Source organism: Streptomyces marokkonensis, from assembly GCF_008312835.1.
Taxonomy (GTDB): domain Bacteria; phylum Actinomycetota; class Actinomycetes; order Streptomycetales; family Streptomycetaceae; genus Streptomyces; species Streptomyces marokkonensis_A.
Genome location: NZ_VSKS01000021.1, coordinates 57,672 through 141,564 on the forward strand (window position 1 = coordinate 57,672; position 83,893 = coordinate 141,564).

The 83,893-nt window shown below is 73.8% G+C and carries 58 protein-coding genes and 5 pseudogenes (1 of these 63 running past the window's edge); 28 read left to right on the forward strand and 35 right to left on the reverse strand.

Going from position 1 to position 83,893, the window contains the following annotated elements:
• Positions 1 to 1,938, reverse strand: the 5' portion of a protein-coding gene (gene yicI / locus F1615_RS28945) for an alpha-xylosidase (RefSeq protein WP_149552007.1). It extends 333 nt beyond the left edge of the window; only the first 1,938 of its 2,271 coding nucleotides appear in the window; the start codon lies at positions 1,936 to 1,938; its stop codon lies off the left edge, out of view.
• A gap of 291 nt (positions 1,939 to 2,229) precedes the next feature.
• On the opposite strand from yicI, the gene F1615_RS28950 reads away from it, so the two are divergent.
• The 4 genes from F1615_RS28950 to F1615_RS28965 are packed head-to-tail and all read left to right on the forward strand — an operon-like array spanning position 2,230 to position 6,689.
• Complete coding sequence (locus F1615_RS28950; protein ID WP_149552008.1) at positions 2,230 to 3,501, forward strand: ABC transporter substrate-binding protein; 1,272 nt, start codon at positions 2,230 to 2,232, stop codon at positions 3,499 to 3,501.
• Positions 3,498 to 4,445 (forward strand): carbohydrate ABC transporter permease, encoded by a 948-nt coding sequence (locus F1615_RS28955; protein WP_149552009.1) that lies wholly within the window; start codon positions 3,498 to 3,500, stop codon positions 4,443 to 4,445. Before F1615_RS28950 ends, F1615_RS28955 begins: the two co-directional genes overlap by 4 nt.
• Positions 4,446 to 4,450: 5 nt before the next feature.
• Positions 4,451 to 5,278: a carbohydrate ABC transporter permease gene (locus F1615_RS28960; RefSeq protein ID WP_149552010.1), complete on the forward strand. Its 828-nt coding sequence runs from the start codon at positions 4,451 to 4,453 to the stop codon at positions 5,276 to 5,278.
• A 31-nt stretch (positions 5,279 to 5,309) separates the two neighbouring features.
• Positions 5,310 to 6,689, forward strand: a complete 1,380-nt coding sequence (locus tag F1615_RS28965) for a GH1 family beta-glucosidase (protein ID WP_149552011.1) — start codon at positions 5,310 to 5,312, stop codon at positions 6,687 to 6,689.
• A gap of 65 nt (positions 6,690 to 6,754) precedes the next feature.
• On the opposite strand, the gene F1615_RS28970 is transcribed toward F1615_RS28965, so the two are convergent.
• Positions 6,755 to 8,173 (reverse strand): cellulose binding domain-containing protein, encoded by a 1,419-nt coding sequence (locus F1615_RS28970; protein WP_149552012.1) that lies wholly within the window; start codon positions 8,171 to 8,173, stop codon positions 6,755 to 6,757.
• A 305-nt stretch (positions 8,174 to 8,478) separates the two neighbouring features.
• Here F1615_RS28970 and F1615_RS28975 point away from each other — a divergent pair, with 305 nt between their 5' ends.
• The 6 genes from F1615_RS28975 (at position 8,479) to F1615_RS29000 (ending at position 14,430) form a co-directional block, all read left to right on the forward strand.
• Positions 8,479 to 9,327 (forward strand): GntR family transcriptional regulator, encoded by an 849-nt coding sequence (locus F1615_RS28975; protein ID WP_149552013.1) that lies wholly within the window; start codon positions 8,479 to 8,481, stop codon positions 9,325 to 9,327.
• A 126-nt stretch (positions 9,328 to 9,453) separates the two neighbouring features.
• Positions 9,454 to 10,659 (forward strand): glycoside hydrolase family 64 protein, encoded by a 1,206-nt coding sequence (locus F1615_RS28980; RefSeq protein ID WP_149552014.1) that lies wholly within the window; start codon positions 9,454 to 9,456, stop codon positions 10,657 to 10,659.
• A 256-nt stretch (positions 10,660 to 10,915) separates the two neighbouring features.
• Entirely contained in the window at positions 10,916 to 12,013 is a 1,098-nt protein-coding gene (locus F1615_RS28985) for an AI-2E family transporter (RefSeq protein ID WP_149552015.1), read from the forward strand.
• A 51-nt stretch (positions 12,014 to 12,064) separates the two neighbouring features.
• Positions 12,065 to 13,288, forward strand: a complete 1,224-nt coding sequence (locus tag F1615_RS28990) for a cysteine desulfurase-like protein (protein WP_149552016.1) — start codon at positions 12,065 to 12,067, stop codon at positions 13,286 to 13,288.
• Positions 13,281 to 13,808: a DUF1990 family protein gene (locus F1615_RS28995; protein ID WP_149552017.1), complete on the forward strand. Its 528-nt coding sequence runs from the start codon at positions 13,281 to 13,283 to the stop codon at positions 13,806 to 13,808. The genes F1615_RS28990 and F1615_RS28995 overlap by 8 nt, the downstream gene beginning before the upstream one ends.
• A 49-nt stretch (positions 13,809 to 13,857) precedes the next feature.
• Positions 13,858 to 14,430, forward strand: coding sequence for a GNAT family N-acetyltransferase (locus F1615_RS29000; protein ID WP_149552018.1), 573 nt, complete (start codon positions 13,858 to 13,860; stop codon positions 14,428 to 14,430).
• A gap of 24 nt (positions 14,431 to 14,454) precedes the next feature.
• Here F1615_RS29000 and F1615_RS29005 read toward each other — a convergent pair whose 3' ends face one another.
• The 11 genes from F1615_RS29005 to F1615_RS29060 form a co-directional block, all read right to left on the reverse strand.
• Positions 14,455 to 16,371: an AMP-dependent synthetase/ligase gene (locus tag F1615_RS29005; RefSeq protein WP_149552019.1), complete on the reverse strand. Its 1,917-nt coding sequence runs from the start codon at positions 16,369 to 16,371 to the stop codon at positions 14,455 to 14,457.
• A 103-nt stretch (positions 16,372 to 16,474) separates the two neighbouring features.
• Positions 16,475 to 18,037, reverse strand: a complete 1,563-nt coding sequence (locus F1615_RS29010; protein WP_149552020.1) for a vWA domain-containing protein — start codon at positions 18,035 to 18,037, stop codon at positions 16,475 to 16,477.
• A gap of 298 nt (positions 18,038 to 18,335) precedes the next feature.
• Complete coding sequence (locus tag F1615_RS29015; RefSeq protein ID WP_149552021.1) at positions 18,336 to 19,406, reverse strand: lytic polysaccharide monooxygenase auxiliary activity family 9 protein; 1,071 nt, start codon at positions 19,404 to 19,406, stop codon at positions 18,336 to 18,338.
• Positions 19,407 to 19,589: 183 nt separating this feature from the next.
• The gene (locus F1615_RS29020) at positions 19,590 to 20,714 is read right to left on the reverse strand and encodes a GH12 family glycosyl hydrolase domain-containing protein (protein WP_149552022.1); all 1,125 of its coding nucleotides are present in this window, start codon (positions 20,712 to 20,714) and stop codon (positions 19,590 to 19,592) included.
• Between the two features lie 267 nt (positions 20,715 to 20,981).
• Positions 20,982 to 22,004, reverse strand: coding sequence for a LacI family DNA-binding transcriptional regulator (locus F1615_RS29025; RefSeq protein WP_149552023.1), 1,023 nt, complete (start codon positions 22,002 to 22,004; stop codon positions 20,982 to 20,984).
• Positions 22,005 to 22,236: 232 nt separating this feature from the next.
• Positions 22,237 to 22,959, reverse strand: coding sequence for a S1 family peptidase (locus F1615_RS29030; protein WP_149552024.1), 723 nt, complete (start codon positions 22,957 to 22,959; stop codon positions 22,237 to 22,239).
• 237 nt (positions 22,960 to 23,196) lie between these two features.
• Positions 23,197 to 25,479 (reverse strand): lantibiotic dehydratase, encoded by a 2,283-nt coding sequence (locus F1615_RS29035; RefSeq protein WP_149552025.1) that lies wholly within the window; start codon positions 25,477 to 25,479, stop codon positions 23,197 to 23,199.
• Positions 25,480 to 25,715: 236 nt separating this feature from the next.
• Entirely contained in the window at positions 25,716 to 25,970 is a 255-nt protein-coding gene (locus F1615_RS29045) for an acyl carrier protein (protein ID WP_149552026.1), read from the reverse strand.
• Positions 25,967 to 26,983, reverse strand: coding sequence for a threonine ammonia-lyase (locus tag F1615_RS29050; protein ID WP_149552027.1), 1,017 nt, complete (start codon positions 26,981 to 26,983; stop codon positions 25,967 to 25,969). The genes F1615_RS29045 and F1615_RS29050 overlap by 4 nt, the downstream gene beginning before the upstream one ends.
• Entirely contained in the window at positions 26,980 to 28,479 is a 1,500-nt protein-coding gene (locus F1615_RS29055) for an amino acid adenylation domain-containing protein (RefSeq protein ID WP_149552028.1), read from the reverse strand. The genes F1615_RS29050 and F1615_RS29055 overlap by 4 nt, the downstream gene beginning before the upstream one ends.
• The gene (locus F1615_RS29060) at positions 28,479 to 30,803 is read right to left on the reverse strand and encodes a lantibiotic dehydratase (RefSeq protein WP_149552029.1); all 2,325 of its coding nucleotides are present in this window, start codon (positions 30,801 to 30,803) and stop codon (positions 28,479 to 28,481) included. The genes F1615_RS29055 and F1615_RS29060 overlap by 1 nt, the downstream gene beginning before the upstream one ends.
• A gap of 261 nt (positions 30,804 to 31,064) precedes the next feature.
• Between F1615_RS29060 and F1615_RS29065 the strand changes: the two genes are divergently transcribed.
• The 3 genes from F1615_RS29065 to F1615_RS29075 all read left to right on the forward strand — a co-directional run bounded on the left by F1615_RS29065 (position 31,065) and on the right by F1615_RS29075 (position 32,990).
• Positions 31,065 to 31,316: an MbtH family protein gene (locus tag F1615_RS29065; protein ID WP_149552030.1), complete on the forward strand. Its 252-nt coding sequence runs from the start codon at positions 31,065 to 31,067 to the stop codon at positions 31,314 to 31,316.
• Complete coding sequence (locus F1615_RS29070; protein ID WP_149552031.1) at positions 31,309 to 32,088, forward strand: 4'-phosphopantetheinyl transferase family protein; 780 nt, start codon at positions 31,309 to 31,311, stop codon at positions 32,086 to 32,088. The genes F1615_RS29065 and F1615_RS29070 overlap by 8 nt, the downstream gene beginning before the upstream one ends.
• 161 nt (positions 32,089 to 32,249) lie before the next feature.
• Positions 32,250 to 32,990: a peptidase E gene (locus F1615_RS29075; protein WP_149552032.1), complete on the forward strand. Its 741-nt coding sequence runs from the start codon at positions 32,250 to 32,252 to the stop codon at positions 32,988 to 32,990.
• A 71-nt stretch (positions 32,991 to 33,061) separates the two neighbouring features.
• Here the strand turns inward: F1615_RS29075 and F1615_RS36535 are convergent, their stop codons facing one another.
• A complete protein-coding gene (locus F1615_RS36535; protein ID WP_244328889.1) occupies positions 33,062 to 33,694 on the reverse strand; it encodes a helix-turn-helix transcriptional regulator in 633 nt (210 codons plus the stop codon).
• Entirely contained in the window at positions 33,691 to 34,302 is a 612-nt protein-coding gene (locus F1615_RS29085) for a response regulator transcription factor (protein WP_149552033.1), read from the reverse strand. Before F1615_RS29085 ends, F1615_RS36535 begins: the two co-directional genes overlap by 4 nt.
• A gap of 532 nt (positions 34,303 to 34,834) precedes the next feature.
• Here F1615_RS29085 and F1615_RS29090 point away from each other — a divergent pair.
• From F1615_RS29090 to F1615_RS29100, 3 genes are all read left to right on the forward strand, one after another.
• Positions 34,835 to 37,954: a type 2 lanthipeptide synthetase LanM family protein gene (locus F1615_RS29090; RefSeq protein ID WP_280118911.1), complete on the forward strand. Its 3,120-nt coding sequence runs from the start codon at positions 34,835 to 34,837 to the stop codon at positions 37,952 to 37,954.
• Positions 37,955 to 38,032: 78 nt separating this feature from the next.
• Complete coding sequence (locus F1615_RS29095) at positions 38,033 to 38,230, forward strand: hypothetical protein (protein WP_149552035.1); 198 nt, start codon at positions 38,033 to 38,035, stop codon at positions 38,228 to 38,230.
• Positions 38,231 to 38,424: 194 nt separating this feature from the next.
• The gene (locus tag F1615_RS29100; RefSeq protein WP_149552036.1) at positions 38,425 to 41,337 is read left to right on the forward strand and encodes a helix-turn-helix transcriptional regulator; all 2,913 of its coding nucleotides are present in this window, start codon (positions 38,425 to 38,427) and stop codon (positions 41,335 to 41,337) included.
• A 21-nt stretch (positions 41,338 to 41,358) separates the two neighbouring features.
• Here the strand turns inward: F1615_RS29100 and F1615_RS29105 are convergent, their stop codons facing one another.
• The 4 genes from F1615_RS29105 to F1615_RS29120 form a co-directional block, all read right to left on the reverse strand.
• A complete protein-coding gene (locus F1615_RS29105) occupies positions 41,359 to 42,609 on the reverse strand; it encodes an MFS transporter (protein ID WP_149552037.1) in 1,251 nt (416 codons plus the stop codon).
• 30 nt (positions 42,610 to 42,639) lie between these two features.
• Entirely contained in the window at positions 42,640 to 43,869 is a 1,230-nt protein-coding gene (locus F1615_RS29110; protein ID WP_149552038.1) for a cytochrome P450, read from the reverse strand.
• A complete protein-coding gene (locus F1615_RS29115; protein WP_149552039.1) occupies positions 43,866 to 51,176 on the reverse strand; it encodes an amino acid adenylation domain-containing protein in 7,311 nt (2,436 codons plus the stop codon). The genes F1615_RS29110 and F1615_RS29115 overlap by 4 nt, the downstream gene beginning before the upstream one ends.
• Before the next feature lie 133 nt (positions 51,177 to 51,309).
• Positions 51,310 to 57,603, reverse strand: coding sequence for a non-ribosomal peptide synthetase (locus F1615_RS29120; protein WP_149552040.1), 6,294 nt, complete (start codon positions 57,601 to 57,603; stop codon positions 51,310 to 51,312).
• 151 nt (positions 57,604 to 57,754) lie between these two features.
• On the opposite strand from F1615_RS29120, the pseudogene F1615_RS37185 reads away from it, so the two are divergent.
• A pseudogene (locus tag F1615_RS37185) lies at positions 57,755 to 57,992 on the forward strand (alpha/beta hydrolase); the annotation flags it as partial.
• A gap of 67 nt (positions 57,993 to 58,059) precedes the next feature.
• On the opposite strand, the gene F1615_RS29130 reads toward F1615_RS37185, so the two are convergent.
• From F1615_RS29130 to F1615_RS29140, 3 genes are all read right to left on the reverse strand, one after another.
• Positions 58,060 to 59,328 (reverse strand): PP2C family protein-serine/threonine phosphatase, encoded by a 1,269-nt coding sequence (locus F1615_RS29130; RefSeq protein WP_149552041.1) that lies wholly within the window; start codon positions 59,326 to 59,328, stop codon positions 58,060 to 58,062.
• A 104-nt stretch (positions 59,329 to 59,432) separates the two neighbouring features.
• Positions 59,433 to 59,639, reverse strand: coding sequence for a hypothetical protein (locus F1615_RS29135; protein ID WP_149552042.1), 207 nt, complete (start codon positions 59,637 to 59,639; stop codon positions 59,433 to 59,435).
• Between the two features lie 309 nt (positions 59,640 to 59,948).
• The gene (locus tag F1615_RS29140; protein WP_149552043.1) at positions 59,949 to 61,184 is read right to left on the reverse strand and encodes a glycosyltransferase; all 1,236 of its coding nucleotides are present in this window, start codon (positions 61,182 to 61,184) and stop codon (positions 59,949 to 59,951) included.
• A 230-nt stretch (positions 61,185 to 61,414) separates the two neighbouring features.
• Here F1615_RS29140 and F1615_RS29145 point away from each other — a divergent pair, with 230 nt between their 5' ends.
• Positions 61,415 to 62,284 carry a GNAT family N-acetyltransferase gene (locus F1615_RS29145; protein WP_149552044.1) on the forward strand — a complete coding sequence of 290 codons (870 nt, stop codon included), beginning with the start codon at positions 61,415 to 61,417 and terminating at the stop codon, positions 62,282 to 62,284.
• A gap of 198 nt (positions 62,285 to 62,482) precedes the next feature.
• Here the strand turns inward: F1615_RS29145 and F1615_RS29150 are convergent, their stop codons facing one another.
• The gene (locus F1615_RS29150; protein ID WP_149552045.1) at positions 62,483 to 63,496 is read right to left on the reverse strand and encodes a LacI family DNA-binding transcriptional regulator; all 1,014 of its coding nucleotides are present in this window, start codon (positions 63,494 to 63,496) and stop codon (positions 62,483 to 62,485) included.
• A gap of 302 nt (positions 63,497 to 63,798) precedes the next feature.
• Between F1615_RS29150 and F1615_RS29155 the strand changes: the two genes are divergently transcribed.
• The 4 genes from F1615_RS29155 (at position 63,799) to F1615_RS29170 (ending at position 68,633) form a co-directional block, all read left to right on the forward strand.
• On the forward strand, positions 63,799 to 65,106 hold the full coding sequence (locus tag F1615_RS29155; RefSeq protein ID WP_149552046.1) for an ABC transporter substrate-binding protein: 1,308 nt from the start codon (positions 63,799 to 63,801) through the stop codon (positions 65,104 to 65,106).
• A gap of 91 nt (positions 65,107 to 65,197) precedes the next feature.
• Positions 65,198 to 66,193 (forward strand): carbohydrate ABC transporter permease, encoded by a 996-nt coding sequence (locus F1615_RS29160; RefSeq protein WP_149552047.1) that lies wholly within the window; start codon positions 65,198 to 65,200, stop codon positions 66,191 to 66,193.
• A gap of 12 nt (positions 66,194 to 66,205) precedes the next feature.
• Positions 66,206 to 67,120, forward strand: coding sequence for a carbohydrate ABC transporter permease (locus F1615_RS29165; protein WP_149552048.1), 915 nt, complete (start codon positions 66,206 to 66,208; stop codon positions 67,118 to 67,120).
• A 76-nt stretch (positions 67,121 to 67,196) separates the two neighbouring features.
• Positions 67,197 to 68,633 carry a GH1 family beta-glucosidase gene (locus F1615_RS29170; protein WP_149552049.1) on the forward strand — a complete coding sequence of 479 codons (1,437 nt, stop codon included), beginning with the start codon at positions 67,197 to 67,199 and terminating at the stop codon, positions 68,631 to 68,633.
• A gap of 187 nt (positions 68,634 to 68,820) precedes the next feature.
• Here the strand turns inward: F1615_RS29170 and F1615_RS29175 are convergent, their stop codons facing one another.
• Positions 68,821 to 69,231 (reverse strand): RidA family protein, encoded by a 411-nt coding sequence (locus tag F1615_RS29175; RefSeq protein ID WP_149552050.1) that lies wholly within the window; start codon positions 69,229 to 69,231, stop codon positions 68,821 to 68,823.
• 79 nt (positions 69,232 to 69,310) lie between these two features.
• Here F1615_RS29175 and F1615_RS29180 point away from each other — a divergent pair, with 79 nt between their 5' ends.
• Complete coding sequence (locus tag F1615_RS29180) at positions 69,311 to 69,682, forward strand: winged helix-turn-helix transcriptional regulator (protein ID WP_149552051.1); 372 nt, start codon at positions 69,311 to 69,313, stop codon at positions 69,680 to 69,682.
• Between the two features lie 62 nt (positions 69,683 to 69,744).
• On the opposite strand, the pseudogene F1615_RS29185 reads toward F1615_RS29180, so the two are convergent.
• From F1615_RS29185 to F1615_RS29210, 6 genes and pseudogenes are all read right to left on the reverse strand, one after another.
• Positions 69,745 to 70,188: pseudogene (locus tag F1615_RS29185) on the reverse strand (alkene reductase); the annotation flags it as partial.
• A gap of 15 nt (positions 70,189 to 70,203) precedes the next feature.
• Complete coding sequence (locus tag F1615_RS29190) at positions 70,204 to 71,625, reverse strand: NAD(P)/FAD-dependent oxidoreductase (RefSeq protein ID WP_149552052.1); 1,422 nt, start codon at positions 71,623 to 71,625, stop codon at positions 70,204 to 70,206.
• Positions 71,618 to 72,808: an MAB_1171c family putative transporter gene (locus F1615_RS29195; RefSeq protein WP_149552053.1), complete on the reverse strand. Its 1,191-nt coding sequence runs from the start codon at positions 72,806 to 72,808 to the stop codon at positions 71,618 to 71,620. The genes F1615_RS29190 and F1615_RS29195 overlap by 8 nt, the downstream gene beginning before the upstream one ends.
• Positions 72,809 to 72,812: 4 nt before the next feature.
• Positions 72,813 to 73,412 carry a toxin-antitoxin system, toxin component gene (locus F1615_RS29200; protein WP_149552054.1) on the reverse strand — a complete coding sequence of 200 codons (600 nt, stop codon included), beginning with the start codon at positions 73,410 to 73,412 and terminating at the stop codon, positions 72,813 to 72,815.
• A gap of 356 nt (positions 73,413 to 73,768) precedes the next feature.
• The gene (locus tag F1615_RS29205) at positions 73,769 to 74,668 is read right to left on the reverse strand and encodes an NAD-dependent protein deacetylase (protein WP_149552055.1); all 900 of its coding nucleotides are present in this window, start codon (positions 74,666 to 74,668) and stop codon (positions 73,769 to 73,771) included.
• A 138-nt stretch (positions 74,669 to 74,806) separates the two neighbouring features.
• A pseudogene (locus F1615_RS29210) lies at positions 74,807 to 75,183 on the reverse strand (chitin-binding protein); the annotation flags it as partial.
• A 41-nt stretch (positions 75,184 to 75,224) separates the two neighbouring features.
• Here F1615_RS29210 and F1615_RS29215 point away from each other — a divergent pair.
• A complete protein-coding gene (locus tag F1615_RS29215) occupies positions 75,225 to 76,061 on the forward strand; it encodes an endonuclease/exonuclease/phosphatase family protein (RefSeq protein ID WP_149552056.1) in 837 nt (278 codons plus the stop codon).
• A gap of 291 nt (positions 76,062 to 76,352) precedes the next feature.
• Here the strand turns inward: F1615_RS29215 and F1615_RS29220 are convergent, their stop codons facing one another.
• The 4 genes and pseudogenes from F1615_RS29220 to F1615_RS36550 all read right to left on the reverse strand — a co-directional run.
• Positions 76,353 to 76,853: an N-acetyltransferase gene (locus F1615_RS29220; RefSeq protein WP_149552057.1), complete on the reverse strand. Its 501-nt coding sequence runs from the start codon at positions 76,851 to 76,853 to the stop codon at positions 76,353 to 76,355.
• 108 nt (positions 76,854 to 76,961) lie between these two features.
• On the reverse strand, positions 76,962 to 78,170 hold the full coding sequence (locus F1615_RS29225) for a DUF2235 domain-containing protein (protein ID WP_149552058.1): 1,209 nt from the start codon (positions 78,168 to 78,170) through the stop codon (positions 76,962 to 76,964).
• A gap of 160 nt (positions 78,171 to 78,330) precedes the next feature.
• Positions 78,331 to 78,671 (reverse strand): annotated as a pseudogene (locus F1615_RS36545) (response regulator); the annotation flags it as partial.
• Positions 78,671 to 78,856, reverse strand: a pseudogene (locus tag F1615_RS36550) (ATP-binding protein); the annotation flags it as partial. The pseudogenes F1615_RS36545 and F1615_RS36550, both read right to left, overlap by 1 nt.
• 66 nt (positions 78,857 to 78,922) lie before the next feature.
• Between F1615_RS36550 and F1615_RS29240 the strand changes: the two are divergent.
• The 4 genes from F1615_RS29240 (at position 78,923) to F1615_RS29255 (ending at position 83,772) form a co-directional block, all read left to right on the forward strand.
• The gene (locus tag F1615_RS29240; protein ID WP_149552059.1) at positions 78,923 to 79,156 is read left to right on the forward strand and encodes a hypothetical protein; all 234 of its coding nucleotides are present in this window, start codon (positions 78,923 to 78,925) and stop codon (positions 79,154 to 79,156) included.
• Between the two features lie 186 nt (positions 79,157 to 79,342).
• Positions 79,343 to 80,536, forward strand: coding sequence for a serine hydrolase domain-containing protein (locus F1615_RS29245; protein ID WP_149552060.1), 1,194 nt, complete (start codon positions 79,343 to 79,345; stop codon positions 80,534 to 80,536).
• Between the two features lie 258 nt (positions 80,537 to 80,794).
• Entirely contained in the window at positions 80,795 to 81,631 is an 837-nt protein-coding gene (locus tag F1615_RS29250) for a hypothetical protein (protein WP_149552061.1), read from the forward strand.
• 5 nt (positions 81,632 to 81,636) lie between these two features.
• Positions 81,637 to 83,772 (forward strand): bifunctional serine/threonine-protein kinase/ABC transporter substrate-binding protein, encoded by a 2,136-nt coding sequence (locus F1615_RS29255; protein ID WP_149552067.1) that lies wholly within the window; start codon positions 81,637 to 81,639, stop codon positions 83,770 to 83,772.
• Positions 83,773 to 83,775: 3 nt separating this feature from the next.
• On the opposite strand, the gene F1615_RS29260 is transcribed toward F1615_RS29255, so the two are convergent.
• Positions 83,776 to 83,893: integrase core domain-containing protein (locus F1615_RS29260; RefSeq protein ID WP_149551262.1), on the reverse strand; the 118-nt coding region annotated here is incomplete at its 5' end.

An 83,893-nucleotide genomic window follows, 5' to 3' on the forward strand; every position in this document is an offset into this window, starting at 1 on the left:
ACCGGTGACCCGCTCGCCGCTCAGCAGATGGGTCCAGACGCCCTCGGGGAGGTACACCTCCACCTCGCCGTCCTCGCTGAACACCGGCGCGACGAGCAGGTCGGGGCCCAGCATGTACTGGCGGTCGAGCGGGCGGCACGCCGGGTCGTGCGGGAACTCCAGCACCATCGGCCGCATCACCGGGACGCCCGTGCGGTGGGCCTCGGCGGCGGCGCCGTACAGGTACGGCATGAGGCGGTGCTTGAGCAGGGTGAACCGCCGGGCGACGTCGACCGCCTCGTCACCGAACTCCCACGGCACCCGGTACGACGCGGAGCCGTGCAGCCGGCTGTGGGAGGACAGCAGGCCGAAGGCGAGCCAGCGCTTGAACACGTCGGGGTCGGGGGTGCCCTCGAAGCCGCCGATGTCGTGGCTCCAGAAGCCGAACCCGCTCAGCGACAGGGACAGACCGCCCCTGAGCGACTCGGCCATCGCCTCGAAGGACGACCAGCAGTCGCCGCCCCAGTGCACGGGGTACTGCTGTCCGCCGGCGGTCGCGGACCGGGCGAAGAGCACGGCCTCGCCCTGCCCGCGCTCCTTCTCCAGGAGCTCGAACACGGTCCGGTTGTACAGGTGGGTGTAGTAGTTGTGCATCCGCTCGGGGTCGGAGCCGTCGTGCCAGACGACATCGGTGGGGACGCGCTCGCCGAAGTCCGTCTTGAAGCAGTCCACGCCCTGGTCGAGCAGCGGCTTGAGCTTCGACTGGAACCAGGCGCGCGCGTCGGGGCTGGTGAAGTCGACCAGGCCCATGCCGGCCTGCCACAGGTCCCACTGCCACACGTCGCCGTCCGGGCGGCGCACCAGATGTCCGAGAGCGGCGGCCTCGTCGAAGAGGGGGGACTTCTGGGCGATGTACGGATTGATCCAGAGGCTGATGCGCAGTCCCTTCTCCTTGAGCCGGGCCAGCATGCCCTCCGGGTCGGGGAAGACGTCCGGGTCCCACCGGAAGTCGCACCACTGGTACTCGCGCATCCAGAAACAGTCGAAGTGGAAGACGGACAGCGGGATACCGCGTTCGGCCATGCCGTCGACGAACGACGTCACCGTCCCCTCGTCGTACGACGTGGTGAAGGAGGTGCTGAGCCACAGACCGAAGGACCAGGCCGGTGGCAGGGCCGGGCGTCCGGTCAGGGCCGTGTAGCGGCCGAGGACCTCCTTGGGGGTCGGTCCGGCGACGACGTAGTACTCCAGTGACTGGTCCTCGACGCTGAACTGCACCTGGCCGACGGACTCGGACCCGATCTCGAAGGAGACGGCCCCGGGGTGGTTGACGAAGACGCCGTAGCCGCGCGAGGAGAGGTAGAACGGAACGTTCTTGTAGGCCTGTTCGCTGCTCGTACCGCCGTCGGCCTGCCAGACGTCCACGGTCTGGCCGTTCTTGACGAACGGCGTGAAACGCTCGCCCAGTCCGTAGATCTGTTCACCGACGCCGAGCGACAGCCGGCTCAGCACATGGTGTGCTCCCTCGCGGGTGGTGGCGAAGGCCGTGCTCTTGGCGCCCGCGCGGGTCAGTTGACGCCCCTGCGCGTCGTGGAACGTGAGACCGAACGGACCGGTGCCGTCCATGCGCAGGGTCAGGGGACCGCTGGTCAGCTCGGTGACCGTGCCGTCGCGGCGCACCGTCCCCGCGCCGTCCGCCTCGCCGGTGAGCGCGAAGTCGGGGCCCGGGCGGTGCTTGCCCGAGTGGTGGGTGACCCGCACGCCGATGACGCCCTCGGCGGGGGAGAAGCACTCGACCGTGATCAGCGGTGCGTTGAGGGTGTCGCCCCTGCGTGTCACCCTCTTCACGGAGGCGTAGCCGGTGAAGCGCTTCGATTCAGGACGTACGTCACGCACTTCGGTGGCGTAGGAGATCTGCACACCCTCGCGGATGCGCCAGAAGCCGTCGGTGAATTTCATGGTCTTCCTCGGAGGGGGAGGGCGGAAGAGGCGCGAGAAGAAGCCTCTGACCAGGAACTATGACAGGATCTGCGGAACCTGTCACGCCCTGGCGCGAGCAGACCCTGCCGCTGGGGGGCTAGCGCGACCGGCTCCCGCTGACGTATTAGTAATCAGGCAAAACAAATTACACCCGGTGCAGCGCCAGGCGATACCTCGGCGTGATTCGCTCGAAGTCGAAGCGCTTCACCAGTCCCCGAAGAGTCACCGGCCCGGCGCACGCCGAGCCGGTCCCACACAAGGGCACCCACCGTGACAGCACATCCTCCGGTTGCCGCACACCGCACGCGCGCACACTCACGCAGAGCCGTCACGTCGCTCGCCGCCGTCCTGGCCCTCGTCTCCGGAGCGGCGCTCACCGGCTGCGCACAGCAGCGCGACGACGACGTGTACACCGTGATGAACTCCTCGACCGACGAGACCTACCACCGCTGGGACGCCGAGGCGATGGCGCGCTGCGGAGAGCGGCTGGGCATCACCGTCGAGCAGCAGAGCGTCCCCGCGTCGCAGGTGATGACGAAGGCACTGCGCATGGCCTCCTCCAAGTCGCTTCCGGACATCGTGCAGTTCGACGCCTCCGAGATGCCGACCTTCGCCGAGGCCGGCGGGCTCGTCGACCTGCGCACCCTGGGGCTTCGCACCGAGGACGTCCCCGAGGGCATCGCCGACTTCGGCTCCTACGAGGGCACCTACTACGGCGCGGCCCGCTCCGTGAACACCCTCGCGCTGTTCTACGACAAGGACGCCCTCGACGAGGCGGGCGTCGAGGTGCCCACCACCTGGCGGGAGCTGCGGGAGACGGCGAGGAAACTGACCCGCGGCAAGCGGTACGGCCTGGCGCTCAGCGCGGGCGGCGCCGAGGACGGCGTCTTCCAGTTCACGCCGTTCATGTGGTCCAACGGCGGCGACGAGACCGATCTGGACAGCCCGCGGGTCGTCGAGGCGCTCGACTACTGGAAGGCACTGCTCCAGGACGGTTCGCTGTCGAAGTCCACGGTCAACTGGACGCAGGCCGATGTGAACGACCAGTTCATGGCGGGCAACGCCGCCATGATGATCAACGGCCCCTGGCAGGTCGAGACCCTCAACACCAAGAAGTCGCTGCACTGGGGGATCGCGCAGATACCCGTCCCCGAGGCGGGCGCCGAGTCGGTGGGACCGCTCGGCGGCGCGGTGCTCACCGTGCCCCGCACCGGTGACTCCGAGCGCGAGAGGACGGCCGGCCGGATCGTCGCCTGCCTGGCGAGCGAGAAGGAGCAGCTCACCTACGCCCTGAACAGCTGGATGGTCCCGGCCAACGAGAAGGCCGCCCGCGAGTGGCGCGAGCGGGTGCCCGAACTCGAGGCGCTGGCCGGCCAGGTCGCGGCCGCCCGGTCGCGCACCGCCAAGCTCGGTGCCGGCTGGTCGGGCGTGTCGCTCGCCCTGCAGAGCGCCTTCCAGTCCGCCCTGACCGGCCAGTCCAGCGAGGCCGCACTGCAGCGCGCCCAGCAGCGCGCGAGCGGGAACCGAGGTACGCGCCCATGACCACGTCCACCGCCCCGGTCTCCGCCGAGACCCCCAGGAAGGCCGCCGCGCCCCGCCCGCACCGGGCCCGCCTGCGCCGCGGGCTCGCCCAGTGGGGCTTCGTCGCCCCCGCCGTCGTCTTCATGCTGCTGTTCTTCGGCTACCCGCTCGTCCGCAACGTGGTGATGAGCTTCCAGCACTACACACCGAAGACCTTCTTCACCGGCGAGGCCCCCTTCAACGGCACCGACAACTGGTCGTCCGTCTTCCAGGACGTCCTCTTCGGCAAGGCGCTGTGGCACACCCTCGTCTTCACCGCCGGCTCCCTGCTCGGCCAGTTCTGCATCGGCCTCGCCCTCGCCGTCTTCTTCAACCGCCGATTCCCCCTGGGAGGTGTCCTGCGGTCGCTGATCCTGCTGCCCTGGCTGGTGCCCATGGTGGTGTCCGGCGTCGTCTGGCGCCGCATTCTCGACCAGGACACCGGCGTACTGAACACCTTCCTCGACGCCCTCGGTGCCGGCGGCCACACCCCGTGGCTGACCAGCCCCGACATGGCGCTGCTCTCGGTGATCCTGGTCAACATCTGGATCGGCGTCCCGTTCAACATGGTCATCCTCTACGGCGGCCTCCAGGAGATCCCCAGGGAGCTGTACGAGGCGGCCTCCCTGGACGGTGCCTCGGCCTGGCGGACCTTCCGCTCCGTCACCCTGCCGATGCTCAAGCCGGTCATCACGGTCGTCCTGGTGCTCGGCTTCATGTCGACGGTGAAGATCCTCGACCTGATCCTCGCCCTGACCGACGGCGGACCCGCCGACGCCACCCAGACCCTGGGCACGCTCACCTACCAGAACTCCTTCGTGGAACTGGACTTCGGCGCCGGCGCGGTCGTCGGCAACGTACTCATCCTCATCTCCGCGGTGTTCGCGGTGTTCTACCTGCGGGCCAACCGCACCGAGGGGAAGTGACCGACATGGCCGCTCACACTCCCGCCGCGTCCCGGCGCCGCTGGGGCTCCACCGTTGCCGGTGTGATCGTCCTGTGCGTGATGCTCTTCCCGCTGTACTGGATGCTCAACACGGCGCTCCAGCCCGATTCGGGCCTGCTCCAGGTCGACCCGGTGCCGGGGAGCCCGGACCTCTCCGGATTCTCCAAGGCCCTCAGCGACCAGGGCGGACATCTGCTGACCTCGCTGCTGGTCTCGTTCGGCGCCGTCGCCGTCTGCCTGGCCATCTCCGCCCCGGCGGCCTACGGGCTGGCCCGGTTCGGACTGCGCGGCTCGCGCACCATCGTCTTCGGCACGCTGATCACCCAGATGGTGCCGGGCATCGTCATCGCCAACGCCCTCTACACCTCGTACGTCGATCTGGGCCTGGTGAACTCCTACTTCGGCCTGATGCTCGCGGACGCCTCGCTCGGCATCCCGTTCTCCATCGTGCTCATGCGCTCCTTCATGGTGTCCATTCCGGGCGAGGTCATCGAGGCAGCCGAGATCGACGGGGCCGGGCCGGTACGGGTCTTCCTGCGGGTGGTGCTCCCGATGAGCCGCAACTCGCTGATCACCTCCGGCCTGTTCGCGTTCCTGTTCGCGTGGAGCGACTTCATGTTCGCGCTCACCCTCAACACCACCGACGACGTCAAGCCGGTCACGCTGGGCATCTACCAGTACATCGGCGCCCACGTCGGCGACTGGGGCTCGGTGATGGCCGCGTCCGTGCTCTCCGCCGTCCCGGCCGCGATCCTGCTCGTCCTCGCCCAGAAGTACATCGCCGCCGGAATCACCGGGGGCTCCGTCAAGTGATCACCGCACACCTCCGGATGGACCGACACGCATGAGTGACTTCCCCCGTTTCCCGCCCGGCTTCGTCTTCGGCGCCGCGACCGCCTCGTACCAGATCGAGGGCGCCGCGTACGAGGACGGCCGCGGCCCGTCGATCTGGGACACCTACAGCCACACCCCCGGCCTGGTGGCGAACGGCGACACCGGTGACGTCGCCTGCGACCACTACCACCGCTACCCCGAGGACGTGGCCCTGCTGCGCGGCCTCGGCGTCGCCTCGTACCGCTTCTCCGTCGCCTGGCCGCGCATCGTGCCCGACGGCACCGGCCCGGTGAACCCCAAGGGCCTCGACTTCTACTCCCGGCTGGTCGACGAACTCCTCGCCGCCGGTATCGAGCCCGCCGCCACCCTGTACCACTGGGACCTCCCGCAGGGTCTGGAGGACCGGGGCGGCTGGCGGGTGCGCGAGACCGCGGAGCGGTTCGGCGAGTACACGGCCGTCGTCGCCGAGCACCTGGGCGACCGGGTGCCACGCTGGATCACGCTCAACGAGCCGTGGTGCAGCGCCTTCCTCGGCTACTCCGTCGGCCGCCACGCACCGGGCGCCCGCGAGGGCCGGGGCGCGCTGGCCGCCGCCCACCATCTGCTGGTCGGTCACGGACTGGCCGTCAGGGCACTGCGGGCCGCGGGTGTCCGCGAAGCCGGCATCACCCTCAATCTCGACCACCACCTGCCCGCCACCGACTCCGCCGCGGACCGGGCGGCCGTCGTACGCGCCGACACACTCCACAACCTGGTGTGGACGGAGCCCATCCTCGCCGGGCGTCACCCCGGCACGGAGGAGGAGACCTGGGGCGAGCTGATCGCCCGGCAGGACTTCCGCCGCGAGGGCGACCTGGAACTGATCTCCCAGCCGCTGGACTTCCTCGGCATCAACTACTACCGGCCGATCGTCGTCGCCGACGCCCCGTACCGCGAGAGCGACCCCGCCCGGCGCGTGGCGACCGACAACCGCTGCGCCGAGGTGCCGATGCCCGGCGTCCGCCGCACCGCGATGGGCTGGCCGGTGGCCCCGCACACCCTCACCGACCTCCTGGTGGACCTGAGGGAGCGGTACGGGGACGCCCTGCCGCCCCTCCACATCACGGAGAACGGCTCGGCCGAGAACGACGAGGTGGGCCCCGACGGCGCCGTCCACGACACCGAGCGCGTGAGCTATCTGCGCGACCACCTCACCGCGGTGCGGGCGGCGATCGACGCGGGGGTCGACGTACGCGGGTACTACGTGTGGTCGCTGCTCGACAACTTCGAGTGGGCCTTCGGCTACGACAAGCGCTTCGGCATCGTCCGGGTCGACTACGACACCCTGGAGCGCACCCCGAAGGACAGCTACCACTGGTACCGGCGCCTGATCGCCGCCCAGCGGACCTGACGGCACCACGGGACGAGCCCCCGCCCCGGACGGGACGGGGGCCTCCCCTCGGCCGCGGACCGCTGTCAGGGAGCGGGGACCTCGTCCACGAAGGACGTGCCCGCCCCGCGCAGCCCGTCGATCTTCGCGGCGACCTGCGCGGGGGTGAGGACCTGGTCCTTGACGTGCAGGACGTAGTCCACCTGCTGGTCGTACGCGCGGGGCGTCGTGGACGTCTGGCCGCCCAGGTCGATCAGCCACTGGTTGAAGTTGATCGACATCGGACGCTCGGGCAGATACGCGGCGTCGTGGGTGCCGAAGTGCTGCCCGTCGACGTAGTAGGTGATGGCGCTGTTGTCGATGGTGACGACCAGGTCGTGCCAGCCGGCGAAGCTCCGCCGGCTCTCGCTGTGCTGGTTGACGGCCTGCCAGGGGTCGGGGTCGTAGGTCTCCCAGGAGGTCGTGTACAGGATGTTGGACGGCTCGCCCCAGCCTCCGTTGGGCAGGTACTCGAAGTCGTACTCGGCGTAGTCGTCGGCCATCGGCGCCTTGAGGTCGTTGATGGTGAAGAACGTCTGGACGACGCGGTCGCCGTCGGGGCCGTACACGGGGGTGTCGGAGAACCTGACGCGGGCGGCGTAGGTGCCGTTCTTGAACTTCATGCTCCTGGTGAGGACTTCGGTGTGCCGGGTGGAGGCGCCGGTGCCGGCGGTGGAGGTCTCCAGGTTCATCACCGAGTTGCCGCCGGAGGAGCTGAAGGTGACCTTGGACGGGTCCCACGTCGCGCCGGGCACGCCAGGGCCGCCGGAGTTGGAGCGCACGCTCCAGCCGTGCGCGGAGATCGCGGGGTCCGTGTGCGAGGTGTAGTCGAAGTCGTCGAACAGGGTCTGGCCGCCGTCGCCGGGCGGGTCGGTCGGATCGGTCGGGTCGTTGCCCTCGGGGGCGGTGCCCCACACCGTGGCACCGGCGAGCTGTGCGGTGACCTTGTCCCAGTCGGCGTACGAGGTGCGGGTGGCGCCGAAGGAGTAGTCGTCGCTCTGCCTCAGCGTCTGCCAGTCGGACCGGTGGAAGCGCAGTTGCATGTCCCCGGTGTCGGCGCCCGGGGCCAGTGAACCGGCGGACGGGGTGAACCCGATCTCCAGGTAGCGGTCGGCCGTCGCGGTCGGGTGCGCGAGCGTCCCGAACGTGCCGGTGATGACGGAGCAGCCCTTGGCCGCCCAGGAACAGGCGAAGCGGTACGTGGCGTTCGGCGCGTCGGCCTTGAAGTAGTAGCGGATCTTCACCTGGCTCAGCTGGACGGGCGCGGAGCCGGTGTTGCGGACCTTGAGCCACGGCTCGCTCTGGTCGGCGGTGGCCCCGCCGGAGCCGGTGCGGTACTGCACGGTGACGGCGCCGTCCGCGGCGGCCGCGGTGGTGGCGGGGAGGCCGGCCAGGGCGGCGCTGCCCAGCAGGGCGGTCAGGGCGAGTGCCGCGCGGGCGCGGCGGCCGGTGGGACGAGTACTCATCCGTGGTCCTTTCGCGGTGGGGGTGGCGCACGGTGGGTCGACCGTGCGGCGTGGGTGGGGGGCCGCCGCACGGCAGGGAGCTCACGGTGGCGGCCCGGCCCTCCGGATTGACCAGTTGGCCGCCGAGGCTTTACCAGTTGATGTCGAGAGAAGGTGGCATAGACCAATGTGCGCGTCAACCCTCCATGCGGCGAAGGAGTTTGACGTCCCGGGGTCGGTTCCTGTGTCGACCGGACCAGTTAGGGTCGAAGCCGTACCAGTGGCCCGCTGGCCCGCCCACGACCGACGACGAACGAGAGCCCCGTATGGAGATCGATCCCGCGGCCTCAGGCGCCGTGCTCAAGCGGGAGCGCGTCCGCGACGCGATCCTCGAGCTCATCGAGGCGCGGCGCCCCGGCGACGCCATTCCCTCGGAGCGCAGCCTGTGTGCCCGACTCGGCGTGTCGCGCCCCACGTTGCGCGCCGCGGTGGACGAACTCGTCGTCGCCGGACTGCTGGTGCGCGAGCACGGCCGTGGCATGTTCGTGGCCGCGGAGAAGATCACCCAGGAGCTGGCCCCGGAGCGGAACTCCTTCTCCCTGCCCCGGGCCGGCGGTGTGTGGACCAGCAGGGTCCTGGAGTCCCGCACCCTGCCGGCCGGTGCCCGGGTGGGCCGCAGGCTGCGCGTGTCACCCGCGGCGCGGATCCGTTACGTGGCGCGCCTCCGGCTGGTCGACGGCTCGCCCATGGCCATCGAGTATCTGCACGTGCCGGAAAACCTGGTGCCTGACCTGACCGGTGAGGAACTGGAGCAGGGCGACCTGTACGAGCACTTCCGCGACCGGCACGGGGTGCAGGTCGGTGAGGCGGTGCAGTCCATCGAGCCCACCGTGGTGACCCGTGCGGAGGCGGACCTGCTCGACGTCCCCGAGCTGTCGCCGGCCCTGCTCTTCGAGCGTCTCACCACCGACACCGGTGGCCGCCCGGTCGAATACGTGCACTCCCTCTACCGGGGCGACCGCTACCGCATCGTCTCGCGGCTGACGCTCGGCCCGAAGGCCGCGCGCCCGGGCCCGCCGGAGGGGCACCATCCGGGCATCCCGCCGGGGGATTTCACCTCCGGTGCTCCCGTCGCCCTCTCGACCAGGGGAGTGGTGCAGCGCGGCGAGGGCTGACCGCCGTCGGGATGGGTGAATCCGGAACCACAAGCTCCCAACTCGTTGACAGGTCCATGCTGGAGCGGGACGCTGCTGAGAGCGCTCTCAGAACGGTTCCCGGCCACAGTCGAACGGAGAAGGAGCATGCTGCGCACACTCAAACGCCGGGTCATGGCAGCGGGATTGAGCATCGCCACGGTCCTCGGCGGCTCGCTGCTCGCCACCGGAGTCCCGTCCCCCGCCCACGCCGCCGTCCCCGACACCATCCCCCTGACGATCACCAACAACTCGGGCCGTGGCGAGCAGGTGTACGTCTACAACCTCGGCACCCAGCTGTCGACCGGCCGGCAGGGCTGGGCCGACGCGAGCGGCACGTTCCACCCCTGGCCCGCGGGCGGCAACCCGCCCACGCCCGCACCCGACGCCTCCATACCGGGCCCGGCCGCGGGGCAGTCCACGACCATCCGCGTCCCCAAGTTCTCCGGCCGCATCTACTTCTCCTACGGCCAGAAGATGGTGTTCAGGCTGACCACGGGCGGACTGGTGCAGCCCGCCGTGCAGAACCCGACGGACCCCAACAGGAACATCCTCTTCAACTGGTCGGAGTACACGCTGAACAACGACGGCCTGTGGCTCAACAGCACCCAGGTCGACATGTTCTCCGCGCCCTACTCGGTCGGGGTGCGGCGCGCCGACGGCAGCACGGTGAGCACCGGCCGGCTCAAGCCCGGCGGCTACAACGGAGTGTTCAACGCCCTCAGGGGACAGTCCGGAGGCTGGGCCGACCTCATCCAGACCCGGCCCGACGGCACCGTGCTGCGCGCCCTGTCCCCTCTGTACGGAGTGGAGACGGGCGCCCTGCCGGCGTCGATCCTGGACGACTACGTCAACCGGGTCTGGCAGAAGTACTCCGGCACGACCCTGACGGTCACGCCCTTCGGTGACCGGCCCGACGTCAAGTACTACGGCCGCGTCTCCGGTGACGTCATGAACTTCACCAACAGCTCGGGCGCCGTCGTCACCAGCTTCCAGAAGCCGGACGCCTCGTCCGTCTTCGGCTGCCACCGCAGGCTGGACGCGCCCAACGACCAGGTACGCGGCCCGATCTCGCGCACCCTGTGCGCGGGCTTCCACCGCACCACCCTGCTCGCCAATCCCGACCAGCCCGATTCCGGCGCGGCCGGCTTCTACCAGGAGCCCGTCACCAACCACTACTCCCGGATCGTCCACGCGCACATGGCCGACGGCAAGGCCTACGGCTTCGCCTTCGACGACGTCGGCAACCACGAGTCGCTCGTCCACGACGGCAACCCGCGCCAGGCGTCCCTGACGCTCGACCCCTTCGACTGAGCACACCCCGCGGCGGACCCCGTCCCCGGTGGAGGCGCGCGCGGCACGCGCGCCGCCGCCGGGTACGGCCCGCCGGGCCCTCGGTGCCGGAGGGAACCGGCGCGCCGGCGTCCCGCGGGCACCGAGATCGCTCATGACCTCGGTCCGCCCCACCCGGCCCGGTCGTCCGCGGGCGGCACGGGCGGCCGGGCCGTCGCGGGCCCGGGCAGGGATCCCGGGTGATCACCGGTGCGCGCGGGCCCCGTAAGGTGCCTCCATGTCTGCCACGTTGAACGCGGGGAGAACCCGCGCCGCGCTGCGTACCTCGGCTCGCGTCTCCGGCGAACTGCTGCTGGTCCTGCTGGCGGCCGCGGTGGTGCTCTGGCTGCTGGGCCGGATGTGGTCGGTGGTCTGGCCCCTCGTGGTCGGTCTGCTCCTCACCACGCTCACCTGGCCCCCGGCCCGCTTCCTGCGCCGCCGCGGGCTGGCACCGGCGGTCGCCGCGTCCCTGGTGACCGTGCTGTTCCTGCTGGTGGCCGCCGGGACCGTGGCGCTGATCGCGGTACCCGTCACGTCGGAGTCCGGCAAGCTGGGCGACGGGGTCGTCGAAGGCGTCCAGAAGCTGCGCGAATGGGCCGCAGGGCCGCCGCTCAACATCGACGACGCCCAGATCGCGGACGCCTTCGACTCCGCGACCGCCCGCGTGCAGGACAGCGCCGGCTCCATCGCCACCACCGCCGTCACGGGCGTGAGCACCGTCTTCAGCGGGGTGGTCACCGCCGTACTGGCCCTCTTCCTGATGTTCTTCTTCCTCAAGGACGGCCCGCGCTTCCTGCCCTGGCTCCGCCGCCAGCTCCCCGGCCGGCTCGCCACCGACATCCCGGTGGTCGCCGAGCGGTGCTGGCTCACGCTGGGCTCGTTCGTGCGGTCCCAGGCGCTCGTCGGCCTGATCGACGCCGTGCTGATCGGCCTGGGCCTGTGGATCCTCGACGTACCGCTGGTGCTCCCGTTGGTGGTGCTGACCTTCGTGTCCGCGTTCGTGCCCATCATCGGCGCCCTGTTCGCCGGACTGGTCGCGGTGCTCATCGCGCTGGTGTTCAACGGACTGATGGACGCGCTGCTCGTGCTGGCCGTCATCGTCGTGGTGCAGCAGCTCGAGGGCAACGTGTTCCAGCCCATGATCCAGAGCCGCGGTCTCGGACTGCACGCGGCCGTCGTGCTGCTGGCGGTGACCCTGGGCGGCAGCCTGGCCGGCATCGTCGGCAGCCTGCTCGCCGTACCCGTCGCCGCCCTGATGGCGGTCGTCTGGAACTATCTGCGCGAGCAGCTCACCGACCCGCCGGGGGAACCGGCGGCCGACGGCTCACCCACCTGACCGACACCCCGGCACCCGCCCCCCCCGGGCCCGCACCGAGAGGAAGACCCCGTGACGTACGACCTCACCGCACTGCGCGCCCAGGTGCCCGCACTGGCCGCCGGTACCGCGCACTTCGACGGCCCCGGCGGCACCCAGACGCCGCTGCCCGTCATCGAGGCGATCGGCGCCGCGCTGTCCCGGCCCCTCTCCAACCGGGGGGAGCGCCTGCCCGGCGAGCGCAACGCCGACACCGTCGTCGTCGAGTCCCGCCGCGCCATGGCCGACCTCCTGGGGGCCGACCCGGCGGGCATCGTCTTCGGCCGCAGCGCCACCCAGCTCACCTACGACTTCGCCCGCACCCTTGCCGACGGGTGGTCCCCGGGCGACGAGGTGGTCGTCACGCGGCTGGACCACGACGCCAACATCCGCCCCTGGGTGCAGGCGGCCGAACGGGCCGGCGCCACGGTACGCCGCGCGGACTTCGACCCGGACACCGGCGAACTCACCGCCGACGACATCCGCGCGCAGCTCTCCGAGCGGACCCGGCTGGTCGCGGTCACCGCGGCCTCGAACCTGATCGGCACGATCCCCCCGGTCGCCGAGATCGCGCGGATCGTCCACGAGACCGGAGCCCTCCTGTACGTCGACGGCGTGCACTACACCGCGCACGCCGCGGTCGACGTCGAGGCGCTCGGCGCGGACTTCTTCGTCTGTTCCCCGTACAAGTTCCTCGGCCCGCACCACGGCGTCCTCGCCGCCCGCCCGGAGCTCCTTCAGACGCTGCGCCCGGACAAGCTCCTGCCCTCCTCGGACGCGGTTCCCGAGCGTTTCGAGCTCGGCACGCTGCCCTACGAGTTCCTCGCGGGCACCCGCGCGGCCGTCGACTTCCTGGCCGGCCTGGCCGGGCAGCGGGGCGGCAGCCGCCGGGAACGGCTCGGCAGGGCGTTCGAGCTGATCGAGGAGCACGAGGCCCGGCTGCGGGGCCGGCTCGAGAAGGGCCTGGCGGCCCTCGACGGGGTCACCGTCCGGTCCCGCGCCGCCCGGCGCACCCCGACGCTGCTGATCACCCTCGACGGCCACCGCACCGAGGACGCCCACCGCTTCCTCGCCGAGCGCGGCGTCCACGCGCCCTCCGGCAGCTTCTACGCCCTGGAGGCGTCCCGCCACCTCGGCCTCGGGGACACCGGCGGCCTGCGCGTCGGGCCGGCCCCGTACACGGACGACGACGACGTCGACCGCCTCCTGGCAGGTCTGGCGGACTTCCTGGACCCGACGGCGCGCACGCATGGGTGACCACCCCGGCCTGAGCTACCCCGACCGCGGTGCGACCTTCCCGGACGCCCCGCTCTGGCCCGCCTCCCCGCCCGGGTTCCGCCGGTTCGGGACAACCGTGACGATCGGGCGGGGAGAGGGCACCTGGACGGCCGTCAGGGACGCCGTGCAGCGGTGGGAGGTCAAACGGCGCAGCGGTTTCACCGTCGTCCCGGCCGACGGCGGCGGCCTCGAGGTGCGTGAGGGCGGCCGGTACACCATCACGGCGGGCCGCGGGCGGTTCGCCGTCCGGGAACCGGTCGAGGTCGTCGCCGTGGTGGACACCGAGGACCGGTGCGGGTTCGCCTACGGCACCCGCTGGGGGCATCCGGTCAGCGGGGAGGAGGCCTTCATCGTGCACCGGGACGACGACGGGCGGGTCCTGCTCACCCTCCGCTCACTGACCCGGGCCGCGCCGGCCGGCCCCTGGCGGTTCCTCTTCCCGTTCCTGCTGCTCGCCCAACTCGGCGCCCGCGCCCGGTACCTGCGCGCGCTGCCCTGAGCGCCGGAACGGCCCGGCGGGATCCCGGGGGGCGTGGCATCGTGGGTACATGACCATCGACGTCCGCCCCGCCTCCGTCTTCGAGGACGTCCGCGCCGTGCTCGGCCCGAGGACGCCCGGGGCGAACGTCTGCTGGTGCCTCAGCCACCGGATCCCGTCCAGGCTCAACCAGGAGCTTCGCGGCCCGGCCAGGGGCGAGTACGTCGCCGGACTGTGCCGTGCCGGTACGCCCATCGGCGTGCTCGCCCACGACGGTGACGAGCCGGTCGGCTGGGCCGCCGTCGCACCGCGCGCGGACACCTCCTTCGCGCGCAGCCGCAGGATCCCGCACGTCGACGAGCTGCCGGTGTGGTCGCTGTGGTGCATCCGCGTGCGCCCCGGTCACCGCAAGCAGGGCATATCGCACGCCCTCATCGCGGGTGCGGTGGACTTCGCCCGCGCCCACGGTGCCCCGGCGATCGAGGCGTACCCCCTCGACAACGGCGGCGCACGGGTCGACCTGACGATGGCGTACGCCGGGATCCGCGAGAACTTCGAGCGGGCCGGGTTCACCCACGCCGCCGACACGACCTCGGTACTGGCCGGCCATCCCCGCGTCCTGATGCGGCTCGACCTGCGCTGACCGAGCGGTCGGCGGCCGGGCGGGTCAGGCGTACAGGGCCGCGATCCGATCCGCGTACGCCTCCTGCGCCGCCCGCCGTTTGACCTTGAGCGAAGGGGTCAGCAGCCCGTTCTCCTCGGTGAACTCGCCCTCGATCAGCGTGAAGGCGCGGATGGACTCCGCGCGGGAGACGGCCTCGTTGGCGTAGTCCACGGCCTTCTGCACGTCGGCGCGCATCCGCGGGTCCCGGACGACCTCGGACATCGGGGTGTCGGCCGGGAGCCCGCGCACCGACAGCCAGTGGGCGACCGTCTCGGGGTCCAGGGTGATCAGCGCGGCCACGAAGGGCCGGTTGTCGCCGACGACGAGACACTGGCCGACGGGCGGCCGGCTGCGCAGACGGTCCTCCAGGACGGCGGGGGAGACGTTCTTGCCGCCGGAGGTGACGAGGATGTCCTTCGTGCGGCCGGTGATGGTCAGATAGCCGTCCTCGTCGAGGGAACCGAGGTCGCCGGTGGTGAACCAGCCGTCGTCCAGCACCTCCTCCGTGGCGGCCGGGTTGTTCCAGTACGACCCGAAGACGATGCCGCCCTTGATCCGCACCTCGCCGTCGTCGGCGATCCGGACCGCGGTACCGGGCACCGGGAGGCCCACGGTGCCGGGACGGGGGCTCAGCGGCGGGACGATGGTCGCTGCGGCGGTGGTCTCGGTCAGGCCGTAGCCCTCGTAGACCATGATTCCGGCCGCGTAGAAGAAGAGGTTGAGGTCCCGCTCCAGCGGGGAGCCGCCGCTGATGGCGTACCGCACGCGTCCGCCGAGTTCCTTGCGGACCCGGCGGTAGACCAGCAGGTCGTACAGCGCCCAGGCGGCGTACAGTCCGGGGCCGGGGCCCTTTCCGCGGCCCAGGAACCGGTCGAGGTGGGCCTCGCCGAAGCGGACCGCGACGCGGTGGGCGCGTTCGAAGGAGGCACCGCGGCCCATCTTCTCGGCGGTGGCCCGGCCGGTGTCGTGGATCTTCTCGAACAGGTAGGGGACACCCACCAGGAACGTCGGACGGAACGCCCGCAGCTTGGGCCGCAGTTCGTCCGGTTTGATGCTCGGGCAGTGGCCGATCTCGATGCGCGCCATCAGACAGGAGATCTGCAGGGTGCGGCCGAGGATGTGGGCGAGCGGGAGGAACAGCAGGGTGGAGGCGACCTGGTCCGTGACCTCCTTGAAGATCGGGTGCAGCAGCTCCACGGTGTTCGCGGCCTCGGCGTACAGGTTGGCGTGGGTGAGGACGCAGCCCTTGGGCCGTCCGGTGGTGCCGGAGGTGTAGCAGACGGTCGCCACGGTGCCGGGGGTCAGGGCCGTACGGCGCTTGGTGACCTCCTCGTCGGGGACGTCCGCGCCGAGTGCGGTGAGGTCGTCGAGGGCGCCGGCGTCCAGTTCCCACAGGCGCGGGGCGCGCGGGTGGGCGGCGGTGCCGGCGGTGACGGTGGCGGTGTTCCCGGCCGTCTCCGTGACGACGTACCGGGCGCCGGAGTCACGGACGATCCACTCCACCTGGTCCGCGGAGGAGGTGGCGTAGACCGGCACGGTCTGGCCGCCGGCGGACCAGATCGCGAAGTCCAGGACCGTCCACTCGTAGCGGGTGCGGGACATCACCGCGACCCGGTCGCCCGGCTCCAGGCCGGCGGCGATCAGGCCCTTGGCCACGGCGGTGACCTCATGGGCGAAGGCCGCCGCCGTGACCGGGTGCCAGGTGCCGTGCCGCTCGCGGCGCAGGATCACCGCGTCGGGCGCCTCGGCCGCGTTGGTGAACGGGATGTCGGCGGTGCTGCCGGTGGTCTGCCGCGCGGCGAGGGCCGCGGTACGGGCCTCGCGGACGACGCCCCGCTCGTCCCTGACGGTCTCGACTCTCGTCCGTCCGGCCAGATCGGTGCGTCGTTTCGCCCGTTTCAGATCCTTGCGTACACCCATGACGGCTCCCGGTCGCGGCTGGTGCTCTCGTGCTGGTTGCTGCCGTGCTTACTTACTCGAGAGTCAACTTACCCGTGCGTAAGGATGAGTCAATGGGCCGGGGTCAGTCCAGACGGTCCGCCGCGCGGATCGCCTCCGCCAGCTCGCGCACGTCCTCGTCCTCGGTCCGGTCCGCCAGGGAACGGGCGCGCTCGGAGAGCTCGCCGAGACCGGGGGCACCGGGCAGGGCGCTGTAGCGGTGATCGGGGGAGCGCAGCGCGTCGGCGAAGTACGCGGCCGTCGCGGTGACCGTGAGACCGCGTCGCGCGCGCCAGACGGAGTCGACGAGACCGTCGGTCTCGAGGTCGCCCGTCTCCTCGTGCGGGGTGCGGCTGCCGGGGTCGAGCCAGCGCACGGTCGCCGTGGCGAGGTGGCCCCCGGCACCCGGACGGGTCCGCACGGCGTACAGGGCGGTCACGGTGTGGCCGGGGCCGACCTCGCCGCCGTCGACACGGTCGTCACGGAAGTCCTCGTCGGCGACCCGCCGGTTGTCGTAGCCGACGAGCCGGAACTCGGCGACCGTCCCCGGATCGAAGGCGACCTGCGCCTTCGCGTCACGGGCCGTCAATTCGATGTTGCGCGGGAGCTGTTCGCAGAACACCTCACGGGCGCCCTTCTCGTCCGACACGTACACCGTGTGGCCGTCGCCCTTGTCCGCGAGCCGCTCCATGAGGGCGTCGCCGTAGTCGCTGCCGACGCCCACACCGAACAGCGTGATGCCGTGCTCGCGGCGGGACTCCGCGATGCGCTCCAGGATCGCGTCGGCCTCGGTCTCCCCGGTGTTGGCGAGGGCGTCCGAGAGGAGGACGACACGGTTGGTGGCGCCCTCGCGCAGCCCCTCCACGGCGGTCTCGTACCCGGTCTCCACTCCGGCACCGAGATTGGTGGAGTCGGTCGGCTCCAGGCTGTCGACCGCGTCGTGGATCTCGCCCCGGTTGCCACCGAGCCGGGTCATCGGCAGGACGGTCTCGGCCTCGTCGCTGAAGGTGACGAGGGCGACCGAGTCGTCGTCGCGCAGCCGGTCCGTCATCGTGCCGAGGGATCGCTGCGCGAGGTCGAGACGGCCCGGCTCGGCCATCGAGCCCGAGATGTCGATGACGAAGGTGAGGGCCGCGGGCGCCCGTTCACCGCTCGCCTCGGCGGACCGGGTGGCCAGGCCCACGCGGACCAGGGACCAGTCCTCCTCGTCGGTGCGGGCGCCGTCCACGGTGACCGTGAAACCGTCGCCGCCGGGACGCTCGTAGTCCTGCCGGAAGCTGTTGACGAACTCCTCGGGACGGACGGTCGACGGGTCCGGCAGCCGGCCCTCGGCGAGGGTGCGGCGGGCGTAGCCGTACGAGGCCGTGTCGACGTCCAGGGCGAAGGTCGACAGGTAGTCGGGATCGGGGGCGACCTCGCGGGAGTCCTGCTCGCCCTCGCGCGGTTCACCGTCGTACCGCCCGCCCGGACCCCCGCTGCGGCCGGGGGCGGGCATCGGTGCCGAGTCGCCGCCCGGGCGGTCGTAGGAGGCGTCGCCCGCCTTGGAGCCGCCGTCGCTCCCCGCGCTGCACCCGCTGATCAGCAGTCCCCCGGCCGCTGTGAGCGCGAGCAGCACTCCGACCGGCCGTCGTGTCCGGTGCCACGTCATCGTCCGTGCCCCCTCGTTGGTTTGACGCCGACTTCAGTGACTGTGACGGCGGGGCGGCCCGGAGTGTGCGGTACGGAGCGTTGCAGGTGTGTCTCGAAGAGGGCACGGAGAGGGCCCGCCGAGACCGGTAGGTGATCCTCCGTTGACCTGCGCCCGCCCGCCCGTGCGGGCGAAACCGTCCCGGGCCAGGGCGAACGGCGCGAGGGCGCACGTTATGTACGGCCCCTGGAGGTGAAAGGCACCGAGGGGGCACCTGCTCCCGCGCGCAAGCGGGAGCAGGTGCCGCCCGCCGGGCCGGCTACGGCGCGACGCAGCCGATCGTTCCCACCGGGAGGTCGTTGCCCGACGAGGTGGCCGTGAAGCCGAAGGTCGCGCTCCCGTCAGGTGCGATCACGCGGTTGTGGTCGACGTTCCTGACCGTCACCGTGCCGTCGGAAGCGGTGGACAGCGAGCCGTTCCACGCGCTGCCGATGCGCGTCCCGGAGCCGGGCTTCCACTGCACGGCCCAGCCGTTGAGCGGTGACGTCCCGTGGTTCATCACCTCGACCGAGCCCTGGAAGCCGCCGTTCCAGGAGTTCACCACCTCGTAGACGGCCATGCAGTCACCGGTGTGCGGGGGCGGGTCCGTGGGAGTCGGGTCCGGCGTGGGGCCCGCGTCCCCGATTCCGGTGACCTCGCCGTTGCCGCCGTCGAAGACGATGTCGGAGCAGGAGAAGAAGTTCTCCTGGCTGTCCGAACGCACCCACTGCATGAAGATCAGCGCGTCACCGGAGCGGCCGGAGGGCAGGTTCAGGTTCCAGTAGTAGTGACCGCCGTTGTTGCCGGGGGAACCCTGCTGGGGCGGGTCGGTGACGGTCTGGATCAGCTCCAGGTCGTCCCAGCCCAGCTCCGAAGTGGGTGACCAGCCGGGCTTGGTGAGGTAGACCCGGAAGTCACCGGGGTGGGCGGCCCAGTTGCTGTACTGCACCTTGATCGTCGCTCCGGACGTGAGATGCGTCCGAGGCCAGTCGGCGCGGGCCGCGTTGTAGGCGGAGAAGTCGTACGGCGACCGGTCGCCGGCGCTGCAGAGCGTGCCGTCCGGGACGTAACCGGCGCCCCGGCCGCCGGCGTTGGAGTCCAGGACCGCGAACCAGTTGTACAGCGCCGTGGCGCCGCTCTCGTTCAGCGCGTCCCGGCACGCCGGGTTGGACGGGTCCAGCGCGCCGGTGCCGGTGACGGCGTCGAGTTGGCAGAGGTAGGTGCGCGAGCCGGGCATCATCGCGACACCGTGTGCCTCGGCGTCGTTCTGCCACAGGAAGCTCAGGCCGAGCCCTCCGAGGAGGGTGGCCAGAACCGCTGCCAGGGAGACGAATCTGCTGCGTAAGGCCATGGGATCTCCTGTGCCGGTAGTCGGTTGCTCATGCGGTGCGGTGCGGAAGGGGTGGAACCCCTGCCCGGCCGGGGAGGGACGCCGACCGGACGGGCAGGGGGCTGGGGGGGGGAGCCGCCGCCCTGTCGCCGCAGGGGGGAGGAACGGGCCGCGGAGCGGCGGGCGCGTGCCCCGCCGGGCGTGTCACGCGGTGGTGCAGGCGGTGCCGTTCAGACGGAAGCCGTCCGGCCGCGCGAAGGAGCCGCTGTGGGTTCCCTGGAACCCGAAGCTCTGGCTCCCGCCGGGCGCGATCCGCGCGTTGCTGTCCACCGCACGGGCCGTGACGGCGCCCGAGGAGGGGGTCACGGACGCGTTCCAGGCGTTGGTGACGCGCTGCCCGGAGGGCAGGGTGAAGGCGAGCTCCCAGCCGTCCACGGCGGACGAACCGGTGTTGCGCACGGTGACGTTGGCGGTGAAGCCGCCCGGCCAGACATTCGTGTCGTACGACACCGTGCAGGCCGCCGGGTCACCGGGCTCTCCCGGGCCGCCGCCGGTGTCGACCGTCGAGGAGAAGGAGTTCACCGCGAGCCCCGCCCCGTTCTGCCAGGGCTCGAAACCGGCCTGAATGCTCGTCAGGTACCAGTCGTTCTGTGCCATGCCCCGGGCGACGGTCTCCCGGACGAAGTCCATGACGTCGAAGCTCCAGCTGCTGATCGCGGAGGGCGCGACGAACGACAGCACGTCGTTGGAGCCGTTGCTGCCCGACCACACCTGCCAGCTGCGGCCGCCCACGGTGGCCGTGCCGACCTGGGATCCGATCGGCTGGATCGGGCCCACCTTGTTGAACCAGATCATGATCTCCGTACGGTTCACGCCGTCGGTCCGGGGCGTCGGGTCCAGCCAGATGTCGTACGAGGCGTTGTACACGGCGTCGCCGACGAAGCCGTACGAGATGCTGCTGGGCGCGGTGGAGATGCCGCTGATCCGCGCCGGGAGCTCGGTGCCCGGCGAGCAGTTGGTGTAGTGGCAGCCGTTGAAGACCGACGGGTACGACTTCGGGGCGCCGTCGGTGGGTACCGAGCCGTCGGCCTGGGTGAGGCGGAAACCGGTGTCCGTCGTGGTGACGCACTGGGTGGCACTGGTGCCCCAGCGGTTGTTCTGGACGACGTAGCGCCCCTGGATGGTGGCCGATCCGTACTGCTCGCAGATCGTGGTGTCCGCCTGGGCCGGCGGGGCCGCGGTCACCAGTGCCGCGACCACGGCGAGAGCGGTGAGCAGCGCGGCGAACAGGCCGCGCAGGGCGTGGGTGTGGTGCGGTAACCGTCGCATGTGGGGGACCTCTCCAGAGGGTGCGGGGCCGGCCGGCGGGAGCGCTCCCGTCTCCCCATGTGAATGGGAGCGCTCCCAATGGTGGTTCGGGAGGGGACTGTAGAAGCTGCCCATGTCCCTGACAAGCCTGTGTGCGGGAAACCGTCGAAGCGAATGCGAAGCCGCAGGCCCGAGAGGTGATCCACTACGGAGTCCGGACTTCGGGAGCGCTCCCGAAAACGGTCCGGCGGGAGCGCCGCCCCGGCAGGGGCGGGTGGCGAAGGCGGTTCAGGCCGAGTCGCGGAGCACCAGTTCCGTACGGAGGATGACGTGCCGCCAGGCCACGGCCGGCTCCTCCATCTCCTCCAGGAGCAGCCGGACCATCGTCCGGCCTATGTCCTCCAGGGGCTGACGTACCGTCGTCAGCTTCGGGTCGGTGTGCTGCGCGAGCGGGAAGTCGTCGAAACCGATCACGGCCACGTCCTCGGGCACCCGGCGTCCCGCCGCGCGCAGGGCGTTGAGCGCGCCCGCGGCCATGGTGTCCGACGCGGCGAAGACACCGTCGATCTCCGGGGCGCGCTCGAGGAGTTCGGCCATCGCCCGGTGCCCGCTGTCCGCGGAGAAGTCGCCTTCGGCGGTCCAGGCGGCGTCGCTCTCGGCGCCCGCGCGTTCCAGCGCCTCGCGGTAGCCGCGCAGCCGGCACTGGGCCACGTACATGTCGGACGGGCCGGTGATGGTCGCGATCGAGCGGCGCCCGAGGCCCAGCAGGTGGGCCACCGCGCTGCGGGCGCCGCCGGCGTTGTCCGCGTCGACGTAGGTCACGCCCTCGTCGCCGGAGCGCCGCCCCAGCAGGACGGTGGGCAGCCCGACTTCGGCCAGCATGTCGGGCAGCGCGTCCTCGGCGTGCACGGACATCAGCATGACGCCGTCCACCCGGCCGCCGCGCGCGTACTCCACGAGGCGCCGCCGCTCGGCGTCCGTGCGCACCAGGGTGAGCAGCAACTGCACCTCGGTGTCGGTCAGCGCGTCACCGACGGACCGGACGATCTCCGAGAAGAACGGTTCACCGAACTGCCGCCAGTCGGGTTCCGTCATGACCAGCGCGACGGCGTCCGCGCGCCGGCCCGCCAGCGAACGGGCCGCCAGATTGGGGACGTACCCCAGTTCGGCGATGGCGCGCTGCACGGCACGGCGCGTCGAATCCTTGACGCCCGCCGCGTTGTTGATGACGCGGGAGACGGTGCCCCGCCCCACACCGGCGAGCGCGGCCACCTCCTCGAGCGTCGGTGTGCCGGGACGCTGCCTGCCCATGACCACCCCCACGAATCACTAGATCCTACGGCCCGGGGTGCCCGCAACGGCCGGTCGCGCACCACCCACCGTGTCCCGGGTGGCGGAGACCTCCTCGCCCGGGCCTTCTCGTCGGCGTCGTGGTGCCCCGGGTGGACAGCGAGTGCCGTGCGGTGCCCGCGCCGGGACGGACGGAGGGCCCCGCACCACGACGTGGTGCGGGGCCCGGTGCCCGGGAGGCGGACGGTACGGGCTAGACGCCCGCGACCGACTGGATCCAGGAGCGGTACGCCGTCACGTTGGTGTACGCCGTGGTCGTCTGGCGGTCGCTGGTGGAGGCCACCCCGACCTGGATGCCGTTCGCCATCATCGGGCCGCCCGAGTCGCCGCCGGCGGTGATGCCGTCACCCCGGCGGGCGCAGATGGCGGAGCCGCCGTAGGCGTCGGAACACCCGCCCGTGACCGTGACGTTGGCGACCTTCAGGTACCGCGACTGGCAGGTGGCCTCGGAGCCGCACCGGGACGTGGCGCCCCAGCCGTACACCTGCACGGTCTGGCCGACCCGCACGGTGCCGGGCTGACCGAGCCGCGCGTAGGTCGCCGACACGGAACGGTCGAGGCGGACGAGCGCCAGGTCCGAGCTGTGGGTGTAGGTCTGGACGCCGTTGGCGAGGGTGCCGCCGCTGTGCTGGTCCAGGCTGCCGATGCGGAACGACAGTCCGCCGCCGCTGACGCAGTGCCTGGCGGTGAGGATCCAGGTCGGGGCGATGATCGTCGCCGAACAGGTCTCTCTGCCGTTCGAGAACAGCCGCGCGGCCCACGGGCCGCTACTGGCGTACCCGCCACCGATGATGGGCTGCGGAGCCTTGGTGACGGGAGGCGCCGGCGCCTCCGCCGCGCCGGCGTTGGGGGCGAGAAGCGCGAGGACGCTGACCGCTGCCGCGGCGAGAGCGGGAACGAGCCTTGATATGCGCAAGGTTCCTCGATTCGGGAGACACGCCTGGTGGACGTGTATGTGTGGGGGTCGTCGGCCCCAGGGGCCGTCCCATGACGAACTCGCCCTTCTGAGGCGCCAGTTCGTCATGGACATGGCCCAGAATCCCGGACAGTCGTCGAACGGCGGTAGTAACACTTGGCGATAACGCGGTGTTATACCCCCTCCGGTCCGCCAACCGGCCCGGGAAGGAACCCCGCCGGCACGGCAGCCCCCCGGTCAGCCCCCTTCCGTGTCGAAGGCGACGAAGCGGAGCTCCGAGGTGTAGCGGCGTCCCTCGTCGTCGTGGAGCCAGGTCTGTTCCGGAGTGGGGAGCATCTCCGTGAACGTGACCACGGCCCGCTGATCACGGCGGGCCAGCCGGCGCAGCGCCTTGGCGAGGATCGTGACGTACACCGGGCTGTCGAAGTCGACGTAGAACGGCCGGGACTCCGTCGGCGAGACGACGAAGACGTAACGGGGCAGGCCGAGTCCGGCGCGCCAGCGGCGGGCGCGGACGAAGCGGCGGGCCTCGTCCTTGTCGTCGGCGAAGCCGGCCTCGGCCGCCGGCAGCCGCCAGGTCTCCCGCGCCACGACCAGCCGGTCGACGGTGACGCGCGGGGTGTGGTCCTCCTGCGGCAGCAGCCGGAAGAGATCCATCGACAGGGTGGTCAGGACGTGCGAGAAGACGTCCGTCACCGGGAACCGCGCACCGTCCGGGAGCCGCACGACGAGGTCGCCCTCGTGCTCCTCGACGACGGCGTCGGCGCTGCGCACGGCGCGGGGACGGGTGGGGTCCGCGGTGAAGTCGGTCAGGGCGACCTGGTAGTCCTCGGGCCGGATCAGCGTGTGCCGGACCCGGGTGGACAGGCGCGCGCGGTGCTCCTTGGGGAGCAGCGGCAGCAGACGCGGGCCGGGGTGGTCCCGGTCGGTGAGACGGACCAGTTCGCCGACGTCCGGGTGCTGATGCGTGAAGAGGGAGGCGCCCAGTGTGTTGGCGGCCAGGTGGAGTTCACCGAGTACGAGGGTGAAGTCGCCGCGGGCCACCGCCTCGGCGCCGTCGGCGGCGATCATGATGTCCGGACTGAGGTAGCGCGCCGCCGTCCAGCCGCCGGAGCCGGGGAACTCCTCCCGCACCGCCGCCTCGATGTCCGCGGAGCGGACGTCCACGCGGCGGGCGCCGGCCGGGACCGCGAGGATCCGCCGCCAGCCGGCGGCGAACTCCTCCTGGAGCTCGCCGGCGGTGGCGCGCACCGGCCCGTGCAGCACCGGCAGACACGCGAACCAGAAGGAGGCCAGGTCCACCGGGCCCTCGGAGGCGAGGCGTTCGTACACCGGACGCATACCGCTCCGCAGCGCGGCGGCGAGCCGTGAGGTGAGCCATCCGGCGCTGTCCATCAGCAGCCGCAGCGGGCGCAGCGCCTCCAGCACCTCGGGGCCGAGGCGGGCCGTCGCGGACCGGCGCGAGTCGTGGTAGACGAGCGCCCGGCACGGCGCGGTCGACGCGGACTTCTCCCGCACGGCGGCGGTGTCGGTCAGCTCGGTGAAGTCCCGCTCCAGATCGGTCAGGGCGCCGACCAGCGCCTCCACGTCGCGCGCGGCCGCCACGGCCGCGCGCCCCTCCTCCAGCCGGTCCAGCGCGGCGAGCCCCCGCGCGCGCGGCCCGGGCGCGCCGACGGTCTCCAGCCAGGCCCGCAGGTCACGGTCCGGATGGGTTCCCGCGGGGACCTCCAGGCGCCACGCCACCCAGCGGCGGGCGACCAGGTCGGCGAGGACGGCGGGCACGTCGTGGTCCGGGAGCGCGGCGGCGATCGCCCGCGCCGGACGGACGCCGTCGCACAGGGCGAGGACGGCCGCGGTCCCGGCGGGGACCGTCACCGGCCGCCTGCCGGGCACCCGGACCCGGCCGCCGTCCACCGTGACGAACGGGACCCGCCGGGGAGCGATCCACTCCCGCAGCCCGGGGTCGGCGTCCAGCGTCCTGGCGAGCGCGTCGATGCCCCAGCTCGCCCAGTAGACGGTGGACTCGGCGACCAGTCCGGATCCCGTGCCGACGGCGGCACCGGTCGTCGCGGCGTCCCACCGGCCCCAGCCGACGGGGCCGAAGAAGCCGATGGTGTCGTTCTTCACGCAGAACCGCTGCCAGTAGTGGGCGACCAGTTCCTCGCGCTGGCGGGGCATACTGCTGCGCTTGTCCACGCCCGGCGTCCAGCGCAGGAACGGCGCGATGCCCGAGGTGAGCACCGGGCGGTTCTGCCAGGCCACGGCCTCCCGGAACGACGGCATACGGGCGATGTCCTGCAGGGTGTGCGCGGTCTCCACGGCGGCATCGGCGAAGAGGCGGGAGAAATCCTCCCAGCGGGTGCCGTCGAGCGGGGCGTCCGCGTCGAACTTGTCGGCGGCCTCGGCCAGTCCCGCCGGGGCCAGCCGCAGCACCCCGTCGGCGGGGAAGCCGGGGCCGCGCAGCGCGAACTGCTCCCACAGGCGCCAGCGGCCGAGGGACGGTACGAGGTCTTCGGTCATGGCAGGACTCTCCTTGCGGACGCGGACGCGGACGCGGACGCGGGCGCGGGCGCGGGCTCGGGCTCGGGCTCGGGGGACGGGCGGGGCGGGGGAGAAGGGCGGGGACCTCTCACGGGCGGACGGGAGGGCAGCCGGCGGCAGGCGTGCGGGGACGCCCCGCACCGGCTCCCGGTTCTCGTACGGGTGGGACCCGTCGGCACCGGGGACCGGTGGCTGCGCGGTGGTGGCTCCGGCGGTCAGGCGCGGCCGTAGTCGGCGTCGACGACCTCGGCCAGGTCCCGCGGGGTGGGGTAGGCGAAGACCAGGGAGACCGGCACCTCCGCGCCGAGGATCTCCTCGAGGCGGCCGGTGATCTGGAAGGCGGTGAGCGAGTCTCCGCCCGCCTCGTAGAAGTCGGTGTCCTCGGTCAGGTCGGGCAGGGCCAGCACGTCCCGGAAGATCTCGACGAGCAGGTCGGCGGTGCGGGTGGCGGTGGCGGCGTTCTCGGTCATGACGTGTGCTCCTCGGTGGTGGTGGTCGCCACGGGGGTTCCCGTGGGCGCGGCGGTGCCGGTGTGGTGCAGGGCGTGCAGCCGGGCGGGTGTGTTGCCGCCGGAGACGACGGCCACGGCCCGTTCCCGGCGTCCGGCGCGCAGGGCTCCGGCCAGCGCGACGGCTCCGCTGGGTTCGGCGTCGATGCCCAGGCGGTGCAGCAGGGCGGCGGCGGCGAGGATCTCGGCGTCGCCGACGGCGATCAGGTCGTCGGCGCGGTCGCGGATGATCGGGTAGGGGACGCGCCCCGGCCGCTGGCCGCGCAGGCCGTCGGCGACGGTGGCGCAGGGCGGCAGCTGGACCGGGTGGCCGGCGGCCAGGGAGCGGGCGTAGCGGGCCGCGCGGGCCGGTTCGACGCCGACGATCCGGACCGGGTGGTCCGCGGCGGCGAGGCAGACCCCGGCGAGGAGTCCGCCGCCGCCGGTAGGGACGTACACCGTCTCGGTGCCGGGTGCGTCGGCGAGGAGTTCGGTGCCGACCGTGCCCTGCCCGGCGACCACCAGGGGGTGGTCCGAGGAGGGCACGAGGGTGGCGCCGGTCTCCCGCGCGAGCGCGCGGGCCCGTTCCTCCCGCTCGGCCACTCCGCCGCCCACCCGGACGGTCTCGGCGCCGAGCGCGCGCACGGCGGCCGTCTTGGCGGGATCCGCGCCGGCCGCGAGGACGACGGTCAGGCGGATGCCGAGGGAGCGGGCGAGCCGGGCGAGGGCGATGCCGTGGTTGCCCGAGGAGCCGGTGACGACCTGTTCGGCGGCCAGCGCCAGGACGGCGTTCGCGGCTCCGCGCATCTTGAACGAGCCGCCGTGCTGGCGGTGTTCGGCCTTCAGCAGCAGTTCCGGGCCGCGCGCCGTCGGCACCGGGCCGCGCAGCAGGGGCGTGCGGCGGACGTACGGCGCGATGCGGGCCGCGGCCGCCGCGACGTCGGCGGGGCCGGGCAGGGCGCCCGCCGCGGCCGGCCGCAGGCCGGTGGCGGTCACGGCGTGCCCCCGGCGACCAGCCGGCGGCGGTCCGTCTTGCCGCCGCGGGTGGTGGGCAGCGCGTCGTGGCGCCGGAAGAGGCGGGGCATCAGGTGCGGCGGCAGGGAGCGGGCAAGGTGGGCGCGGAGGTCCGCGTCCGCCGTGGCGGTCAGGTCGCCGGTGACGTGGGCGGTCAGGTAGGTGCGCCCCCGGTCGTCGGTGTGCGCGGTGACGACGGCGCCGCCGACGCGGGGGTGGGCCAGCAGGGCGCCCTCGATCTCGGCGGGGTCCACGCGGTGTCCGCGGATCTTGACCTGCCGGTCCGTGCGGCCGACGTAGGTCAGGCCCTGCGGGCCCCACCGTCCGAGGTCGCCGGTGCGGTAGAGGCGGGAGCCGGGCGGGCCGTAGGGGTCGGGCAGGAAGCACGCGGCGGTGCGGGCCGGCTGCCCCCCGTAGCCCCGGGCGACGCCCGCGCCGCCGACGTACACCTCGCCCACGGTGCCGTCGGGGACGGGCTCGAGGCCGGCGTCGAGCACCCGGACGACCGTGCCGGGCCGGGGCGCGCCGACCACGTCGGCCGTCGTGTCGGGCTCGGCGGGGATGACGTGGCGGGTGGTGGTCATGGTGCACTCGGTCGGGCCGTACTGGTTGACCAGCGTGCCCGGTACCGTCCGCCGCCCGCCGGCGGCGAGGAAGGGGCGCAGGGACTCGCCGCTGGAGGCGACCAGGGTGACGCCGGCCAGCGGGTCGGCCAGGTCCGGCTGTCCGGCCAGGTGGGCGAGGAAGGAGGGGGTGGTGCTGAGCAGTGCGGTCACCCGGTGTTCGCGTACGGTGCGGACGAAGTCGGCGGGCCGCAGCAGCCGGGAGCGTTCCACGATCACCAGGCGGGCTCCGGCCAGCAGCGGGGCGAAGGTGTCCCGGAGGGAGGCGTCGTAGCCGAGCGGTGCCGTCTGCAGGGCCACGGTGTCCGGGCCGAGCCCGAAGGCGCGGGCGGTGTCGCGCAGATAGGCGTCGAGGGCGTGGTGCTCGACGAGGACGGGGCTGGGCTCGCCGGTGCTGCCCGATGTGTGGCTGACGTAGGCCAGGGCGCGCGGGTCGACCGGCGGGGGCGGCGTCACGGGGCCCTCCGGCAGAACATCGGCGGGCCGGTCCAGGAGGATCACGGGCAGTCCGAGGTCCAGGACCGGGGCGTGTGCGGAGGTGGTCAGCAGCAGGCGGGCGCCCGCGCCGCGGACGAAGGCCGCGAGCCGGTCGCGGGGCTGGGTCACGTCCAGGGTGAGGAAGGCCGCTCCGCAGCGGATGACCGCCGCCATCGCGGCCACCGCGTCCGCGCCGTGCTCGACGGCGACGGCGCACACCGTCTCCGCGCGGGCACCGTGGGCGCGCAACCGCCGGGTGAGCCCTTCGGTGCGGGCGGCGAGACGGCCGTGGGTGACCCGGCCGGCGGGGGTCTCGAGCGCGATGCGCCGTGGGTGACGGGCGGCGTACGCGGCGAGGTCGTCGGCGACGGTGCGCATCACGCCTCCCCGGTGCCGGTGACGGTCAGGTCGACGGCCACGAAACGGAGTTCGGAGGTGTAGCGGTGCCCGTCGGCGTCGGTGAGCCAGGCCTGCTCGGGCGTGGGCAGCATCTCGCTGACCTTCAGGCGGGCCCCGGGGTCCTTGCGGGCGAGCCGGCGGGCCGCCTTGGCGAGAATGGTGACGTACACGGGACTGTCGAAGTCGACGTAGAACGGGCGGGGTTCGGCCGGGGAGACGACGAACACGAAGCGGGGCAGGTCGTGGCGGCGCCGCCAGTGCCGGGCGCGGACGAACCGGGCGGCCTCGCTCTTCTCGTCGGCGAAGTCGACCTCCCCGACGGGCAGTCGCCAGGTCTCCCGGGCCACGGTCATGCGGCCGATGGTGACGCGCGGGGTGTGCTCGCCCTCGGGGCGGAGGGTGAAGCGGTCCATGACGCGCTGGGTGAGCGTGTTGGCGTAGGCGTCGAGGACGTCGTGGACGGTGCCGTCGGGCAGGACGGCCGTCAGGCGGCCGTCCCGGTCCTCGACGCGGACGTCCGCGCTCGGCACCGAGTTCGGGCGGTACGGGTCGCCGGTCTGGTCGACCAGGGTGACGAAGTGGTCCTCGGGCCGGTCCAGGGAGGGCCGGCTGCGGGTGGACCACTTCAGGGGGAGCTCCTTGGGCAGCGTGGGCAGCAGTCGGGGCGCGGGGAAGTCGCGGGTGGTCTCGGCGACGAGCCGGTCGCGGTCGGGGTGCTGGTGGACGAAGAGGGAGGCGCCCATCGTGTTGAGCGCGCAGTGCATCTCGCCGAGGACGAGGTCGACGTCGCCGCGGGCGAGGGCGTCCGCGTTCTCGGCGACGACCAGGACGTCGGGGCTGATGTAGCGGGCGAGGGACCAGCCGTCGCCGGGCTCGTCGAACTCGCGCCGTACGCGGTCGGCCAGCTCCGCCGTGGTCAGGCGGACGCGGCGGGCGTCCGGCGGGAGGTCGAGGATCCGGGCCCACTTGGCGCGCAGTTCGGCCTGCGCGGCGTCGATCAGGTCGCCGGCGTCGGGGTGCGGGGAGGGCAGGGTGTGCATCCACAGGGTGGCGAGGTCCACCGGCGCGCCGTCGGCGCTCAGGCGGGCGTGGACGGTCCGCAGGCGGGCGCGGACGGCGTCGGCGAAGCGGTTCGTCATCCACCGCGCCGCCGTCAGGCACAACTGGAGGGGCTCCAGGTGCTCCAGCAGGGCGGGGCCGGCCGTGGCGGTGGCGGACCGCCGGGCGTCGGAGTACACCAGCCCGCGGCAGGGGGCGGTGCGCGCGCCCTTGGCGCGCTGGGCCTCGCTGTCGGTGAGGGCGGCGAAGTCGGCCTCCAGGGCGCCGATCGCGGCGGTCAGCGCGGCGGCGTCGGTGCCCGCGGCGCGTACGGCGTCCCGGCCGCGCTCCAGCACGGCGAGCTTGGCCAGGGCCCGGTCGCGGGCGGCCTCGTCGGGGACGCGCTCGAGGATCCGGCGCAGGGCCAGGTCGGGGTGGGTGGCGGCGGGGACCTCCAGGCGCCGGGCCACCCAGCGCCGGCGGACCAGTTCCCCCACGGTGCCGGCGACCTCGTCGGGATCCAGATCGAGCTCGGCGGCGATGGCGGCCGTGTGCCGGGTGCCGTCGCAGAGCCGCAGGACGGCCTGCTGGAGCTCCCCGACGGGCTGGGCGGGCCGCCCCGGGACCCGTACCCCGCCGTCCTCGCAGCGCACGAAGGACATCCGGCGCGGCGGGATCCACCGCATCAGCTCGTCGTCCTCGGCGAGCACCTTGGCCAGGGCGTCGACGGCCCAGCCGGAGAAGTAGACCTCCTGCGCGGCGAGGAAGCCGCGGCCGGCGTCCACGGTGACGGCGTGCGGCGCCGACGCGTCCCAGCGGCCCCAGCCGACGGGGCCGAAGAAGCCGATGGTGTCGTTCTTCACGCAGAACCGCTGCCAGTAGTGGGCGACCAGCTCCTCGCGCTGCCGGGGCATGCTGCTGCGCTTGTCCACGCCCGGCGTCCAGCGCAGGAACGGCGCGATGCCGGTGCGCAGCACGGCCGGGTTCTGCCAGGCGAGGGCCGCCTGGAAGCGGGGCCGGCCGGCGATGCGCTGGAGGTGGCGGGCGGTCTCCACGGCAGCCGTCGACAGCTCCTCGGTGAAGGCCTCCCACTCGGGTCCGGACAGGCCGGTGCCGGGGCCGAACTTGTCGGCGGCCTCGGCCAGTCCGGGCGGGGCCAGGCGCAGCACGCCGTCGGCGGGGAAGCCGGGGCCGCGCAGCGCGAACTCCTCCCAGAGCCGCCAGCCTCCGCCCGGTAGCAGGACCGGTGCGTGCTCGTCCGACATCACGTGCTCCTTCCGGAAAAGGGGGTGCCGCGGGAAGGCCGCACGGCTCTCGGCCGGGCGGTGGCCGCCGCCGGGACGCCGGGCTCCCCGGCAGGACAGCACCGTCCCGCGCCGGGGCGGCACGGCACCAGAGAAGATCCGGCAGCAACGCGCGCCGCGGGCTCGGCGCGTTCGTCCCTGCCCGGGGCGGGCGGGCGCCCGGCACGCTGTCGGCGTCGGCCCCGACCTGCGGCCGGCCCCACCACCTGCGGGAGGTTCACCATGACGCAACCCGACCCCACGACCGGCGCGGGCGCCGGCGAGGCCCGTCCGGCCACCGACGAGGTCTACCTCGTGGTGCGCAACGACGAGGAGCAGTACTCGATCTGGCGGGCGGACCGCGAGGTGCCCGCCGGCTGGCACCCGGAGGGCAGGCGGGGCAGCCGGCAGGAGTGCCTGGACCACATCGGCGAGATCTGGACGGACATGCGCCCGCTCAGCCTGCGCCGCCGGCTGGCCGGGGCAGATGCCTGAGCCACGGGCGGGCCGGCTCCTGGACCCGTCGGCGCACGCCCCGCCGCCGACGCCGTCCGGGCTGCTGTGTCCGGCCGTGCTTGACCTGTCCGGGCTGCGGCACCGGAGGCGGACGCCGGGCCCGCGGGTCCTGCGGGGGCCGCTGGAGCTGTACCTGGCCCATGTCGGAGCCCAGGACGAGCGTGCGCTGCGGGACGCGCGGGAACTGCTGGACGCGGAGGAACGGGCCCGGGCCCGCGCGTTCCGGCACGACCGTGACCGGGCCGCGTACGTCGTCGCGCACGCGGCACTGCGCGACGTGCTGAGCGTGCTGCTCGGCGTGCGCGCCGAGGCGCTGCCGCTGGCGCGGGAGCCGTGCGCCGGCTGCGGCGGGCCGCACGGACGGCCGGTCCTGCGCACGCCGGGTGTGCACTTCTCCCTGTCGCACAGCGGGGACCTGGTGCTGGTGGCACTCGCCCCCGCACCGGTCGGCGTCGACGTGGAGGGTCTGGCGACGAACCGGGCGGTGCTCGGTGCCCAGTCGGCCCTGCACCCGGCGGAGGCGGACGAGCTGGCGCTGCTGCCCGCGCACGGGCGTCCGGCCGCGTTCACCCGGGCCTGGGTGCGCAAGGAGGCCTACCTGAAGGGCCTGGGCACGGGTCTGGTGCGCGATCCGGCGCTGGACTACGTCGGCACCGGGCCGCTGCCGACCTCCCCGGCAGCGGGGTGGAGCGTGCGGGACGTCCTGGTCCCGGCGGGGTACGCGGCGGCGGTGGCCCTGCGGACGCCCTGAGGGCGTACGGGCGAACGAGGCGGGGACCGGTCCGGTGGACCGGTCCCCGCCGTCGTGCCGCGGCGCCCTCGCGCGGTCCGGTGCCCCGGGAGGCGCCGGGACGTGACGCCTTCACCAATGACTCACCACCGCACAGGAGTTGACACGCTACGATCACCGGCGTGACCGCTCCGGAACCGACCATCGTCGCCACCTCCGGAGGTCATCGCGTCGGCGCACGCACCCGGGTCCTCTTCGACGCCCTGGTCCACCACGCGGTCGATCTCTCCGGTGTGCACGGCAGACGCCCCCGCGTCCTCTACCTGGGCACGGCGGTGGGCGACGCCGAGCACGTCACGGCGCGGGTGGGCGAGGCCGCCCGGGTGGCGGGCTTCGACCTCACCCCGCTCCACCTCTTCCCGATGCCGAACGTGGAGGACGTCGAGGGCACGGTGCTCGGCCACGACGTGGTCTGGGTGATGGGCGGCTCGGTGGCCAACCTGCTCGCCGTGTGGCGGGCGCACCGGCTGGACGAGATCCTGCGGCGCGCCTGGCGCGCCGGCGTGGTGCTCGCCGGGGTGAGCGCGGGTTCCCTCTGCTGGTACGAGGGCGGCACCACGGACTCCTTCGGTCCCGAACTCCGCCCGGTCACCAACGGGCTGGGGCTGCTGCCGTACGGCAACGGGGTGCACTACGACAGCGACGGGGGCCGGCGCCCGCTGACCCACCGGCTGGTCGCCGAGGGCGTCTTCGGGGCGGCGCACTGCACCGACGACGGCGTGGGGCTGGTCTACCGCGGCACCGAGCTGGTCGAGGCGGTGGCGGAGCAGCGGGGCAAGGGCGCCTACGTGGTGTTCCGGGACGGCGACCGGGCCGTGGAGGAGCGGATCGAGCCGCGGCTGCTGCCCGCGCCCCCCGGCTGACGGGCGCCGCGAGGCGCGGCCGGCCGGCCGCGGGAGCGGGAGGCGTCCGCGGCCGGCCGCACGGCCGCGGATCACACCAGGCCGTGGCGCACGGCGTGGGCGACGGCGTGGGCCCTGTTGCGGGCCTGCAGCCGGGCCATGATCTCGTAGATGACGTTCTTGACGGTGTGTTCGGAACAGCACAGCAGCAGGGCGATCTCCGCGTTGCCGTGGCCCTCGGCCATGAGGCGCAGCACCGAGGCCTGACGTGTGGTCAGGGCGGGCCGGACGGCGCCGTCCGCCGGGTCCTCGGGCCGCGGCCGGCCGGCCAGCAGGTGGGAGAGCTCCGGGTAGGGAATGCTCGGGTGCGGGTGGGCCGCGCGGCGCACCGCCGCCACCAGGTTCTCCCCGGTGAGGTCGGCGGCCCGCAGGACGACCGCCCCGGCCCGCAGGGCGAGCCGCAGGTCCGTCCGGCCGACGGTGTCGCACACGAGGACCAGGGGACCGGTGTCCCGCCGGCCGCGCAGGGCCCGGGCGGCGTCGGTGGTGGCGACGACGGTGACGGCCCCGGGCCCGCCGTGCTCCGGCGCGCAGGCCAGCCCGGCGCGGCGGGCCACGCAGCGGACGCGGTCCGCGCCGGGCGAGGGCACGATGCGCAGGACGACGGGCGCGGGCGCGGGACCGGCACCGGGCACCGGGGGCGCGGCGGTCAGGGTCGCGGTCACAGCAGGCCCGCCCGGAGCGCGTAGGCGACCGCGTGGGCGCGGTTGCGCAGCCGGAACCGCTGGGTGATGTCGTGGACCACGGTGGTCACGGTGCGCGGCGAGTAGGCGAGCCGCCTGGCGATCTCGGCCGTCTCGTGGCCGTCGGCGAGCAGCCGCAGCACCGAGCGTTCCCGGTCCGACAGCATGCCGTCGGTCCAGCCCCCGGCGGCGTGCCGGACGTCGGCCGGGCGGTCCAGGAGCTGTTCGAGCAGGTGGGGCGGCAGGGTGCAGTCGTCGCGGGAGGCGGCCAGCACCGCGTGGGCGAGGCGGGCCGCGTCGGCGTCCCGGCGCGGCAGCAGGCCGCGGGCACCGGCGGCCAGGGCGTGCAGGACGTCGCCGGAGGCGAGGGAACCCGCCACCAGGACGACGGCGGGGCTGTGCCGCAGGGCGCGGGTGGCGCGCACCATGTCGAGTTCGGCCGGTCCGGGGCGGTCCACGGTGAGGACGGCGACCCGCGCGTCCACGGGCTCACACACGGTCAGGTCCGGGCAGGCCAGCAGGGTGGTGCGCGTGCCGGCCTCCAGTACCGGGTCGAGGGCGACCACGCCGACGGTTACGGGTGCTCCCATCTGCTACTCCTAGGAAGTTCGTCCGCCCGGTCGTGCGCGCTCCGGGTCGGTTCTGCGGTGGGGACTGCGCACCACCGTGCCGTGGGCGGGGTGCCCCGGCATCGGTAACCGGTCCCCACCTTTCCGGCCGCCGGGGCCGCCCCCGTCGGCGTCCGCTCCCCGGCGACCGCCCCGCCGCCCGTCGCACGGCGGCCGGCGGCGGGCCGGCGCGGCGGCGGTGAACTGCGAGTGGGGTCCGGGGGCCGGTGCGGGGGAGGGCGGGAGCGGGCCATGGGGGTCCGTGTCCCCGAAGAGCGGGGCGCGGAGGGGTCCGGCGCACACGCCGCGGGCGGGCACAAGGGCCGAACGCGCAGAACGGCGTGTCCCCGTGGCGCCTCGTCACCCATGTGCGCCGAGCCGGTGACCTCACCGCCGACCTGCGGCTTTCGCTGATCGGGGTGCGGTTCGGCGTGCTCGGTGCGGCGGGGCGGCGCAGAATATGGGGGACGCTTACCCATGTGGGTGGCCGCGGGGGTCTGCGACCTTCGTTCTCGTGACTGAGACCGCCAGCCTCCCGACTTCCCGGAACACCGGCCTCCCGCCCTCGTGGTGGGCCCCGGCGCTGTCCCTCGCGGAACGGCTCGCCGCCCCCGGCCTGCCCGGGACGACCGCCGAGGCCGAAGCCGGCACCGGCCCCGCCCCGTGGGCCGTCGGGGACGCCGAAGGCTTCGCCCTGCGGCTGGCCCATCTCGGTGTGGACCGGGCCACGGCCGAGGCGCTGGCCGCCGAGCCCGCCGGGCGGCTGGCCGCCCGGGCCGCCAAGCCCGACTGGGCGCGGTACGCCGAGGCCGTCCTGGCCGGCGCCCCCGGGGAGCCGGCGGAGCCGGTCACCCGAGGGGGCGAGGGGCCCGACGTCTTCGCCCCGGTCGTACGCCCGCTCGTCGCCGCCGCCACCGCGCGGCTGGCCGGGCTGCTGCCCGCGGACGCCGAGGCGGCCGTGTGGCGGGAGGCGTTCGCGCGGCGGCTGACGCACCAGCTGGTCCGTCAGGCGGCGCGGACCCTGGTCCACGAACTCGACACGGCGCGGCGCGGCGGACGGCTGGCCGGTGCCGGCCCGCGTGAGCGGTTCGACGCCTTCGTCGCCGCCACGGGCACCCGGCAGGGCCTCGGCGCGCTGTTCGCCTCCCGCCCCGTACTGGCCCGGATGCTCGCGCGGACCGCGCTCGACGCGACCGCGGCCACCGCCGAGCTGGCGGCCCGTTTCGCGGCCGACCGGGAGGACCTGACCGCCGGGCTCCTCGGCCGGCGCGACCCGGGACCGCTCACCGGGGTGGATCTCGGCCGCGGGGACGCCCACGAGGGCAACCGGTCCGTCGCGGTCCTGCACTTCGCCGGCGAGCGGCTGGTCTACAAGCCGCGGCCGCTCGGCCAGCACGCCCTCCTGGACGACCTGGTGGGCTGGCTCAACGCCAAGGTGCCCGGGCTGGACCTGCGCACCCCGCGCAGTCTGCGCCGCGAGGCGTACGGCTGGCTGGAGTTCGTCGAACACCGCTGGTGCCGGTCGGTGACCGAGACCGACGCCTTCTACCGGCGCCAGGGCGCGCTGCTGGCCCTGCTGTACGCGGTGGACGGCGCCGACATGCACTACGAGAACGTCATCGCCTGCGGCGACCAGCCGGTCCTGGTGGACGCCGAGACGCTGCTGCACACCGGGCTCGCGCAGTCCATGACGGCGGGCGCCGACCCGGCGGCGGACGCGCTGCAGGCCTCCGTGCACCGCACCTGTCTGCTGCCGCACCTGCTGATCGGTGAGCACGGGGCCCTGGACATCTCCGCGCTCGGCCGGTCCACCGACGGCACCTACCCGAGCGAGGGCCTGCACTGGCGGGACAGCGGCCTGGACACCATGCGGGCCGTGCGCGGACCGCTGCTCAGCCCCGCGGCGCACAACCAGCCGCTGCCCGCCGGCCGTCTCCTGGAGGGCGCCGACCACCGGGCCGCGCTGCTGGAGGGCTTCCGGGCCGCGTACGCGGCACTCGCCGCCGACGGGCACGAACTGCTCGGCGAGGACGGCCCGTTGATGTCCGGCGCGGACCGTCCCGCCCGGCTCGTCGCCCGCTCCACCCGCCTGTACGCGACACTCCTCGAGGAGTCCGCCCACCCGTCGCTGCTCCGCGACGCGCTCGCCCGCGAGGGGGTCTTCGCGGTGCTGTGGACGGAGTCCGAGCACGACGAGGCGCGCCGCCGGCTGGCCGAGCACGAGACGGCGGCACTGTGGCGCGGTGACGTCCCGCTGTTCACGCACCGGCCGTCGGGAACCGCGGTGCGGGCCGACGACGGCACGTGGCTGCCCGGCCTGCTGCCGGTGGCGGGCGTGACCGCGGTGCGGGAGAAGATCGCCCGGATGGACGAGGTCGACTGCCACGACCAGGAGTGGATCATCGCGGCCACGATCGCGGCACGGGGTGCGGGGTCCCCGCTGGACCGGCCCCGGTCCGAACTGGCGGTGGAGCCGGTGCCGGCGGTCGCGCCCGACGCATCCCGGCTGCTCGCCGCCGCGTGCGGGATCGCCGACGAGATCGCCGCCCGCGCGGTGCGGGACGGTGGCCGGACCAACTGGCTCGGCCTGGAGCGGGTGTCCGGCCCGCACTGGGCGGTGCTGCCGATGGGCGCCGGTCTCGCGCAGGGCTACTGCGGAGTGGCGCTGTTCCTGGCGCACACGGACGCGCTGACCGGGGCGGGCCGGTACGCCGCCCTCGCCCGGGAGGCGATCCGCCCGCTGCCCGCCCTGCTGAAGGCCCTGGCGGACGACCCGGAACTGAGCGCGGCGGCCGGACCGGGCGCGTACGACGGCCTCGGCGGCATCGTGTACGCGGTGCTGCGGCTGTCGGCGCTGCTCGGCCCGGAACCGGCGGACTGCCTGCCCGACGCGCTCACCGCCCTCGCGCACGCCGCCTCCGCCTCACCGGATCCGGGGTTCGCCGGCGGCACGGCCGGAGCGCTGACCGCCGCCGTCGCCGTGCACGAGGCGACCGGCGATCCGGCGGCGCTGCGGCTGGCGTCCGCCCTGGCGGACCGGCTGCTCGACGCGGTGTCCGGCGGCGAGGGGGCCCCGCCGTCGGGGACCGCCGCCGCCGCGACCGGCCCGTCCGCCGGTTTCGCCGACGGTGCCGCGGGCATCGCCTGGGCCCTGCTCCGGTACGCGGCCCGCCGTCCCCGGGAGGCCGGCCCGCACACGGCCGCCGCCCGGATGCTGCTGCACACCGCGCTGCGGGACACCGGAGCGGCCCCCGCGGACGCGTCCTGGTCCCGCGGATCCGCCGGGGCGGCGGCCGTCGCCGCCCACCTGCCTCCCGGCCCGCCCGTCGCCGCCCGGCCGGCGGACACCGACGTGCGCCCCGACCTCAGCCTCGGGCAGGGCACACTCGGCGCGCTGGAGGCCCTGGCGGTACGGGCCGGACGGGGTGACCCGGCCGCCGCCGGAACGCTCGCCCGGCACGCCGGCCGGGCCCTCGCCCTCGTCGAGGCGCAGAGCCACCGCTGCGCCACCCCCGACCACGTTCCCTCACCCGGACTGCTCGACGGGCTGTCCGGCATCGGGTACGGGCTGCTGCGCCTCGCCCACCCCGGCACCGTCCCGTCCGTCCTGCTCCTGTCCCACCCCGACCACTGACCGGCACGGCACCGCAGAACCACGGCACTTCCACCTCCAGCCCCGTACCCGCGTACGGACTCCAGAAGGGGACCAACGATGGACCAGCACCTGAACACCACCGCCGCCGACTCCGTCGCGAACGCCGCCGAGGAGCAGGACGCTGCGGGCGGGATCACGCTCACCGGCCGCAACCGGGCCTGCGCCCGCGCCCGCGTCCTGGCCGGGATGGTGCTGACCAGCGGCATCGTCATCACGCTCACCACGCTGGACACCTCGGTCTCCGCGCCGAGCTGACCCCCGTTCGGTCGTCACTTCGCGTGATGGCGCGGGCCCGCCGGGCGGGCCCGCGCCGCGGTGCGTCCGGCGGGCCGGCCCGCTCCCGCCCCGGCACGGAACCGCTCCGCGTACGGGCCGGGCGGGTTCACGGTGCGTGACCGCACCGATGCGGTCTGCCCCAGATCCCGACATCCTGATTATCATCTGCGTTCATGCGTTCCCATGCGCCTTCCCTCGTCGGGCGGGACCCCCAACTCAGCCTGATCGAAAATGCCTTGGCCGAGGCGCGACAGGGACGCGGCGGTGTCGTCTTCCTGGTCGGTGAGGCCGGCGTGGGCAAGTCACGGCTCGCGGCGGAGGCGGTGGGCGGCGCGCTGGGCTCCGGGATGCGGGTACTGCGCGGCCGCAGCAGCACCACCGGGCCCGCGGTGCCGTTCCGTCCGCTGACCGAGGCGCTGATGCCGCTGTTCCGCGGTGGCCAGCCCCTGGACGACGCGGCCCTCGGCCCGTACCGGCCGGTCCTCGGGCGCCTGATACCCGAGTGGGACACCGGGGAGCGCGAGAGCAGCTCCATGGTGATCCTGGGCGAGGCGGTGCTGCGCCTGCTGTTGGCCGCCGGGCGCGGGCAGGGACAGTTGCTGCTCCTCGAGGACCTGCACGACGCGGACCCCGAGACCCTGGGCGTCCTCGAGTACCTGGTGGACAACCTGGAGTACACCCCGGTCCTGCTGCTGGCCACCGTACGGACCGATTTCAGCGACGCGCTGGACCTGGCGCAGTCCGCCCGCCGCAGGGGAGCCGCCACCCTCGCCGAACTCCCGCCGCTGACCAGGCCGCAGGTGGAGGAGATGACGGCGGCGCACCTGGGCGTGGACCGCCCGGACGAGGTGCCGCCGGAAGTCCCCGACCGCCTGTGGGAGGACAGCGCGGGCAGTCCCTACCTGGTCGAGGAACTGCTCCAGTCCATGATCGGGGCGGGCACGCTGGTGCAGGGCGCCGACGGCTGGCGCACGGTCGGCGATCTGCGCCGCGACGTCTCCTCCACGCTGGCCCGGGGCATCCTGCGCCGCATCGACCGGCTGGGCGCGCAGGGTCTGACGCTGCTGTCCGCCGCCGCCGTCCTGGGCCGGCGCTTCCCGCTCACCGTGCTCCAGCACATGACCGGCGTCGACGACCGGACCCTGCTGAGCCATCTGCACGCGGGCGTCGCCGCCCGGCTGGTCATCCCCGACGAGCCCGCCCCCGACTGGTACTCCTTCCGCCACTCTCCCACCGTCGAGGCGCTGTTCACGCAGATGACGCCGGGGCAGCGCGCGGAGCTGGCACGGCGCGGCGCGCGGGCCGTCGAGGAACTGCACCCGGGCCTGGAGGGCGACTGGTGCGCGCTGGCGGCCGGGCTGCGCTGCGAGGCCGGGGACCGGGTGGAGGCCGGGCTGCTCTACGCGGACGCCGGCGGGCGGGCCCTGGCGGCGGGCGCCCTGGGGTCGGCGGTGACACTGCTCAGCCGGGCCGAGGGGCTGCTGGCCGACGCCGGTGATCCGCAGGCCCGGGCCTCGGTGCTCGAGGACCTGCTGCCGGCGCTCGCGGAGGCAGGTGACTTCGCCCGCGCCTTCGACCTGGCCGAGGACCTGCACGCGCTGGGCGGGGCCGGGCTGAACGCCGTACGGCTGGCCACGCTGCACACCCGGCTGGCCAAGGTGGCCCACACGGCGGGCCGATGGAGCGACGGCAACCGGCAGGTCGTCCGGGCCCGCGAGGTGCTGGCGGCGGCCCCGGACGAGGCGACGGCCGCGGCCGTCGACGTCACGGCCGCCTACCTCGCCCTGGACACCCCGGGCCCGGACCGCACCCAGCACGCGGAGAAGCTGGCCCGCTCGGCGGCCGACACCGCCGAGCGGCACGGCCTGCCGGTCGTCGCCTGCCAGGCGCGGGAACTGCTGGCCACCGTCGCCCGCGAACGGGACCCCGAGGAGTCCGCGGACATGCTCCGGCAGGCCCTCCAGACGGCGGAACGGCACCGGCTGCCCCTGCAGCGCATGTACGCGGCCACCCGCATGAGCGGCAACGCCTGGCTCGCCGAGGGCGACACCTCCGGCCTGCTGGCGGCCCGGGAGGAGGCGCTGCGGCTCGGCTCCGTGAACGTCGTGCACACGGTGGACGGCATCCTCGTCCTGGACGCGGTGCTGCGCGGTGAGCACGCGACCGCGCAGTCGGCCGCCGCGGACTGCCTGGCGGTGGTGCGGAGGCTGCGCCTGGCGCCCGTCGTGCGGTACGTCCTGATGGCGCGGGCCGCCCTGGAGGCGCACCGCGCGGACCGCGCGGCCATGGAGGAGACGCTGGCGGCGTTCACCGAGTGGGACGGCGCGGGTTCGCAGGAGGAGCCGCTGAGCATCGGCCTGGCCCGAGCCTTCTGCGCGCTGCTGGAGGAGGACCGCGACCTGGCGCGCGCCGAACTGCGGGCGGTGCAGGCGCTGGAGGCGGACAATCCCTCGACCTACCACCTCGGCGGCACCCACGGCCTGGTCCTGCTGCTGGACGTGCTCGCCGGCGACGCGGACCGGCCCCGGCACGACGAGATCACCGCCACCGCGACGGCCCGGATGCGGTGGAACCGCCAGTTCGTGCTGTTCGCCGACGCCGTGCTGCTGGGCCGGGAGGGCTCGGGGCCGGGCGCGTCGGCGGCGGTGGAGACGGCGCTGGCGGCGGCGGAACCGTATCCGCTCGCCCGGCACCTGGGGCTGCGGCTGATCGCGGAGGCGGCGCACCAGGACGGCTGGGGCGACCCGGTGGGCTGGCTGCGGCAGGCCGAGCACTACTTCCACGAGCGGGACGTCGCCGCGGTCACCGGCGCCTGCCGGGCGGCGCTGCGCCGCCTCGGCGCCCCGGTGCACCAGCACCGCACCGGCACCCGCTCGATCCCGCGGGAACTGCGCGCCCAGGGCGTGACCGTACGGGAGTTCGACGTGTTCCGGCTGCTCGCGGAGCGGCTCAGCAACAAGGACATCGCCGACCGGCTGTTCATCTCGCCCCGCACGGCGGAGAAGCACATCGCGAGCCTCATCACCAAGACGGGGGCGGCCAACCGCGCGGACCTGTGCGCGCGGTCGGCCGCCCTCCGGGAGTAGCGCCGGGCGGCGAGGGGCCGTCTACCGCATCTCGCGCACCGCCCTGGACGCCAGCACCGCCAGTCCGGTCGCGGCGAGCACCGCGGCCACCACCCCGAACAGCGCGGAGACGTCCTTGCCGGCCAGCGCCCCGCACACGATCAGCGACAGCGGGGCGACGGCGTAACCGAGGACCATGTCGACGGAGACGACACGGCCGAGCACGTCCTGCGGGATGTTCCGCTGGATCCAGCTCAGCCCGAACACGCCCTGGAATCCGATGGCGAAGCCCATGGCGAGGACGGTCGCCACGACGACCGGGGTGCTGTGCACCAGCCCGAGGACCGCCATCCCCGCGCCGAGCCAGCCGGCCAGGGCGGCCACCAGCAGCCCGACCCTGGGCCGCCCGCCGAGGGCGCCGCCGGCGAGCGTGCCGAGGACGGCTCCCGCGGCGAGGGAGCCGTTGAGCACGCCGAGCGTGGCCGAGCCGCCGCGCAGCACCTGGTCGGCGAGGGTGGCGAAGCCGACCGTGAAGGGCCCGGCGTAACAGAAGTTGACGGCGGTGTCGAGGACGACCACGGTCCGCAGCCGCGGATCGCGGGTGGTGTAGGTGATGCCCTCGCGGATGCGGGCGGCGAGGGACGCCTGCTTCTCCGGCACGCCGTCCGTAGTGGTGCGGGGAGCCCTGGGGCGGGTGCGGACGCGAGCCACGCACAGGCCGCACAGGGCGAAGCAGACGGCGTCGACGAGGAAGGCGACCGGAGCCTGGGTCAGCGCGATGACCAGGCCGCCGACGGCCGGTCCGATGACGGCGGCGGTCCGCGCGCCCGCCCCCATCAGCGCGTTGGCCGGGGTGAGCAGTTCGTCGTCGACCACCGAGGGCAGGATGGAGACGCGTGCCGGCTGGAAGAAGGCGTCGACGGTGCCGAAGGCGGCGGCCGCGGCGCACAGCATCCACACCGTCAGGTTCCCGGTCAGCCCGGCCAGTCCGACGGCCGCCATCAGGACGGCCCGGGTCCAGCTGGAGGCGACCATCAGGGTGCGCGGGGACATCGAGTCGCCGAGGCTGCCGCCGACCAGGGTGAACAGGGCGCGGGGCACGGCCTGGAAGGCCAGCACGTAGCCGAGGGTGAGGGTGGAGCCGGTCAGTCCGAGGGTGATCCAGGAGAACGCGACGACGCTGAAGCCGTCGCCCAGCAGGGACAGCGCCTGCCCCGTCCACAGGAGCCGGAAGGACCGGTGCCGGACGGGGGCCCACAGGCGTGGGCCGGCGCCGGCCAGGGTGGTGGCCATGAGAAGCCTTTCGTCGGACCGGGGGGCCGGTCAGTAGTGGACGGGCAGGGCGGTGAGCCCGCGGTTGAGCAGGGAGGGCTGCCAGGCGGGGCGGCCGGGGTCGGTGAGCGTCAGGCCGGGGTGGTCGCACACCAGCGTGCGGACGGCGGCCACGGCGACCAGGCGGGCCAGGGCCGCGCCGATGCAGAAATGCGCGCCGAAGCCGAACCCGAGGTGGGTGGCGCCGGAGCGGCGGACGTCGAACCGGCCGGGGTCGGGGAAGCGGGCCGGGTCGCGGTTGGCGGCGGCGGTGACGAGGAAGATCCGGTCCCCGGCGCGCAGGGTGCGGCCGTCGAGGTCGAGGTCGCGGGCGGCGGTGCGGATGGACATCTTGGACGGGCCGTCCAGGCGCAGGGTCTCCTCCACCGCCCCCTGGGCCAGTTCGGGTTCGGCCCGGACGGCGGCCAGCTGGCCGGGACGGGTGTGCAGGGCCAGGACGGTGTTGGCGATGAGGTTGCTGGTGGTCTCCCCGCCCGCGAACGCCATCTGGGTGAGCATCCCGGTGAACTCCTCCTCGGTGACCGAGTCGCCGACCCGGCCCTCCCGCAGCACCTGGCTGATCAGGTCGTCGCCGGGTTCGGCGCGGCGCCGGGCGACGAGGGCGCCGAGGTAGTCGTCGAGGCTCACCAGCGCCTGCAGGGAGGCCCGGTACTCGCTCTCCTCCTGCGCGGTGCCGAGGACGAGGTCGGCGACGCGGGTGTTCCAGTACCAGAAGGAGGGCCCGTCGGTGGGCGGGATGCCGAGCCAGCGGGCGAACACCAGGGCGGGCAGCGGTCGGGCGACGTCGGCCAGGAGGTCGCCGGTGCGGCCGGGCGTCGCCCGGCGGGCGAGGACGGCCCGGGTCGCCTTCTCGGTGAAGGCGCGGTACCGGGCCACGGCGCGGGCGGCGAACGCCTCCTGGAAGACCTGGCGGAGCCTGCGGTGCTCGGGCGGGTCGTTGAAGACCATCCAGCGCGAGAGGATCCCGAAGGCCCGCTCGGCGTCCTCGCGGGCACCCTGCGGGACGGCGTCCATCAGGGGCCGCACCCGGTCGGCGGAGACCGCGGGGTCGCGCAGGCAGCGCATCACCTGGTCGTAGCCGGTGACGAGCCAGGCGTGGTGCAGGGGGCTCCAGTGGACGGGCGCGTGGTCGCGCAGGGCGTCGAGGTGGCCGTAGGGGTCGGCGATCATGTCGGGGGAGAGCAGGTAGCGCTCGGTGAAGACGGGGGTGTGGGTGGTCATCGGGTCTCTCCCGTCCCGGTGCGTCCGGTGGCGGCGTCGGATCCGGCGGCCCGTGCGGTGCCGGTGTTCCCGATGCCGGTGAGCAGGCCGGCGATGCCGCGCACCCGGGGCTCGGCCATCATCGACATGTGGTCGCCGTCGCTGACGTGCAGCGTCAGCCCGCCGCCGGCCACCTCGCGCCAGCGGGCGACGTAGGTGTCGTAGTCGACGTCCAGGCCGGGCATGGTGCGGCCGCGCGGCAGTCCCGCGGCCTCGCTGCCCACCACCAGGTGCACATGACCGGGGTACGGGCGGACCTCGTACGCGGCGAGGGCGGCGAGCAGCGAGTGCCACACCTCGATCGGGGCGCCTTCGACGAGGGCGGCCTCCGACGGGCTCATGCCGGCCCCGAGCAGGGTGGCGGTGAGTTCGGCGCCGGCCCGGTCGCGCTGCGGGGAGGGCGGCAGGTCGCGCAGCCGGTCGCGCTGGCGCAGGGCCTCGCGCAGGTCCCGGGTGACGCCCAGGAGCCGGGCGCGGGCGGCGGGGTTGGGCAGGTAGGGCTCGATGAGGACCAGCGGGGCGACGGCGTGTCCGGCCCGGTGGAGCTGGGTGGCCATCTCCAGGGCGATGTTCGCGCCCATGGACCAGCCGAGCAGGGCGTGCGGGCCGGTGCCACCGCGTTCGGTGATCTCGGCGACGTAGTTGGCGGCGATGCCGGTCACGGTGCTCGGGTCGGTGCCGCCGAGCAGGCCGCGCGCCTGGAAGGCGTGCACGGGACGGCCGGGCGGCAGGGCGCGGGCGAGCGGGACGAACCAGGCGGCGCTGCCGCCGGTGGGATGCACGCACCACAGGGGTTCCCCGGTGCCTTCGCGCAGCCGTACCTCGGAGGTGACGGCGGCGGGCAGGCCCTCGCCCGCCGCCCGGACGGCGTGCCGGGCGAGCCGGGCGAGGGTGGGGTGCTCGATCAGGTCGCCGACGGAGACCGGCAGGCCGCGCGCGGCGGCCATGAGGGAGACCCGGACCGTGGACAGGGAACTGCCGCCGATGCGGAAGAAGTCGTCGTGGACGCCGATCCGGGACAGGCCGAGCACCTCGCGCCAGATCTCGGCGAGGATCTTCTCAGCGGCACCGGACGGGGCGACGTACGCGGTGTCCGTGCGGTCGGCCTCGGCCGGCGGCAGGGGCAGCGCCCGCTTGTCCGTCTTGCCGCTGCGGTTGACCGGCATCTCGTCGAGGACGACGAACCGTGCGGGCACCATGTACCCGGGCAGGGAGGCCCGCAGGGCGCCGCGCAGTTCCTCCGGGGCGGGCCGGTGCGCTCCGGAGACGACGAGGTAGGCGACGAGGGCCGGTTCGCCCGGCAGGTCGGTGCGGTGCAGGACCACCGCCTGCCGGATGTCCGGGAGCTGCCTGAGGGCGTGTTCGATCTCCCCCAGCTCGATGCGGAAGCCGCGGAGCTTGACCTGGGAGTCGCGGCGGCCCAGCCACTCCACGGAGCCGTCCGGCCGGTGCGTGCCGAGGTCGCCGGTGCGGCACAGGCGGTCGCCGGGGTCACCGTACGGGTCGGGGACGTAGGTGGCGGCGGTGAGGGCGGGCCGGCCCAGGTAGCCGCGGCCGACGGCGTCGCCGCCGAGGTATATCTCGCCCGGGACGCCGGCCGGCACCGGCTGGAGGTCGTCGTCCAGGACGTGGACCCGGGTGTTGCGTATCGGGGTGCCGACGGGCGGACGGCCCCCTCCGGGGCTCAGCTCGGCGGCGAGGGACCACACGGAGGTCTCGGTGAGGCCGTAGACGTTCTGGAAGCGGCGGCCGCGCGACCACAGGTCGGCGAGTTCGGCCGGGCAGGCCTCGCCGGCCACCTGCAGCACCCTGAGGCCCGGGAAGGCGTCCTCGCCGAGGACGGCGAGGGCGCTGGGCGGCAGCATGGCGGCGGTGACCCGGTTCTCGCGCAGGGTGCGCGCGAGGTCGGGTCCGGGACGCAGGTCGTCCCTGGGGGCGGTGACCAGGCAGCCGCCGTTGGAGAGGGACCAGGTCAGTTCCAGGATCGAGGCGTCGAATCCGAACGAGGCGAACTGCAGGACGCGGTCCTCGGGGGTGGGGTCCACCAGGTCGCGCTGGCCCTCGAGCATGTTGGACAGGCCGCGGTGCGGGATGGCCACCCCCTTGGGGACGCCGGTGGAGCCCGAGGTGTAGATGATGTAGGCGAGGGTGTCGGCGTCGGCCTCCGGGCCGCCCGGCACGGGCTCCTGGTGCTCCGCCGGGGCGTCGAGGTGGACGACCGGCCCGTCGAACGGCACCGTGCCGGCCAGCGGCCGCTGGGTCAGCAGCACGCGCATGCCGCTGTCCTGCGCCATGAACGCGAGCCGCTCGGCGGGGTGCTGCGGATCCAGGGGCAGGAACGCGCCGCCGGAGCGCAGCACACCGATGGCGGCGCGCACCAGGTCCGGGCCGCGTTCGGCGCAGATGCCCACCACCGTCTCGGGCCCCACGCCGAGCCGTCGCAGCCGGCGCGCCAACTGCTCGGCTTGCTCGTTCAGTTCGGCGTACGTGAGCCGCTGCCCGAGGTGCTCGACGGCGGTGGCGTCCGGGGTGCGGGCGGCGTGGCCGGCGATGTGCTCGTGCAGGAGCAGCGGGGAGGACGGGACGACGGGACCGCGGGCCCATTCGTCGAGGGCGGTGGCGCGGGCGGCCCCGGTGAGGGCGGGCCGGGTGACGCGGCCCCCGGGGCCGGCGGTCATGGCCTCCAGCTGGGCGCAGTACACGTCGGCCAGTTGCTCGGCGGTGGCGGGGGCGACGTACTCCGGGTCGGCGTCGAGGGTGAAGGCGTTGACGCTGGCGTTGACCAGCAGCGGGAACATGGTGCGGGCGATCTCCAGGGAGTCGTCCCAGGAGTCGTGGGAGAGGCGGTGGAAGTTGACGTAGTTGAAGACGGCGTCGGTCAGCCGCGGTTCGGTGGGCCGCAGTTCGGCGATGCGGACCAGGGGGACCCTGCGGTGCGGCAGCATGTCCTGCTCGGCCCGGAAGACGTCCCGCAGGTAGGCGAGCCAGGTGCCGCGCGGGCGGGCCACGCCGAACGGGACGGTGTTGAGGAACAGGCCGCGCATCCGGTCGGCGCCGGGCAGTTCGGGCCGGCCGTTGGTGACCAGGCCGACGCTGTGGCCGAGCGCGTCGTCGTCGCGGCCGGCGAACAGGCTCATGGTGTGGTGGAAGGCGGCGACCAGCACGGTGCGGCGCGGCACGCCCGCTTCCCTGGCGAGCCGGCCGATGCGCTCGGCGAGGTGGGCGTAGGAGCGGCGGACCTCATGGACCGGCGGTTGGTCCTCCGCGGCGCCGTCGGTGCGGCGGCGCAGGGTGACCGGCCGCAGCTCGGCGAGCCGGTCGCGCCAGTACGCCAGTGACTCCTCGCTCCGCGAGGCGGCGCGCTCCAGGGCGACGTACTCGGCGAACGGCGGCGCGTTCGGCGGCTGCGGTGCGGTGCGGTGGGCGACGGCCTCCCGGTGCAGTGCGAGCAGGTCGGCGACGAGGGAGGTCAGGCTCCAGCCGTCCAGGACGACGTGGCAGTCGGTGAGGACGAGCCGCAGGTCGTGGTCGGTGACGTGGTGCAGGTGGATGCGGACCAGAGGGGCGGCGGCCAGGTCGAAGCGGCGGTCGAACTCCTCGTCGACGAAGCGGCGCAGTCGCGCCCGCTGCTCCTCGCGCGGCAGTCCGCGCAGGTCGGTGTAGCCGACGGGGAGGCGGGCGGTGCGGTGGACGAGCTGGAGGGGTTCGCGGTAGGAGACCAGGTCGACGGAGGTGCGCAGGATGGGGTGGCCGGCGACCACCGCGTCGACGGCGGCCTGGAAGGCGCCGAGGTCGAAGCCCTCGGGGACGCTGATCTTCAGATCGGTGACGTTGTGGTACGCGCCCCGCCGGGGGTCGGCGAGCATCTCGTGCAGCATGCCCGCCTGGAGCATGGTGAGCGGATAGGCGTCCGCGAGGTGGTCCGGCAGCCGGCCGGCGTCGGCGGGGTCCAGCTGGGAGAACGGGGCGACCGGCTCCGGGGCGCCGGCCGCCTCGGTGACGAGCGCGGCCAGGTCGGCCAGGGTGCGGGCGCGGAAGACGTCGGCGACGGTGAAGGCGAGCCCGGCGAGGCGGCCCAGGCCGACCAGCCGCAGGGCGAGGATGGAGTCGCCGCCGAGGTCGAAGAAGTTGTCGGTGCGGCCGACGTGTTCGGTGCCGAGGACCTGGCTCCACACCCCGGCCAGGGTCTGCTCGACCGGCCCTTCGGCGGGCACGTGGGCGCGGTCTCCGGCGGCTTGTGCGCGCACGGCGGTCAGCGCGGCGCGGTCCACCTTGCCGTTGGCGGTCAGCGGCAGCCGCTCGTGGCGGACGAACAGCGCCGGGACCATGTAGTCGGGCAGGCGCAGCCGCAGTCCCTCGCGCAGGGCGGGCGGGTCGAGCGGGCGGGCCTCGGGCGTGACGACGTGCGCGACCAGCCGGGCCGTGCCGCCGTCGTCGGCGCGGGCCACCACGGCGACGTCCCGGACGCCGGGCAGGGCGCGCAGCGCGGTCTCGATCTCACCCGGCTCGATCCGGTACCCGCGGATCTTCACCTGGTGGTCGGCGCGGCCCACGTAGGCCAGCCGGCCGTCGGGCAGCACGCGCACCAGGTCGCCGGTGCGGTACATGCGGGCGCCGGGGACACCGAAGGGGTTCTCCACGAAGCGTTCGGCGGTCAGCTCGGGCCGGTTGCGGTAGCCGCGGGCGACGCCGCCGCCGGAGACGTACAGCTCGCCGACGGTGCCGGGCGGGACGAGCCGGCCCCAGGGGTCGAGGACGTATCCGTGCTGTCCGGCCAGCGGCCGTCCGATCGGCGAGCGGACCGCGCCGCGGACGTCGTCCTCCGTCACGGTGTGGATCGTGACGTGCACGCAGGTCTCGGTGATGCCGTACATGTTCACCAGGGCGGGACGGTGCCCGGGGGCGGCGAACCAGTCGCGGTAGTCGCGCACGTCGAAGGCGTCGCCGCCGAAGATCACCGTGCGCAGGGCCAGGTCGTCGAAGCCGGCTCCGGCGTTCTCGAGGTGGGTGCGCAGGCCCTTGAAGGCGCCGGGGGTCTGGTTGAGGACGGTGACGCGCTCCTCGCGCAGCACGCGGTGCACGGCCGCCGGGTCGCGCACCTCGTCCGCGTCCAGCACGACGACGCGTCCGCCGCCGGTGAGCGGCGCCCACAGTTCCCACACGGAGAAGTCGAAGGCGGGCGAGTGCATCAGCGTCCACACGTCGGCGGGGCCGAAGTCGAAGTGCCGGTCGGCGGCGGCCAGCAGCCAGGCCAGGTTGGCGTGGGTGACCTCCACGCCCTTGGGGCGGCCGGTGGAGCCGGAGGTGTAGATGACGTAGGCGAGGTCGTCCGGGGCCGGCCGGATGTCCCCGCCGTCGTCCGGGGCGTGCTCCTGGTCGGAGTCGTCGAGCAGCAGGAGCCGGGCGGGCAGGGAGTCCACGGCGGTGCGGGTGTCGGTGTCGGTGACGATCCAGTCGATCCCCGCGTCGGTGACGGTGAACTCGCGCCGGGCCCGCGGATGGGAGGGGTCGAGCGGGAGGTAGGCGGCACCGGCCCGCCAGATGCCGAGGAGGGCGGCCGCCAGGTCGGGGGTGCGGCCGAGGCAGACGCCGACGAGCGAGCCGCGGCTGACCCCGGCGGCGCGCAGCCGCCGCGCGAGGGCCGAGGCGCGGGCGTCGAGCAGGGCGTAGGTCAGGGAGCGGCCGGATCCGCTGACGGCGACGGCGTGCGGGGTGCGGGCCGCGTGCCCGGCGAACCTCTCGGGCGCGGTCCGCGGCTCGGGGGCGACGGCGGCGCCGGTGCGCGCGGGGCCGTCGGCGCCGAGGAGGTGGGCGCGTTCGGCGGGGGTGAGCGGGTCGATGCCGCTGAGCGGGGTGTCGGGGGTGGCGCAGAAGGCCTCGAGCAGGGTGACGGTGTGCCGGGCGAGGGCGGCGACCGTGGCCTCCTCGAAGAGGTCGGGCCGGTAGACGAAGGCCAGCTCGGTGCGGTCCTCGCCGTCGCGCAGGTCCAGGGTGAGGTCGAACTTGGCGGTGGTCAGGCCGATCGGGTACGGCGTCCCGGCCGCCCCGTCGAGGGCGAAGCCGGGCGCGGCGGCGCCGGACTGCGTGTAGAGCACCTGCACCAGCGGGTTGCGGGCCAGGTCGCGGTCGGGGCTGAGCGCGTCGACGACCCGCTCGAAAGGCAGGGACTGGTGCTGGAAGGCCTCCAGGACCCGGTCCCGGGTACGGGCGAGCAGCGTGGCCGGGGTCGGGTCGTCGGAGAGGTCGCCGCGCAGCACGAGCGTGTTGACGAAGAAGCCGACGAGCTGCTCGGTCTCGGCGCGTTCCCGGTTGGCCACGACGGTGCCGACGGCGACGTCGTGCTGTCCGGTGTGGAAGGCGAGCGCGGCCTGGAACGCGGCTAGCACGGTCATGTAGGGGGTGGTGCCGGCGCGGTGGCCCAGCGCGGCGAGCGCGCCGGTGAGGGCGGGCGGCAGGGTGACGCGGTGGACGGCCCCCCGGCCGGAGGGGGTCTCCGGACGGGGGTGGTCGGCCGGCAGCTCCAGCGGGGTGAGGCCGGCCAGGCGGGCGCGCCAGTGCTCGAGCGCCGCGGACTGGTCGCTCTCGCGCTGCCAGAGCGCGTAGTCGGTGTAGTCCAGCGGGAGTTCGGGCAGCTCCGGAGCACGTCCGCGCGTCGCGGCGCGGTACAGCTCGGCCAGGTCGCGGACGAGGAGGTCGAGGGACCATCCGTCGGAGACGATGTGGTGCATCCCCAGGACGAGGACGTGGTCCTCGGCGGCGGAGCGTACGAGGGTGGCGCGGAAGGCGGGTTCGCGGGCGAGGTCGAAGGGGCGCAGGGCGGCCGCGTGCACGGCGGCCGCCAGCCGGCGTTCGCGCTCCCCGGCGTCCTCGCCGGTCACCTCGGTCACCTCCAGGACCGTGCCGCCCGCGGGCAGGACCCGCTGGTGGGGCACGCCCTCGTGCTCGGGGAAGACCACGCGCAGCTGCTCGTGCCGGTCGGCCAGGCCGGCGACGGCCGCGGTGAGGGCCGGCACGTCCAGCGGGCCGGTCAGACGCCAGGCGGCGGGGAGCAGATAGGTCGGCGCGCCGGGGTCGATCCGGTCCAGGAAGTACAGGCGCTGCTGGGCCGCGGACAGCGGGATCCGCTCCGGGCGCGGACGGACCCGGGCCGGGCCGGTGTCCCGGGCGGCGGCCCGGCCGCTCAGCCGCTGTTCCAGCAGCCGCCGGGCGGCGGGGGAGAGGGCGCCGCCGGTGGTGACGGGGCCGGGACGCACGTCGGGTGTGGTCATGGGGGCGCTCCGATCTCGGTTCTGGTGAAGGAGGAAGTCGGTGGGGCCGCGGTCGCCGGGCGGTGGTCCGCCGTCCCCGCGGCCGCGCCGGCCGCCGGGACGACGGGCGCGGACCGCCGCCGGGGGCCGGGCGTCAGAGGTCGGCCGTGAGGGACAGGCCGATCTCGTCGTCGCTCATCTGCGAGATGAGCTCCAGCAGGCGCCGCTCCACCTCGGCGGCGAGCCGCTCCACGGTGGGGTGCTCGAACAGGTCGCGGACCTGGAGCGGGCAGTCGAAGGCGGTCCGCAGCCGGGAGGCGACCGCGACCGCGCGCAGGGAGTGGCCGCCCAGGGCGAAGAAGTCGTCGTGGACGCCGACCTTCGGCAGGTCGAGCACCTCGCACCAGATCTGCGCCACGACGGTCTCGGCCGGGGTGCGCGGTGCGACGCCGGCCTGCGGCGCGGACGCCTCGGGGTCCGGCAGGGCGGCGGTGTCCAGCTTGCCCTGCACGGTCAGGGGCAGGGCGTCCAGGAGGACGAACGCGGCCGGCACGAGGTAGTGGGGCAGACGGGCCCGGCAGTGCCTGCGCAGGGACTCCTCGGACAGTCCGTCGCCCGCGGCGTAACCGACCAGGGCCGTCTCGCCGCCCAGGGGGCGCACCACGACGGCCGCGCCCCGCACCCCGGGGTGCGCGCGCAGCACCGCTTCGGCCTCACCCGGTTCGACGCGGAAGCCGCGGATCTTGACCTGGTCGTCGTTGCGGCCGAGGAACTCCAGGTTCCCGTCGGGCCGTCGGCGTACGACGTCACCGGTGCGGTAGAGACGGCCGCCGGGCGTGCCGAACGGGTCGGGGACGAACCGCTCGGCGGTCAGGGCCGGCCGTCCGAGGTAGCCGCGGGCCGTCTCCGGTCCGCCGAGGAGGAGTTCCCCGGGCACACCGTCCGGGACGGGTTCGCCGAGCGGGTCGATCACGTAGGCGCGGCGGCTGCCCAGGGGCCGGCCGATGGGCACCCGGCCGTCCGGGGCCGCGGCCACGGTGTGCGCCGTGGCGGAGATCACCGTCTCGGTGGGGCCGTACGTGTTGACCACCGGCACCCCCGGCAGGTGGGCGAACCAGCGCGCCAGGGGGTCGGCGGGCAGCGTCTCCCCTCCGGTCACCAGCAGCCGCAGGGAGGCAAGACGGGGCGCGAGCGCGTCCAGACGGGCCACCAGTTCCGTCCAGTACGAGGGGGTCAGCTCCATGACCGTCACCCGCTCGGCGGCGACGTACGCGGCCAGCTCCTCCGGCGTCCAGATCTCGTCGGGGCGCACCAGCACCGTCGCCCCGGTGCTCAGCGCGGGCAGGATCTGCTCGAGCGAGGCGTCGAAGGACGTGGAGGCGAAGGTGAGCACCCGGTCCCGCGCGGTCAGCCCGAACGTCTCGCGGGCGGTGGCGACATGGGCGTCCAGGGCGTGGTGCTCGACGCCGACGGCCTTGGGGCGGCCGGTGGAGCCGGAGGTGAAGATGACGTAGGCGAGGTCGTCACCGCCGGGGACGTGGCGGGGACCGGCGGGATCGGGGAGGACGTCGCCGACGTCGACGGCACCGGTCCCGAGGGCGGCGGCGCGGTCCCGGGTGCGCGCGTCGCACACCAGGCGCCGTACCGCGGCCTCCTCGCACATGTACCGCAGCCGCTCCTCGGGCAGCCGGGGGTCGAGCGGGACGTAGACGCCGCCCGCCCGCCAGACGGCGAGCATCGCCGCCACGGACCACACGCCGCGGCCGACGCACACGCCCACGGCGTCGCCGGGGACCGTGCCCGCGCGGACCAGGGCCGCGGCCAGCCCGCCGGTGAGGGCGTCCAGGCGGGCGTGGTCCATGACCGTGTCCTCGCAGACGACGGCCGGGGCGTGCGGCGGGCCCGTCACCTCGAACGGAGGCGCGGGCCGCGCGTCCCGTCCGGCGCCGGCGAGGAGGCGCCGCCGCTCGTCCGCCGAGAGCAGGGCGGCCTCGTCGGCGCGCGCGTCCGGGTCGGCCAGCAGGGCCTCGAGGACGCGGCCGACGTGGTGGGCGAACCGGGTCGCGGTGTCCGGGCCGAACAGGTCGGCGGCGTACTCGACGTTGAGCGCGAAACGGTCCGGCCGGATCACGAAGGTGGCGGTCAGGTCGAACTTGGCCGACCCCCAGGGCAGCGCGAAGTCGGCCGTCTCCAGACCGGGCAGGCCGGTGCCGGCCGTGACGGACTCCTGGACGTCGACCATGGCCTGGAACAGCGGGTTGCGGGACAGGTCGCGTTCCGGGCGCAGCCGCTCCACGACCTGCTCGAACGGCACCTCCTGGTGGTCGAAGGCGCCCAGGACGACGTCGCGCACCCGGTCCACGAGGGAACCGAAGGAGGGCCGCCCGGACAGGTCGGTGCGCAGGACGACGGTGTTGACGAAGAAGCCGACCAGCGGCTCCAGTTCGAGCCGTCCGCGTCCGGCGACGGGCGTGCCCACGCAGACGTCGGTCTGTCCCGTCCAGCGGGCCAGCACCGTCTGCGCGGCGGCCACCAGCACCATGAAGCGGGTCGCGCCGCGCTCGCGGGCGAGGGCGTCGACCCGGTCGACGAGCGCGCCGGGCAGGTCGATCTCGACCGCGCCGCCCCGGCCGGTGAAGGCGGCGGGCCTCGGCCGGTCCGTGGGCAGTTCCAGCACGGGGGCGTCCTGGAGGATCCGCTCCCAGTAGGCGAGTTGCGGTTCCAGCGCCCCGCTCTCGGCGCGGTCGCGCTGCCACACGGCGTAGTCGCCGTACTGCACCGGCAGCGGCGCGGGCGAGGCGTGCCCGCCCGCCAGGCGGGCCGCGTAGTGCCGGCCGAGTTCGTCCAGCAGCACGCCCTTGGACCAGCCGTCGGTGACGGCGTGGTGGAAGGCGAGCAGGACCACGTGGTCGTCGGCGGCCAGCTCCCACACGCCGGCCCGCAGCAGCGGCGGCCGTGCCAGATCGAAGCGGCGGGTGGCGTGCGCCGCGGCCAGGCGCCGTACGGCCGCCACCCGGGCCCCCTCGTCCGGCGCCTCGGGCGCCCGCTCCCACAGCAGGGGCACCGCGGCCGGGTCGCAGACCTGCTGCACGGGGCGGCCGTCGGACTCGACGAGGGCCGTACGCAGCACCTCGTGCCGCTCGACGAGGTCGTCCAGGGCCGCCTGCCACGCGGCACGGTCCAGGCCGCCGCGCACCCGCCAGCAGTACCACAGCAGATACGCGTCGCCCCGGTCGGAGGTGCGGTCCAGGAACCACAGGCGTTCCTGCGCGAAGGACAGCGGCAGCGGCCCGCCGCGGTCCACGGGGACGACCTCCGCGGTGGAGCCGGCGCGGGCCGCGGCCACCTTCGGGGCGAACGCGCGGACGGTGGGGTGCTCGAAGAGGGTGCGCAGCTCGATCTCCCGGCCGAGGCGCACGGCGATGCGGGAGACCGCCATGGTGGCGAGCAGGGAGTGGCCGCCGAGGTCGAAGAAGCCGTCGTCGATGCCGATCCGGTCCAGGCCCAGGACGTCGGCCCACACCTCGGCGACGACCCGCTCGGTCTCGTCGCGGGGCGCGGTGTACGCGGGGTCGTCGGCGGACCGGGTGTGCGCGGGGTCGGGCAGGGCGGAGCGGTCGAGCTTGCCGGACACGCCGACCGGGAGGGCGTCCAGGACGACGAACTCGGACGGCACGGCGTAGTGCGGCAGGTGGCGGGCGCACCAGGCGCGCAGTTCCGCCCGGCCGGGGGCGGCGGTCGCGTCCGGGGCGGGCACGACGTAGCCGGTCAGGCTGCGTCCGGTGGCCCGGTCGGGGCGGACGGCGGCGGCGGCGACCGGCGGGCAGGCGCGCAGCACCGTTTCCACCTCGCCCAGTTCGATCCGGAAGCCGCGGATCTTGACCTGGTCGTCGCGGCGGCCGAGGAACTCCAGCTCGCCGCCGGGCGTCCAGCGCACGAGGTCGCCGGTGCGGTAGAGGCGGCCGCCGGGCGGCCCGTAAGGGTCGGGTACGAAGCGCTCGGCGGTGAGCGCGGGGTGCCCGAGGTAACCGCGGGCCACCTCCGTGCCGCCGATGAGGAGCTCGCCTCCGACACCGACCGGCACCGGTTCGCCGTCCGCGTCGACGACGTACACGCGGCGGTCGCCCAGAGGCCTGCCGATGGGCACGGTGTCCCCCGGCGGGCCGTCGGCGTCGTGGGTGGTGGCGGTGACCGTGGTCTCGGTGGGCCCGTACGCGTTGCAGACCCGCACCCCGGGCACGGCGGCGCGCCAGACGGCGAGGGTGTCGGCCGGGACGGCCTCGCCGCCGAGGATCAGCAGCCGCAGGGAGCCCAGGGCGCCGGCCAGCCGCCGGTCGAGACAGAGCGTGAGTTCCGACCAATAGGTGGGCGGCACGTTGACGACGGTGAGTCCGTGCCGCTGGACGATCTCGGGCAGCTGCGTGGGCAGCCAGGGTTCGTCGGGCCGCATGACGACGGTGGCGCCGGAGGTGAGGGCGGGCAGCACCTGGTCCAGGGAGGCGTCGAAGGCGAAGGAGGCGAAGGCCAGCACGCGGTCCGCGGAGGTGATCCCGAAGCGCTGCCGGGCGGCGGCGACGTGCGAGGCGAGGGCGGCGTGTTCGACGCCGACGGCCTTGGGGCGGCCGGTGGAGCCGGAGGTGAAGATGACGTGGGCCAGTTCACGGGGGTGCGGCCGGTGACGGGGAGCGTCCGTGGCCGGGGGGAGCGCGGCGACGTCCACCGCGACCGCCGCGAGCGGTGCGGCGAGGCCAGCGGTGGCGGATTCGGTGACCACGCAGGTGAGCCGCGCCTCCTCGGCCATGTACCGCAGCCGCTCGGCGGGCAGTTCCGGGTCGAGGGGCACGTAGACGCCCCCCGCCCGCCAGACACCCCCGACGGCGGCGACCGACCAGGGGCCGCGGCGCAGGAGCACGCCGACGGGGTCGCCCGCTCCCACCCCGGCGGCGCGCAACGCGGCGGCCAGTGAGCCGGTCATGGTGTCGAGCCCGGCGTAGCTGACGCTGTGCTCGCCGCAGCGCAGCGCGGTGGCGCCGGGATCGCCGCGGAAGGCGATCGGCTCCGCCGGCTCCGCCGGACGGTCGGGTGCGCGGTGCCACTCGGGCCGGGGCCGGCCGCGGCCGGCGGGCCCGTCGGACAGGGCACGCAGCAGGTCCTGCACGGGAGTGTCCGGATCGGCCAGGACCGCCCTGAGCAGGGCCGTGTAGGTGGCGGCGAAGGCCCGCATGGTGGCGGCGTCGAAGAGCGCGGTGGCGTACTGGAGGACGGCGGCGACGCTGCCGTCGGTCCGCAGGGTCAGGTCCAGGAAGACGTCCAGCGGCGTCTCGGCGAGCGGCGGCTCGACCAGCGTCACCTCCAGGCCGGGCATCCGTACCGGCTGGATCGGCGCGTTGAGCAGGGTGAACGAGGCCTGGGCGAGCGGGTGGCGGGACAGGTCCCGGGCGCCGCCGAGGGCACCGACGACGAGGTCGAAGGGGGCCTCGGCGTGGGCGAGGTCCACCGGCACACGACCGCGCGCCCGGTCCAGCAGGGCGCCGAAGCCGGGCCTTCCGGCCAGGTCGGCGCGGAGCACGACGGTGTTGACCAGGGGGCCGATGAGCGTGTCGGCGCCGCGCCGGGCCCGGTCGGCGAGCGTGCTGCACACGGCGACGTCGGTACGGCCCGCCCAGTGTCCGAGGAGCGCCTGGTAGGCGGTGAGCAGAAGGGTGTACCGGGTGACGCGCCGGGAGCGGGCGAGGGCGTCGACCGCGGTGACCAGGCCGGCCGGCAGCTCGAAGCGGACCACGTCGCCGGAGCCGTCCCAGACCCGCGGGCGCGGCCGGTCCGTGGGCAGGTCGAGCGGGGTGAGACCGCGCAGCCGCTCGCGCCAGTGGCCGAGGAGCCGCTCCAGCCGTTCGCCGCGCAGCCGTTCGGACTGGGCGCGGGCGAGGTCGGCGTGGCGCAGGGCGGGCGGCGCCACCGGCTCACCCCGGTAGCCGGCGGCGAGTTCGTCCAGCAGGACGCCCCATGACCAGCCGTCCACGGCGATGTGGTGCACCTCCACGAGCAGCAGGTGCTCGTCGGGGGCGACGCGGGCGAGCACGGCGCGCACCGGGTGCTGTGCCGACAGGTCGACGGGGCGTCCCAGCCGGCGCGCGAACAACTCCTCCGGCCCGTCCGCCTCGACCCGCTCCAGTGCCACGTCCGCGGGCGGGTCGACCACCGGGACCGGTTCCCCGCCGACGGCGCGGAACCGGGTGCGCAGCACCTCGTGCCGCGCCACGATCCCGGACAGCGACCGCTCCAGCCGGTCCGCGTCCAGCGGGCCCCGCAGCCGCAGGACCAGGGGAAGCATGGATCCGGTCGAGGAACCGGCCAACTGGTCCAGGAACCACAGGCGGCGCTGCGCGAAGGATGCCGCGCCGGGGTCGACGTCGTTCGGAGCCTTGTCGTGGGCCGGTCCTGCTGTCACTGTGAGCCTCCAAGCGGTGTTTTGCAGCAGACTGCCGCCGGCGGCCGGGGGCCCATAGGGAAGAAGACGCAGCACCGCGAGCAGAGGTACGGTGACGCCGCCCGGGTGCGTGGCGAGCAGCAGCCGGACCTCCTGGAGCCGGATCCGCTTCCACGTCCCACCCGCACTCGCCGCCGATCTCCCGGCCTGCCGGCCACCTCCAGCGACACCGGCTCCGCCGAGGTCTTCCGGGACGAGGACACCGACTACGCGACCCGCATCCGGACAGTCGGCGGCCGGGCCGGACTCCAGGTCGGGGCAGGGGGTTTCCACGGGTGCGACGCCCTGCACCCGCAGGCGCGGATCCCGGCCGCGTCCCGCCGGCCCGCACCACATGGCTCGCCCGGCTGCCGACCGCCCGAGCCGCGCGGCCGCGGCGACCGCGTGGTCCGGGGGAGCCCTACAGCCGGGGGAGCCCTACAGACGGACGACGATCAGGGCGATGTCGTCGCGTCCGCCGTGGGCCACGCCCAGGCGCGTGAGCAGGGTGTCGGCCAGGTCGTCGGGGTCCATCCGGGCGTGGCGGGCCAGGGTGTCGCTGAGGCGGAGCAACCCCGCGTCGATGTCCTCGCCGCGGCGTTCGACGAGACCGTCCGTGTACAGCACGAGGGTGTCACCCGGCGCGTAGGGCACCGTTGCCTGCGGGCGGGACGTCTCGTCGGTCAGGACCCCCAGGGGCGGGTCGGTGGCCTGGTCGAGCAGGTCGACGGTGCCCTCAAGGCGGCACAGGACCGGCGGGAGATGACCCGCGCAGGTGTAGGTGATGGTGCGGTGGCCGACGTCGACGACGGCCTTCGCCGCGGTCGTCGCCAGGGCGCTCTCGAACGTCCGCGCGTACCCGCTGAGGACGTCCATCGCCCTGCCGGGTTCGGGGACGGCACGGATGGCGGCGGACAGGGCGCTGCGCAGCATGCCCATCACGGCGGCGGCCTCCAGACCGTGGCCGACCACGTCGCCGACCGCGACGGTGAATTGGCCGTCGGGCAGGTCGACCACGTCGTACCAGTCGCCGCAGACGTTGAGGGACCGGGTGGCGGGCATGTAGCGCACGGCGATCTCACGGTGCCCGGCCAGGTCCGGGGAGTGCAGCATGGCCTCCTGCAGGGTGAGGGCGGTCCGGCGCTCCCGGTCATGGGCCTCGCGGAGCTCCTCGTTGAGACGCTGCAGGTCCTGCGCCCGGGTGAACAGCTCGGCCTCCAGCGCCTCCCGTTCCCTGTGCGCGTCCGCCGACTCCGTACCGGGAGGAGGGGAGGGACGGGACGAGCGGGAGGGACGGGCGAGCATGAACTCGGTCATGTCCACCACCCGGTGGATGATCCACCGCACCTCTCCGTCCGGGCCGAGGACGGGTGTGTTGAGGGGGGACCACCACCTGGACCGGAACACCCCGGGCCGCTCCGGAAGAGCGAGGTCGTACCTCTGCACCGCCATCGTGTCCGGCTTCTTCGAGCTCAGGACCCGCTGCAGGGAGGCGGTCAGGTTGGCCACGCCGTCGGCGGCCGGATCCGAGGGATTGTCGGGGTGGGCCTCGAAGAGGAACCGGCCGACGAGGTCCTCCCTCGTCCGGCCCGTCACCTGGAGGTAGGCATCGTTGACCTCGACGACCATCAGGTCGGGGTCCAGCAGCAGCAAAGGGCTGGGCGTCGCGGTGAACACCGCCCGGTAGTCGATCCCCGATGTGCTCACGTGCGCTCTCCCGGTCCGTCGCCTGCTTACTCCCACCTTCGACTATGCGCCCGGTCCCCGGCCCGGCGCGGCCGGAGCGAGGTGAACGGCGGTCCGGGGTGTGCTCAGCCGGTGCTGTTGCGCAGACGTGTGATCGCGGCCTGCAGATCGTCGAAGGCCCGTTGCTCCTGGCGTGGGGAGGTGTGCGCTGCCGGGAAGAGGCTGTCGCGAGCGCCTCGGGCCCGTGCGTAGGCGTCGAAGCGGACGACGACCTCGTCGATCAGGTCCTGCGGCGGGGGAGAGGGCTCAAGGGACTCGTGGTGGGACGGCATGGCGGGTCATTCCGGGTGAGGGGGATACGGCCGTGTGCGCGGGGACACCACGGTGCGGCGTCCCCCCTCGTGCGAGCGGTCCACGAGGGCCTCCGAGGGCTTCCGGGAGGGACGGGACGCCGACCGGGGGTTCCCGGCACACAGCCGCGCACCCTACGCAGGCCGGCCGCCCCACGACGGGTCCGCAGGTCGGCAACCTTCGGGGCCCTCCGACTGCCGGGATCAGGCAGGGTGAGGGCCCCACCCGGCCGGGAACGCCGGGACGCGACCCGAGCGGGAGGCACCTCGCACCGCCCGGCGGCGCGCGGTTCACCGGGATGCGGACGGCCTCGCCCGGACGGCCGTGTCGAGCAGCAGTCGCGCGGCCACCGCCGCCCCGTCGGTGCGGACGGCCCCGGCCACGGCCCGCGCCCGCCTGCGGACCGCGGGATCCAGGGCCGCCGTGAGCGCGGCGGACAGGGAGTCGCGGGTCGGCTCCGGCCCGTGGTGAACCGAGCCGATCCCCAGCCCGGCCACCCGGGCGCCCCAGTACGGCTGGTCCGCGATCCGGGGGACCACCACCTGAGGGGCACCGGCGCGGGCGGCCGCCGTCGTGGTCCCCGCCCCGCCGTGGTGCACGACGGCGGCGACCCGCCGGAACAGTGCCTGCTGGTTCACCTCGCCGGTGACGAAGCAGTCGTCGGCGTCGTCGACCGGGGCCAGGTCCGCCCAGCCGCGGGCGAGGAGTACGCGGCGGCCCTGCGCACGTCCGGCCTCGACGGCCACCCGTGCGATGCCCTCGGGGGCGTGCGCGGCCATGCTGCCGAAGCCCACGTACACCGGCGGTGCGCCGGCCTCCAGGAACGCCTCGAGCTCGTCCGGGAGTGGACGCTCGTCGGGCAGGAACCACGGCCCGGTCTGCACGATGTCGAGGTCCGTCATGCCCTGCGAGGGGCACAGCGTCGCGTCCGCCGCCAGCCACGGCCGGCCGGTGAGCACGTGGTCGCGGACGTTGTCCACGGGCGGCAGGCCGATCGCCGCCCGATGCCTGTTGAGCGCCTCCCCGTACAGCGCGTTCACCCTCAGGGCGTCCTGTTCCCACAGCACCCGGTTGTCGGTCTCGTCCCGCGGGGACGGTGTGCCCGGCCGCGCACCCGGCGCGACGTGCCGCGACGGCAGGCCGACGGTGTGGAAGCACGCGAACACGTACGGGATGCCGAGCTTCTCGGCCACGTCACGGGCGCCGGCCGGCAGCAGACCGGTCGCCAGCAGCGCCCCGCACCCGTCGGCCGCCGCCGCGAGGGTGCCGAACCGCGCGGCGACCAGCTCCGGGGCGAGCCGGAACGCGTCCCGCGCCGTCGGCGGCCTGCCACCGGCCACCACCGAGCGCACCGTCGGGCCGAGCGGCACCAGGGGCACACCCGCACGCGCCAGCAGAGTCACGAACTCCTCGTCCGGTGGCGCGCACACCCGCGCCTCGACGCCGAGCTCCCGCAGCGCCACCGCCAGTCCCGCCAGCGGTTCGACGTCTCCGCGCGATCCCCATGTCGTCAGCAGTACTCGCACTCCGCGTCTCCCGTTCTTGCAGGTCATGGCGTTCGGCCGCCGATTCTGCGGTACGACCCGGGCCTTGCCGCAAGCCCCCCGGTGCGCTATACGTTGAGTGTGGCGAGGAGCGCGGACTCCTTGCCTTTCCTCATGCCGCCCCTCCGCGGACTCCCCGCGCCGGCATCCACGGCGGCGTATCGGCCGGAGGCCACCTTCCCCGGGGCCGGGTCCATCAGGGATCATGAAGCATGCGCTCGGACGGCTGGCACCTCACCGAAGACGTCGAGGAATTCCTCGCCCGGGCCGGGGACTTCCTGCGCTCGCGCCCGGCCATGCACACCATGGCGCTGTCCGTGACCGAGAAGCTGCGCACCCTCACCACGGCCGCAGACGGTGTACCGGCACCGGTCTTCGGCCGGCTGGAGCAGGCCGGCGAGGTCCGCGCCACCTTCTACCGGCTCCCGTCCCGCGGCCTGAGCGTCACTCCGCTCACCCCCGAGCAGGCCGACGGCCTCGCCGCCCACCTGGCGGGCCTCGGGCACTCACTTCCCTACGTCACGGCGGATCACGGCACCGCCACCGCCTTCGCCGAGGCCTGGCGGCGGCACACGGGCGCCACGTCGACGTTCCGCGTCGGGCTCCGACTCCACCGCCTGGGCACGCTCACCCCGCCGGAGCCGGAACCGGCGGGCAGGGGCCGGCTCGTGGGCGAGGGGGAGCGAGAGCACCTCATGCGCTGGTGCCGTGAGTTCGCCGCGGACGTCGGGGAAGCCGTCACCATCGACGCCGGCTCCTGGGCCTCGACACGCTTCGCCGAGAAGAGCTACACGTTCTGGGAGACCCCGGACGGCACGCCCGTCTCCATGGCGGGCGTGAACCCGATGGTCGGGGGCCAGGCCCGGATCGACCCCGTCTACACCCCCGCACACCTGCGCGGCCGCGGCTACGCGGCCGCCGTGACGGTCGAGGTGAGCCGGGCCGCACTGGCCGCGGGAGCCGAGGAGGTCGTGCTCTTCACGAACGCGGCCAACCCCACCAGCAACGCCCTCTACCGGCGCGTCGGTTACGTCCCGATCGCCGACTGGACCGTCCACGACTTCACGTACGCCACCCCTTGAGGCCGGCCCGTCGGACGCCCCGGCCGCGACACCGCCGACCCCGGGCCACCGGCTCCGTGCGGGCACGCCGGATGCCGGCCCAGTGCGAACGGCGGGCCCGGCGGCCCAGGCGGACATGCAGACGCTGACACCGCGTACCGCCCGGCCGCCGGTGGAGGACGGGCCGGCGCCGGGCCGCAGGCTGCCGACGCGTCGGCTCTACGACGACTCGCGCACGACCAGCTCCGTAGGCAGCGTCAACTGCTGCCGGGGCGCGCCGTTCAGGGTGATGCCGGTGAGGATCCGGGCCATCGTGCGGCCCAGTTCCTCCACCGGCTGACGCACCGTCGTCAGTGGCGGATTGGTGTGGCGCGCGAGAACGGAGTCCTCGAACCCGACCACCGCGACATCACCGGGTACTCGCCGCTTCCGCTGGCGCAACTCGGCCAGCGCGCCGACCGCCATGAGGTCGGAGGCGGCGAAGACGGCGTCCAGGTCCGGTGCGCGTTCAAGAAGCGAACGCATGGCGCGGCTGCCGCTTTCCTCCGTGAAGTCGCCTGCCTCCACCAGCAGTTCGGCGGCCGGCACACCCGCCTCCTCATGGGCGGCGCGCCATCCGGCGAGCCGGCTGCGGCCGACGTCCATGTCCTGCGGACCGGTGATCGTGGCGATCCTCTTCCTGCCGCGGTCCAGCAGGTGCCGGACCGCCTGGGCGGCCCCTCCGGCGTTGTCGGAGTTGACGTAGCTCAGCTGCTCGCCCGCGTCACGGCGGCCGGCGAGCACGGTGGGCAGGCCCATCTCCTCCAGCATGCCGGGCAGCCGGTCCTCGGCGTGGACGGAGACCAGCAGGACGCCGTCCACGCGGCGCGTCGCCACCGATTCGGTGAGCTGGTCCCGCTCGGCCTGGTCCCGCACCAGCATGAGCTGCAGCTGCGTCCGGCTCTCGGCGAGAGCGCCGCTGACACCGCGGATCAGCGCGGCGAAGAACGGCTCCGAACCGAGCCTGCTCTCCGATTCCGGGATCACCAGGGCCACGGCGTTGGTGCGGTTGGTCACCAGACCGCGGGCGACCGAGTTGGGGACGTAGTTCAGTTCCTTGATCGCGGCCAGGACCCTGGCCCGCGCGTCGGCACTGACGAGTTCGGAACCGTTGACGACGCGGGAGACCGTGGTGCGGCCCACCCCGGCGCGGGCGGCGACCGTTTTGATCGTGGGACGGCGGTTGCCGCTCATGTACTCCCCCCTCGGCGGCCGCGGCGGCGTTGTCCGCCGCGGAGATGACCAGCGGCAATTCTTGCAGACGCCGTCGGCGGCACCGCACCGCCGCGGGACGGGCCACCGGGCGCCGTGCTCGGTTCGTGATGACGAGTTGTTTTCAAGTTATTGACAGATCCGTCCATGAGCCAGGAGTCTTCGAGGCGCGGTGGGAACGTGCCCACCCTTGAGTGGGCACGTTCCCACTTCTATCAGAGCCGCTGTAGTCATCGCAGAACTCGTCACTTCGATGTGTCAGCGCCGTCGCTAGGAGGAGATCCATGGGCACTCTCGGTTCGTTGCGCACGAGGGCGGTGGCGACAGCCGCGGCCGTCGGTGCGCTGGCGCTGGTCGCCGGTTGCGGCGGTGGCGGTGATTCGGCCACCGGCGGTGGCAAGAAGGACGGCAAGGTCACCATCACGATGGGCCTGTTCGGCGTGATGGGCATCAAGGAGACGGGACTCCTCGAGCAGTACGAGAAGGAGAACCCCGACGTCGACATCAAGGCGGAGATCGCCGGTGACGAGCAGACGTACTACACCGCGCTGCAGACCAGGCTCGCCGCCGGCAACGGTCTGAAGGACATCCAGGGCATCGAGATCGGCCGGGCCAAGGAGATCACCGAGACCCAGTCGGACAAGTTCGCGGACTTCGCCGGCACGGCGGGCACCGACCACTTCCTGCCCTGGAAGCAGTCCCAGGTCAGCACCGCCGACGGCAAGGTGCTGGGCCTGGGCACCGACATCGGCCCGATGGCCGTCTGCTACCGCAAGGACTACTTCGAGAAGGCCGGCCTGCCCACCGACCGCGACGAGGTCGGGAAGCTGTGGGAGGGCGACTGGAGCAAGTACGTCGAGGTGGGCCGCTCCTTCAAGAAGGACTTCAAGGGCGGTGACGTGGCGTACATGGACTCGGCCAGCGGCCTGTTCAACGCCATGGTCTACGGCCACTCCGAGCAGTACTACGACGAGAAGGGCGAGCTGATCCACGACGAGAACCCGGTCGTCAAGGAGGCCTGGGGGCTGTCGTCGGACGCGGCGGAGGAGGGTCTGACGGCCAAGCTGCGCCAGTTCCAGCCGGGCTGGGACCCGGGCCTGGCCAACGGCACGTTCGCGACCGCCGTGTGCCCGGCCTGGATGCTCAGCCACATCAGCGAGAAGGCCGGCGACGCGAACAAGGGCAAGTGGGACGTCGCCAGGGCACCCAAGGGAGCCAACTGGGGCGGTTCCTTCCTCGGCGTGATCGAGAAGAGCCCGGTGAAGGAGGAGGCGCAGAAGCTGGTCGCCTGGCTGACCGCGCCGGAGCAGCAGGCCCACATCTTCAAGGAGATCGGCAACATCCCCTCCTCCGAGAAGGCGCTGGAGTCCCCCGACGTGAAGGGCGCCAAGTCGGAGTACTTCAGCGACGCGCCGATCGGCGAGATCTTCGGTGCCGCCGCGAAGGAGATCCCGGACAAGCAGGTCCTCGGCCGCAAGGACGGCACGATCAAGGACACCTTCTCGCAGGGCCTGGCGCTGGTCGAGCAGGGCACCGCTCGTGACAAGGCGTGGAGCACCACCATGGAGCGCATCGAGAAGGCCGTCGGCTGACCCTGCCGTCCCCGCGGTCGTCCCGGGCCCGCCCGCAGTCCGCCGACGGGCCCGGCCCGGCTCACACATCCGCTCTCAGGAAGGAAGTCCGGTGGCCACCTCCACCACCAAGGCCCTGGCCGGCGAGGAACCGCCAGGCATGCCCCGCAGGAGCGGAGACGAGGGAACAGCCCGACGGCGCGGCGCGCTGCTGCACCGTCTGGACGTCAAGGGCGCGCCGTTCGCCTTCATCGCGCCGTTCTTCATCGTCTTCGCCGCGTTCAGCTTCTACCCCCTCGTCTACACCTCGTGGATCTCCCTGCACGACGTGGAACTGGCCACCCTCGACGTCATGGAGTGGGTGGCGTTCGACAACTACGTCGAGCTCTGGGGCGACTCGCGGTTCTGGAACGCGCTGCGGAACACCGTCACCATCGGCGTCATCTCCACGGTGCCTCAGCTGCTCATGGCCCTCGGCCTGGCGCACCTGCTCAACTACCGTATGCGCGCCTCGCTGTTCTTCCGCGTCGCCTCGCTGGTCCCGTACGCCACCTCGGTCGCCGCCGCCGCGCTCGTCTTCACCATGATCTTCGAGCGTGACTTCGGCATGATCAACTGGGCGCTCGGCGCCGTCGGCATCGACCCGGTGGACTGGGAGGCCGACAAGTGGCCCGCCCAGGTCGCGATCTCCACCATCGTCATCTGGCGCTGGACCGGCTACAACGCCCTGCTCTACCTGGCCGCCATGCAGGCCATCCCCGCCGACCGGTACGAGGCGGCCTCCCTCGACGGGGCCTCCCGGTGGAAGCAGTTCACCCACGTCACCGTCCCGGGGATCCGTTCCACCATCGTCTTCACCATCGTGCTCTCCACGATCGGCGCCACCCAGCTGTTCGGCGAACCGCTGATCTTCGGCCAGGGGCCCAACGGCATCACCGGCGGCGCGGACAACCAGTACCAGACGCTGGGCCTGCTGCTGTACGAGGAGGGCTGGAAGAACTACCAGATGGGCCGCTCGGCCACCGTCGCCTGGGCGATGTTCCTGCTGCTCGTCCTCGCCTTCGTGGCGCAGCGCGTGATCAAGCGGCTGCGTTCCCGTACGTCCTGACCTGGAGTCGTCATGACCATCCACAGCCTCCCGGTCCGGACGGACGCCCCGGACCGCACACCCGCCCGGAAGCCGGCCGGCCGCCGGCTGCTGCGCCAGCGCGCCGGCCGCCAGCACCACGCCGGCCCGCTCGCCTACGTCCTGCTCGTGATCATGGCGGTGCTGTCCATCTTCCCGCTGTACTGGACGATGGTGGCGGCCTCCACCGACAACACGCGTGTCAGCCAGACACCACCGCCCTTCCTGCCCGGCCCGAACCTGTTCAGCAACCTCGCCCGTGCCTGGGACGAGGCGGCCATGGGCAAGGCCATGATCAACAGTCTGATCGTGGCCGGGGTGATCGCCCTGTCCACGGTGATGTTCGCGACGCTCGCCGGATTCGCCTTCGCCAAACTCCGGTTCAAGGGCCGTAACGCGCTGCTCATGCTGGTGATCGGCACCATGCTGGTGCCGCCACAGCTCGGCGTCGTACCGCTGTTCATGATGATGTCCGAACTGGGCTGGTCGCAGCAGCTGCCCGCCGTCATCTTCCCCACGCTGGTGAGCGCGGTCGGCGTGTTCTTCATGCGGCAGTACCTGTCCGAGGCGCTGCCGGACGAACTCGTCGAGGCGGGACGGGTGGACGGGGCGCACTCGCTGCGCATCTTCTGGAGCATCGTGCTGCCCGTCGCGCGGCCCGCCATGGCGGTCCTGTTCATGATCACGTTCGTGCACGCGTGGAACGACTTCTTCTGGCCGTTCGTGGTGCTCGACATGACCAACCCGACGGTCCCCGTCGCCCTCACCCAGCTCAGCGCGGGGTATGTCCGCGACCAGTCGCTGATCATGGCGGGCGCGCTGCTCGGCACGCTGCCGCTGCTGGCGATGTTCGTCGTCTTCGGCCGCCAGATCGTCAGCGGCATCATGGCCGGCGCCGTCAAGGGCTGACCCGCCGCGCCCGGCCCCGCACACCGGCCCCCACCAGGCACGTGCCTGCGAATTCCCTTACTCCGAAAGGACTTACGTGGTCACCGCACAGCAGACCGCGTCCGCCCCGGACGCCGCCCGTACCTTCCCCAAGGGCTTCCTCTGGGGCTCTGCCACCGCCTCCTACCAGATCGAGGGAGCCGCCACCGAGGACGGCCGCACGCCGTCCATCTGGGACACCTACGCCCGCACCCCCGGCCGGGTCCGCAACGGCGACACCGGTGACATCGCCACCGACCACTACCACCGCTGGCGCGAGGACGTCGCCCTCATGGCCGAACTCGGCCTGGGCGCCTACCGCTTCTCGCTGGCCTGGCCCCGGATCCAGCCCACCGGCCGCGGCCCCGCGGTCCAGAAGGGCCTGGACTTCTACCGGCGCCTGGCCGACGAGCTGCTGGACAAGGGCATCCAGCCCGTCGCCACCCTCTACCACTGGGACCTGCCCCAGGAGCTGGAGGACGCCGGAGGCTGGCCCGAGCGCGCGACGGCCGAGCGGTTCGCCGAGTACGCGGCCCTCGCCGCGGACGCCCTGGGCGACCGGGTACGGACCTGGACCACGCTCAACGAGCCCTGGTGCAGCGCCTTCCTCGGCTACGGCTCCGGGGTGCACGCCCCCGGCCGCACCGACCCGGTCGCCGCCCTGCGCGCCGCCCACCACCTCAATCTGGGCCACGGCCTGGCCGTCCAGGCACTGCGCGACCGCCTCCCCGCGGCCGCCCAGTGCTCGGTCACCCTCAACATCCACCACGTCCGCCCGCTCACCGGCACCGACGCCGACACGGACGCGGCCCGCCGGATCGACGCCCTCGCCAACCGGGTCTTCACCGGCCCGATGCTGCGGGGCGCCTACCCGGAGGACCTGCTCAAGGACACCGCCGAGCTGACCGACTGGTCCTTCGTACGCGACGGCGACCTCACGCGAATCCACCAGCCGCTGGACTTCCTCGGCGTCAACTACTACACGCCCACCCTCGTCTCCGAGGCCGACGGCGGCGGCACCCACACCTCCGACGGGCACGGCAGGAGTGCCCACAGCCCCTGGCCGGGCGCCGACCGGGTCGCCTTCCACCAGCCGCCCGGCGAGACCACCGCCATGGGCTGGGCCGTCGACCCCACCGGCCTGTACGACCTGCTGCGCCGGCTGTCCTCCGACTTCCCGAGGCTGCCGCTGGTCATCACCGAGAACGGCGCGGCGTTCGACGACTACGCCGACCCCGCCGGCCGGGTCAACGACCCCGCCCGGATCGCCTACGTGCGCGACCACCTGGCCGCCGTGCACCGGGCCATCGTGGACGGCGCGGACGTGCGCGGGTACTTCCTGTGGTCGCTGCTGGACAACTTCGAGTGGGCGCACGGCTACAGCAAGCGCTTCGGCACCGTCTACGTCGACTACCCGACCGGCACGCGCATCCCCAAGGCCAGCGCGCGCTGGTACTCCGAGGTGGCCCGGAGCGGGGTCCTGCCCGGCGCCTGACCGGCGCCGCCCCACGAGCCCGCCTCCGCTCCGCGTACGCGCGGGACGCGGAGGCGGGCTCCTTTCCGGCATCCGGTCCGCCCGCACGGAGACCCGGCGGGCCGGGTCATGGACCGTGCGGAGAGACGAGGCGGCGCCGACGCGGGTTGCAAAGAGAAGGCAAACCGCGCCGGCGCCGGGGACGGACTCAGTCGAGGATCGCGGTCGCCTCCACCTCGACCAGGACATCGGGCTCGAAGAGATGGTCGACCCCGATCAGCGAGGAGGGCGGAAGAGGCACCGTCAGCCCGATCTCCTCCGCCACCTGCCCGACCCCCGCCATGAACGCGTCGATCTTCTCGGGGGCCCAGTGGGTGACGTAGAACGTCAGCCGCAGGACGTCGTCGAACGACGCACCCGCCCCCGCGAGGCCCTTCGCGGTGTTCCGCAGTGCGTGGGCGACCTGCCCGGCGAGGTCGCCCGGGGCGACGGGAGACCCGTCCGCCGACCGGGCGACCTGGCCGCTGACATGCACGTGGCGCGTGCCGGTGCCCACGGCGACATGCTCGTACGGGGTGGGCTGCATCATGCCTTCGGGTGTGAAACGACGGACGGACATGGAGGTCTCCTCACTTCGACCAAAGCGGTATACCTTTGCTACCTGGTAGACGAAGGACACTTCAAGGAGACCAGGTATCGTGCCGGGTACTACGGACAGCCGCGACGGCGAGCTCAGGATCGAGCACCCCCACCGGGAGTTCCTCGACCAGGTGCTGGACAAGTGGTCGCTGAGCGTCCTCAACGAACTCTGCGAACGGCCCTGCCGCTTCAACGACCTGCGCCGCGCGATCCCCGCGGTGACCCAGAAGTCGCTCACCGCGACGCTGCGCCGGCTCGAACGCAACGGCATCGTGGAGCGTGTGCTCCTCAGTTCCCGCCCCGTCGCCGTCGAGTACCGGATCACCCCCCTGGGCAAGACCATGCGGCAGCCGGTCGAGGTGCTCCTGGAGTGGGTCGCGACCCACATGCCCGAGGTGGAACGCGCGCGTCGCGCCTTCGACCTCGCATGAGCGCGCGTACGCACGCCGCCCCGCCCCGGTCGCGCGTCCCGGCGGACCGTCAGGCCGCGGCGGACGTAGGCCACCTCGAGCCGGGCCAACTCGGCGAGGAGCGTGGCGTACCGCTCGGGCACGTCGGTCTCCCGCGTTCCCCGGAAAGGTCCTGCCCGGAGACGGGCGGATGCCGGTCCTGTCCGCGCCGATGGCCTCGACCGTGGCGGACACCGCCTCGACCGCGAACCGGACCCGGCCCGCCGGGGAGCCTCCGCAGCGGTCCGTGCGCAGGTCGGCGTCGGACGACAGGAACTGCGCGATGAGGTGGCCGTTGGCGCCGTGCGGTTCGATGCCGTCGAAGCCGGCGTCGACGGCACGGCGCGCGGCGTCAGTGTACGACCGGGCGTGCCCGGGCACTTCGGCCGTGTCCAGGGCGCGCGGTTTCGGCGCGGGCCGCGGCCGGACGGGGTGAAGACGTCACCGGCACCGGTGCCGCCCGGTGACCGCGCCGAACCGCTCCGCATCCTGCGGAGGTCCGTCTACCGGGCAGACCCGTCCGCCTCTTCCAGTTCCCGCAGGAGCCCGCGTTCGGCCGGCGTGAACTGAGGGCGGTCGGGCCGGGGACGCAGCGGCCCGACGAGGGCCGTCAGCAACACGCCGGGCCTGACCAGCGAGGTGGGCGCGGCCTGGAGGGCCAGGACGTCGGTCAGGGCCGTGGCGGCGTGGAACGAGCCCGTCGCGGTGCGTGACAGACGGCTGACGTAGCGGTGCAGCAGACGATCGGCGACGGTCGGGGTCCTGCCCGTGGTCGTCGGGAAGTGGATGTCCGTTCCCACCGCCAGGGTCCACGCGGTGTCGACGCACGTGCCGATGGCGCGCTGAGCGCGGCGGGCGAGGCCCGGGGCCGGGCCCGCCGCGTACACGTCGCGCAGTGCGACGGCACCCTGGGCGGCTGCCGACATGCCCTGTCCGTAGAGCGGGTTGAAGGCCGCGACGGAGTCCCCCAGCACCACCAGGCCCTCCGGCCACGGGGTCAGCCGCTCGTAGTGGTGACGCCGGTTGGCGGTGCTGTGCGTGACGCTGACGTCGGTGAGCGGTTCGGCGTGCTTGAGGAGATCCGCCATGACGGGGTGGCGCAGCGTGCGCGCATAGGCCTCGAAGGCGTCCGGGTCACCGGTGGGATGAGCGCCCGGGGCGCCCATCAGGCTGACGTGCCAGCGGTCCCCTTCGACCGGCAGGATCCCCCCGGCGTTGGCCGGCCGGGGCAGGCGCGGGTCGGCCTGCACTCCGACGACCGGCCAGTCGGCGGTCGGGACCGGGGCACGGAAGAAGCGACTGGCATAGGCGAGACCGGAGTCGACGTGGTCTTCCGTGAGACCGGTGATCCCCAACTCCGCGAGCCACTGCGGCATGCGGGAGGCACGGCCGGACGCGTCGACGACGAGGTCCGCACGCAGTTCCCTCTCCGTACCGTCAACGCCGCGCACCCGCACGCCCGTGACGCGTCGGCGGCCGCCGAGGAGGGCGACGGCCCTGGTGTGGGTGCGCACGCCGACCCGGTGGTCCTTGAGGACCTGTCCGCGGACGACGGAGTCGGTCAGGTCCCGGCTCGCCGTGATCACGTAGTGGGTGGCGCGTTTCCAGCGGCGGTACCAGCCCTCGGGCGAGTAGATGACCATGTTGCTGGTCACCGGTACGCGATGGGCGCCCGCGGCCAGGAGCAGGCCGGTCGTGCCGGGCAGCAGCGTCTCGATGGCCTCGGCACCACCGGACTGCAGGAAGTGGATGTGCACGGCCTGGGGTACCCCGGTGCGCGGCCCGGGGCCCTCGGGCAGTTCGTGGGCCTCGACGATCTCGACGGAGTCGACGTGCTCCTTGACGGCCGCCGCGGCGAGCATTCCGGCGATGCTGCCCCCGATGACGACGGCACGGACGGGAGCGCGGCGCGGGGATTCACTCATGGTGGGCTGCTTTCTGCGGGGGCGCACAGTGGTCACGCAGGTCATGGACGACGGACGAGGCGAGCGACCGGGACAGAGCGGTCAGATCCCGGGTCCAAGGGGCCGCCGTCCCCGTCGGCGGGGCCGGCCGCCCGGGCCCGGCGCGTTGCCTCTCACGGGCGACGAGGACCATCGCCGCATCCGCGACGACCGCCGCCCGGGCCTCGTCGTCCCCGTTGCGCAGTGCCGTGCGGAGTGCCGCCTCGCGCACAGCGGGGTCGTAGTGCGGCGTCAGGGCGAGGAGGGCGTCGTACAGAGCCGTTCTCCGTCCGGTCAGCAGCACCGCGGGGGGCGTGCGCCACCAGGGCAGGGGAGCACGGATCGCACCGGGCGTGGGGACGTCATCGAGGACCCGCCAGAGTGGCGCCAGTCGCCACAGTTCCCGCACGGCACGCGCGGTCTGCGCCACGCGCGGCCCGGCGAGCGGGACGAAGAAGCCGAGGGCACCGAGAACGCACGCGGGTGCGGAGAGCAGGGGAGAGACCCGGTCCACCAGGAAGTCCAGGTCGTGGCCGGTCCACCGGGCGGTGACCGCGGTCAGTCTCAGCATCACGTAGCACACGATGAGGAGGTAGGCGGGAGCGAGGATGCGCAGGCCCACCCGTAAGGAACCGCGGACCTCCCCGGACCAGCGCAGGCACAGTGCGCTCGCGATCGCCATGGCCACTCCCTGCGCGACCAGGTAGGTGACGATCATCTCCCGGATGAAGGGCGTGGTGGCGTAGTGGGCGTCGAACAGCGTGGGCTGCTCCGTGGGTGTCGTCCCGGCCCAGAACAGGACGGCGATGGCGAGGATCGCGAGCCCGTAGACCGTCACGCAGAGACGGGACACCCGCCGGGTCCGCTCGGGGGGCGCCGGCCTCCAGTTCACCATCAGCAGCAGGCTCGCACCGGAGAAGGCGGTCGTCGTCGCGTAGACGACGGGTGCGGCGAAGTTGGTGATCCCGGTGAGCCGGTTGAGGGCGGTGATGGACGCGGGTGCGGCGAAGAGCATCAGGCAGCCGGCGGCGAACAACAGGAGGCAGGCGGCGCGCAACAGTGTGTCGTGGCGTCTTCGGAGCATGGCGGGGAACTTCATGGCACAGACGAGCAGGAGCATGATCCCGTAGACGTAGAACCCGACGCTGCTCGGCTCGGCCGTCATGCGATCAGACCGGCCGGAAACGGTGCGCCATGGACGCCTGGATCCGCCCCGTGAGGTTCCGGGGGTCCTCGGCGGCCCGTGCCTCGTCGAGGGCGGCCCGGACAGCCGTGGCGAAGCGGAAACCGAAGTGTTCCGCCTCCAGTTCCTCCCGGAGCTCATGGCCGTCGGTGCGCGCGGCGAAGTGGAGCCCCGCGTCCATGTGCCGGACGGGTGAAGGGCCGGTCCGCGCCGCTCCGGCGACGGCGGCCACGAAGGCGGCCAGCTCCTCCATCGCCTCCGTGCCCGCGGCACGGGCCGCGGCGGCGCCGTGATCGCCGCCGTGGCCCGCGAACATGTGCCAGGCCTCGTGGCCGATGATCACGACCTGGTGCTCGGGGCCGGTGTTCTCCTCGTAGACGATCAGGTCGTGGTCGGTCCGGTCCACCCACACACCGCTGGCTGTCGCCGGCGGGAACGCCGCCTCGCGAAGACGCACGGGCCGGCCCCGCACCAGGCTCAGGGCCCGGCTCAGGGCGGGGACCACCTCGGTCTCTGCGGTGAGCGGCCGTAAGCCGCTCACCAGTTGGGCGCTCAGCTTCCGCATCGCCCGTGTTCCCGTACTCATCGGTCCTCTTCCCGGTCGTCGAGCTCCAGCAGCGCGTTCAACATCGCGTTGAGCACGGCCCGACACTCCGGCGGCAGGTCACGAGCGTGGCGCGGGGTGGTGCCGCGGACGTCGTCGTGTCCGCACCTGCCGGCCGGCGTGGGCCCTGCCGCTGTCGCTCGGCGAGGTGCGCGGGTGGCTCCACCGAGGGGCTCCTGACGTCGAGGACCGGCAGTTGCCGTGCGCCTCGCAGCCTAAGCGTCCCCGGTGGCACTTCTCAACGATCATTTCCGGGCCCGGAGCGCTCGTTGAACCACCGGGCACGCGCGGGCGAGCCCGTGATACTCGCCGGCACGCGAGCCCCCCGCTCAACGCGTTCAGGCCGCCGCCCGGCCGTCGAGCGGAACGCCCAGCCGGGCGGCCACGGTGGTGAGGGCCGCTCCCAGCGGGAGCGCCACACGGGTGAGGGCGTGCCGGTCGCCCCGGGTGGGGTCCCGGTTGATGATCAGCACCGGTTTGCCGGCCTCGGCCGCCTGACGGACGAAACGCAGCCCGGACATCACCGTCAGCGAGGAGCCGAGGACCAGCAGCGAGGACGCCTCACGGACCAGCGTGCGGCAGTGCTCGACCCGGTGCGGCGGCACGTTCTCACCGAAGAACACCACGTCGGGTTTGAGGACGCCGCCGCAGAGGGCGCAGGGCACCACGCGGAAGTCCCCCACCTGCTCGTCGGTGAGGTCGGCGTCGCCGTCGGGGTTGATGTCCGCGGCCACGGGCCCGAAGCCCGCGTTGGCCTCCTCCAGCCGCGCCGCGAGTTCGCCGCGCGGGCTGCGGGCGCCGCAGGAGAGGCAGACGACCCGGTCCAGGCCTCCGTGAAGTTCCACGACGCCCTCGCTGCCGGCGGCCTGGTGCAGACCGTCGACGTTCTGCGTGATCACTCCCGAGAGCAGACCGTGCCGTCCGAACGCGGCCACCGCCCGGTGCCCGGCGTTGGGCAGGGCACGGCCGAAGGTGCGCCAGCCGAGGTGGCTGCGCGCCCAGTACCGGCGCCGGGCGTCGGCGCTCGCGGTGAAGTCCTGGTAGGTCATCGGGGTGTGCCGGCTGAGGCTCCCGCCCGCGCCCCGGTAGTCGGGGATACCGGACTCCGTGGAGATGCCCGCCCCGCTGAGCACCAGCACACCGCCGGTGCCCAGCGCGTCGGTGACCCGCTCCGGGTCCGTGGTGCCCGGCGGAAGGTCCTCGGCGGGGGTCCAGCTCAGAGTGGGGCGCATGCGCATGTCGCAAGGGTACGGAACCGACCGCCGAGCCCGGGAACACGCCGGTGTTCCTCCGCCCGTACCGCCGACGGCACACGGCGTGCCGCGGTCCCGGGGGCGGGCGGCCCGCCCGCTCCCGGTCCTCGCCCCGGTGCGGGGTCAGCCGCCGACGCGTACGTCGATGCGGGCGTAGCAGGCGTTGGTGGTGTCCGCCACGTTCCGGACGGCGAGCACCTTCTGCTGTCCGGTGGGACCACCGAAGTCGATGTGGTGGTTCACCACTTCACCCGGCCTGGCCCCGCCGTCGCCGAACAGCGCGATGCGCCGACCGCCGACGTAGACGCCCAGCCCTTGCCGTCGTCGTCCGGTTCGGCGAAGCGGCTGTTCCCGCCGCTGCACGTGGTCAGGCCCTTGGGTCCTTCGACACTCTGCGGTTCGTGGCCGATGTCTCCGCAGGAGACCGTCGGCCGGGCACACGCGTGTGTGCCCGGCAACGGCCGTCCCATAGTCTCGTGCGGAGAGACCTCGGACACCGGAGGCGTCCGAGGTCACGGGTATCGACCTCGAGGAGGCAGCGGTGTTCGGACGGGGTCCACGGTTGCTCGTGGGCACGGTGATCGTCGCCTGCGCGGTGCTCCTCGGCCCCAGTGCGCCCGGTGGAGTCCCCTTCGCCAGGCCGCTGCCCGCCGAGGCCGCCAGGGAGGTCGTACCGAACCGGGTCATGACATGGAACATCTGCAACCCCTGCGGGACGAGCGACGTCGACCGGGCGGCGGAGATCGCCACCTACGCGCCGCAGGTCATCGGCCTGCAGGAAGCGTGCGTGCGGGACGTGGAGAGGATCCGGGACCACCTGGAGAACATCTACGGGCTGGTCTACCACGTCGAGTACGGGACGGTTCTCCAGAACTGGGGCCGCTGCGGGGGAGCGCCGTGGAATCCGGGGGCCTTCGGGCAGGCGATCCTCTCGGCGGCACCGATGGAAGACCGCATCAGCGTGGAATACCCCGACGGGGGATCCGAGGACCGGGGATACATGGCGGTCACCACCACGGTGGGCGACCGGTCCGTCCGGGTCTTCAACACGCACTTCGCCCAACGGCGCCAGGAGACGGTCCGCGCGGACCAGGCCGCCGTGCTCGCCGCGCAGGTCGCCCGGCACGACCGCGCCGTCGTCCTCGGCGACTTCAACGCCGTGCCGGACGCCCCCGAACTCACTCCCCTGTGGGCGCTGGCCGAGGACACGGACCCCGAGTGCCGGCCCTCGCCCGCCGGCACCTGCGCGCCGACCACCGACTGGCACACCAAGTTCGACTACGTCTTCCTGCGCGGCTTCACCCCGCTCGAGCACCACGTGCGGCCCACCCCGTACTCGGACCACCACATGCTCCACACCGACCTGGAGCCGGTGTGAGGGGCGCCCGAGGCGGCCGCCGGGACGCCGGAGCGCCACCGGCCCGGCTCCGGACCCGCCACGTCGGTCCGCGCGCGGGCCGGAGTCTCAGGACTGGGGCCGTTTACCGTGGTTGGCCGGGTGGCCGCGGCGCGCCTTCTTCTTCCGGCGCCTCTTCGAGGACATGCGCGTCTCCCTCCTCTGGACAGTCCCCGGACCGGTGCTCGGCAAGGGACCTCGCTCCATTGTTCCGCGAGGCCCCGGGTGCCGCGACCGGCACGGAGGCGCTCAGCTCGGCCGCACCGGTCGGCCTCACGGATGGTCCGGCAGTTTCATCCACTCGTCCCAGGTGACGTCCCGGCCGATGAAGCGCGGCCGTTCGAAGGGCCAGTCCTCGGCGATCCAGCGCGGAACGAAAGCGTCCAGCGCCCGCTCGAGCGCGCCGCCCACCTCGTCGTCGACCACCCACCAGGAGATCTCGGCGTCGGCCCCCCGCTTCTCCGGCGGGTCGATGTAGACGCATCCGCGCAGGGCGGTGCCCTCCGCGTTCTCGACCGTGTAGTTGAACGATTGATGGGCTTCGATCTCCGCGGCGTGCCGCTCCAGATCGGCGAGGTTCGCCTCGTACGACATCGTGGCCGACGGCCAGCCCCACGCGGGACCGAAGATCGACCACAGCCGCTCCCGCGATCCCATCACCGTCGGATAGTCGAGCGGCGCGTCCGCACCGCTGATCGGGCGCAGCCGGTGGCCCCCGCCGTCGGGTATGCCGACGTGGAGGGGATGGACGAAGTCACGGGGCAGCCAGGTCATGGGCGTGAGCCAACCATGCCGGAAGAACGCCGCGCAAAGGGATATGCGGCCGCCGGCGTGCTGTGGCCGCACCCGTGCTGCCGGCCGCCCGTCACCCGGCCCACCGCCTCACCCGGCCCGGTGGAGGCCCCCGTGGCGGTCCGCCGCCGCTCCCGGACCGGACGTGGCCGGAGGCATGGGCGGCAGGCCCGCGGCGATGCCCGGCAGCAGGACGGGATCCAGCCGGACCCGGTCCTGCCTGCCCAGATAGCGCTCCAGCTCCGGTGGCCGGTAGCCGGGGTCCCGGTCGTGGCGCTCCTTGGCCGGCACCGCCAGGAACTCGTTGCCGTCGGGCTCTCCGTGGTCGTTCGCCGCCTCCCCGAGTCGCCGGTGCAGCGGCCCGGACAGTCGGTACACGCCCGTCCGTGAGACGTGGACGGGGCCCGAACCGTCCGGCCGCACGCGGAAGTCGGCGCACTCCTCGGGCCTCATCACCCGTGGCCCCTCCGGGCTGAGCGCGTCGGCGTCGAACTCCAGCCCGTGCCGGCGGGCGTGGTCGGCCATCCACAGCAGCGTGATGTCGGACAGCCCCGTCTCCGCGTACCCGCCGCCGACGTCACTGTGGACCCCGGCGAACCACACCTGCTTCAGCTCCTGTCCCTGCGCCGCCGCACCGGGCTGCCGGTGCCACAGCGTCGGCCGGAACGCGGAGCGCTGCTCGTCGACGGCCAGCGCGTGGAAGGCCGCGCGGACCCAGCTGCTCAGCTCGGTGTTGTGGAACGCCCAGCGCCGGTTGACCCGGTGCGCCGCCGGCCGCAGCCACGCCGCGCCCGGGACCGGGATGCCCAGGGCCCCGACCGTGTCCCACACGCCGATGAACGCGATCTCCGTCTCCCGCGCGTAGGAGCGCCGGAACAACGTGGCCGCCGCACCGTTCGGTTGCTCGATCCGGTCACGGTACAGAGCCCATGCCTGCGGGATCCGGTCGGCGTGGTCCCTGCGCAGGATGCCACTGTTGCGGATCAGCCCGGCCAGGCTGCGGGCGGTGAACGCGCCGCGGCTGAAGCCGAACAGGAACAGCTCGTCGTCGGGCTCGTACGCCTCGACGAGGAACCGGTAGGTGTCCACGATGTTCCGGGACAGCCCCACGCCGAACGCTCCGCCGCGCAGCCGATCCCACCGGTGGGTGCCGACACCGCTGTGGTAGTGGACGCGCTGCTCCTTCCCGGCGGCGGTCCACGGGGCCACGGACAGGGCGACCTTGGCGACGTTGGTCCTGCTCGGCTGATCCGCGAAGTTCCAGGTGCCGTCGCAGCAGACGACGAGACGCTTGGCCATGATCCCTCCCGGGAGAGCGGAGCGGCCCGCAGCGCCACTTCCAGCGTGGCACCGTCCGGCCCGCCGCGCGAACGGGAGGGCGCTCCACGGTGGCCCCGGAGGTCACTGCTCTGGTCCCGCACACAGGTCGGGGCCGCCGGTGACGGCAGGCTGGAGGAGGAACGTGCCCGAGAGGAGCCCGGAGTTCGGCAGCCCGTCCGACCCGCTCCTTGAGCAGATGGCCGAGGCCGCCGACCCCGCCGGTGAGCAGATCGGTGGCGAAGCTCTGCTCGACGTAGGCGGACAGCCCCAGGACGGCGAGTCCGGGGTGGCGGCGACGGGCCTCGACGGCGGCGCGGATGCCCTCGTCGGTGTGGGTGGGCGGCATCGGCACGTCGAGGATGGCGACGTCGGGCCGGTGGGTGTCGATGGCGTCGAGGACGTCTCGTCGGCGGTGCCCACCTTCGCGACCACGTCCAGCGACTCGGCGCGCAGCAGCAGGGCCAGTCCCTCGCGCAGCAACGGGTCGTCCCGGCCAGGCCGGAACCGCCCGCCTCGTCGGCACCGCCCCCGCCGTCGTCCTCGACGCGCAGCAGGAGCCGGCCGCCCCGGCCGCGCACGGTGACGGTGGCCCGGGTGGCACCGCTGTGCTTGGCGATGTTGGTGAGGCCCTCGGCCACCACGAAGTCCAGCGCGGCGGACACGGAACCGACGACGGTCTCCCCGAAGAACTCCCTCGCACCGTGCCCGGGCCGGCCGCCGGAGCTGTCGTCGTGACGCACACGGACCCCTCCCACCTCCCGCCGGCCTCCCGCCGCGGCACGGCCCCGGGCGGTGGCGGGGGAGTGGGCCACACCCTGCCCCGGGTGGTCCTCGTCATCAGCGTGGTCGGCAACACGGTGGCCTCGTACACCGGGACCGGTGTCGGCGTGCACCTGGCCGCGGGAGTGGTCACCGCCGTGTGCGCCACCCTGCTCGTCGTACTGCGTCTGCGCAGCGGCCGATGAGCACCGCACCAGCCGGTCGTGCGCCGCCGGCGGTCCCGTACCGGCGGGAGCGGCCGGTACGTGGTGGTGCAGGCTGCACCCCGGACCCACCTGCCCGCCCCATCGTGCGGGCCGGGGGCTTCTCCCTACGTTGATGGACACACCGGATCGACGGTGCACCCCCAACTCCCGAGGAGCCGGACGGCCATGGCGACTGTGACCAAGCCCCGAACCCGACGCCCGATCAGCCGGAGCGTCGTGACCACCACGTTGGTCACCGCGCTCGCCGGCCTCGGCTTGACGACGCCGGCGATCGGCGCGACGAAGCCGGCCGGGGACTCACTGCGGCAGCAGACGAACGCGATCCAGCGGACGGGCACCGTGGGCGTGATCGCCCGGTCGACCGGCCCGCGGGGTTCCCGTCACGCCACCGCCGGGGTCGCCGACCGGCGGACGGGCCGCGCCGCACACCCCGGTGACACGTTCCGCATCGCCAGCGCCACCAAGACCTTCGTGGCCACCGTCGTGCTCCAACTGGTCGGCGAGGGACGCCTCTCACTGGACGACACGGTCGAGGACCTGCTGCCGGGGGTGGTGTCCGGCAACGGCAACGACGGCAGCAGGATCACCGTCCGGCAGCTGCTGAACCACACCAGCGGACTGTTCAACTACACCGCCGACTTCCCCGTGCTCACCGACGCCGCCGCGTTCCGGGCCGGGCGTTTCGACACCTGGACGGACGCCCAGCTCGTGGCGCTGGCGATGCGGCACGCGCCGAACTCCGAACCCGGCACCAAGTGGGAGTACTCCAACACCAACTACACCCTCGCGGGAATGATCATCGAGCGGACGACCGGACGCAGCTGGCAGCGTGAGGTGACGCGCCGCATCATCCGGCCGCTGGGCCTGCACGACACCTACGCGCCGGTCACGTATCCGGGCATGCCCCGCCGGCACCTGAGGGGTTACTCCGCCTTCGGCGGCGGCCGGACGATCGACGTCACCGCCTTCAACCCGAGCGGAGCCGGCGCGGCCGGCGGCATGATCAGCACCACCGGCGACCTCTCCAGGTTTTACTCGGCGCTCATGAGGGGCGGGCTGCTCGAGCCCGCCGAGCTGGCCGCGATGAAGACGACGGTACGGGCCGGTGAACTCGACGACGTCTGGCCCGGAGCACGTTACGGGCTGGGCCTGATGCAGGTCGACCTCACCTGTGGCGGGAGCTACTACAGCCACGCCGGGGACATCCCCGGCTACATGACCCGCAACGGTTTCAGCGAGGACGGCCGTCACGTCGTCGTCGTGGAGGCGACGGGCGACGGCTCCGCCCCCGACCTGGGCACCATGCACGTCACCAACACACTCATAGACCGTCAACTGTGCGCCGGTGAACCCCAGTAGCGCATCGCCGGCCGCCGGTCCCGCCCTCGTCCCGGGCGGGACCTCCCTGACGCCGACGGCCCGCGAAGCAGACGTCCGGCGCGGTGCCGCGGGCGACGGCGAGCGGCTTGGACGGGCCGGCGGTGGACGGAGACGTCCGTGGCGGGGAACCGCCGCTCCCCTTATTGTCGTGTCGCCATCATGGATGGGACGACCACTGCGTTCGTCCGTGAAACGAGCACGGGCGACGGACGCGTACGACCAACGGGGGAACGACCGATGTTCACTGTCTTCCGGGCATTGCCGCCCGCCGCCCGGCCCGGGCGTGCTGCCGTCACCGCGGTCGCGGCGACGGCAGCCGTGCTGCTCGCGGGCTGCGGCGGCGGCGAGGGGGAGCGGAACAGCCGGGTGAAGGGCAACGGGGTGCCCTCACCGAGCGGCTCCGCCGCACCGTCGGCGTCGAGCACCGTCGGTGCCCTGCCCGACGCGTGGAACTTCACCCCCGACCCCGAGCGGGTCCCGAGAACGGCGGCCCAGGCGCGCGCCTTCACCCGCAGTGTCTCGCTCGCGCCCACCGACTGGACACCGGGTATGGTCCGGCACGAGCCGTACGAGACGGCGGGTACCTGGCCGAGGCTGCCCGACACCTGCGTCTGGACGCGCGGGCACCTGCCCGAGGGGGTGCTCGACAGCTACAACCGCCGCATCGACCTGCCGGCCAAGGACGGCAAGGGACGCGTCCACGGATCGGTGACCATCACCGTGCACCGGGACGAGGCGGGCGCCGAGAGGGAGTTGAAGGACACCGTCCAGGAGAGCTTCCGCTGCCCCGTGCAGGATCTCGGCGGCGGGCAGAAGCTTGAGGGGCTGATGTCGATGCACATCGACCCCAAGGACGTGAAGAACGCCGACGCCACGCTCTTCGAGGCCGGCACCTATTCGGGTCCCTCCTCCGGCGGTCCCCAGGGCTACGTGTGGAGCAAGTCCCGCATCGGGCCCGTCACCACGGCCGTCTCCGTCAAGGGCGCCAGGGGTCACACCACCGACGACCTGATACGTCTGGCCGCCGAGGCCGGAGCGAAGATGCTGTACCGGGTGGAGCTGGGACTGAAGTGAGTCAGCTGGAACCGCTCGGGCCGGGAGACCCGGCGCGCATCGCCGGTTACCGGGTACTGGGCCGGCTCGGCGCCGGCGGCATGGGCGTGGTGCTGCTCGGCCGGTCGGCGGGGGGCACGCTCGTCGCCGTCAAGCTGATCCGGGCCGAGTACGCGGACGACGCCTCGTTCCGTGCCCGGTTCCGGCGCGAGGTGGCCATCGCCCGCCGGGTACGCACGCGGTACGCCGTTCCGGTCGTCGACGCCGACACCGAGGCCGCCGCGCCGTGGCTCGCGACCGCGTTCGTGCCCGGGCCGTCGCTGGCCGACGCGGTCGGGGCGACCGGCCCGCTGCCGGCCCGGAGCACACGCGTGCTGGGCGGGATGCTCGCCGAAGCGCTGGACGCGGTCCACACCGCGGGAATGGTGCACCGGGACGTCAAGCCCGGCAACGTCCTGCTCGCGTCGGACGGCCCCCGCCTCATCGATTTCGGCATCGCCCGTGCCCTGGACGACACCGTACTCACCGCCGCCGACGTGGTGATCGGATCTCCCGGCTTCCTGTCGCCGGAACAGGCACAGGGCCGCCCCACCGGGCCGCCCAGCGACGTCTTCTCACTCGGCTGCGTGCTCGCCTACGCGGCGACCGGGACCCGGCCCTTCGGCAGCGGGCCCGTCGAGGCCATGCTGTTCAGGACCGTGCACGACCCGGCGCGGCTCGACGGCGTTCCCGCGCAGCTGCGGCCGGTCGTCGAGGCGTGCCTGGCCAAGAAGCCGGGCGAGCGGCCCACGGCCGCGGAAGTGCGGGCCGCCTGCGTGGAGGACGACACGGAACGGGGCTGGCTGCCTTCCTCCGTCACGCATCTCATCGCCGAGCGCTCCGCCCGGATGCTGGCGCTGCCGGAGATCGACGCGACCCGCGTGGACGGTCCGGCGCCGGCCGAGTCCTCCGGCGGCCCGGACGGCGAGGGGGGCCCGAGACCGCCGGGCAGACGGCGGATGCTCTTCTTCGCCTCGGGGGCCGCGGCACTCGCCGCCGCGGGATCCACCGCGTGGCTGATCGGCCGCGACGACGAGACCGGCGGCCGGCGGGGCGAGGCAGCCAAGCCGGTGCTGCGCCTCGGGCTCCAGGCCGATCTGAGCGGTCCGGAACGCCATGCGGGCAAGGCCCACGAGCAAGGAGTCCGGCTCGCCGTCGCGGAGCACAACGCCCGCGACGACAACCCGTTCGCCCTGGCCCTGACCGTTGCCGACGACCGGGGCGACGCGGCGAGGGCGGAGTCGGCCGCACGCCGTCTCGCCGCGGACGGGCGGATCGTCGCCGTGATCGGCGCGACGGGCACGGACGCCGCCGGAGCCACGCTCGACGCGTACGACGAGGCCGGGCTGACCCTCCTGAGCGTGCTCGACGGCGACATCCGCCACATGAACCGGATCTTCCTGTGTGCGAGGCCCAGCAACGCCATGCAGATGTATCCGGTCGGGCAGTACCTCGGGCTGCACGGTCTCGACGACATCGCTCTCGTCGACGACGAGAGCGAGTACGGACGGCAGGTGACCCGGCTGTTCGCCGAAGGGCTGCGGGGCACGGGCAGGGTCGACGTCATGCCGCAGACCGTTCCCGCGGGCGGCCGGGACACCGGCGCCCGGGTCCGGACCGTGGTCGCCAGGTCACCCGGCGCCGTGGTCTACGGCGGTGAGGCCGAGGGCCTGGCCGGCTTCGCCCGCGCTCTGACGGCGGCCGGCTACCGGGGGCCCCGGATCGCCAGCCAGGCGGCCCACGACTCCCGTTTCCTCGCGCAGGCCGGAGCCGCCGCCGAGGGCTGGCTCGTGGTGTCCACGGCCACCGACCCGCTGGCCGCTTCGTCGGCGCGCGGCTTCGCCCGGGCCTTCCGCGCGCGTTACCGGACCGATCCGCCGCCCTTCGCCGCCGAGGCGTACGACGGGGTGCGGTTGATCGCCTCCTGCCTGCGAAGCCTCGACCGGCCCCGGCCGACCCGGCACGACCTGGTGCCCGTGGTGCGCAGGACGACGCACCAAGGGGTGTCGAAGGACTATGCCTTCGAGCCGGAGAACGGCGGCTACGTGGGCACGGGCGTCTTCTTCTACCGGGTGACCCACGGCCGTTTCCGCTTCCTCGGCAGCGACCCTCGCAAGGTGTGAGGGCTAGGTGTGTTGTTCCGACAGGTTGGTGACGCGGCTGGCGGGTGTGTGGCCGTCGATGCCGGTGTGGGGTCGGTGGTAGTTGTACCAGTCCAGCCAGTCGGGAAACGCGGCCTGTCGT

Coding starts and splice junctions, on each gene's coding strand:
- F1615_RS29045 (WP_149552026.1), bottom strand. CDS start 25,970: ATGACCGAGAACGCCGCCACCGCCACCCGCACCGCCGACCTGCTCGTC.
- F1615_RS29015 (WP_149552021.1), bottom strand. CDS start 19,406: ATGGCCTTACGCAGCAGATTCGTCTCCCTGGCAGCGGTTCTGGCCACC.
- F1615_RS29060 (WP_149552029.1), bottom strand. CDS start 30,803: ATGTCGGACGAGCACGCACCGGTCCTGCTACCGGGCGGAGGCTGGCGG.
- F1615_RS29010 (WP_149552020.1), bottom strand. CDS start 18,037: ATGACGTGGCACCGGACACGACGGCCGGTCGGAGTGCTGCTCGCGCTC.
- F1615_RS29190 (WP_149552052.1), bottom strand. CDS start 71,625: ATGAGTGAATCCCCGCGCCGCGCTCCCGTCCGTGCCGTCGTCATCGGG.
- F1615_RS29175 (WP_149552050.1), bottom strand. CDS start 69,231: ATGTCCGTCCGTCGTTTCACACCCGAAGGCATGATGCAGCCCACCCCG.
- F1615_RS28980 (WP_149552014.1), top strand. CDS start 9,454: ATGCTGCGCACACTCAAACGCCGGGTCATGGCAGCGGGATTGAGCATC.
- F1615_RS29220 (WP_149552057.1), bottom strand. CDS start 76,853: ATGACCTGGCTGCCCCGTGACTTCGTCCATCCCCTCCACGTCGGCATA.
- F1615_RS29150 (WP_149552045.1), bottom strand. CDS start 63,496: ATGAGCGGCAACCGCCGTCCCACGATCAAAACGGTCGCCGCCCGCGCC.
- F1615_RS29095 (WP_149552035.1), top strand. CDS start 38,033: ATGGACCAGCACCTGAACACCACCGCCGCCGACTCCGTCGCGAACGCC.
- F1615_RS29035 (WP_149552025.1), bottom strand. CDS start 25,479: ATGACCGAAGACCTCGTACCGTCCCTCGGCCGCTGGCGCCTGTGGGAG.
- F1615_RS29005 (WP_149552019.1), bottom strand. CDS start 16,371: ATGGGTGTACGCAAGGATCTGAAACGGGCGAAACGACGCACCGATCTG.
- F1615_RS29165 (WP_149552048.1), top strand. CDS start 66,206: ATGACCATCCACAGCCTCCCGGTCCGGACGGACGCCCCGGACCGCACA.
- F1615_RS29115 (WP_149552039.1), bottom strand. CDS start 51,176: ATGACCACACCCGACGTGCGTCCCGGCCCCGTCACCACCGGCGGCGCC.
- F1615_RS28960 (WP_149552010.1), top strand. CDS start 4,451: ATGGCCGCTCACACTCCCGCCGCGTCCCGGCGCCGCTGGGGCTCCACC.
- F1615_RS29055 (WP_149552028.1), bottom strand. CDS start 28,479: ATGCGCACCGTCGCCGACGACCTCGCCGCGTACGCCGCCCGTCACCCA.
- F1615_RS29250 (WP_149552061.1), top strand. CDS start 80,795: ATGTTCACTGTCTTCCGGGCATTGCCGCCCGCCGCCCGGCCCGGGCGT.
- F1615_RS29020 (WP_149552022.1), bottom strand. CDS start 20,714: ATGCGACGGTTACCGCACCACACCCACGCCCTGCGCGGCCTGTTCGCC.
- F1615_RS29145 (WP_149552044.1), top strand. CDS start 61,415: ATGCGCTCGGACGGCTGGCACCTCACCGAAGACGTCGAGGAATTCCTC.
- F1615_RS29205 (WP_149552055.1), bottom strand. CDS start 74,668: ATGCGCATGCGCCCCACTCTGAGCTGGACCCCCGCCGAGGACCTTCCG.
- F1615_RS29025 (WP_149552023.1), bottom strand. CDS start 22,004: ATGGGCAGGCAGCGTCCCGGCACACCGACGCTCGAGGAGGTGGCCGCG.
- F1615_RS28965 (WP_149552011.1), top strand. CDS start 5,310: ATGAGTGACTTCCCCCGTTTCCCGCCCGGCTTCGTCTTCGGCGCCGCG.
- F1615_RS29155 (WP_149552046.1), top strand. CDS start 63,799: ATGGGCACTCTCGGTTCGTTGCGCACGAGGGCGGTGGCGACAGCCGCG.
- F1615_RS29225 (WP_149552058.1), bottom strand. CDS start 78,170: ATGGCCAAGCGTCTCGTCGTCTGCTGCGACGGCACCTGGAACTTCGCG.
- F1615_RS29085 (WP_149552033.1), bottom strand. CDS start 34,302: ATGGGAGCACCCGTAACCGTCGGCGTGGTCGCCCTCGACCCGGTACTG.
- F1615_RS29200 (WP_149552054.1), bottom strand. CDS start 73,412: ATGAGTACGGGAACACGGGCGATGCGGAAGCTGAGCGCCCAACTGGTG.
- F1615_RS29195 (WP_149552053.1), bottom strand. CDS start 72,808: ATGACGGCCGAGCCGAGCAGCGTCGGGTTCTACGTCTACGGGATCATG.
- F1615_RS29100 (WP_149552036.1), top strand. CDS start 38,425: ATGCGTTCCCATGCGCCTTCCCTCGTCGGGCGGGACCCCCAACTCAGC.
- F1615_RS29070 (WP_149552031.1), top strand. CDS start 31,309: ATGCCTGAGCCACGGGCGGGCCGGCTCCTGGACCCGTCGGCGCACGCC.
- F1615_RS29105 (WP_149552037.1), bottom strand. CDS start 42,609: ATGGCCACCACCCTGGCCGGCGCCGGCCCACGCCTGTGGGCCCCCGTC.
- F1615_RS29110 (WP_149552038.1), bottom strand. CDS start 43,869: ATGACCACCCACACCCCCGTCTTCACCGAGCGCTACCTGCTCTCCCCC.
- F1615_RS29000 (WP_149552018.1), top strand. CDS start 13,858: ATGACCATCGACGTCCGCCCCGCCTCCGTCTTCGAGGACGTCCGCGCC.
- F1615_RS28955 (WP_149552009.1), top strand. CDS start 3,498: ATGACCACGTCCACCGCCCCGGTCTCCGCCGAGACCCCCAGGAAGGCC.
- F1615_RS29135 (WP_149552042.1), bottom strand. CDS start 59,639: ATGCCGTCCCACCACGAGTCCCTTGAGCCCTCTCCCCCGCCGCAGGAC.
- F1615_RS28970 (WP_149552012.1), bottom strand. CDS start 8,173: ATGAGTACTCGTCCCACCGGCCGCCGCGCCCGCGCGGCACTCGCCCTG.
- F1615_RS28995 (WP_149552017.1), top strand. CDS start 13,281: ATGGGTGACCACCCCGGCCTGAGCTACCCCGACCGCGGTGCGACCTTC.
- F1615_RS29245 (WP_149552060.1), top strand. CDS start 79,343: ATGGCGACTGTGACCAAGCCCCGAACCCGACGCCCGATCAGCCGGAGC.
- F1615_RS28985 (WP_149552015.1), top strand. CDS start 10,916: ATGTCTGCCACGTTGAACGCGGGGAGAACCCGCGCCGCGCTGCGTACC.
- F1615_RS29065 (WP_149552030.1), top strand. CDS start 31,065: ATGACGCAACCCGACCCCACGACCGGCGCGGGCGCCGGCGAGGCCCGT.
- F1615_RS28975 (WP_149552013.1), top strand. CDS start 8,479: ATGGAGATCGATCCCGCGGCCTCAGGCGCCGTGCTCAAGCGGGAGCGC.